Origin of the sequence: Streptomyces sp. NPDC005266 (assembly GCF_040607655.1) — a bacterium.
In the GTDB taxonomy this organism is placed as follows: domain Bacteria; phylum Actinomycetota; class Actinomycetes; order Streptomycetales; family Streptomycetaceae; genus Streptomyces.
Window position 1 is genome coordinate 1 of the sequence record NZ_JBEXHC010000019.1, and the last position, 115343, is coordinate 115343.

At 71.6% G+C, this 115343-nt stretch carries 96 protein-coding genes, 3 pseudogenes and 1 riboswitch (1 of these 100 running past the window's edge); of the genes and pseudogenes, 25 read left to right on the forward strand and 74 right to left on the reverse strand.

Features of this window, described 5'->3' with window-relative positions; all coding sequences use genetic code 11:
- Positions 1-180: 180 nt before the first annotated feature.
- The gene (locus ABZU99_RS26725) at positions 181-1560 is read right to left on the reverse strand and encodes a PQQ-binding-like beta-propeller repeat protein (protein ID WP_355954997.1); all 1380 of its coding nucleotides are present in this window, start codon (positions 1558-1560) and stop codon (positions 181-183) included.
- 849 nt (positions 1561-2409) lie between these two features.
- Between ABZU99_RS26725 and ABZU99_RS26730 the strand changes: the two genes are divergently transcribed.
- A complete protein-coding gene (locus tag ABZU99_RS26730; protein WP_356047135.1) occupies positions 2410-6027 on the forward strand; it encodes an SCO5717 family growth-regulating ATPase in 3618 nt (1205 codons plus the stop codon).
- An 87-nt stretch (positions 6028-6114) separates the two neighbouring features.
- Here ABZU99_RS26730 and ABZU99_RS26735 read toward each other — a convergent pair whose 3' ends face one another.
- From ABZU99_RS26735 to rimP, 8 genes are all read right to left on the reverse strand, one after another.
- A complete protein-coding gene (locus ABZU99_RS26735; protein WP_356047133.1) occupies positions 6115-7068 on the reverse strand; it encodes a bifunctional riboflavin kinase/FAD synthetase in 954 nt (317 codons plus the stop codon).
- Between the two features lie 395 nt (positions 7069-7463).
- On the reverse strand, positions 7464-8390 hold the full coding sequence (gene truB / locus ABZU99_RS26740; protein ID WP_355954988.1) for a tRNA pseudouridine(55) synthase TruB: 927 nt from the start codon (positions 8388-8390) through the stop codon (positions 7464-7466).
- Positions 8387-8869: a 30S ribosome-binding factor RbfA gene (gene rbfA, locus ABZU99_RS26745; protein WP_355954985.1), complete on the reverse strand. Its 483-nt coding sequence runs from the start codon at positions 8867-8869 to the stop codon at positions 8387-8389. The genes truB and rbfA overlap by 4 nt, the downstream gene beginning before the upstream one ends.
- 73 nt (positions 8870-8942) lie before the next feature.
- Positions 8943-9239 carry a DUF503 domain-containing protein gene (locus ABZU99_RS26750; protein ID WP_355954982.1) on the reverse strand — a complete coding sequence of 99 codons (297 nt, stop codon included), beginning with the start codon at positions 9237-9239 and terminating at the stop codon, positions 8943-8945.
- Between the two features lie 121 nt (positions 9240-9360).
- The gene (gene infB / locus ABZU99_RS26755; RefSeq protein ID WP_356047130.1) at positions 9361-12468 is read right to left on the reverse strand and encodes a translation initiation factor IF-2; all 3108 of its coding nucleotides are present in this window, start codon (positions 12466-12468) and stop codon (positions 9361-9363) included.
- A gap of 152 nt (positions 12469-12620) precedes the next feature.
- On the reverse strand, positions 12621-12908 hold the full coding sequence (locus ABZU99_RS26760) for a YlxR family protein (protein WP_355954976.1): 288 nt from the start codon (positions 12906-12908) through the stop codon (positions 12621-12623).
- 97 nt (positions 12909-13005) lie between these two features.
- Positions 13006-13998 carry a transcription termination factor NusA gene (gene nusA, locus ABZU99_RS26765; RefSeq protein WP_355954973.1) on the reverse strand — a complete coding sequence of 331 codons (993 nt, stop codon included), beginning with the start codon at positions 13996-13998 and terminating at the stop codon, positions 13006-13008.
- A gap of 2 nt (positions 13999-14000) precedes the next feature.
- Entirely contained in the window at positions 14001-14519 is a 519-nt protein-coding gene (rimP, locus tag ABZU99_RS26770; RefSeq protein WP_355954970.1) for a ribosome maturation factor RimP, read from the reverse strand.
- Positions 14520-14656: 137 nt separating this feature from the next.
- On the opposite strand from rimP, the gene ABZU99_RS26775 reads away from it, so the two are divergent.
- The 3 genes from ABZU99_RS26775 to ABZU99_RS26785 all read left to right on the forward strand — a co-directional run bounded on the left by ABZU99_RS26775 (position 14657) and on the right by ABZU99_RS26785 (position 16832).
- A complete protein-coding gene (locus tag ABZU99_RS26775; protein ID WP_356047127.1) occupies positions 14657-15319 on the forward strand; it encodes a hypothetical protein in 663 nt (220 codons plus the stop codon).
- A gap of 21 nt (positions 15320-15340) precedes the next feature.
- The gene (locus ABZU99_RS26780; protein WP_355954964.1) at positions 15341-15817 is read left to right on the forward strand and encodes a ferritin-like domain-containing protein; all 477 of its coding nucleotides are present in this window, start codon (positions 15341-15343) and stop codon (positions 15815-15817) included.
- A gap of 70 nt (positions 15818-15887) precedes the next feature.
- Positions 15888-16832: an aminoglycoside phosphotransferase family protein gene (locus tag ABZU99_RS26785; protein ID WP_355954962.1), complete on the forward strand. Its 945-nt coding sequence runs from the start codon at positions 15888-15890 to the stop codon at positions 16830-16832.
- 1016 nt (positions 16833-17848) lie between these two features.
- Here ABZU99_RS26785 and ABZU99_RS26790 read toward each other — a convergent pair.
- The 7 genes from ABZU99_RS26790 to ABZU99_RS26820 form a co-directional block, all read right to left on the reverse strand.
- Positions 17849-19558 (reverse strand): proline--tRNA ligase, encoded by a 1710-nt coding sequence (locus ABZU99_RS26790; RefSeq protein WP_356047125.1) that lies wholly within the window; start codon positions 19556-19558, stop codon positions 17849-17851.
- Between the two features lie 108 nt (positions 19559-19666).
- Entirely contained in the window at positions 19667-20239 is a 573-nt protein-coding gene (locus tag ABZU99_RS26795) for a GNAT family N-acetyltransferase (RefSeq protein WP_355948218.1), read from the reverse strand.
- A 30-nt stretch (positions 20240-20269) separates the two neighbouring features.
- Positions 20270-21115, reverse strand: coding sequence for a GNAT family N-acetyltransferase (locus ABZU99_RS26800; protein WP_355948216.1), 846 nt, complete (start codon positions 21113-21115; stop codon positions 20270-20272).
- Between the two features lie 107 nt (positions 21116-21222).
- A complete protein-coding gene (gene ispG / locus ABZU99_RS26805) occupies positions 21223-22380 on the reverse strand; it encodes a flavodoxin-dependent (E)-4-hydroxy-3-methylbut-2-enyl-diphosphate synthase (protein ID WP_355948214.1) in 1158 nt (385 codons plus the stop codon).
- A gap of 141 nt (positions 22381-22521) precedes the next feature.
- Positions 22522-23823, reverse strand: coding sequence for a site-2 protease family protein (locus ABZU99_RS26810; protein WP_356047122.1), 1302 nt, complete (start codon positions 23821-23823; stop codon positions 22522-22524).
- Complete coding sequence (dxr, locus tag ABZU99_RS26815; protein ID WP_355948209.1) at positions 23820-25085, reverse strand: 1-deoxy-D-xylulose-5-phosphate reductoisomerase; 1266 nt, start codon at positions 25083-25085, stop codon at positions 23820-23822. Before dxr ends, ABZU99_RS26810 begins: the two co-directional genes overlap by 4 nt.
- A gap of 64 nt (positions 25086-25149) precedes the next feature.
- Positions 25150-27084 carry an acyl-CoA dehydrogenase family protein gene (locus ABZU99_RS26820; RefSeq protein ID WP_355948206.1) on the reverse strand — a complete coding sequence of 645 codons (1935 nt, stop codon included), beginning with the start codon at positions 27082-27084 and terminating at the stop codon, positions 25150-25152.
- A 224-nt stretch (positions 27085-27308) separates the two neighbouring features.
- Between ABZU99_RS26820 and ABZU99_RS26825 the strand changes: the two genes are divergently transcribed.
- Positions 27309-31127, forward strand: coding sequence for a CHAT domain-containing protein (locus ABZU99_RS26825; protein ID WP_356047119.1), 3819 nt, complete (start codon positions 27309-27311; stop codon positions 31125-31127).
- Positions 31128-31137: 10 nt separating this feature from the next.
- Here the strand turns inward: ABZU99_RS26825 and ABZU99_RS26830 are convergent, their stop codons facing one another.
- The 3 genes from ABZU99_RS26830 to ABZU99_RS26840 form a co-directional block, all read right to left on the reverse strand.
- Positions 31138-32598 (reverse strand): aldehyde dehydrogenase family protein, encoded by a 1461-nt coding sequence (locus tag ABZU99_RS26830; protein ID WP_355948202.1) that lies wholly within the window; start codon positions 32596-32598, stop codon positions 31138-31140.
- A gap of 160 nt (positions 32599-32758) precedes the next feature.
- Positions 32759-34483 (reverse strand): PucR family transcriptional regulator, encoded by a 1725-nt coding sequence (locus ABZU99_RS26835; RefSeq protein ID WP_356047117.1) that lies wholly within the window; start codon positions 34481-34483, stop codon positions 32759-32761.
- 134 nt (positions 34484-34617) lie between these two features.
- Complete coding sequence (locus ABZU99_RS26840; protein WP_356047115.1) at positions 34618-36843, reverse strand: ATP-binding protein; 2226 nt, start codon at positions 36841-36843, stop codon at positions 34618-34620.
- 307 nt (positions 36844-37150) lie between these two features.
- On the opposite strand from ABZU99_RS26840, the gene gabT reads away from it, so the two are divergent.
- Positions 37151-38500 (forward strand): 4-aminobutyrate--2-oxoglutarate transaminase, encoded by a 1350-nt coding sequence (gene gabT, locus ABZU99_RS26845; protein WP_355948197.1) that lies wholly within the window; start codon positions 37151-37153, stop codon positions 38498-38500.
- Between the two features lie 333 nt (positions 38501-38833).
- Entirely contained in the window at positions 38834-39442 is a 609-nt protein-coding gene (locus ABZU99_RS26850; RefSeq protein ID WP_356047113.1) for a phosphatase PAP2 family protein, read from the forward strand.
- A gap of 21 nt (positions 39443-39463) precedes the next feature.
- On the opposite strand, the gene ABZU99_RS26855 is transcribed toward ABZU99_RS26850, so the two are convergent.
- The 7 genes from ABZU99_RS26855 to ABZU99_RS26885 all read right to left on the reverse strand — a co-directional run bounded on the left by ABZU99_RS26855 (position 39464) and on the right by ABZU99_RS26885 (position 47288).
- On the reverse strand, positions 39464-40906 hold the full coding sequence (locus ABZU99_RS26855; RefSeq protein WP_356047141.1) for an FAD-dependent oxidoreductase: 1443 nt from the start codon (positions 40904-40906) through the stop codon (positions 39464-39466).
- A gap of 20 nt (positions 40907-40926) precedes the next feature.
- A complete protein-coding gene (locus ABZU99_RS26860) occupies positions 40927-41721 on the reverse strand; it encodes an ABC transporter permease (protein WP_355948192.1) in 795 nt (264 codons plus the stop codon).
- On the reverse strand, positions 41721-42659 hold the full coding sequence (locus tag ABZU99_RS26865) for an ABC transporter permease (protein ID WP_355948190.1): 939 nt from the start codon (positions 42657-42659) through the stop codon (positions 41721-41723). The genes ABZU99_RS26860 and ABZU99_RS26865 overlap by 1 nt, the downstream gene beginning before the upstream one ends.
- Positions 42656-43825 carry an ABC transporter ATP-binding protein gene (locus tag ABZU99_RS26870; RefSeq protein WP_355948187.1) on the reverse strand — a complete coding sequence of 390 codons (1170 nt, stop codon included), beginning with the start codon at positions 43823-43825 and terminating at the stop codon, positions 42656-42658. Before ABZU99_RS26870 ends, ABZU99_RS26865 begins: the two co-directional genes overlap by 4 nt.
- Before the next feature lie 22 nt (positions 43826-43847).
- Positions 43848-45095 (reverse strand): spermidine/putrescine ABC transporter substrate-binding protein, encoded by a 1248-nt coding sequence (locus ABZU99_RS26875; protein WP_356047110.1) that lies wholly within the window; start codon positions 45093-45095, stop codon positions 43848-43850.
- Between the two features lie 66 nt (positions 45096-45161).
- Positions 45162-46682, reverse strand: coding sequence for a gamma-aminobutyraldehyde dehydrogenase (locus ABZU99_RS26880; RefSeq protein WP_356047108.1), 1521 nt, complete (start codon positions 46680-46682; stop codon positions 45162-45164).
- A gap of 171 nt (positions 46683-46853) precedes the next feature.
- The gene (locus ABZU99_RS26885) at positions 46854-47288 is read right to left on the reverse strand and encodes a DUF4190 domain-containing protein (protein WP_355846450.1); all 435 of its coding nucleotides are present in this window, start codon (positions 47286-47288) and stop codon (positions 46854-46856) included.
- 115 nt (positions 47289-47403) lie between these two features.
- Between ABZU99_RS26885 and ABZU99_RS26890 the strand changes: the two genes are divergently transcribed.
- Complete coding sequence (locus ABZU99_RS26890) at positions 47404-48030, forward strand: NADAR family protein (protein WP_356047106.1); 627 nt, start codon at positions 47404-47406, stop codon at positions 48028-48030.
- Here ABZU99_RS26890 and ABZU99_RS26895 read toward each other — a convergent pair.
- Positions 47976-48923, reverse strand: a complete 948-nt coding sequence (locus tag ABZU99_RS26895) for a DUF4190 domain-containing protein (RefSeq protein ID WP_356047104.1) — start codon at positions 48921-48923, stop codon at positions 47976-47978. The two genes, ABZU99_RS26890 and ABZU99_RS26895, sit on opposite strands and share 55 nt — an antisense overlap.
- Before the next feature lie 114 nt (positions 48924-49037).
- On the opposite strand from ABZU99_RS26895, the gene ABZU99_RS26900 reads away from it, so the two are divergent.
- Together ABZU99_RS26900 and ABZU99_RS26905 are read left to right on the forward strand one after the other, a co-directional pair.
- Entirely contained in the window at positions 49038-50060 is a 1023-nt protein-coding gene (locus tag ABZU99_RS26900; protein WP_355948173.1) for an adenosine deaminase, read from the forward strand.
- Positions 50057-50746 (forward strand): glycerophosphodiester phosphodiesterase, encoded by a 690-nt coding sequence (locus ABZU99_RS26905; RefSeq protein ID WP_356047102.1) that lies wholly within the window; start codon positions 50057-50059, stop codon positions 50744-50746. Before ABZU99_RS26900 ends, ABZU99_RS26905 begins: the two co-directional genes overlap by 4 nt.
- Here ABZU99_RS26905 and ABZU99_RS26910 read toward each other — a convergent pair.
- Positions 50733-50918 (reverse strand): hypothetical protein, encoded by a 186-nt coding sequence (locus tag ABZU99_RS26910; protein ID WP_356047100.1) that lies wholly within the window; start codon positions 50916-50918, stop codon positions 50733-50735. The two genes, ABZU99_RS26905 and ABZU99_RS26910, sit on opposite strands and share 14 nt — an antisense overlap.
- A gap of 118 nt (positions 50919-51036) precedes the next feature.
- Positions 51037-52488, reverse strand: coding sequence for a gamma-aminobutyraldehyde dehydrogenase (locus tag ABZU99_RS26915; protein ID WP_355948167.1), 1452 nt, complete (start codon positions 52486-52488; stop codon positions 51037-51039).
- Between the two features lie 177 nt (positions 52489-52665).
- On the opposite strand from ABZU99_RS26915, the gene ABZU99_RS26920 reads away from it, so the two are divergent.
- A complete protein-coding gene (locus ABZU99_RS26920; RefSeq protein ID WP_355948165.1) occupies positions 52666-53139 on the forward strand; it encodes an Lrp/AsnC family transcriptional regulator in 474 nt (157 codons plus the stop codon).
- Between the two features lie 2 nt (positions 53140-53141).
- Positions 53142-54503 (forward strand): aspartate aminotransferase family protein, encoded by a 1362-nt coding sequence (locus ABZU99_RS26925; protein WP_355948164.1) that lies wholly within the window; start codon positions 53142-53144, stop codon positions 54501-54503.
- 16 nt (positions 54504-54519) lie between these two features.
- Here ABZU99_RS26925 and ABZU99_RS26930 read toward each other — a convergent pair whose 3' ends face one another.
- Positions 54520-56055, reverse strand: coding sequence for a PucR family transcriptional regulator (locus tag ABZU99_RS26930; RefSeq protein ID WP_356047097.1), 1536 nt, complete (start codon positions 56053-56055; stop codon positions 54520-54522).
- 195 nt (positions 56056-56250) lie between these two features.
- On the opposite strand from ABZU99_RS26930, the gene ABZU99_RS26935 reads away from it, so the two are divergent.
- The 5 genes from ABZU99_RS26935 to ABZU99_RS26955 all read left to right on the forward strand — a co-directional run bounded on the left by ABZU99_RS26935 (position 56251) and on the right by ABZU99_RS26955 (position 62647).
- A complete protein-coding gene (locus tag ABZU99_RS26935; protein WP_356047095.1) occupies positions 56251-57711 on the forward strand; it encodes a sodium:solute symporter in 1461 nt (486 codons plus the stop codon).
- 52 nt (positions 57712-57763) lie between these two features.
- Complete coding sequence (locus ABZU99_RS26940; RefSeq protein ID WP_356047093.1) at positions 57764-59401, forward strand: thiamine pyrophosphate-binding protein; 1638 nt, start codon at positions 57764-57766, stop codon at positions 59399-59401.
- 143 nt (positions 59402-59544) lie between these two features.
- Positions 59545-60273 (forward strand): ATP-binding cassette domain-containing protein, encoded by a 729-nt coding sequence (locus ABZU99_RS26945; RefSeq protein ID WP_356047092.1) that lies wholly within the window; start codon positions 59545-59547, stop codon positions 60271-60273.
- A complete protein-coding gene (locus tag ABZU99_RS26950; protein WP_356047090.1) occupies positions 60255-61460 on the forward strand; it encodes a hypothetical protein in 1206 nt (401 codons plus the stop codon). Before ABZU99_RS26945 ends, ABZU99_RS26950 begins: the two co-directional genes overlap by 19 nt.
- Positions 61461-61528: 68 nt before the next feature.
- On the forward strand, positions 61529-62647 hold the full coding sequence (locus ABZU99_RS26955; protein ID WP_356047088.1) for an LOG family protein: 1119 nt from the start codon (positions 61529-61531) through the stop codon (positions 62645-62647).
- 113 nt (positions 62648-62760) lie between these two features.
- On the opposite strand, the gene ABZU99_RS26960 is transcribed toward ABZU99_RS26955, so the two are convergent.
- The 9 genes from ABZU99_RS26960 to rpsB all read right to left on the reverse strand — a co-directional run bounded on the left by ABZU99_RS26960 (position 62761) and on the right by rpsB (position 72620).
- Complete coding sequence (locus ABZU99_RS26960; RefSeq protein ID WP_355948144.1) at positions 62761-63798, reverse strand: ABC transporter ATP-binding protein; 1038 nt, start codon at positions 63796-63798, stop codon at positions 62761-62763.
- Positions 63799-65412 (reverse strand): iron ABC transporter permease, encoded by a 1614-nt coding sequence (locus ABZU99_RS26965; protein WP_355948236.1) that lies wholly within the window; start codon positions 65410-65412, stop codon positions 63799-63801.
- Positions 65413-65498: 86 nt separating this feature from the next.
- Positions 65499-66572: a thiamine ABC transporter substrate-binding protein gene (locus tag ABZU99_RS26970; protein ID WP_355948143.1), complete on the reverse strand. Its 1074-nt coding sequence runs from the start codon at positions 66570-66572 to the stop codon at positions 65499-65501.
- Positions 66568-66672, reverse strand: a riboswitch (TPP riboswitch). It overlaps the preceding gene by 5 nt.
- Before the next feature lie 57 nt (positions 66673-66729).
- The gene (gene rlmN, locus ABZU99_RS26975; RefSeq protein ID WP_355948141.1) at positions 66730-67875 is read right to left on the reverse strand and encodes a 23S rRNA (adenine(2503)-C(2))-methyltransferase RlmN; all 1146 of its coding nucleotides are present in this window, start codon (positions 67873-67875) and stop codon (positions 66730-66732) included.
- 71 nt (positions 67876-67946) lie between these two features.
- On the reverse strand, positions 67947-69128 hold the full coding sequence (locus ABZU99_RS26980) for a phosphatidate cytidylyltransferase (RefSeq protein ID WP_356047085.1): 1182 nt from the start codon (positions 69126-69128) through the stop codon (positions 67947-67949).
- Entirely contained in the window at positions 69128-69685 is a 558-nt protein-coding gene (frr, locus tag ABZU99_RS26985) for a ribosome recycling factor (protein ID WP_355948136.1), read from the reverse strand. Before frr ends, ABZU99_RS26980 begins: the two co-directional genes overlap by 1 nt.
- Before the next feature lie 105 nt (positions 69686-69790).
- The gene (gene pyrH, locus ABZU99_RS26990; RefSeq protein WP_355948133.1) at positions 69791-70573 is read right to left on the reverse strand and encodes a UMP kinase; all 783 of its coding nucleotides are present in this window, start codon (positions 70571-70573) and stop codon (positions 69791-69793) included.
- A gap of 155 nt (positions 70574-70728) precedes the next feature.
- Positions 70729-71565 carry a translation elongation factor Ts gene (gene tsf / locus ABZU99_RS26995; protein ID WP_355948131.1) on the reverse strand — a complete coding sequence of 279 codons (837 nt, stop codon included), beginning with the start codon at positions 71563-71565 and terminating at the stop codon, positions 70729-70731.
- Between the two features lie 98 nt (positions 71566-71663).
- Entirely contained in the window at positions 71664-72620 is a 957-nt protein-coding gene (rpsB, locus tag ABZU99_RS27000) for a 30S ribosomal protein S2 (RefSeq protein WP_356047082.1), read from the reverse strand.
- 314 nt (positions 72621-72934) lie between these two features.
- Between rpsB and ABZU99_RS27005 the strand changes: the two genes are divergently transcribed.
- Positions 72935-73798, forward strand: a complete 864-nt coding sequence (locus ABZU99_RS27005) for a M23 family metallopeptidase (protein ID WP_356047080.1) — start codon at positions 72935-72937, stop codon at positions 73796-73798.
- A 28-nt stretch (positions 73799-73826) separates the two neighbouring features.
- On the opposite strand, the gene ABZU99_RS27010 is transcribed toward ABZU99_RS27005, so the two are convergent.
- The 3 genes from ABZU99_RS27010 to ABZU99_RS27020 form a co-directional block, all read right to left on the reverse strand.
- Positions 73827-74366: a helix-turn-helix domain-containing protein gene (locus ABZU99_RS27010; RefSeq protein WP_356047138.1), complete on the reverse strand. Its 540-nt coding sequence runs from the start codon at positions 74364-74366 to the stop codon at positions 73827-73829.
- A 93-nt stretch (positions 74367-74459) separates the two neighbouring features.
- The gene (gene whiG / locus ABZU99_RS27015) at positions 74460-75293 is read right to left on the reverse strand and encodes an RNA polymerase sigma factor WhiG (RefSeq protein WP_355948122.1); all 834 of its coding nucleotides are present in this window, start codon (positions 75291-75293) and stop codon (positions 74460-74462) included.
- Positions 75294-75422: 129 nt separating this feature from the next.
- A complete protein-coding gene (locus ABZU99_RS27020; protein ID WP_356047078.1) occupies positions 75423-76070 on the reverse strand; it encodes a DNA-processing protein DprA in 648 nt (215 codons plus the stop codon).
- On the opposite strand from ABZU99_RS27020, the gene ABZU99_RS27025 reads away from it, so the two are divergent.
- Genes ABZU99_RS27025 through ABZU99_RS27035 form a run of 3 tightly spaced genes read left to right on the forward strand, consistent with a single transcriptional unit; the run spans position 76061 to position 80252 of the window.
- Complete coding sequence (locus tag ABZU99_RS27025) at positions 76061-77230, forward strand: tyrosine-type recombinase/integrase (protein WP_356047076.1); 1170 nt, start codon at positions 76061-76063, stop codon at positions 77228-77230. The two genes, ABZU99_RS27020 and ABZU99_RS27025, sit on opposite strands and share 10 nt — an antisense overlap.
- Positions 77227-79719: a site-specific integrase gene (locus tag ABZU99_RS27030; RefSeq protein ID WP_356047074.1), complete on the forward strand. Its 2493-nt coding sequence runs from the start codon at positions 77227-77229 to the stop codon at positions 79717-79719. The genes ABZU99_RS27025 and ABZU99_RS27030 overlap by 4 nt, the downstream gene beginning before the upstream one ends.
- Positions 79716-80252, forward strand: a complete 537-nt coding sequence (locus ABZU99_RS27035) for a DUF6262 family protein (RefSeq protein WP_356047072.1) — start codon at positions 79716-79718, stop codon at positions 80250-80252. Before ABZU99_RS27030 ends, ABZU99_RS27035 begins: the two co-directional genes overlap by 4 nt.
- Before the next feature lie 123 nt (positions 80253-80375).
- Here ABZU99_RS27035 and ABZU99_RS27040 read toward each other — a convergent pair.
- Positions 80376-80582, reverse strand: a pseudogene (locus tag ABZU99_RS27040) (DNA-processing protein DprA); the annotation flags it as partial.
- A gap of 263 nt (positions 80583-80845) precedes the next feature.
- Here ABZU99_RS27040 and ABZU99_RS27045 point away from each other — a divergent pair.
- Positions 80846-81115 (forward strand): hypothetical protein, encoded by a 270-nt coding sequence (locus ABZU99_RS27045; RefSeq protein WP_356047070.1) that lies wholly within the window; start codon positions 80846-80848, stop codon positions 81113-81115.
- Here the strand turns inward: ABZU99_RS27045 and ABZU99_RS27050 are convergent.
- From ABZU99_RS27050 to proS, 20 genes and pseudogenes are all read right to left on the reverse strand, one after another.
- Positions 81107-81538, reverse strand: coding sequence for a hypothetical protein (locus ABZU99_RS27050; protein ID WP_356047068.1), 432 nt, complete (start codon positions 81536-81538; stop codon positions 81107-81109). The two genes, ABZU99_RS27045 and ABZU99_RS27050, sit on opposite strands and share 9 nt — an antisense overlap.
- On the reverse strand, positions 81535-83598 hold the full coding sequence (locus ABZU99_RS27055) for a hypothetical protein (protein ID WP_356047066.1): 2064 nt from the start codon (positions 83596-83598) through the stop codon (positions 81535-81537). Before ABZU99_RS27055 ends, ABZU99_RS27050 begins: the two co-directional genes overlap by 4 nt.
- 95 nt (positions 83599-83693) lie before the next feature.
- Positions 83694-85541 (reverse strand): hypothetical protein, encoded by a 1848-nt coding sequence (locus ABZU99_RS27060; RefSeq protein ID WP_356047064.1) that lies wholly within the window; start codon positions 85539-85541, stop codon positions 83694-83696.
- 53 nt (positions 85542-85594) lie between these two features.
- Entirely contained in the window at positions 85595-86869 is a 1275-nt protein-coding gene (locus ABZU99_RS27065) for a hypothetical protein (protein ID WP_356047062.1), read from the reverse strand.
- A 232-nt stretch (positions 86870-87101) separates the two neighbouring features.
- Positions 87102-87671: pseudogene (locus ABZU99_RS27070) on the reverse strand (DNA-processing protein DprA); the annotation flags it as partial.
- Positions 87671-89292, reverse strand: a pseudogene (locus tag ABZU99_RS27075) (YifB family Mg chelatase-like AAA ATPase). The pseudogenes ABZU99_RS27075 and ABZU99_RS27070, both read right to left, overlap by 1 nt.
- Positions 89292-89651, reverse strand: coding sequence for a YraN family protein (locus ABZU99_RS27080; RefSeq protein WP_355948114.1), 360 nt, complete (start codon positions 89649-89651; stop codon positions 89292-89294). Before ABZU99_RS27080 ends, ABZU99_RS27075 begins: the two are co-directional and overlap by 1 nt.
- Before the next feature lie 93 nt (positions 89652-89744).
- A complete protein-coding gene (locus ABZU99_RS27085; protein WP_009714730.1) occupies positions 89745-90053 on the reverse strand; it encodes a DUF2469 domain-containing protein in 309 nt (102 codons plus the stop codon).
- Positions 90054-90092: 39 nt separating this feature from the next.
- Positions 90093-90587: an NUDIX domain-containing protein gene (locus tag ABZU99_RS27090; RefSeq protein ID WP_355948230.1), complete on the reverse strand. Its 495-nt coding sequence runs from the start codon at positions 90585-90587 to the stop codon at positions 90093-90095.
- A gap of 40 nt (positions 90588-90627) precedes the next feature.
- Positions 90628-91395: a signal peptidase I gene (lepB, locus tag ABZU99_RS27095; protein WP_356047060.1), complete on the reverse strand. Its 768-nt coding sequence runs from the start codon at positions 91393-91395 to the stop codon at positions 90628-90630.
- A gap of 107 nt (positions 91396-91502) precedes the next feature.
- Positions 91503-92270 carry a signal peptidase I gene (lepB, locus tag ABZU99_RS27100; RefSeq protein WP_355948108.1) on the reverse strand — a complete coding sequence of 256 codons (768 nt, stop codon included), beginning with the start codon at positions 92268-92270 and terminating at the stop codon, positions 91503-91505.
- 121 nt (positions 92271-92391) lie between these two features.
- Positions 92392-93498: a signal peptidase I gene (gene lepB, locus ABZU99_RS27105; protein WP_355948105.1), complete on the reverse strand. Its 1107-nt coding sequence runs from the start codon at positions 93496-93498 to the stop codon at positions 92392-92394.
- Positions 93491-94327, reverse strand: a complete 837-nt coding sequence (gene lepB / locus ABZU99_RS27110) for a signal peptidase I (RefSeq protein WP_355948103.1) — start codon at positions 94325-94327, stop codon at positions 93491-93493. The genes lepB (ABZU99_RS27105) and lepB (ABZU99_RS27110) overlap by 8 nt, the downstream gene beginning before the upstream one ends.
- An 89-nt stretch (positions 94328-94416) precedes the next feature.
- Entirely contained in the window at positions 94417-94767 is a 351-nt protein-coding gene (rplS, locus tag ABZU99_RS27115) for a 50S ribosomal protein L19 (RefSeq protein WP_355948100.1), read from the reverse strand.
- Positions 94768-94899: 132 nt separating this feature from the next.
- Positions 94900-95730 carry a tRNA (guanosine(37)-N1)-methyltransferase TrmD gene (trmD, locus tag ABZU99_RS27120; RefSeq protein WP_355948097.1) on the reverse strand — a complete coding sequence of 277 codons (831 nt, stop codon included), beginning with the start codon at positions 95728-95730 and terminating at the stop codon, positions 94900-94902.
- Complete coding sequence (gene rimM / locus ABZU99_RS27125; protein WP_355948095.1) at positions 95727-96278, reverse strand: ribosome maturation factor RimM; 552 nt, start codon at positions 96276-96278, stop codon at positions 95727-95729. The genes trmD and rimM overlap by 4 nt, the downstream gene beginning before the upstream one ends.
- Positions 96279-96356: 78 nt before the next feature.
- On the reverse strand, positions 96357-96596 hold the full coding sequence (locus tag ABZU99_RS27130) for an RNA-binding protein (RefSeq protein ID WP_005311361.1): 240 nt from the start codon (positions 96594-96596) through the stop codon (positions 96357-96359).
- Between the two features lie 2 nt (positions 96597-96598).
- The gene (gene rpsP, locus ABZU99_RS27135; protein WP_355948092.1) at positions 96599-97042 is read right to left on the reverse strand and encodes a 30S ribosomal protein S16; all 444 of its coding nucleotides are present in this window, start codon (positions 97040-97042) and stop codon (positions 96599-96601) included.
- Positions 97043-97197: 155 nt separating this feature from the next.
- On the reverse strand, positions 97198-97788 hold the full coding sequence (locus ABZU99_RS27140) for a hypothetical protein (RefSeq protein WP_355846349.1): 591 nt from the start codon (positions 97786-97788) through the stop codon (positions 97198-97200).
- Positions 97789-97947: 159 nt separating this feature from the next.
- Positions 97948-99363 (reverse strand): proline--tRNA ligase, encoded by a 1416-nt coding sequence (gene proS / locus ABZU99_RS27145; protein ID WP_355948089.1) that lies wholly within the window; start codon positions 99361-99363, stop codon positions 97948-97950.
- A 295-nt stretch (positions 99364-99658) separates the two neighbouring features.
- Between proS and ABZU99_RS27150 the strand changes: the two genes are divergently transcribed.
- Positions 99659-100537 carry an SAM-dependent methyltransferase gene (locus tag ABZU99_RS27150; RefSeq protein ID WP_356047055.1) on the forward strand — a complete coding sequence of 293 codons (879 nt, stop codon included), beginning with the start codon at positions 99659-99661 and terminating at the stop codon, positions 100535-100537.
- A gap of 184 nt (positions 100538-100721) precedes the next feature.
- Here ABZU99_RS27150 and ffh read toward each other — a convergent pair whose 3' ends face one another.
- The 5 genes from ffh to ABZU99_RS27175 all read right to left on the reverse strand — a co-directional run bounded on the left by ffh (position 100722) and on the right by ABZU99_RS27175 (position 108328).
- Positions 100722-102275: a signal recognition particle protein gene (gene ffh, locus ABZU99_RS27155; RefSeq protein WP_356047053.1), complete on the reverse strand. Its 1554-nt coding sequence runs from the start codon at positions 102273-102275 to the stop codon at positions 100722-100724.
- A gap of 102 nt (positions 102276-102377) precedes the next feature.
- Entirely contained in the window at positions 102378-104978 is a 2601-nt protein-coding gene (locus tag ABZU99_RS27160; RefSeq protein WP_356047051.1) for a [protein-PII] uridylyltransferase, read from the reverse strand.
- 16 nt (positions 104979-104994) lie between these two features.
- On the reverse strand, positions 104995-105333 hold the full coding sequence (locus ABZU99_RS27165) for a P-II family nitrogen regulator (RefSeq protein ID WP_355948078.1): 339 nt from the start codon (positions 105331-105333) through the stop codon (positions 104995-104997).
- Positions 105330-106619 carry an ammonium transporter gene (locus ABZU99_RS27170; protein WP_355948075.1) on the reverse strand — a complete coding sequence of 430 codons (1290 nt, stop codon included), beginning with the start codon at positions 106617-106619 and terminating at the stop codon, positions 105330-105332. The genes ABZU99_RS27165 and ABZU99_RS27170 overlap by 4 nt, the downstream gene beginning before the upstream one ends.
- Positions 106620-106828: 209 nt before the next feature.
- Positions 106829-108328: a hypothetical protein gene (locus ABZU99_RS27175; RefSeq protein ID WP_356047049.1), complete on the reverse strand. Its 1500-nt coding sequence runs from the start codon at positions 108326-108328 to the stop codon at positions 106829-106831.
- Between the two features lie 465 nt (positions 108329-108793).
- Here ABZU99_RS27175 and ABZU99_RS27180 point away from each other — a divergent pair, with 465 nt between their 5' ends.
- The gene (locus ABZU99_RS27180; RefSeq protein ID WP_356047047.1) at positions 108794-109465 is read left to right on the forward strand and encodes a bifunctional DNA primase/polymerase; all 672 of its coding nucleotides are present in this window, start codon (positions 108794-108796) and stop codon (positions 109463-109465) included.
- 100 nt (positions 109466-109565) lie between these two features.
- On the opposite strand, the gene ftsY is transcribed toward ABZU99_RS27180, so the two are convergent.
- The 5 genes from ftsY to ABZU99_RS27205 all read right to left on the reverse strand — a co-directional run bounded on the left by ftsY (position 109566) and on the right by ABZU99_RS27205 (position 114468).
- Complete coding sequence (gene ftsY / locus ABZU99_RS27185; protein ID WP_355948067.1) at positions 109566-110792, reverse strand: signal recognition particle-docking protein FtsY; 1227 nt, start codon at positions 110790-110792, stop codon at positions 109566-109568.
- A gap of 34 nt (positions 110793-110826) precedes the next feature.
- On the reverse strand, positions 110827-111495 hold the full coding sequence (locus tag ABZU99_RS27190) for a response regulator transcription factor (RefSeq protein WP_355948064.1): 669 nt from the start codon (positions 111493-111495) through the stop codon (positions 110827-110829).
- Positions 111492-113630, reverse strand: a complete 2139-nt coding sequence (locus tag ABZU99_RS27195; protein ID WP_356047044.1) for a histidine kinase — start codon at positions 113628-113630, stop codon at positions 111492-111494. Before ABZU99_RS27195 ends, ABZU99_RS27190 begins: the two co-directional genes overlap by 4 nt.
- Before the next feature lies 1 nt (position 113631).
- Complete coding sequence (locus ABZU99_RS27200) at positions 113632-113928, reverse strand: hypothetical protein (RefSeq protein WP_355948058.1); 297 nt, start codon at positions 113926-113928, stop codon at positions 113632-113634.
- Positions 113929-114069: 141 nt separating this feature from the next.
- Positions 114070-114468, reverse strand: a complete 399-nt coding sequence (locus tag ABZU99_RS27205; protein WP_355948055.1) for a hypothetical protein — start codon at positions 114466-114468, stop codon at positions 114070-114072.
- Between the two features lie 121 nt (positions 114469-114589).
- On the opposite strand from ABZU99_RS27205, the gene ABZU99_RS27210 reads away from it, so the two are divergent.
- Positions 114590-114799, forward strand: coding sequence for a hypothetical protein (locus ABZU99_RS27210; protein ID WP_355948052.1), 210 nt, complete (start codon positions 114590-114592; stop codon positions 114797-114799).
- A gap of 40 nt (positions 114800-114839) precedes the next feature.
- On the opposite strand, the gene ABZU99_RS27215 is transcribed toward ABZU99_RS27210, so the two are convergent.
- Positions 114840-115343: the final stretch of a sugar porter family MFS transporter gene (locus ABZU99_RS27215; RefSeq protein WP_355948049.1), read on the reverse strand. Its footprint extends 915 nt past the window's final position; only the last 504 of its 1419 coding nucleotides appear in the window; its start codon lies off the right edge, out of view; its stop codon occupies positions 114840-114842.

Sequence of the window (115343 nt, forward strand, 5' to 3'; positions counted from 1 at the left end):
AGTTGTCATCTCCGTTCGCCGCCGCCGGGCGCGGGGGGGCGGCGGAGTCCCTCAGGGCAGCAGAGGGTGGGGGGGGGGGCCCCCCCCGCCCCGCCCCCCCCCCCCTCCGTGTTGTGCGCTACCGGTCGGTGATGTGCGCTACCGGTCGTTGTGGCCCAGCGGTCAGTTGTGGCCCAGCGGTCAGGAGCCGAAGGCCATCAGCAGCTTCTCGCCGCCACCGCTGAGTGCGTTGCCCGTGAGGCGGTTCGAGGCGATGTAGAAGATGCCGTTCTCGTAGGCGCGGGTGGCGGAGTAGAAGCCGTCCTCCTCGCCGCGGGTGGACTGGGGCAGCCGCAGGAGCGTCTTGGGCGTGCCGCCGCCCGGGCCGATGCTGACCACCAGGCCGGCCGTGTCGTAGGAGGGCTCCTCGTACGCGATGAGCTTCTTGCCGTCAGCGCGCAGCGGGAGCAGCATCCGGCCGTCCACCTTGACCGCCCACTTCTTCTTGCCGCTGTCGAGGTCGAAGGCGTGGATCTCGGTCATCAGGCCCGAGTCGCTGTTCTTGTTCATCTCGGTGGGCAGGTAGAAGGTGTCCGCGGAGGCCGCGACGCCCTGGCAGCCGCCCATATTGGTGCCGAAGATGTCCAGCCCGCACTGCGGCTGGTAGGACTGCTTGCCCAGATCGAGGACCGACCGCTCCTTGCCGCTCTCGGAGATCGCGAGGATGCCGCCGGACTTGCGGTCCTCGTTGCTGAGGGCGATGACGACGGGGCTCGTGGAAAAGATCTTGCTGACCTTGTAGCCCTTACGGACGGTGTAGGCCCACTTGACCTTGCCGTCGGGGGTGAACTTCTGCAGCTTGGCGCTGCCGTCGTTGCAGGAGTAGGCGCGCAGTAGCGCCTTGCCGCCCGCGAACCCGTCCACCGAGCAGGCGGGGCTCAGCTCGCCGGGGGACACTTCCTTGCCGTCCTTGACCCTGACGATGCCCGAGCCGCCGAACCAGGAGAGACCCACGAGGTCGCCGCTCTGGGCCATCCCCATGCTGTTGTAGTCGCTGCCGAAGGGGCCCGCGTCAGGGGCGTCGTGGTCCCAGAGCTTGGTGCCCTTGTTCAGGTCGATCAGGGCGAGTTGGCTGCACGAGTCCTTCCGGTTGCCCCCGTAGGCGACCACGACCTTGCCGTCCGTCTGGGAGTTGGGGGCGGCGCAGACGGCCTTGGGGAGCGAGAGCGTCCACTTCTTGCTGCCGTCGTCCTTGTACGCGATGACCTTGTCCTCGACGGCCTTGACGACGAAGCCCTTCATCACCCAGAAGCCGGGCACATCGAGACCGCGCTTGGACACCTCTGGCGCGGGGGCCTGATAGAGGACCTTCGCCTCCCCCGCCTGGCGCGCGTCATTGGGGTCGTTGTCGCCGCCGTCGCGACCGCCGCCGTTGTTGTCCTCGCCGGTTGGCGCGGAGGTCGGGGCCTGCGAGTTCTTCTTGCCCGGGGCCGTGGTCGACGAGGCCTTGGGCTTCTTGCCGTCGTCCCCGCTGCCCACCGCCGCGTACACCCCGCCGCCCGCGGCGAGCAGGACCGCCACGGCCGCGCCGATGACGAGGGCCTTCCGCTTCTTGTCCGGACCGCCGCCCCCGGGCGGCGGCGCCCCGTACGGCTGTCCCGGCGGAGTGCCGTACGGGCCACCGAAACCGGGCTGGGGGTGCGGCTGTGCGTACGGGTTCGAGGGGTCGGGCCGCGGAGGGCCAGGGACGCCGGGCGCCGTGGGCGGGCTCGGCGGGCGGACACCGGTGTCCCAGATCTGGGGCGGTGCCTGACCCGCCGGGGGCGTCGGCGGAACGGCCGGGGGTGTGGGGGGCGTTGTGGGTGCCGGTGGTGCCGCCGGAGCTGCCGGGGGTCTGGGAGGGGCAGCGGGCGGTGCGGGCGGAGCCGGGGGCGGCTCGGGCGCGCCGAAGCCACCTTGGGAGGGCTCCTGCGGTGCACCGAAACCGCCGGACGGCGGCTGGTTGGGTGGTTGGGGCGGCTGCGGCATCGGCGCTTACCTCTTACGCGGGTCCGTCGACCGTCGGCCTCCCCCCGCCATCCGGTCGGCTGGTCCCGCCGGAAAGGAGCGATTCGGTCACAGATCCCGCCGCGCAACGGCTTTCGAGCGGGGACTCTTTGTACCACCGGACGCACAAGTCCCCACCCGCGGTTGCACGGGCACGTACGGCCGCAAGGCACGGCGGATGTATCGGTCGGGCCCTGAGAGCCGGGACGGGCCTGCCCTTGCGGCGCTCATGGTGATTAGTCTTGGTGTGCGCGGAGGAGAACCTGTTCAGGGATCCCCGGCGTCACAAAAGGGGAAAGCCGAACGGTCGGACGACAGTAGCGATCGGCATCAGATCGGCCTCGCCAAGAATTTCAAGGGTGTTCGACCACACCAGGAGGCATTGTGAGCAGCGATCGGGACGAGATCCGCACGGGCGGAAACACCCCCGGCGATGATCGGTCCGACGCGGAGACCGAGCACACGGGCGAGTTCACCATCGACTACACCCCTCCCGCCTGGTACACGCAGAACGCCTCGTCGGCCTCGACGGCCTCCACGCCCTCCACGCCCTCTGCGTCGGATGCCGGTTCCGGTGCGACCGGCGCGGGCGGCGACGCGGGGGTGCCTCCCACGCCTCCGCCGCCCACCGCAAACCCGGTGTCCGCACCCGGACTTCCGGAGCCGGGCAACCTCCCGGGCGCGTGGGCGCCGCCGCCCGTGTCGCCTTCCGCCAAGCCCACAGTGGACGAACACACGGTGGACGAACCCACGGTGGACGAGACCCATGCGCAAGCCGAGGTCGAGGAGGAGGCACGGCCGAGGGAGCCTCGAGAGGAACACCCCGGCGGAATTGCCGCCGTGCCCCCTTTGCCCGACTTGGGTGCCAACCCCCCGCCGCCGCCGCCCGTGACTGACGCCTCGACGGACGACGCCGCGACCGACGACGCCGCGACGGATGACGTCACGTCGGAGAGCGTGAAGCCGGAAGAGGAGCGGGAAGCGGACGACGTCGACGAGCGTGAGGTCGCGGCACCCGCGGTTCCGGCCGACGACGACTACGCGTTGGCGCCCGCCGTACCCGTGCGGGACGACGCGGACGCTGACAGCGACGACGGAAGTGCCGGGGGCGACAGCGGCGACCTGATCAGCAACTCCACCATGCGGTTCTCCACTTCCGCACTGCGGCGCGAGATGGCCGAGCGCAGGGGCGAAGGCGGAGATGCCGGGAGCGGTCCCGAGCCCTCCGCTGCGGGCGCTTCCGATTCCGGTGCTGGTTCCGGTGCTGGTGGTTCCAGTGCTGGTGGTTCCAGTGCTGGTGGTTCCAGTGCTGGTGGTTCCGGTTCCGCGGACACGAGCGGCGATGTGCGCAGCGAAGGGACCCTGCGCTTCTCCACGGCCGCGCTGCGGCGGGAGATGGAGGAGCGGAAGAGCCAGAACCCCGAGCCATCCGGCGCCGAGCCCCAGGACGCGATTCCCACGGACGCGGCGCGGCCGAGCGCGCCCGCGCCGGAGCCGCCCGCGCCGCAGCCGCCGCTCTACGCCTCCCGTGAGAAGCCCGCCGCCGCGTGGGCTCCGCCGCCCGTTCCACAGTCCGGTCTGCCGCCGCTGCCGCCGGACTTCCAGCCTGCCGCGCCGCAGGGCGCGGACGGTGGCGCGGGCGCTCCGCCCGCACCGCAGGGCGGCGGCGCCTGGACGCCAGTTCCCGGGCAGCGCACGGACGGGCCCGGCGACGCGTCCGGTGCTCCCGGTGCGGGTGGGCCCGCGCCGTCGCAGGGCGGCTCGTGGGCGCCGCCGGCGCCCGGTACGCAGGGCCGGCCCGGTCTTGCCGCTCCGGAGCCGCAGGGCGGAGGCTACGGCTATCCGCGGCCTGGCGACGCAGCGCCCGGGGCGGTCCCCGGGCAGCCTGGTCCGGCGCCGCATCAGGGGGGCGCCGGGGCTCCCGGCGCCCGGCCTCCGGCCGCGAACGCGCCCACGCCACAGGGTGGTTACCCGCAGGGCCCGCCGAGCCCGCAGGCTCCGCAGTACGGCTACCCGCACCCCGGTGCGCCCGGGGCCAACCCGGCTCAGCCCGCGCCCGGTCCCGCCGGTCCCGGCCAGGGTCCGGTGCCCGCACAGAGTGGTTACGGGTTCCCGCAGCAGCCTGCCGGCGCTACTCCCGGCGCCCAGCCGCAGCAGCCTGCCCGGCCCGGCCCGGCCCCCGCACAGCCTGATCCAGCGCCCGCGCAGCCCGGCCCAGCAGCCGCCCAACCCGGGCCCGCAGGCCCGCAGGGCGGATACGGATTCCCGCAGCAGCCCGCCCAGCCGGGTCCTGCCGCCGCACAGCCCGGTCCTGCCGCCCAGCAGGGCGGCTACGGGTTCCCGCCCCCGCCCGCCGACGGCGCCCCGGGCTCGCAGCCCCCGCAGCAGCCCGCACACCCCGGCCCAGCCCCCGCCCAACCCGGCCCCACAGGCCCGCAGAGCGGATACGGATTCCCCCAGCAGCCCGCCCAGCCCGGCCCGGCACCGGCACAGCCCGCGCCCGCAGGCCCGCAGGGCGGATACGGATTCCCCCAGCAGCCTGACGGGACCGGGCCGCAGGGCGCGCCGTCCGCGCAGCCTGGCCAGGGGCCCGGAGCCCAGGACGGTTACGGATATCCGCAACCGGGTGCCGACGCGCCCGCGGCGCCCGCCGATCCCCGGACCGGTGGCTGGCCGACCGTGACGCCGGATCAGCGGCAGCGGGCGGCCGGTGGCGCGGGGGCTCCGCTGGGGTACACGGCCGCGATGGAGCTGTCCTCGGACCGGCTCATCCGGGGCAAGCAGAAGCCGAAGAAGAACAACGTCGGCAACTCGCGCTTCAAGCTCGGCGGCAAGAAGGAGGAGGCGGAGCGGCAGCGCAAGCTGGAGCTGATCCGTACGCCCGTGCTCTCCTGCTACCGCATCGCGGTGATCAGCCTGAAGGGCGGCGTCGGCAAGACCACGACGACCACCGCCCTCGGGGCGACCCTGGCCACCGAGCGCCAGGACAAGGTCATCGCCATCGACGCCAACCCCGACGCGGGCACGCTCGGCCGGCGGGTGCGGCGTGAGACGGGGGCGACCATCCGTGACCTGGTCACGGCGATCCCGTATCTCAACAGCTATATGGACATCCGGCGGTTCACCTCACAGGCGCCGTCCGGGCTGGAGATCCTCGCCAACGACGTGGACCCGGCGGTCTCGACGACCTTCAACGACGACGACTACCGCCGCGTCATCGACATCCTGGGCAAGCAGTACCCGATCATCCTCACCGACTCGGGCACCGGTCTGCTCTACAGCGCGATGCGCGGTGTGCTCGACCTCGCCGACCAGCTGATCATCATCTCCACCCCGTCCGTGGACGGCGCGAGCAGCGCGAGCACCACACTGGACTGGCTGTCCGCGCACGGCTACGCGGATCTGGTCTCGCGCAGTATCACGGTCATCTCCGGGGTCCGGGAGACCGGGAAGATGATCAAGGTCGATGACATCGTGTCGCACTTCGAGACCCGCTGCCGCGGGGTGATCGTCGTGCCGTTCGACGAGCATCTGTCGGCGGGCGCCGAAGTGGACCTGGACATGATGCGGCCCAAGACCCGTGAGGCGTACTTCAACCTCTCGGCCATGGTCGCGGAGGACTTCTCCCGCGCCCAGCAGGCACAGGGTCTGTGGACGGCGGGCGGTGGCGCCCAGCCGCCGCAGATGGCCCCGCCGATGCCCAGCCAGGGTCAGGGCCAGGGGCAGCAGCCCTACCCGGGACCGTACGCGCCCCAGCAGGGTCAGCCGCAGCCGCAGCCCGGATACCCGCAGCCGCAGCCCGGATATCCGCAGCAGGGCGGCCAGCCTGGGCAGCCCGGTCCCCAGCCGGGCTGGCATCAGCCACCGCAGCAGGGGCAGCAGCCGCAGCCCCAGCCGGGGCAACCGGGGCAACCGGGGCAACCGGGGCAACCGGGGCAACAGCAGGCCGCCCAGCCGGGGCAGCCCTGGCAGCAGCAGCCCCCCGCCGGGCCCCAGCAGTAGCGCGAACGCACTTCGCCCCGTCGGGCGGGATCATTCGATCACCGACCCGACGGGGCGAAGTGCTGTTCAGCTCTGTTCGGAGGTGCGTCAGCGGCCGGCGTGGTCCTCCACGAGCTCGCGCGCCCGCTTCACATCGACCGCCATGCGCTCCAGCAGCGCCTCGATCGACTCGAACTTCTCCTGGCCCCGCAGATATGTCAGGAAGTCCACCGCGACATGCAGGCCGTACAGGTCCAGTCCGACCCGGTCGATGGCGTATGCCTCCACGGTCCGCTCGGTCCCGTTGAACTGCGGGTTCGTACCGACCGAGATGGCCGCGGGCATCGCCTCGCCCTGCGCCGTCAGCCAGCCGGCGTAGACGCCGTCGGCCGGGATCGCGGTGTGTGGCGGCGTCTCCAGGTTGGCCGTCGGGAAGCCCAGCTCCCGGCCGCGCTGGGCGCCGCGCACCACCACGCCCTCGACGCGGTGCGGCCGTCCGAGGACCTCCATGGCGCCCGCGACATCGCCGTCCGCGACCAGCCTGCGCACCAGCGTGGACGAGAACGGCTCGCCGCCGCCCGCCTCACCGCGCTCGTACAGGTCGACGACCTCGACCTCGTAGTCATAGGTGGCGCCGAGCTCGCGCAGGACGGCGACGTCACCGGCGGCCTTGTGGCCGAAGCGGAAGTTGGGGCCCTCCACCACCACCCGCGCGTGGAGCCTGTCGGCCAGGACCTTCGCCACGAAGTCGCCGGGGGTCAGCCGGGAGAACTCGGCTGTGAACGGCAGGATCAGCACCGCGTCCACGCCCAGCTCCGCCATGAGCTCGGCGCGCCGGTGATGGGTGGCGAGCAGCGGCGGGTGGCTGCCGGGCCGTACGACCTCGCTCGGGTGCGGGTCGAAGGTGACCACGACCGCGGGTACGCCCAGCTCACGCGCGCGTGCCACCGTACGGCCGATGATCAGCTGGTGCCCTCGGTGCACCCCGTCGTAGGAGCCGATGGTGACGACGCTGCGTCCCCAGTCCTCGGGGATGCCCTCCAAGCCACGCCAGCGCTGCACTTTGCCCGCTCCTCGCCCGAACCTTTGTCTGTCGACTTTGCCGGTCCAAGACTGCCATGCCCTCGGGGCGCGCCGTGCATCGGTGGTCGCTCCGGGCGCCCGGCCCCGCTGTCACCTCGGCCGTCCACTGCGGTCGCCAGGGGCCCGGAAGGCGCCTCGCGCCCCCTTTCACCCCCGCGATGCTCTCAGAGCGCCCGCACGATGGGGTGAATTCGGGTCCGGCAGCGGAAAGACACCGGAAGGGGGTTGATTGGGGGGAGGGGGGTCGCAACGCACCGCAGGACGGCGCAGGCCGCCCCGCGGTGCGGAACGGCCCGCTGGGGCCGGGGATGGCGTGGCGGGGCCGCGAGGCGGCCTCACAGCCGCTGGGACGGCAGCCTCATACGAAGACGGCCTCATACGAAGACGGCCAGGCTCTTGGCCTTGCCCTTCGACTCCTCCACCAGGGCCAGAAAGCGCCCCTCCGGGCCGAAGACCGCGACCGGCCCCCGCGCGCCGGACGCCCCCTCCCCCGGCGGCATGGCGATGCGTACGCCGTTGCCCAGCAGCCGGGCCTGGTGGGCATCGACATCCCAGCGCGGGAAGGCGGCGGCCGCGGCCTCGGCGATGGGCATGATCCGGAGCGACTCCTCGAGCTGTGCCAGCGTCCGGGCGGCCTCCAGGCCGTACGGCCCGACGCGGGTCCGGCGCAGCGCCGTCAGATGGCCGCCGACGCCGAGCGCGGCGCCCAGGTCGCGCGCCAGTGCCCGGATGTACGTACCGGAGGAGCACACGACCGTGACATCCAGGTCGCGGACGGTGGTGCCGTCCTCCGCCTTTGTCTCGCGGTCCCCGTGGAGGACGAAGGACGAGACGGTCACCGGCCGCGCCGGAATCTCGAACTCCTCGCCCTCGCGGGCCCGGGTGTAGGACCGCTTGCCGTCGATCTTGATGGCGCTGACCTTGGACGGGACCTGCTGGATGTCTCCGGTCAGCTCGCCGATTCCGGCCTGGACGGCGCTGAGCTCGATCCCGGCGGCGCCGCCGGAGGAGGTGCACTCCCCCTCCGCGTCGTCGGTGACCGTGGTCTGGCCGAGCCGGATGGTGGCCTCGTACTCCTTCTCGGTCAGCGCCAGATGCCCGAGCAGCCGGGTCGCCTTCTCGACGCCGACCACGAGCACGCCGGTCGCCATCGGATCCAGCGTCCCCGCGTGGCCGACCCGCCGGGTGCCGGCGAAACGGCGCATCTTGGCGACGACGTCGTGCGAGGTGAAACCGGCGGGCTTGTCCACGATCACCAGGCCGTCCGGCGCACCGGAGCCGGCCCTGCCCTTGCGCGTCATACGTCCGAGGAGTCCTTGCCCTCGGCCCGCGGGCCCTCGGTCTCCTCGTCCTCCGCCTCCTCGCCCGGCTTGCGGTAGGGGTCGGCCTCACCGGCGTACGTGGCGCCCGAGGACGCCTCCCGCACCTGCTCGTCGGCTGCCTTGGCCTTGGCGAGCAGATCGTCGATGGTGCGGGCGTTGTCCGGCAGGGCGTCGGGGACGAACGTCAGGGTCGGGGTGAAGCGCACCCCGGTCTGCCGTCCGACCTCCGACCGCAGCACGCCCTTCGCGCTCTCCAGGGCCGCGGCCGAGGCCGCCCGCTCCTCGTCGTCGCCGAAGACCGTGTAGAAGACGGTCGCCTCCCGCAGATCACCGGTGATCCGGGTGTCGGTGATGGTCACATAGCCCAGCCGCGGGTCCTTGATCCGCCGCTGCAGGGTCTCCGCGACCACGACCCGGATGCGGTCCGCCAGCTTGCGTGCCCGCGCGGTGTCGCTCATGCGTCTTCTTCTCTCTTCTTCGCTTCAGTCATCGATGGTCGGGGACGGTCGTATACCCGTCGCTCCCCGGCCTTCATTCATCATCGCCGCCGTGGAACCGCCGTCGCACCGACAGCAGCTCCACCTCCGGCCGCGCCGCGACCAGCCGCTCGCAGCGATCGAGCACCTCCGTGAGATGGCCCGCGTCCCCGGAGACCATCGCCAGGCCGATCTCGGCCCTGCGATAGAGATCCTGGTCTCCGACCTCCGCCACGCTCACCGCGAATTTGCGGTGCAGTTCGGCGACGATCGGGCGGACGACGGAGCGCTTCTCCTTCAACGACCGTACGTCGCCAAGGAGCAGGTCAAAGGACAACGTCCCTACATACATGCGGTCCGGGTCTAGCCACCCGTGGGGCCTTGAGTGTGCGGGCTTCTCGCACCGTACACGCAACGGCCGGGGCCGATCGACGGAATTCTCCGCCGACCGGCCCCGGATGACAGCCCGCGCGTCAGCCGCGCGGCTTCTCGCGCATCTCGTACGTCGCGATGACGTCGTCGACCTTGATGTCGTTGAAGTTTCCGAGGTTGATACCGCCCTCGAAGCCTTCGCGAATCTCGGTGACGTCGTCCTTGAAGCGACGCAGGCCCTCGATGTTGAGGTTTTCCGCGATGACCTTGCCGTCGCGGACGAGGCGGGCCTTGGTGTTCCGCTTGACCTCGCCGGAGCGGATGAGCACACCCGCGATGTTGCCCAGCTTGGACGAGCGGAAGACCTCGCGGATCTCCGCCGTGCCCAGCTCGACCTCTTCGTACTCCGGCTTGAGCATGCCCTTGAGGGCCGCCTCGATCTCCTCGATCACCTGGTAGATGACCGAGTAGTAGCGGACGTCCACGCCCTCGCGCTCGGCCATCTGCGTGGCACGCCCGTCGGCGCGCACGTTGAAGCCGATGACGATGGCGTCGGAGCCGGTCGCCAGGTCGATGTCGGTCTCGGTGACCGCACCCACACCGCGGTGCAGGATGCGCAGGTCGACCTCTTCGCCGACGTCGAGCTGGAGCAGGGAGGACTCGAGGGCCTCCACCGAACCGGACGCGTCGCCCTTGATGATGAGGTTGAGCTGCTGCACCTGACCGGCCTTGAGCACCTTGTCCAGGTCCTCCAGGGAAACCCGGCGGGTGCGCTTGGCGAAGGCCGCGTTGCGCTCGCGCGCCGCGCGCTTCTCGGCGATCTGGCGGGCGGTGCGGTCCTCGTCGACGACGAGGAAGTTGTCGCCCGCGCCCGGCACGTTGGTCAGACCGAGCACCAGGACCGGGGTGGCCGGACCGGCCTCCTCCAGCGCATTGCCGTTGTCGTCGAGCATCGCCCGGACGCGGCCGTAGGCGTCGCCCGCGACCATCGTGTCGCCGACCCGCAGGGTGCCGCGCTGGACCAGCACGGTGGCCACGGCGCCGCGGCCGCGGTCCAGGTGCGCCTCGATCGCGATGCCCTGCGCGTCCTGCTCCGCGTTGGCGCGCAGGTCGAGCGAGGCGTCCGCGGTGAGGACCACGGCCTCCAGCAGGCTGTCGATGTGCAGACCCTGCTTGGCGGAGATGTCGACGAACATGGTGTCGCCGCCGTACTCCTCGGCCACCAGGCCGTACTCGGTCAGCTGACCGCGCACCTTGGTCGGGTCCGCGCCCTCGACGTCGATCTTGTTGACCGCGACCACGATCGGCACGTCGGCCGCCTTGGCGTGGTTCAGCGCCTCGATCGTCTGGGGCATCACACCGTCGTTGGCCGCCACCACGAGGATCGCGATGTCGGTCGACTTGGCACCACGGGCACGCATGGCGGTGAACGCCTCGTGACCCGGGGTGTCAATGAAGGTGATCTTGCGCTCTTCCTCGTTGACCTCGGTCGAGACCTGGTAGGCACCGATGTGCTGGGTGATGCCACCGGCCTCGCCCGCGACGACGTTGGTCTTGCGGATCGCGTCCAGCAGCCGGGTCTTACCGTGGTCGACGTGACCCATGACGGTCACGACCGGCGGACGGGAGACGAGCATCTCCTCGCCGCCCTCGTTCTCGCCGAACTCGATGTCGAAGGACTCGAGAAGCTCGCGGTCCTCCTCCTCCGGGCTGACGATCTCGACGACGTAGTTCATCTCGTCGGCGAGCAGCTGCAGCGTCTCGTCGGAGACCGACTGGGTCGCGGTGACCATCTCGCCGAGGTTGAGCATCACGGCGACCAGCGACGCCGGGTTGGCGTTGATCTTCTCCGCGAAGTCGGTGAGCGAGGCACCCCGCGACAGCCGGACCGTCTGGCCGTTGCCGCGCGGCAGCATCACGCCGCCGACGGACGGGGCCTGCATGGCCTCGTACTCCTGGCGCCTCTGCCGCTTCGACTTACGGCCACGACGCGCCGGACCACCGGGACGGCCGAACGCACCCTGCGTACCACCACGGCCACCGGGACCACCCGGACGACCGCCGAAGCCGGGACGGCCACCGCCGCCACCGAAGCCGCCACCGCCGCCGGGACCACCCGGACGACCGGCGAAACCGCCGCCACCGGGACGACCGCCGCCGCCACCGGGACGACCGGCGAAGCCACCGCCACCGGGACGACCGCCGCCGCCGCCGGGACGACCGGCACCGCCGGGACCGCGACCGCCGCCGCCACCGGGGCCCGGACGCGGGCCGGCAGCCGGACGCTGCGGCATCATGCCCGGGTTCGGACGCGGACCACCGGGGCCGCCGCCCGGACGCGGGCCGCCACCCTGGGCGCCCTGCGGACGGGGCATCTGGCCCGGAGTGGGACGGGGACCGCCGGGACCGCCCTGGCCACGGCCGCCACCGGGACCGCCCTGGCCCTGCGGACGCGGGCCGGGGCCACCCTGGCCGCCGGGACGCGGGGCGCCGCCGGGCCGGGGCGCCTGCGGGCGCGCCATGCCGGTGGAGCCACCGGAGGTGAAGGGGTTGTTCCCCGGACGGGGACCGGCCGGACGGGCGCCGCCCGGACGCGGACCGCGCTCCTGACCCGGACGCGAGGCGCCGGAACGGCCGCCCTGACCGCCCTGGTCACGGCCCTGGCCCTGACCCGGGCCACCCGGACGGGCGCCGGGGCGCGGACCGGGCGTGGCACCCGGCTTGGCCGGGGCGCCCGGCTTGGCCGCCGCGGGCTTGGGACCCGGAGTGGCCGGCGGGGCGGTGAACTCGGGCTGCGCCGGAGCCGCGGGCGCGGCCGGAGCCGGCTTGGGGCCGGGGGCCGGGGGCCGGGCGGCGGGCGTGGGACGCGGACCCGGGGTGGGCGCCGCGGACGGCATGCTGCGCGGGCCCTCGGCGACGGCCGGCTTGGGGCCGGGCGTCGGGGGCTTGGGGGCAGCGGGACGGGCCGCCGACGCCGGACCGGGCGTCGGAGGCTTGGCAGGCGCCTTACGCGGCGCCGAAGGCTTACCGGCGGCGCGGCCGGAGCCGTTGCCACCCTGGAAAGCGTCAGTCAACTTGCGCACAACCGGCGCCTCGATGGTCGAGGACGCCGACCGTACGAATTCACCGAGTTCTTGGAGCTTGGCCATGACGACCTTGCTCTCAACTCCGAACTCCTTGGCGAGTTCGTATACCCGGACCTTAGCCACTTCGCTCCTTTTAGGTCCGGGTTCCCGCCGGACCGTCGCTACTTCATGGGCGTACTCATCGCGTACTCATCGAGTGCTCATCGCAATCTCGACCTACTTCCGACTCGCGAGGTACCTGACCGCACGGTGTCCCGTGCCGTTCTTCCAACTACTTACGGTGTTGCCTGCTCACTCTGCTCGACAAACCGGCGCAGCGCCGTGGTGTCGATCGCCCCCGGCCCCCTGAAGGCCCGGGAGAATGCCCGGCGGCGGACCGCCAGGTCGAGGCAGACCGGTGTGAGGTGCAGATAAGCACCCCGACCGGGCAGCGTACCGCGCCGATCGGGGACACACACACCCTCGACCGCCACGATGCGCAGCAGATCGTTCTTGGCCGCCCGATCCCGGCATCCCACACAGGTTCTCTCAGGGCAGGCACGAGCTCGCGTGCGGCCAGACACTACGTAAGTCTACCTCCCTGCGCCGACCTCACCCCCTGGGGGGAGTGATCGAACAGTCACACGTTTTCGGCTGGATCCCGGGTGATCGCGGCGTGAATCAGCCTTGATCACCGGGCTGTTCGGTGTCCGGCCGGATATCGATCCGCCAGCCGGTCAGCCGCGCCGCGAGGCGGGCGTTCTGCCCCTCCTTGCCGATGGCGAGGGACAGCTGGTAGTCCGGCACGGTGACGCGCGCCGAGCGCGCCGCCAGATCCACCACCTCGACCTTGCTCACCCGGGCGGGGGACAGCGCGTTCGCCACCAGCTCAGCGGGGTCGTCCGACCAGTCGACGATGTCGATCTTCTCGCCGTGCAGCTCGGCCATCACGCTGCGCACCCGGCCGCCCATCGGGCCGATGCACGCGCCCTTCGGGTTCAGGCCCGAACGGGTGGACCGGACGGCGATCTTGGTGCGGTGGCCCGCCTCACGGGCGATCGCCGCGATCTCCACCGAGCCGTCCGCGATCTCCGGGACCTCGAGCGCGAAGAGCTTCTTCACGAGATTGGGATGCGTACGCGAAAGGGTCACCGAGGGCCCGCGCACGCCCTTGACCACTCGTACGACGTACGTACGCAGCCGGGTGCCATGGGCGTAGTCCTCGCCCGGGACCTGCTCCTGCACCGGCAGGATCGCCTCGAGCCGGCCGATGTCCACCAGCACGTTCTTCGGGTCCTTGCCCTGCTGGACGACGCCCGCGACCACATCGCCCTCACGCCCCGCGTACTCGCCGAAGGTGATCTCCTCCTCGGCGTCCCGCAGCCGCTGCAGGATGACCTGCTTGGCGGTCATCGCGGCGATCCGGCCGAAGCCGGAGGGGGTGTCGTCGAACTCCCTGGGCTCCTCGCCCTCCGCCAGGTCGTCGGCCTCCTCGCGCGCCCACACGGTCACATGACCGGTGTTGCGGTCCAGCTCCACGCGGGCCCGGCGGCGGCTTCCCTCGGTGCGGTGGTAAGCGATGAGGAGAGCCGACTCGATCGCCTCGACCAGCAGGTCGAACGAGATCTCCTTCTCCCGCACCAGACCCCGCAGGGCACTCATGTCGATGTCCATGGCTACGCCTCCTCCTGGCTCTCGTCGCCCTCGCCCTTGTCCGCGGGCTTGCGGTTGAACTCGATCTCCACCCGGGCCTTGGAGATCTCCGGGAAGGCCAGCCGCCTGGCGGTGGGCTTGCGCCCCTTCACGCCGGGCACCTCCACATCGAGCCCCTCGTCGTCCACGGCGACGATCCGGGCGACCAGCTCCTCGCCCTCCGCGAGCTTCGCGCGCATCAGACGGCCGGTGGCCCGGCGGTAGTGGCGCGGCTCGGTCAGGGGGCGCTCGGCGCCGGGAGAGGTGACCTCGAGGACGTACGGGGTCTGGCCCATCGCGTCCGTGTCGTCGAGCGTCTGGGAGATCGCCCGGCTCAGCTCGGCACACGCGTCCAGCTGCACACCGTCATCGGAATCCACGACGACCCGAAGCACACGCCGCCGGCCGGCGGGTGTCACCTCGACCTCTTCCAGATCCAGCTCTCGGGCGCTGGCGAGCGGTTCCAGCAGTCCGCGCAGCCTCTCGCTCTGGGTGGTGCTCATCCGGGTGACTCCTCGGCCGCGTGTGCTGTTGTGGGAAGGTCGCGTGTCAGCTCAAAGCCTATCTGTTCCGGCGCCGGGCTGACGATTCGGTGGCCGCTGCCGGGCAGAAGGGCTCGGCGCGGGTACGCTCCCCTGCTGTGATCACTACCGGCGGCCGGGAGCTGCCGCAGCCCGGAAAGAGGAACGTGTCGATCACGAATCCCCCACCTCTCCCCCTGTCCGCGTCCGCCACGCCCGCCGCCGCGGCACCACGCCGGCGGAGTCTGCTGCTGGGCGGCGGGGCACTGGGGGCCGTCGCGCTGCTGAGCGGCTGCTCCGACGGCTCCGAGCCCCGGCCCACCGGCGCGGACGGTGACGCGGCCGCCGCCGCGAAGCTGCGCGCGCGGGGCGTACGGGACTCCGTCGCGCTCCTCGCGCGCTACGACGCGACCGCGAAAGCCCACCCCTCCCTCGCGAAGCGACTTGCGCCTCTGCGGGAGGAAACAGCCCGGCACGCCGCCGTATTTCGCGGTGAGGGCCGGGCCGGAGCCTCCTCCGCGGCCCGATCGCCCTCACCCTCCCGGTCCGCTTCGGCTCCCGCCACCCCGGGCGGGGGCGGGACCGGGGTACGGCCGCCCGAGGTGCCCGAGGACGAGAAGAAGGCGCTCGCCGCCCTCGCCCAGGCCGAGCGCCACACCGCCGGCACCCGCACAGCCGCGCTCGCCACCGCGCCGCCCGAGCTCGCCCGGCTGCTGGCCTCCGTGGCGGCCGGCGGCGCCGCCCACGTATACCTCCTCACGCGGCGCGACACCGGCTCATGACCATCGGGAAGGGGAACTGACATGGCCAACCGGGCCGCGGCGCTCAGGGCCGCCCAGGCGGCGCTCGCCGCCGAACACGCCGCCGTCTACGGATACGGCGTCGTCGGCGGGCGGATCGGCGACGACCGGCTCGCGGAGGCCCGCGAGGGATACGCCGCGCACCGCGCCCGCCGGGACGACCTCGTACGCACCGTGCGCGGCCTCGGCGGTACGCCCCAGAGCGCGGCCCCGGCCTACGCGCTGCCCTTCGCGGTGCCGGACGCGCCCGCCGCGGTACGGCTCGCCGCGGAGCTGGAGAACCGCGTCGCCGCCGTCTACGCCGATCTCGTACGGGCCTCGGACGGGTCCCTGCGCCGGCAGGCGGCGGGCGCGCTGCGCGAGGCGGCGGTCCGGGCGGTGCGCTGGCGAGGCGGCGGCGTAGCCTTCCCTGGGCTCACCGAATTCGCCGCCCCCGCCGCGCCGACCGCGTCGGCGAGCGGCGGGTCGGACGCGCTGTGACATGCGGGCGAAGCGCTTGAGAGATGACGTCGACACAGCTGATGATCTTGATGAAGGGGGCGGCTCGGGAATGGCATCGGCACCGCGGTCAGGCGCCGGGGGCACGGCCCCCGTCCAACCGCCGAAGCGGCTGCTGGACGCGCTGAGCGACGACCCGGCCGGCCCCGTCCGCGACTGGCTGGACGCCCTCCCCGAGGCGGTCGCGCGGCAGCTGGACGACTGGGAACTCACCCTGGAGCGGGTGCCGACCCCGGGCGGTCTGAGCAGCCTCGTCGTCCTCGTACGGCAGGCGGACGGCACCCCGGCCGCACTGAAGTTCCCCGTCCCGGGGCCCGGCGCGGAGCATGAGCGTGCGGCCCTCGAGCACTGGCACGGCTGGGGCGCGGCCCGCCTGCTGCGCGCCGACCCGCACACCGGTGCGCTGCTGCTCGAACGGCTCCAGAGCGCGGTGTCGCTGCGCTCCCTGCCCGAGGCCAAGGCGCTGCTGGAGGCCGCGGGCACGGTACGGCGGCTCTGGGTGCCACCGCCCGAGGGGCACCCCTTCCCCACGGTCGCGGAGCGTACGGAGGAGGAGCGCGAGGTCCTGCGGATGCTCGCCACCGGGGCATGGGCCGCCCTCGCGCGCCCGCTGGTGGACGAGGCACTGGAGCTGCGGGAGGCCCTGCCCGCCGACGCGCCCGAACAGGTGCTGCTGCACGGCGACTTCCGGCAGGGCAAGGTGCTCGCGGGCGAGCGCGCGCCGTGGCTCGCGGTGGGCCCCGACCCGGTGGTGGGTGAGCGCGCCTACGACTTGGCGCGGCTGGTGCTCGACCGCTTCGAGGACCTGGCCGCCGGCTCCGGCCCGGCCGCGGCCACCCGGCGCCGGATCACCAAGCTGGCCGACTCCCTCGAGGTCGACCGCGACCGGCTACGGGGCTGGGCGCTGTGTCGCGCGGTCGAGGCGGGCCTGCGCCGCGCGGCCGCCGCGGACCGGCGCCGGGCCGAGCTGCTCCTGGAATTCGCGGGCTGGCTGTAGCCGGGGCGCCTGCGGGCCACCCCGTCCGGGGCTCCGGCCCGGCCCGGACGCCCGTCGGGGTCCGCCAGGGGAGCGCCCGTTGCCCCGCCGCCGGCTCTGCCCCGGAGCCCCACACGCCCCTCGGCCTCACTTCTGGACCCGGGGGCGGTTCCCGCTTCGGATACTCCGCCGGGAGCCCCGGACGCGGCGCGGGACCGTTCGGGACCCGACCCCCCGACCCCGTGGCGGGGCAGGGCCCTGGTACCGCTTGGGCGCGCGACCACCACCGGCTGCGAGGCCCGCCCCACTACGAGGCCTCGAGGCGGCGCGCCACGCCCGGGAGAGGGCCGTGCGGCACGGCCCAACACGGTCGCGCAGCGCCTTCGGGACCCGGGGGCAGTTCCCGCTTCGGACACTCCGCCCGGAGCCCCGGACACGGCGCGGGACCCTTCGGGACCCGACCCCCCGACCCCGTGGCGGGGCAGGGCCCTGGTACCGCTCGGGCGCGCGACCACCACCGGCCGCGGGGCCCGCCCCACTACGAGGCCTCGAGGCAGGCGCGCCACGCCCGGGAGAGGGCCGTGCGGCACGGCCCAACACGGTCGCGCGGCGCCTTCGGGACGGTAGTGCCGGTCAACGAGCCTGTCTCTCGGGCCCCGGGCCCCAGCGCGGCGCCGAAGCAACGCGCCGGCCCGGGTGGCCTCGCCGACTCGGCTGCCGGGCCGCGCGTCGTCGCTCGCCTGACCTCGCGCGACGCGGGGCTCGCCGGGCGGGGCCCGTCGGAGCACGGCACAGCACGCCCCCGTCCGCAGTGGCGGACGGGGGCGGCCCGCTCTCTCAGCCACGGCCCCTGCCTGCCAGCGCGCAGCGCGGGCACGGGGCAGCGCGGGCACGGGGCAGCGCGGGCAGCGCGAGGCAGGCGGGGGGCCGGGCAGGCGCGGGGCCGGGCAGGCGCGGGGCCGGGCAGGCGCGGGGCCGGGCAGGCGCGGGGCCGGGCAGGCGCCGCCTGATGGCGGCGCCTCCGGTGAACCCCGCCGTCAGGCGGTGAGGCGGGAGATCGCCTCGTCGATGGTGAGGTCCTCGCGGGCGCCCGTGCGGCGGTCCTTCAGTTCCACGAGGCCGTCCTTGGCGCCGCGGCCGGCGACCAGGATGGTCGGGACGCCGATGAGCTCGGCGTCGGTGAACTTCACGCCCGGGGAGACGCTGGTGCGGTCGTCGACCATGACGCGGACGCCCGCCGAGCCCAGCTTCTCGGCGATGTCGAGAGCCAGCTCGGTCTGGAGGGCCTTGCCGGCCGCGACGATGTGGACGTCGGCCGGGGCGACCTCGCGGGGCCAGCAGAGGCCGGACTCGTCGTGGGTCTGCTCGGCGAGGGCGGCGACGGCGCGGGAGACGCCGATGCCGTAGGAGCCCATGGTCACCCGCACCGGCTTGCCGTTCTGGCCGAGGACGTCGAGCTGGAAGGCGTCGGCGTACTTGCGGCCGAGCTGGAAGATGTGGCCGATCTCGATGGCCCGGTCGAGCTCGATGCCGGCGCCGCAGCGGGGGCAGGGGTCGCCCGGCTGGACCACCACGACGTCCAGGTACTCGTCGACCTCGAAGTCACGGCCGCAGACGACGTTGCGGGCGTGGGTGTCGGGCTTGTTGGCGCCGGTCACCCAGGCGGTGCCGGGGGCGACGCGCGGGTCGGCGATGTAGCGGAAGGACTTGCCCGCCAGGCCCTGCGGGCCGACGTAGCCGCGCACCAGATCGGGGCGGCCCTCGAAGTCCTCGGCGGTGACGAGCTCGACGACGGCGGGGGAAAGGTGCTCACCGAGCTTGCCGAGGTCGACCTCGCGGTCGCCGGGGACGCCCACCGCGGTGATCTCGCCGTCGACCTTGACCAGGAGGTTCTTCAGGGTGGCCGAGGCCGGGACGCCCAGGTGCTCGGCGAGGGTCTCGATGGTGGGGGTGTCGGGGGTGTCCAGCTCTTCGAGGGTGCCGTGGTCGGCGCCCTCGACGGGCGGGACGGTGACCGTGACCGCTTCGGTGTTCGCGGCGTAGGCGCAGCTCGGGCAGGAGACGAAGGTGTCCTCGCCGGCCGCCGCGGGGGCCAGGAACTCCTCGGAGGCCGAGCCGCCCATCGCGCCGGAGACCGCGGAGACGATGCGGTAGTCGAGGCCGAGGCGCTCGAAGATCCGCTGGTACGCCTCCCGGTGCAGCCGGTAGGACTCGGCCAGGCCCTCGTCTGTGGTGTCGAAGGAGTACGAGTCCTTCATCTGGAACTCACGGCCGCGCAGCACGCCCGAGCGCGGACGGGCCTCGTCCCGGTACTTGGTCTGGATCTGGTAGAGCATGACCGGCAGGTCCTTGTAGGACGTGCACTGGTCCTTGACCGTCTGGGTGAAGATCTCCTCGTGGGTCGGGCCGAGGAGGTAGTCGGCGCCCTTGCGGTCCTTGATCCGGAAGAGCAGGTCGCCGTACTCGTCCCAGCGGCCGGACACCTCGTAGGGCTCGCGGGGCAGCAGCGCGGGGAGCAGGACCTCCTGGGCGCCGATGGCGTCCATCTCCTCGCGGACGATCCGCGAGACGTTCTCCAGGACCTTCTTGCCGACCGGCAGCCAGGCCCAGATGCCCGCGGCGGCGCGGCGGACGTAGCCGGCCCGGACGAGCAGCTTGTGGCTGGCGGTCTCGGCGTCCGCCGGGTCTTCGCGCAGCGTCTTCAGCATCATCGTGGACATGCGCTGGACGTTGACGGCGTGGGCCATGGGGTCTCTCCTGCGTGCGATGGGATGCTCAGGAGGTTAGCCGCCAGGGCCGGTAACCCGGAAATGCGTTACCCCGCGCATCCGTCCGCACCCCGCCCGCCATGGGCCTCAGCGGTGCAGCGGCAGCGGGGCGCCCATGACGGCGTACGGGCTCGGGGCGCTCGGGAAGAGCACCGGGCGGGCGAGGTCGCGATAGCCCAGCGACCGGTAGAGACAGCGCGCCGGGCTGTCGGTGTCGATGGCGGAGAGGATCGAGCGCGGCTCGTCGGCGCCGTCGGTGATGGCGGTGATCAGGCGTCGGCCGATGCCTCGGTTCTGGTACCCGGGGTGGACGTGCAGCTCGGTGATGACGAAGGAGTCGTCCAGCCAGTCCTCGCACCCGGCCGCGCGCAGATACGGCTGGACGACGGTGGACCACCAGTGCGTACGGTCGTTGGGCATGCCGTAGACGAAGCCGACCAGCCGCCCGGACGGGGTGGTCGCGCCGAGTGCGCGGGCGCCGGGGCTGGTGAGATGGCGCAGCACGATATGGCGCCGTACGCCGATCTCCTCGTCCGTCAGCCCGAAGGCGACGGCTTGGACGGCGAGGGCGTCGTCCACGCGCGCGGCGAGGTCGAGCGGTCCGACGACGACGCCTTCGGGTTCGGGTTCCGGGGGCGTCCCCCCAGGGAGATGCGGCATGGGCGGCACCCTACTGGCACCCTCTCGCGATCAGAACAGCACGCTCATGAAGGCGCCGACCTCCTGGAAGCCGACGCGGCGGTAGGAGGCGCGGGCGGCGGTGTTGAAGTCGTTGACGTAGAGGCTGACCACGGGGGCGACCTCGTGCAGGGCGTAGTTCAGGACGGCCGCCATGCCGGTCTCGGACAGGCCCCGGCCACGGTATTCGGGGGCGACCCAGACACCCTGGATCTGGCAGGCGCGCGGGGTGGCCGCGCCGATCTCGGCCTTGAAGACCACGCGGCCGTTCTCGACGCGGGCGAAGGAGCGCCCGGCGGCGACGAGCTCCGCGACGCGCGCCTGGTAGAGCAGTCCGCCGTCGCCGGCGAGCGGGGAGACGCCGACCTCCTCGGTGAACATCGCCACACAGGCCGGCATGATCACGTCCAGCTCTTCCTTGCGGACGCGGCGCACCAGCGGGTCGGGCGGGACGTCGGTGGGCATCGTGGTGGTCACCATCAGCGGCTGATGGGCCCTGACCTCACGGGCCGGGCCCCAGCTCGGCTCCAGCAGCGACCACAGCTCGGCGGTGGTCTCGGCGGGGCCGACGATCGAGGAGCAGCGGCGGCCGCCGCGGCGGGCGCGCTCGGCGAAGCCGCGGACGGCCTCGGGTGTGGCGCAGATGGGGACCAGATTGGCTCCGGCGTAGCAGAGCGACTCAAGCCGTCCGCCGGCGTACCAGCCCCACATCTCGCCGCCGAGCCGCCACGGGTCCAGGCCGGCGACCTGGACGCGCGCGGTGACGAAGGCGTTGGACACGGGGTCGCGGTTGAGGACCGCGAGGGCCGAGTCGAGCTCGTCGGGCTCGAGGACCCTGGTGGTGGACGTCGTCAGCACGTGTCGGTTTGCCTCACCGGTTGCCGGCCTGGGGCCTGGAGTGGATTCTCCGCACTTTACCCCGCAGGCCCGCCCGAGCCACCTACCGCGTATACGGCCCGCGGTACTCAGCCGCTTACTGAGACCTGGGGCTCGCCGGAGGCGATGCCGTCCTTCTCCATCTGCTCGGCGATCTTCATGGCCTCGTCGATGAGGGTCTCCACGATCTTGGACTCGGGCACGGTCTTGATGACCTCACCCTTGACGAAGATCTGGCCCTTGCCGTTGCCGGAGGCGACCCCCAGGTCGGCCTCGCGGGCCTCACCGGGGCCGTTGACGACGCAGCCCATGACGGCGACCCGGAGCGGGACCTCCATGCCCTCCAGACCGGCGGTGACCTCGTCGGCCAGCTTGTAGACGTCCACCTGGGCACGGCCGCAGGAGGGGCAGGAGACGATCTCCAGCCGGCGCTGGCGCAGGTTCAGCGACTCCAGGATCTGGATGCCGACCTTGACCTCCTCCGCCGGAGGGGCCGAGAGCGAGACGCGGATCGTGTCGCCGATGCCCTCACTCAGCAGCGCCCCGAACGCCACCGCCGACTTGATGGTGCCCTGGAAGGCGGGGCCGGCCTCGGTGACGCCGAGGTGGAGCGGATAGTCGCATTGGGCGGCCAGCTGGCGGTAGGCGTTGACCATGACGACCGGGTCGTTGTGCTTGACCGAGATCTTGATGTCCCTGAAGCCGTGCTCCTCGAACAGCGAGCACTCCCACAGGGCCGACTCCACCAGCGCCTCGGGGGTGGCCTTGCCGTACTTCTCCAGCAGCCGCTTGTCCAGGGACCCCGCGTTCACTCCGATGCGGATCGGCACACCCGCGTCCGAGGCCGCCTTGGCGATCTCCTTGACCTTGTCGTCGAACTGGCGGATGTTCCCGGGGTTCACCCGCACCGCGGCGCACCCGGCGTCGATCGCCGCGAAGACGTACTTCGGCTGGAAGTGAATGTCCGCGATCACCGGGATCTGCGACTTCCTCGCGATCACCGGCAGGGCGTCGGCGTCGTCCTGGGAGGGGCACGCCACCCGGACGATCTGGCAGCCGGATGCCGTCAGCTCCGCGATCTGCTGCAGCGTCGCGCCGATGTCCGCCGTCACCGTCGTGGTCATCGACTGCACGGAGATCGGAGCGTCGCCGCCGACGGCCACCGAGCCGACCTGGATCTTCCGGCTGACCCTGCGCTCGGCGAGTTTGGTCGGGACGGACGGCATTCCTAGCGAAATCGCAGTCATCTGGTTCGTAACCCCAAGAAGGTGTATGAGTGGCCGGAGAGCAGCGGGCTCCGGCCTCCGAGATTACGGCACCGGCCCAGGGCCCAGCACACCCAGCCCCGAAGTCCATCCCAACGATGAACTTCGGGACATCTCGTGTCATCAGGAGATTCTCACGGGGTTCACGACGTCGGCCACCAGCACGAGCAGCGTGAAGCAGATGAAGATTCCGGCGATCACATAGGCGACCGGCATCATCTTGGCCACGTCGAACGGCCCGGGGTCGGGCCGCCGGACCAGCCGTGCCGCCTGCCGCCGCACGGACTCCCACAGCGCGCCCGCGATGTGTCCGCCGTCCAGCGGCAGCAGCGGCAGCATGTTGAACAGGAACAGCGAGAGGTTGAATCCGGCGACGAGGAAGAGCATCGTCGCGATCCGCTGCGAGGGCGGAATGTCGAGGTTGGCGACCTCGCCGCCGACCCGCGCCGCGCCGACGACGCCCATCGGGGAGTCCGCCTTGCGCGGGGCGTCGCCGAAGGCCGCGTTCCACAGGTCGGGGACCTTGGAGGGCAGGGCGACCAGGGAGTCGATGCCGTCCTCGACCATGTTGCCCATGCGGTCCACGGACTGGCCGAAGGACTGCTGGACCACGCCGTTGGCCGGGGTGAAACCGAGGAAGCCGGCGCTCACGTACTGGCCCTCGACATAGCCGCCGTTCCCGTCGGACTTGGCGACCTGGTTCTCTATGAGGTTGGCGTGCAGGTTCTTGCGCTCGCCGTGCCGCTCGATGGTGATCGTGGCGGGGCCGGTGGTCTTGCGGATGTCCTGCTGGAGGGTGCCCCAGTCGGGGGTGGGGTGGCCATTGAAGGCGACGATCTTGTCGCGGGGCTGGAGACCGGCCGCCTTGGCCGGGGAGTCCTTGGCGTCCTTGGGGCACTTGTCGGTGGAGGCGGAGGCCGCGACCACGCACTTGGAGACGGTGCCGACGCTGGTGGTCTGGGTGTTGACGCCGAAGCTCATCATGACCCCGACGAAGATGACCACGGCGAGGACCAGGTTCATGAACGGTCCCGCGAACATCACGATCACGCGCTTCCACGGCTTGCGCGTGTAGAAGAGACGGCTCTCGTCGCCGGGCTTGAGCTCCTCGAAGGCGGCCGACCGGGCGTCCTCGATCATGCCGCGCCAGGGTGAGGTGGAGCGCGCGGTGATCTTGCCGTCGTCGCCGGGCGGGAACATCCCGATCATGCGGATGTAGCCGCCGAGCGGCACCGCCTTGATGCCGTACTCGGTCTCGCCTGTCCTGCGCGAGAAGATCGTCGGGCCGAAGCCGACCATGTACTGCGGCACCCGGATGCCGAAGAGCTTGGCCGTGGAGAGATGGCCGAGCTCGTGCCAGGCGATCGAGAAGAGCAGGCCGACGGCGAATACGACTATGCCGAGGACCGTCATCAGTGTCGTCATGCGCGAGCCTCCGGGGTCGCCTCTGCCGCTCGGGCGGCCAGTTCACGTGCACGGGCGCGGGCCCACGTCTCGGCTTCGAGGACGTCCTCGACGGTGAGCCGGGTTCCCGCCGTGGGGGTGCCGTGCTCGGCCACCACCTCCGCGACCGTATCGACGATTCCGTTGAAAGGCAGCTTCCGGTCAAGGAAGGCGTCCACGCACTCCTCGTTCGCCGCGTTGAAGACGGCCGGTGCGGTGCCGCCCAGCTCCCCGACCTGACGGGCCAGGCCGATCGAGGGGAACGCCTCATGGTCGAGCGGGAAGAACTCCCAGGTGTGGGCCTTGGTCCAGTCGCAGCCGGGTGCGGCGTCCGGCACTCGCTCGGGCCAGCCGATCCCGAGCGCAATGGCCATCCGCATATCGGGGGGGCTCGCCTGGGCGAGCGTCGAGCCATCGGTGAATTCAACCATCGAGTGGATATACGACTGAGGGTGGACGACGACCTCAATCCGCTCGAAGGGAATGTCGTAGAGCAGATGGGCCTCGATGACCTCCAGGCCCTTGTTGACGAGGGTCGCGGAGTTGATCGTGATCACCGGTCCCATGGCCCAGGTGGGGTGGGCCAGCGCCTGCTCGGGGGTGACCGTGGCCAGCTCCCGCTTCGTACGCCCGCGGAACGGGCCGCCGGATGCGGTGACCACCAGCCGGCGCACCTCCTCCCGTGAGCCACCGAGAAGCGCCTGGAAGAGGGCCGAGTGCTCGGAGTCGACGGGCACGATCTGCCCGGGCTTGGCGAGGGCCTTCACCAGCGGGCCGCCGACGATCAGCGATTCCTTGTTGGCCAGCGCCAGCACCCGGCCCGCCTCCAGGGCGGCCAGGGTCGGGGCGAGGCCGATGGAGCCGGTGATGCCGTTGAGCACGGTGTGGCACTGGGAGCGGGCGAGCTCGGTGGCCGCGTCGGGCCCCGCCAGGATCGCTGGCAGCGGCTCACCGGCGCCGTAGTGCGCGGCCAGCGCCTCGCGGACCTCGGGCACCGCCTCCGGCCGGGCGACCGCGACCCTGGGCACCCGCAGCCGGTGGGCCTGCTCGGCCAGCAGACCGGCCCGCCCGCCGGCGGCGGACAGGCCGGTCACCCGGAAGCGGTCGGGGTTGCGCAGCACCACGTCGATGGCCTGGGTGCCGATCGATCCGGTGGAGCCCAGGATCACGATGTCGCGCACGCTCGCCGAGGCGGAGGTCGCCGCCGGAAAGCGCAGATGCGGGTCAGCCAGGGATTCCGTCATCCCCCCATTGTGGCCGGTGGGGGTGGCGGCTCGGGGACGAGCCCTGGGATCGGGCGAGCGGGGCTCAGTGGATCGGGCGGTGGACGTTGTCCTTGGTGGACGGGCCGGGGGTGCCGTCGGCGATCCAGGGGCCGTCGCCGCTGGGGTCGATAATGCCCTGCTCCAGCCACTCGTACGAGCCGGAGAGCACCCCGGAGACGACCTTGCGGTCGATCTCGTCGGTGTTGGTCCACAGCCGTCCGAAGAGTTCATCGGCGCGGATCCGGGCCTGCCGGCAGAAGGCGTCGGCCAGCTGGTACGCCTCGACGCCGTGGTCCCCGCGAGCGCGCAGCATCTCGGCCCGTACGCAGGCGGCGCTCATCGCGAACAGCTCCGCGCCGATGTCGACGATCCGGCTGAGGAAGCCCTGCTTGGTCTCCATCCGGCCCTGCCAGCGGGACATCGCGTAGAACGTGGAGCGGGCGAGCTTGCGCGCCGAGCGCTCCACATAGCGCAGATGGGGCGACAGGTCGCGGTGGCCCTCCGGATGGAACTCGGCGTAGGAGCGGGGCAGTTGCCCGGGCCCGGTGACCAGCCCCGGCAGCCAGCGGGCGTAGAAGCCACCGGCCTTGGCGGCCGCCTTGCCCTTGTCCGCCAGGGACTTGTCGGGGTCGATCAGATCGCCGGCCACCGACAGATGGGCGTCGACGGCCTCGCGGGCGATCAGCAGATGCATGATCTCGGTCGAGCCCTCGAAGATCCGGTTGATGCGCATGTCGCGCAGCATCTGCTCGGCGGGGACGGCCCGCTCCCCGCGGGCCGCGAGCGAGGCGGCGGTCTCATAGCCGCGACCGCCGCGGATCTGGACCAGTTCGTCCGCCATCAGCCAGGCCATCTCGCTGCCGTAGAGCTTGGCGAGCGCCGCCTCGATCCGGATGTCGTTGCGGGCCTCGTCCGCCATCTGGGAGGCGAGGTCGATGACCGCCTCCAGCGCGAAGGTGGTCGCCGCGATGAAGGAGATCTTGGCGCCGACGGCCTCGTGGCGGGCGATCGGCTTGCCCCACTGCTCACGGTGGGCGGACCATTCGCGGGCGATCTTCAAAGACCACTTGCCGGCGCCCGCGCACATCGCGGGCAGCGAGAGCCGGCCCGTGTTGAGCGTGGTCAGCGCGATCTTGAGCCCGGCGCCCTCGGGGCCGATCCGGTTGACGGCCGGGACCCGGACCCGGTGGAAGCGGGTCACCCCGTTCTCCAGACCGCGCAGCCCCATGAAGGCGTTCCGGTGCTCGACGGTGACGCCTTCGGAGGCCGTCTCGACCACGAAGGCGGTGATCCCGCCCTTGTGCCCCTCCGACCTCGGCACCCGGGCCATGACGACCAGGAGGTCGGCGACCACGCCGTTGGTCGTCCACAGCTTGACGCCATCGAGGATGTAGTCGTCGCCGTCGGGGACCGCGGTGGTGGCCAGGCGGGCCGGGTCGGAGCCCACGTCCGGCTCGGTGAGCAGGAAGGCCGAGATGTCGGTGCGGGCGCAGCGCGGCAGGAAGAGGTCCCTCTGCTCCTGGGTGCCGAAGAGCTTGAGCGGCTGCGGTACGCCGATGGACTGGTGCGCGGAGAGGAGCGCGCCGATGGCCGGGCTGACGGAACCCGCCAGGGCGAGGGCCTTGTTGTAGTAGACCTGGGTCAGGCCCAGGCCCCCGTACTTGGTGTCGATCTTCATGCCGAGCGCGCCGAGCTGCTTGAGGCCGTTGATGGTCTCGTCGGGTATCCGCGCCTCGCGCTCGATGCGGGCCGCGTCCACCCGCGTCTCGCAGAACTCACGGAGCTTGGCGAGGAACGCCTCGCCGCGGCGAACATCGTCCGGCGCGGGGGCGGGGTGCGGATGGATCAGATCGAGTCGGAAACGGCCCAGGAAAAGCTCCTTGGCGAAGCTCGGCTTGTGCCATACCTGTTCCCGGGCGGCCTCGGCGACCTGGCGCGCTTCACGCTCGGACACCGGCCTGACGGATGATGCGGTCATCGGTGCTCCCTTGCCCCAAATGACGATCTCGTGACGTTACCGGCACGTACAGTGCCAGTGTGCCCCCGGTTGGGTGCGACAGCAAAGGGAAAGACCGCGATCCGCGCCGCCGCCCGACCGGACTCCGCCCGGCGACGAGGGGGACATGGGCTCGATTCGTACCCCCGGAGCGATGTGCCTGCCAGACTTCATCTGGGGAGAACCACGCTCTGGGGGTGCCGGGTATGGCGAGACGTTGGCCTTCGGAACCTTCTCGCCGCCATCGGGACGGCCCCCCGGACGACGCCCGCAACGAGGCGGCGGAGCCGGACGACCCGCGGACCCTCGCCGCCATCGGGCTCCGATCGGCGTCGGCGGCGGCGACCAGTGATCCCGACGCGGCGAACAACCTCGCCGAGCCGGGGGCCGACGAGCCGCGCGCCCGCCCGCCCGCAGCCCCCGGGCCCCACGTGGACAACGCTTCCGCCGCGCAGACCTCGGACCCCCGGCCCGCCGTCACCATCGACCCCACCGACCCGCTCGCCTCCGCCGACGGACTGCGCCTGGCCTACGCCCGCTCCCGCGACCCCCAACTGCTGGATCTGGCGCTGGACATGGGCCGGCTCGCGGTCCAGACGTACCGCGCGCAGGCCGGCCCCGCCCGTCATGCTCTCGCTCTCTCCACCCTCGGCGTCCTGCTGCGGATGCGCCATGAGCGTGACCGCTCGCCCGAGCCGCTGGCCGAGGCGGTGAAGGTGGGGCGGGCGGCGGTCGCGGTCTCCTCGCGGGAGAATCCGGAGTATGCCCGTCATCTGTCGAGGCTCGCGGGCTCCCTCCGGGAGCTGTTCGAGCAGACGGGCGATCTCGCCGTGATCGACGAGGCCATCGCGCTGTACCGCACGTGCCTGTCCGTCGTCCCGGCCGCCCACCCCGAACACGCCGCGACGCAGACCGACCTCGGCAGCTGCCTGCTGCGCCGGGCCCTGCACGAGCCGGACGCCGCGGTTCTCGACGAGGCGGTGCTGGCCGGGCGGGCGGCGGTGCGCGGCACCCCGCCCGGCCACCCCCGTCACCCCACCGTGCTCACCCACCTCGGCGCCGCGCTGTCGCAGTACGCGATCGCGACCGTCGATCCGGCCGCGCTGGACGAGGCCGTGGAGACGTATGAGCGGGCGCTGGAGGCGTTCCCGTCCGGACATCCGGCACGCGCGCAGGTCCGGCAGGCGCTGGACACGTGCCTACGGGCCCGCCAGGCCGTGCACCGGGGCCGCGGCACCACCCTGCGCCCACCGGGCGCGCGGCGCGGGGCGCCTGCCGGGGCGACGGCCAAGCTGCGGGAGGCGGCGGCCCGCCACGCCGCGTACGAGCGCACCGGAAGCCTGCCCGATCTGGAACGGGCCGTCGCCGGCTTCGAGTCCGTGATGCGGTCCGCCACCGATGCCGGGCCGCGCAGCGCCGCCGCGAACGGGCTCGGCATGTCCATGTGGTCGCGCTATGAGCGCGGGAGCGACCGGCGCGATCTGGACCGGGCGATCGATCTGTTCGCCAATGCGCTGGCGATGGGGCCGCCGGAGGACGCGGAGGCTCCCGCGGTGCGGGCCAATCTCTCCGGCGTCCTGCGGCTGCGCTGGCTGCTCACCGGCGACGGTGAGGACCTCATGGCCGCCGTCGAGCTCTCGCGCGCCGTGCTGGCGGCGACCCCGCCGGACGATCCGCGCCGGTCGTGGCGGCTGTCCGGGCTGGGCGGCGGGCTGCTGGGGTTGTTTCTGCACCACCGGGACGCCTCGGCGCTCGCCGAGGCGGTCCAGATCTACCGTCAGGCGCTGGCCGCAGTGGCGCCCGGGGACGCCGAGGCCCAGGCCACGGCGCGTTCCCAGCTGAGTGAGGCGCTGCGGCAGCAGGCCGGGCTCCGGGGCGCGGGGGCGGACGCGGCCCTGGACGAGGCGGTCGAGCTGGCGCGCGCGGCGCTCGCCACCATGCCCGCCGACCGGCCGCCGCATCCCCGCCTCCAGTCGCAGCTGAGCATCGCCCTGCACCAGCGGTTCGCGGCCCGCGCCGACCCCGACGATCTGCGGGAGGCAGCCGCCGCCGCCCGCCGCGCGGTCGCCGCCACCCCCATCGGCCATCCCCACAGGGCGGAGCGGCTGTGCCTTCTGGCGCAGGTGCTGCGGCCGGCCTTCGAGCGGAGCCGCGACGCGTCCGCGCTGGACGCCCTGATCGCCGCCGCCGAGGCGGCGGCCGACGCGGCGCCGCCCGGCCACCGGCTGCGCGCCCAGGCGCTGACGCTGCACGCACATGCGCTGGGCGTACGGGCCGTGGTCGAACACGACCCGGCGGCACAGGAGGCGGCCCGGTCCGTCCACCGCCGACTGGCGCACGATCCGACGGCCGCCGTGAGCGCGCGGGTCCGGGCCGCCCAGCGCTGGGCGTTCATGGCACTCGCGGCGGGCGACTGGTCGCGCGCGCTGGAGCCGTTCGCGCTCGCCGTGGAGTTGCTGCCACGCACCGCGCCACGCCGTACCGGCCGGGCGGACCGTGAGCGCCGGCCCGCCGGCTTCGCCGGACTCGCCTCGGACGCCGCGGCCTGCGCGATCGGGCTCGGCGACCCGGAGGGCGCGCTGCGGCTGCTGGAGCAGGGCCGCGGGGTGCTGCTCGCCCAGGCGCTTGACACCCGTACGGAACTGGCCGGGCTGCGGGAGCACCACCCCGGCCTCGCGCACCGCTTCGAGGAGCTGCGCGCGGCCCTCGACCGCCCCGAGGAGTCGCTCTTCGGCTCCTTTGGGACCGTCGCGGGCCGCCCGGACGCGACGGCGGGCGGCCTGCGGGGCGAGGACCGGCACGCGCTCGCGGAGGAGTGGGAGCGGCTGACGCTGCGGATCCGGCAACGGCCCGGCTTCGAGCGGTTCCTCCAGCCGCCCGAGGTCGCGGAGCTGCTTGCGGCCACCGGCGGAGCCGGCCCCGTGGTGATCGTGAACGTGAGCCGGCTGCGCTGCGACGCGCTCGTCCTCACCGGCCGCGAGGTGCGGGCCGTTGCGCTGCCCGCGCTGCGCCACGAAGAGGTGGCGCGGCGCGCCGACGCCTTCCACGCGGCGGTGCGGAGGGCCAGGGACGGCAAGGCGGCGGTGGCGGATCGTTCCACCGCGCAGGAACAGGTCCGCGAGACGCTGGAGTGGCTGTGGACGGCGCTGGCGGACCCGGTCCTGGGCGCGCTCGGCCTCACCGGCAGACGGGCCAAGGGTGGTCCCAAGGCGGGCCCCAGGAAGGGCCCCAGAGGCGCGAAGGACTCCGCCCTGCCACGGCTGTGGTGGATCCCGACCGGCCCGCTGACCGCGCTGCCGCTGCACGCGGCCGGACGTCATGACGCCGCGGGCCGCCTCGCCGATTCCGTACTCGACCGGGTGGTCTCCTCGTACGCGCCCACCGTGCGCGGTCTGGCGCGCGGCGCCGGGAACCGGGCCCCCGGGCCCGTCGAACCGCTGGTGGTGGCCCTCCCGGTGACGCCCGGCGCCCCCGACCTGTCAGGGGCCCGGCGGGAGACCGCCGCGGTGACCGGCCGGCTGCCCGGCACCTGGGTGCTGACCGGCGAGCGCGCCCGCCGGGACGTCGTCCTGGACACGCTGCCCCGCCGCCGCTGGGCGCACTTCGCCTGCCACGCGGTCAGCGCGGCCGGCGATCCGTCGGCCGGCCATGTGCTGCTGTACGACCACCGGACACGGCCGCTGACCGTCGCGGACATCGCCCGTATCGACCTCGGCGCCGCGGAGCTCGCGTATCTGTCGGCGTGCGAGACGATGCCCGGGCGCCAGGAACCGGCCGCCGAGGCGGTGCATCTGAGCGGGGCGTTTCATCTCGCCGGATACGCCCATGTCATCGGCGCGCTGTGGACCGCCGACGACGAGGCGGCGGCACGGATCGCGGAGGACTTCTACGCGGCACTCACCGCCTCGGGGGCGGCCTGCGCACAGGACGCGGCCCGCGCACTGCACGAAGCGGTGCGCGGGCTGCGCGACATGTACCCGGCGGCGCCCACGCTATGGGCCGGCCATATCCACGTGGGCGCCTGAGCGGGGGGTCTTAGAGCTCCAGCCCGGTGAGGACCATGACCCGCTCGTAGGTGTAGTCCTCCATCGCGTAGCGCACGCCCTCGCGGCCGACGCCGGACTGCTTGGCACCGCCGTACGGCATCTGGTCCGCGCGGTAGGAGGGCACATCGCCGACGATCACGCCGCCGACCTCAAGGGCGCGGTGGGCGCGGAAGGCGGTCTGCACATCGTGGGTGAAGACGCCCGCCTGGAGGCCGTATTTGGAGTCGTTGACCGCCGCGAAGGCCTCGTCCTCGCCCGTCACCTTGTGGAGGGTGAGCACCGGGCCGAAGACCTCCTCGCAGGCGAGGGTGACATCCGCCGGTACGTCCGCGAGCACCGTCGGGGCGTAGCCGGCGCCCTCGCGCTTGCCACCAGTCAGCAGCTTCGCACCGGCCTGGACGGCCTCGTCCACCCATGCCTCGACACGCTTGGCCGCGTCCTCGGTGATCAGCGGGCCGACATCGGTCGTGTCATCGGTCGGATCGCCGGTGACCTGCGCCTCGACGGCCGCGACGATCTTCGGCACGAGCTCCTCGTAGACGGACGCGTCCGCGATCACCCGCTGCACGGAGATGCAGGACTGGCCGCCCTGGTAGTTGGAGAAGGTGCCGATGCGGGTGGCCGCCCAGTCGAGGTCGGCGTCGGAGGAGTAGTCCGGCAGGACGACCGCCGCACCGTTGCCGCCCAGCTCCAGCGTGCAGTGCTTGAGCGGCACCGACTGCTTGATCGCGTAGCCGACCTTCTCGGAGCCGGTGAAGGAGATGACCGGCAGCCGCTCGTCCTGGACCAGCGCGGGCATCCGGTCGTTCGGCACCGTCAGCACGCTCCACGAGCCCGCCGGGAGGTCCGTCTCGGCCAGCAGCTCGCCGAGGATCAGCGAGGAGATCGGGGTCGCCGGCGCCGGCTTGAGGATGATCGGGGTGCCGACCGCGAGGGCCGGGGCGACCTTGTGGGCGCTCAGGTTCAGCGGGAAGTTGAACGGCGCGATGCCGAGGACGGTGCCGCGCGGGAAGCGACGGGTCAGCGCGAGCCGCCCCTTGCCACCGGCGTCGGTGTCCAGCCGCTGGGCCTCCCCGCCGTTGAACCGGCGGGCCTCCTCGGCCGCGAACCGGAACACGGACACGGCCCGGCCCACCTCGCCGCGCGCCCACTTCATGGGCTTGCCGTTCTCGGCGGAGATCAGCCGGGCGATCTCCTCGGTGCGCTCGGCGAGCCGGCGCGACACATGGTCGAGGGCGGCGGCCCGCACATACGCGGGGGTCGCGGCGAGCTCCTCGCGCACGGCCTCGGCCGCGGCCACGGCCTCCTCGATCTGCGCGTCGGTGGGAACGCTCACCACGCCGACGCGACGGCCGTCCCAGGGGGACGTGACCTCAAGCGTGCTCTCGCCCGTCGCCTCGCGGCCGGCGAGCCAGAACGCGTGGGTGACAGCTTCGTTTGTGTCTGGCACAGCGGATCCCGACCCTTCTGAAATGGTGTCTCTCCCCCCACCGTAGGCGCGTACGGACCGCTCGGCGTTTGTCCGAGGCGTAGCAGTCGACGGCAGACGCGCTCCGCTATGGCGTGGGGGCGAGTTGTGGGAGTCCGGCTCTCCCGTGGGTGCCGGTCGCTCAGGCGGAGGGGCCCGGTGCCGTGGCCTTCAGGGCCAGCCACAGCTCCATGCGGACGTCCGGGTCGTCCAGGGAGCGGCCCAGGATCTCCTCGACGCGGCGCATCCGGTAACGGAGGGTGTGGCGGTGGACACCGAGGTCGGCGGCGGCCGCGTCCCACTGGCCATGGCGGGAGAGCCAGGCGCGCAGGGAGGCGACCAGGTCGCCGCGGCCCGTGGCGTCGTGCTCGCGCAGAGCGCGCAGCATGCCGTCGGCGAAGGCCCGTACGGCGTCGTCGGCGAGGAGCGGGAGAACCGAACCCGCCGCCACCTGCTCGTGCTCGACGAGCACCCGGCCGCGGCGCCGCGCCACCGACAGCGCCTGCTCCGCTTGGCGGTACGCGCCCGCGGCGGCGATGGGGCCCGCCGGGGCGGACAGTCCGATGACGAGGTCGTCGCCCTGATGCGAGGCGGCGGCGCGGTCGCGGGGGCGGGCCGCCGTACCGCGGCGGCTCTCGACCCCCTCGGCGTGCTCCGCGCACGCCGAGACCGCCGCCCCGCCGTCCGGGGCCAGCACGATGAGCCGCCCGCCGTCCGGGACGACGAGCACCGACTCACCGGTGCGGGCCGCGGCCGCCTCCATCGCGTCGGCGAGAGCGGCGAGGGGATCGGTGGCGTCCGGCTCGCCCGTCCCCGTACCGCCGTCCGCGGGATACCCGGCCGGGGTCTCGTCCGCGGCGGTGGGCGCCGGGTGCTGCTGTGGGGCCGCGCTGCCGGGCGCCGCCTCGGCAACCAGCATCCGGAACGGGGCGTCCAGCAGCCCGCCGTACAGCCGCCCGGCAACCGCCCGCGCGTGATCCGGCTCGCCCGCGAGCAACATCCGCAGGACGGCCGCGCCGAGCCGCTGCTCGGCCTCCTGAAGAGACCGGGATCGCTCGGTGGTCAGGGTCAGCAGCGCCACCGCCGAATGCACGGCATAGCGCTCGGCGGTGCCCAGCCGCGCGCCCGTACCGACCGCGAGGACGCCGCGCGTACGGCGCCCGGTACCCAGGGACTGCAGCTCGACCCGGTCCGTGGCGGCCGTCTCCTCGCCCGCCTCCCCGCCGCTTCCGCCGACCACGATGCTCGCGGGGGCGGGCCGCGCGCGCAGCCGTTCCACCTCGGCGGTGAGCCGGGCGGCGCGGCGGGCCGCCCAGTCGGGGGCGGCGGCCACCACGGAACCGGACGCGTCGTACAGCGCGGCCCAGCCGTCGAGGTGGGCGGCCAGCCGGGCGAGCAGCGCGGCGGGCCCCTCGGCGCCGATGGCGGCGCGGGTCAGCTCCCGCTGCGCCTCGAAACCGGCGGTCACGGCCCGGTACTGCTCGGCGGCCATCGCCGCGGAGACGGCCTTGCTGATCGCGATGAAGGGCGTGCGGCGCGGCACCCCGAGCAGCGGCAGCCCCTCCTCCTTGGCCGCCGCGGCGAGCGCGGCCGGCACCTCGTCGTACTTGACGCCGATCGCGAAGCCGAGCCCGACGACGCCCGCACCGACCAGCCGCCGCACATAGCGACCCATCTCCTCCGGATCCTCGGCATCGAGCTGCATCGCCGTGATGAGGAGCAGTTCGCCGCCCTCCATATAGGGCACGGGGTCGGCGAGCTCGCTGACATGGGCCCAGCGCACGGGTGTCTCCAGCCGGTCCTCCCCGGCGAGAACGGACAGCTTGAGCGCGGTGTGGTGGACGAGTGAGGCGAGCGTGGGAGGCATGGCACCTTCGATGCGAATGCGAGAAAACTTCACCGCCCCGTATGAACGGCTACTGCCGAGTCTGCCTCAATGGACGAATCCGCGGGGAATCGGCGACGGGGCCCGGGCCGTGCCCGGGCCCCCGTCGCCGCGGCTCAGCCGCGCAGATCCACCAGCACCGGCGGCCCGCCCTCACCCCGGACAGAGGTCACCGACAGCACCGCATGTCCGGCCGGCACCGCATGCGCCAGCTCCGACGCCGACCAGCGCTCCCGCTCCACCTTCCGCACGGTCACGGACTGGGTCGTCACCGCCTTACCGGTCACCACCTTGCGGATGAAGTGCAGCACCTTGGTGAACGGCTCGTCCGAGATGATCTGCCGGTCGGTGACATCCCGCGTCTCGACCCACTCCGTACCCCACACCTCGGCGAACCGGGCCCCGTCCCACGTCGTCACCCCGGCGCAGGCCATGCGGCAGCCCACCGCGCCGAGCAGCGCGCTGCGCAGCGCCTCGGGGACATCGTCCAGGGTGCGGAGGGTGAGCACGGCGCCCGCGTGCGCGGAGCGCAGCCGCTGGATGCCGCGCAGCGCCTCGGGGGTGACGGTGTGCGAGGCGTCGTCGAGGACCAGACAGGCGAAGAGCGAACGGTCCGCGCGGCCCACGGCACACTCGGTGAACTGCGCGAGCACGAGCCGCGCGAGCATCCGCGACGCCTCGGCATGACCGCGCTCGGGCAGATCGATACGGACCCGCAGCGGGTGTTCGAGTGCGCGGAGGGAGAACGGGCGGCGGTCGCCCGTCGTGTCGAAGAAATCGGCGAACGCGGGCCGGTCGAGCAGCGCGATCCGGTCCGCGAGCAGCGCCCCCGCGTCCCCGGGCGAGCCGGACTGCCGTACACGCGCATCCAGCTCGCGCGCCTGCGCCCGCTCCCCGGCCGCCTCCAGCGCCTCGCGCAGCGCGCCGATGGCCGTCTTCGAACCGTCGAGCAGCTCACGCAGCTCCGGCACGGACGGAAAACGCCCATGGGCGGCGCGGTAGGGCCCGAGCAACTGGGCGAGCGCGGTCGCCGCCCGGCGGCTGTCCCCGCCGGGGAGCGAGGCGGCCATATCGCCGATCAGGGCCTCGGCGAGGATACCGGCGGCCTCATCGGGGTCGGTGGTGCCGCCGTACAGATCGAAGTCATAGGCGGAGTCGGGGCGGCCGATCTTCACCACGACGTCGAACGCCTCATCCGCCCCGAGCCCCGCCCCCGCCGCCCCCACAGCCACGACGGCGACCTGCCCCGCCAGCGCCTGCAGGCACAGCGACTCCACGACCGGCCGCACCAGCCGCCCCGTCTTCCCCGAACCGGGCGGCCCGACGGCGAGCAGCGAGGTGCCGAGCACATCCGGATCGAGGGCCAGGCCGACGCCGCGGTGCTGGTAGGGGTTGCGGAGATCGTCGGCCGCGGTGCCGATGCGGACCTGATGCGCGAGGAGGTCGTGCTGCGACGTCCGGACGGGCAGATCACGGGCCCCGGAGGGGTGGCCGTACGAGGCGGCACCGTGGCGCAGCACGGTGTCGGTGAAGGCGGCGAGCGAGCCGCGCCCGGCCCGTACGGACTGCCAGGCGCGGTCGATCCGGGCATGGTCAACATCGTTCATCACCCCGGCCCGCGCCTCCGCCGCCAGCCGATCCGCCGCACTGTGCGCCCCCGCGTCCCGCAACTGCGGCCACTCGACGGGATCACCAGCGGGCCCCGCGACAGGCGCGGCCTCCGCGTCCGGCTCATCCCAGGCCCGCCGGAAGAGGGGCACGACGTAGCGCCGCCAGACTTCGGACCAGTGGCCGACGCGGCTGAAGACGGCAGCGATGGCCAGGAACCACAGGATTTCGTAACCGTTCGCGATCAAGGCGAGTGTGTCCTTGTCGCCACTCGGGTTGAACCAGTCTTCCGAGTTGACCAGCTTGAGCGGCCACAACCAGTAGGGGCCGAGATAGCCCTCCGTGATCAGCGACCACAACAGCCATGCGCACAGCAGCGCGATCAGCGCGCCGCTGAGCAGCCCACGCCCAGGGATCCGGTCCGGCTCCTCCGGCGGCTTGGGCTTGTGCCCGTACGTCCACACCCCCGGCGCCGCCTCGGCGGCCCGCGGGGCGCGCAGCCAGGCGACGAGGGACGGGCGCGCGGCAAGCGCGTCCGCCGCCGTGCCGGGAGCAGGCCCGGGAATGGCCGGGGGCGCGGCAGGCGGCATCGGCGGCGAGCCGGGCGGCCGCCCCACGTACGGCGCGGGCACGGGTGCCTGGGTGGTGGGGAAGCTCGGCGGGGCCTGTGGCGGTGGGGGTGGCAGCGAGTCGTGTCGTGTGCCGCCTGAGTCGAACGTGCCCTCGGTGTCCATGTGCTGCCCCTTGCCCCCTGACCGGCTGTGCCTGTGCTGTCGCGCCACCGCTCAATCTAGTGTTCCCGCTCGGGGAGTTCAGCGACCCCGGCGAGGGTGGGCTCCCCCGGTGGGCGTGGCGGCGCGGCTCCGGCCGGATCCGTGTCGCTATGGCCGTCGCGGACAACGCAACACGCGCACTGCTACCGAACGGAACATGCCTGATCCGCCACACCGCCCCTAGCCTGCGATTAAGCGGCCACATGGCGGCCACATGACTGAGTGACCACATCCCCCGTCGCCCCCCGTTCTCACCCTGGAGCACCTCATGACCGAACTGTCCGGAGGCCCGTCCCTCCCCCAGGAGCGCCGCGTCGTCACCGCGATTCCCGGCCCGAAGTCGCAGGAGCTGCTCGCCCGTAAGAACGCGACGGTTGCCGGTGGGGTCGGGAGTGTGCTGCCGGTGTTCACCGTGCGTGCGGGCGGCGGTGTGATCGAGGACGTGGACGGCAACTCGCTCATCGATTTCGGCTCCGGAATCGCCGTGACCTCGGTCGGCTCCTCCGCGGAGGCCGTGGTGCGCCGGGCGTCGGCGCAGCTGGCGGACTTCACGCACACCTGTTTCATGGTCACGCCGTACGAGGGCTATGTGGAGGTCTGCGAGGAGCTGGCGCGCCTCACGCCGGGCGACCACGCCAAGAAGTCGGCGCTGTTCAACTCGGGCGCCGAGGCGGTGGAGAACGCGGTGAAGATCGCCCGCGCCTACACCAAGCGCAAGGCGGTCGTCGTCTTCGACCACGGTTACCACGGCCGGACCAACCTCACCATGGCGCTCACGGCCAAGAACATGCCGTACAAGCAGGGCTTCGGCCCGTTCGCGCCCGAGGTCTACCGGGTTCCGCTCGCCTACCCCTACCGCTGGCTGACCGGCCCGGAGAACTGCGCCGAGGAGGCCTCGGCCCAGGTCATCGACACGATCAACAAGCAGATCGGCGCGGAGAACGTGGCCGCGATCGTGATTGAGCCGATCCTGGGCGAGGGCGGCTTCATCGAGCCCGCCAAGGGTTTCCTGCCGAAGATCGTCGAGTTCGCCAAGGACAACGGCATCGTCTTCGTCGCGGACGAGATCCAGTCCGGCTTCTGCCGCACCGGCCAGTGGTTCGCGTGCGAGGACGAGGGCATCGTCCCGGACCTGATCACCACCGCCAAGGGCATCGCGGGCGGTCTGCCGCTCGCCGCCGTCACCGGCCGCGCCGAGATCATGGACGCGGCGCACGCCGGCGGCCTCGGCGGCACCTACGGCGGCAACCCGGTCGCCTGCGCGGCGGCGCTGGGCGCGATCGAGACGATGCGCGAGCTGGACCTCAACGCCAAGGCCCGGCGCATCGAGGGGGTCATGAAGGGCCGCCTGTCCGCGATGCAGGAGAAGTACGACGTCATCGGCGACGTCCGCGGCCGTGGCGCGATGGTCGCGGTCGAACTGGTGAAGTCCGGCAGCAAGGACCCCAACCCCGAGGCGACGGCCGCCGTGACCAAGGCCTGCCACGCCGCCGGGCTGATCGTTCTAAGCTGCGGTACCTACGGCAACGTGCTGCGTTTCCTGCCGCCGCTGGTGATCGGCGAGGACCTGCTGAACGAGGGTCTGGACATCCTCGAGAGCGCCTTCGGCGAGCTGTGACTGTGAGTGATCGATGGGTGGCGTGAAGAAGATGTGCGGGGCCGATGACAGGTGGGTGATCGGTCTGTCGGCCACGGCTTCGCTGCCGTACGGTCATTGCAGATGAGAGAAACACCCCGCTCGCAGGGGACTGCGGGCGATGCCGAGCCGGTGCTTCCCCAGCCCCGACCCGGCTGTGCCCTCGCGCACACCACCGGAGCCTCTGGCTCCGGATCTCCTCACCGATCGGATGGCCGCCCGCCCCAAACCCCCCGGGGCGCGCGGCACACCGGTCACCACGGCGGCCCCGGAACCACCCCCCCTGTTCCGGGGCCGCCGACCGTCTTCCTGCCGGTGGCGCTGCTGGCCCTGTTCGCGCTGTGCGCCTGGCAGATCGCCGTCAGCGGCCCCCTGCGCGCGCTCGACGTACGGCTCGACCGCGCGCTCGCCGGATCGGCCCTTCCCTCCCCCGTCGCCGAGTCCTTCGCGGATCTGGGCAATACGGCGGTGGCACTGCCCGTCCTCGTCGCGGCCCTGGCATGCGGCGTCTGGCGCGCCCGGCGCGCGGGGACGGCGCGCTGGTGGCCGGCGCCACTGGCGGCCGCGGTGGCGATGGCGGCGGTCCCGGCGCTGATCGTCCCGCTCAAGGACTTGATCGACCGCCCGGGCCCGCCCGGCCCGCTGGCGGACCAGAGCGGATTCTTCCCCTCCGGCCACGCCGCGACCGCCGCCGTCGCCTATGGCGCGGCCGTCCTTCTCCTGGCCCCCGTGCTGGGGCAACGGTGGCAGCGCCTCCGGCGGCCGCTGCTCGTGGCCGTCGTCCTGCTGAACCTGTGCGTGGGCGCCGGGCTGGTGCGGCGCGGGTACCACTGGCCGCTGGACGTCATCGCCAGCTGGTGTCTGTCCGGCTGTCTCCTGTGGACGGTGGGGCGTGTGAGCCGGTTGAGGTCACTCGGCGATTGACTCCGGGCCAGGGGCCCGGCCTCAGCTGTCGAAGCCCAGCCCCACCCTGTCCATGGCCTTCAGCCACAGATTGCGGCGGCCCTCGTTCTCGTCGGCGCGTGTCATCGACCACTGGGTGATGCCGATGCCCGCCCACCGCACCGGCTCCGGCGGGAACGGCAGCGGCTTGCTGCGCACCATCTCCAGGCGCGTCCGCTCGGTCGGCTCACCGGCGAGCAGATCGAGCATGACCTCGGCGCCGAAGCGGGTGGCGCCGACGCCGAGGCCCGTGTAGCCAAGGGCGTAGGCCACCCGTCCGCCGTGCGCGCTGCCGAAGAAGGCGGAGAAGCGCGAGCAGGTGTCGATCGCGCCGCCCCAGGCGTGGCTGAAGCGCACGCCCTCCAGCTGCGGGAAGCAGCGGAAGAAGTGCTGGGCGAGGTTGCGGTAGGTGGCCGGGTGGTGGTCGTACTCGGCGCGCACCCGGCCGCCGTAGCGGTAGACGATGTCGTAGCCGCCCCACAGGATGCGCCGGTCGGCGGTGATGCGGAAGTAGTGGAAGTGGTTGGCGATGTCGCTCAGCCCCTGCCGCCGCTTCCAGCCGATCGCGTCGAGTTGTTCGTCCGTCAGCGGCTCGGTCATCAGCGCATGGTCGTAGACGGGCGCGATGAACGGGCGTACCCGCCGCACCAGGGCGGGGAAGGCGTTGGTGGCCAGCGCCACCTGCCGGGCCCGCACCCGGCCGTAGGGGGTACGGACCGCCATCCCGGCGGACCCGGACCCGGCGTTCGTCAGCCGTTCGGCCGGGGTGTGCTCGTAGATCCGTACGCCCAGCTCGGCGCAGGCTCGCTTGAGGCCCCAGGCGAGCTTGGCGGGGTGCAGCATCGCCACGCCCTCGCGGTCCCACAGCCCGGCGAGGAAGGTGGGCGAGTCGACCTCGCCGCGCACCGCGTCGCGGTCGAGGAACTCCGGCTCCGCGACGCCGAGCGCGGCGGCCAGTTCCGCGGTCTCGCGCAGCTCCTGGACCTGGTGCGGCGCGGTCGCCACGTCGATCTCGCCGGTGCGCTCGAAGTCGCAGTCGATGGCGTAGCGGGCGACGGCGGCCTCGATCTCGTCGAGGTTGTGGTGGCCGAGCCGCTCCAGTGCGGCCAGCTCGCCGGGCCAGCGGGCCGCGCCGTTGCCGAGGCCGTGGGTGAGGGAGGCGGCGCAGAAGCCGCCGTTGCGCCCGGAGGCGGCCCAGCCGACCTCCTGGCCCTCGATCAGGACCACATCGCGGGCGGGGTCGCGCTCCTTGGCGATGAGGGCGGTCCACAGTCCGCTGTAGCCGCCGCCGACGACGAGCAGATCGCAGTGTTCGTCGCCGACGAGGGCGGGGCGGGGGCGGGGCCTGCCGGGGTCGTCCAGCCAGTACGGCGTGTACGCGGCATCGGCCAGGGATTCCAGTACGGACGGTCGAGGGGCGTTGCCGCCCCCGGGAGAGCGCGTCATGGCGTCTGCGGCCATGGTTCTCAGCTCCTCTTGCGGCGGGTGCCGGCCAGCTGGCCGGCGAGGACGCACAGCACCGCGATGGCGAACATCGCCGTTCCGATCACATTGATCTGGACCGGGGTGCCGCGCTGCGCGGATCCCCACACGAACATGGGGAAGGTCACGGTCGATCCGGCGTTGAAGTTGGTGATGATGAAGTCGTCGAAGGAGAGCGCGAAGGACAGCAGCGCGCCCGCGGCGATACCGGGTGCGGCGATCGGCAGGGTGACGCGCAGGAAGGTCTGCGCCGGGGAGGCGTAGAGGTCCCGGGCTGCCTGCTCCAGCCGGGGGTCCATGGACATCACGCGCGCCTTGACGGCCGTCACGACGAAGCTCAGGCAGAACATGATGTGGGCGATGAGGATCGTCCAGAAGCCGAAGTCCACGCCCATGTTGAGGAAGAGAGTGGCCAGCGATGCGGCCATGACGACCTCGGGCATCGCCATCGGCAGGAAGATCAGGCTGTTGACGGCGGGGCGCGCCCGGAAGCGGTAGCGGGCCAGCGCGAAGGCGATCATCGTGCCGAGGACGGTCGCGCCGACCGTCGCCCACAGCGCGATCTGCAGGCTCAGCGAGAGCGAGCCGCACAGATCGGCGACGCCGCACGGGTCGGTCCAGGCGTCGGTGGAGAAGCGCTGCCACTCGTAGTTGAACCGGCCGTTGGGCTTGTTGAAGGAGAAGACCAGGACGACGACGTTGGGCAGGATCAGATACGCGAGGGTGCCGAGCCCCGCGATGACCACCAGGTTCCGCCGTATCCAGCGCGTCAGAGCCATCAGACCAGGTCCTCCGTCCCGGACTTGCGGATGTAGACGGTGACCATCGTGAGGATCGCCGCCATGAGGATGAAGGAGAGCGCCGCGGCCGTCGGATAGTCGAGTACCCGCAGGAACTGCGACTGGATGACGTTGCCGACCATCTTCTGGTCGGTGGAGCCGAGCAGCTCGGCGTTGATGTAGTCGCCCGCGGCGGGGATGAAGGTGAGCAGGGTGCCCGCGACGACGCCCGGCATGGACAGCGGGAAGGTCACCTTGCGGAAGGTCACCAGCGGCGTCGCGTAGAGGTCCCCGGCCGCCTCGTGCAGCCGGCCGTCGATGCGCTCCAGGCAGCTGTACAGCGGCAGGATCATGAACGGCAGGAAGTTGTACGTCAGCCCGCAGACCACCGCGAGCGGTGTGGCCAGCACGCGGTGCCCCTCGGTGATTCCCAGTCCGGCCGTCACATCCAGGATGTGCAGGGAGTTCAGCGCGCCCACCACCGGGCCGCTGTCCGCCAGGATCGTCTTCCAGGCGAGCGTGCGGATGAGAAAGCTGGTGAAGAACGGCGCGATGACCAGGATCATCACCAGATTGCGCCAACGGCCCGCGCGGAAGGCGATGAGATACGCGAGCGGATAGCCGAGCAGCAGACACAGCACGGTGGCCGTCGCGGCGTACAGCACCGAGCGCAGGAACTGCGGGTAGTACTCGCTCAGCGCGTCCCAGTAGGTCTGGAAGTGCCAGGTGACCTTGAAGCCCTCTTCGAGGGAGCCGGTCTGGACGGACGTCGAGGCCTGGTAGACGAGCGGCGCGGCAAAGAAGATCAGCAGCCAGAGGATGCCGGGGAGCAGCAGCCAGTAGGGCACCAGCCGCTTGCGGACAGCGGTCTTGCGGACGGCCGCCTTCTGTACGGCGCCCGGGGCCGGGGGCGCCTCAGGGGTGACCGTGGCCGTCACGCCGCCTCCTCGTCCAGGTCCGTGCCCGCGTCGCCCACTGTCCCGGCAAGCGGGGACTGCGCCGCGTCGAGGCCGAAGGTGTGGGCCGGGTTCCAGTGCAGGACGACCTCGGCGCCGGGCACGAGCCGGGCGTCGCGCTCGATGTTCTGCTCGTAGACGGCGAACTCGGGGCAGCCCGGGGCCTTGATGACGTACTGCGTGGAGACGCCGATGAAGCTGGAGTCCGCGATCCGGCCAGTGATCTTGTTGCGCCCCTCGGGGACGGTGGCGGCGTCCTCGGCATGGGCGAGGGAGATCTTCTCGGGGCGCACCCCGACCAGCAGCTTCCCGCCCGTTCGGACGGGCGCGCTACATCGGTCGGCGGGCAGGGCGAGTCGGCCACAGTCGGCGGTGAGGACGAGGTCGCCGCCGCTCTTGTCGGCGATCTCGGCCTCGATGAGGTTGGAGGTGCCGAGGAAGTTGGCGACGAAGGTGCTGCCGGGGCTCTCGTACAGCTCGGCCGGGGCGCCCTGCTGCTCGACCCGGCCGCCGTTCATCACCGCGACCGTGTCGGCCATGGTCATGGCCTCTTCCTGGTCGTGGGTGACATGGACGAAGGTGATGCCGACCTCGGTCTGGATGCGCTTGAGTTCGAGCTGCATCTGGCGGCGGAGCTTGAGGTCGAGCGCGCCCAGCGGCTCGTCGAGGAGCAGCACCTGGGGGTGGTTGATCAGGGCCCGGGCGACGGCGACGCGCTGCTGCTGGCCGCCGGAGAGCTGCTGGGGCTTGCGGCGGGCGAAGTCGCCGAGCTGGACGAGTTCCAGCATCTCGTCGACCTGCTTCTTCACCGACTTGACGCCGCGTCGGCGCAGCCCGAAGGCGACGTTCTCGTAGATGTCGAGATGCGGGAAGAGCGCATAGTTCTGGAAGACGGTGTTGACGGGCCGCTTGTACGGCGGGAGGTCGGTGACGTCGTTCCCGGCGAGCCGGACGGTGCCGGTGGTCGGCTCCTCCAGGCCCGCGATCATGCGCAGGGTGGTGGTCTTGCCGCAGCCGGAGGCGCCGAGCAGGGCGAAGAAGGAGCCGGCGGGTATGTGGAGGTCGAGCGGGTGGACGGCGGTGAAGGACCCGTAGGTCTTGCTGATCCCGGAGAGGCGGACGTCGCCGCCGGAGGTGGGCTGGGTCATGAGCGTGCGCTTCCTCGGTTTGTCAGGCGCCGGTGAGCTTGGCGAACTTGTCCTCGAATGCCGTCTCTTCCTTGCTCGACAGCGAGCGGAAGGCGTGGGACTTGGCGGCCATCTCCTCGTCCGGGAGGATCAGCGGATTGTCCGCCAGCTTCTTGTCGATCTTCGCGAGTTCATCGCGTACGCCGTCGACCGGGCACACATAGTTGATGTAGGCGGCGATCTTCGCGGCGACCTTGGGCTCGTAGAAGTAGTCGATGAGCCGTTCGGCGTTCTTCTTGTGGCGCGCCTTGTTGGGGATCAGGAGGTTGTCGGTGGCGGTCATATAGCCGGCGTCCGGGATCGCGAACTCGATCTCGGGGTTGTCCGCCTGGAGCTGGATCAGGTCCCCGGCCCAGGCCATACAGGCGGCGAGGTCGCCCTTGGTGAGGTCGCCGGTGTAGTCGTTGCCGGTGAAGCGGCGGATCTGGCCGCGGTCGGACGCCTTCTGGAGCCTGGCGATCGCGGCGTCGTACTCGTCGGCGGTGACGTCCTCGGGGCGCTTGCCCATGTCCAGGAGGGTCAGCCCGACGGTGTCGCGCATCTCGGTGAGCAGACCGACCCGGCCCTTGAGCTTGGGGTCCTCCAGGAGCTGGGAGACGGAGGTGACCTTACGGCCGCCGGTCGCCTTCTTGTTGTACGCGATGACGGCGGGGATGCCGGTCCAGGGGTAGGAGTGGGCGCGCCCCGGGTCCCAGTCGGGGTTGCGGAAGCCCTGCCCCAGACGGGTGTAGGCATGCGGCAGGTTGGCCGGGTCGAGCGGCTGCATCCAGCCGAGCCGGATCATCCGGGCGGCCAGCCAGTCGGTGACGCAGATGAGGTCGCGGCCGGTGTCCTGGCCCGCGGCGAGCTGCGGCTTGATCTTCCCGAAGAACTCGACGTTGTCGTTGATGTCCTCGGTGTACTTGACCTTGATGCCGGTGCGGCGCTGGAACGCGTCGAGCGTCGGATGGCGATTGCCCTTGCCGACGTCCATGTACTCGGTCCAGTTGGAGAAGTTGACCCTCTTCTCCTCCGCGGAGTGGTCATCGGAGGCGTTGTCCGCCTCGGTGCGCCCCGCGGGCGGGATCCCACAGCCGCCGAGCGCCCCGAGCCCGCCGACGGCCAGCGCTCCGGCGCCGCCCGCGCGCAGCAGCGAGCGGCGGGTGAGCGCCATCCGGCCGTTGGTCATGGAGCGTCGAACCGCGGCGAGCTGCGGTGAGGACAGGCTCTCGGGCTCGTGCTGTGCTTCCATAAGCTGTGCCTTTCGAGGGTGTCGGCCGGTCTCAGCCGGTCCCGGCCACGCGAAGTGGCCGCACATTCAGGTCTGTCGGTCCCCGAAGACCGTGCGGTGCCAGTCCTTGCGGACCACCGCGGTGTTGTCGAACATCACATGCTTGACCTGCGTGTACTCCTCGAAGGAGTACGCCGACATGTCCTTGCCGAAGCCGGAGGCCCGCATACCGCCGTGCGGCATCTCGCTGATGATCGGGATGTGGTCGTTGATCCAGACGCAGCCCGCCTTGATCTCGCGGGAGGCGCGGTTGGCCCGGTAGACATCGCGGCTCCAGGCGGAGGCGGCGAGCCCGTAGGGCGTGTCGTTGGCGAGCGCGATGCCCTCGTCGTCGCTGTCGAAGGGGAGGACGACGAGGACCGGGCCGAAGATCTCGGACTGGACGATCTCGCTGTCCTGGGCCGCGCCGGTGACGAGGGTGGGCCGGTAGTACGCGCCCCTGGCGAGGTCACCGCCCGGAGCCGTGCCGCCGGTGACGACGGTCGCGTAGCCGCGGGCCCGCTCCACGATGTCAGCGACGCGGTCGCGCTGGGCGTACGAGACCAGCGGGCCGAGGTCGGTGTGGGGGTCGAATGGGTCGCCGAGCCGTACGGACGCCATCAGATCGGCGACGGCGGCGACGAACGCGTCGTACAGCGGGCGCTGGACATAGGCGCGGGTGGCCGCGGTGCAGTCCTGCCCGGTGTTGATCAGCGCGCCCGCGACGGCGCCGTGCGCGGCGGCTTCGAGGTCCGCGTCGTCGAAGACGACGAAGGGCGCCTTGCCGCCGAGTTCGAGATGGAGCCGCTTGACGGTCGAGGTGGCGAGCTCGGCGACGCGCTTGCCGACCGCCGTCGATCCGGTGAAGGAGGTCATGGCCACGCCGGGGTGGGAGACCAGCCGCTCACCCGCCTCCCGGCCGGTGCCGCTCACCACGTTGACGACACCGTCCGGGATGCCCGCCTCGGTGGCCGCCTGAGCGAACATCAGCGAGGTCAGGGGCGTCAGCTCGGCGGGCTTCAGCACGATGGTGTTGCCCGCGGCGATGGCCGGGAGGACCTTCCACGCCGCCATCTGCAGGGGGTAGTTCCAGGGGGCGATGGAGCCGATGACGCCGATGGGTTCACGGCGGACGTAGGAGGTGTGGTCGCCGCTGTACTCGGCGGCCGCCTTGCCCTCCAGATGGCGGGCGGCGCCCGCGAAGAAGGCGGTGTTGTCGATCGAGCCGGGCACATCGAACTCGGTGGAGAGCTTGATGGGCTTGCCGCACTGCAGCGACTCGGCGTATGCGAGCTCGTCCGCCCGCTCGGTGAGGGCGGCGGCGAAGCGGTGCAGCGCGTCGGAGCGCTCAGCGGGGGTGGCGCCCGCCCAGCCGGGGACGGCCGCCTCGGCGGCGGCGACGGCGGTGTCGACGTCGTCCGGACCGGCGAGCCGGTAGTTGTACACCTGCTCGCCGGTGGCCGGGTCGACGACCGTATGCGTACCGCCCGAACCGCCCTGGCGCAGACGGCCCGCGATGTACTGCGCACCGTCGGCGAACCGCCCCGTCACATCGAACCGCTGATCCATCGCGTGCTCTCCTCCGCCGGTCCGCCCCGAGGGGGCGCGGCGTAGCTCCAACCGGAATCGAAGGCCGATCCTGACAGAGAGCCTTCACTTCAACAAGGGATTCCGTTGTTGCTTTTTGGTTTCGCGACGGATTCAGTGATCAGCGCGGGTGCCGACGTCACCGATTCCGGGCTAGAACACGGAGTCGATCGCGGACTCCAGCGCCGCGAGGTAGATCATCGGGATGACCATGCCGACGATGCCGCAGACCAGACCGGCGGTCGCCGAGCCCGCGTTGCCCGCCTCGCCCCGGTTCGCCTTTCCCCGGCCGAGGGCGCCGAAGATGATCGCGAGGATCCCGAGAATGATCGCGAAGACCCACAGAAAGTAGGTGATTCCGCAGACCAGGCCGATGATGCCGCAGACCAGCGCGGCCGTGCCCATGCCATTGCTCTGCTGCACGGGCATCCCCGGCGCCCCCGGGTAGACGGGCGGCGCGGCGGGGTAGCCGGCGCCGGGGTACTGCGGCTGGGCCGGGGGCTGGGCCGGCGGCGTGGGAGCGGCGTACGGGTTGGCGGGATAGGGCTCGTGCGGGCCCTGCTGTGGGCCGGGCATGTTGGTGGACATGGATGGTCTCCCCTCCTGATGAATGTCGGGCAATGTTATGGGCATGACTCGTCCCTGGTCAGCCCAGTTGCCCAGGTTGGTGGCGCTGTCGGTGGCCGGTGCGAGAATCCCGGGCATGGAGACGAACGGGGTGGCGGGATCGGTTTCGGCGGACGGGGGTCCCCGGTCGGTCGAGGAGCTCATCGAGCGGGCGGCGCGCGGCGAGCGGCCGAAGTACGTCTGGTTCTGGGGCCACCGGCCGCGGCGGGACGGGGGTGTCGGCCCGGGGTGCTTCAGCCAGTGGTGGCCCGCGCCGTTCGCCGTCGACGGTGTCACGTACCCGACGGCCGAGCACTGGATGATGGCGAGCAAGGCCCGGCTGTTCGGCGACGCGGACGCCGAGCGGCGGGCGATGGATGCCTCGCATCCCAAGGAGGCCAAGGACGCGGGCCGCTCGGTGCGCGGCTTCGACGAGGAGATCTGGCGCCGGCACCGGTTCGCGCTCGTGGTCGAGGGCAGCGTGCGGAAGTTCGGGCAGCATCCGCCGCTGCGCGACTATCTGCTGGGGACGGGGGCACGGGTGCTGGTCGAGGCCAGCCCGGTGGACCGGGTGTGGGGCATCGGTCTCGCGGCGGGCGACGAGCGGGCGGCCGATCCGGCCCGCTGGCGCGGGCTCAATCTGCTGGGCTTCGCGCTGATGGAGGCCCGTCAGCGGCTCATATCGGCGGGCGAGAGCACCAGCGCCGCCGAGACCTCGGCATAGCCGGTCTCCCCGCTGCCGTCCTCCCTGTCGTCGTTGGCGGCGGCGACATACACAAAGATCATGATCACGCTCGCCACGACGGCGATCGCACCGAGGATCACCCCGGCGAGGGCGGACCCTCCGTTGGTCGCCTCCCCGCTGGTCGCCTTGGCGCGGCCGAGCACGCCGAAGATGATCGCGAGCACGCCGAGGACAATGCCCAGGATGATGGAGGCGAAGGCGACCAGGCCGATGATGCCGAGCACCAGAGCGGCCGTGCCGCTGCCGTTGTTGGGCAGGTAGGAACCGCTCTGCCAGCTCGTGGAACCGCCCTGCCAGCTCGTTCCGTAGGCGGCGCCGGGGTGGGGGTTACCCGGGTGGCCATAGCCGTAGCCGGGCTGGGCGTAGCCAGGCTGGGCGTAGCCGTAGCCGGGGTAGCCGTAGCCGGGACCGCTGGGCGCGACGCCGTACGGGGCCTGCGGGTAGGCGGGCTGCTGCCCGTACCCGGTACCGCCATAGCCGGTGGTGCCGTAGCCGCCCGCGCCGTACGGGCCGCCCGGGTAGGCGCTGGGGGTGCCGGGGCCGGTCGGGGCGGGCGGCGGCGGGGGCACCGCGCCCGTCGGGGTGGCGGAGTGCGGCGGGCGCGGGGCGCTCGGCGCGGGCGCTGGGGGCGGCACCTGCGGCAGGCCGGGGTGGGAGGTGAGCGTGGGCTGCTCGGCCACCGAGGGCCGGAGCGCCGGCTTGGCCGCCTCGTCCGCCTCGTCCGCCTTGTCCGCCTTGTCCGCCTTGTCCAGTGATGCCCGCTGCGGCGGCGGCGCCCAGGGATCGCGGTCCCGCGGCTCCGGCCGTCGTGGCTGCTGGTCCGATGGCCGCGGCTGATCCTGCTGGTCGGACTGGTCGTGCTGGTCTGCCATGTATCTCCCCCACTGAGACGTCCGCCCATGCTACGGCCTGGGTCCACCGGTTCGGCGCCACACAATTACGATGACCGGAGCCCGCCGCCGGCGGCCGTCTCCCGGAGGTTTCCGTTGACCGATCTCACCACCTTCATCGCCGGACTGCCCAAAGCGGAACTCCATGTTCACCACGTGGGATCCGCGTCCCCGCGCATCGTGGCCGAGCTCGCCGCCCGTCACCCGGACTCCAAGGTGCCCACCGATCCCGAGGCCCTGGTCGACTACTTCGTCTTCCGGGACTTCGCACACTTCGTCGACATCTATCTCTCCGTGGTGGATCTGATCCGCGACGCCGAGGACGTACGGCTGCTGACCTACGAGGTCGCCCGCGACATGGCCCGGCAGAACATCCGCTACGCCGAGCTGACCGTCACCCCCTACAGCTCGACGCGGCGCGGCATCCCCGACACCGCCTTCGTCGAGGCGATCGAGGACGCCCGCAAGGCCGCCGAGTCGGAGTTCGGCACCGTGCTGCGCTGGATCTTCGACATCCCCGGCGAGGCCGGTCTGGACGCCGCGGAGGAGACCGCGCGCATCGCCTGCGATCTGCGCCCCGAAGGCCTGGTCGGGTTCGGCCTCGGCGGGCCGGAGATAGGCGTGCCGCGCCCGCAGTTCAAGCCGTACTTCGACCGTGCCATCGCCGCCGGGCTGCACAGCCTGCCGCACGCGGGCGAGACGACCGGACCGCAGACGATCTGGGATGCCCTCACCGAGCTGCGCGCGGAGCGCATCGGCCATGGCACCAGCGCCGTCCAGGACCCGAAGCTGCTCGCCCATCTCGCGGAGAACCGCATTCCGCTGGAGGTCTGCCCGACCTCCAACATCGCCACCCGCGCGGTCGCCGCCCTCGATGAGCACCCGCTGAAGCAGATGGTCGACGCCGGGGTGTTCGTCACGATCAACAGCGACGACCCGCCGATGTTCGGCACCGACCTCAACACGGAGTACGCGGTGGCGGCCCGGCTGCTGGACCTGGACGCGGCGGGCGTCGCGGCCCTCGCCAAGAACGCCGTCAAGGCGTCCTTCCTGGACGCGGAGGGCAAGGCGCGGCTGGCCGCCGAGATCGACGCCTACACGGCGGTCGCGGGCCGATGACGGCACTCGGCGCGATGTGCCTCCCGGTCGGCCACCGCGGCGATCCGTACGCGTACCGCGAGAACACCCTGGCGTCGGTCCGCTCGGCGCTCCGCGCCGGGGCGGGCGCGGTCGAGATCGACGTACGGCTGACCCGGGACGGCGTCCCGGTCCTGCTCCACGACGCCACCCTCAAGCGGCTGTGGGGGCACGACCGGCCGCTGGCCGCGCTGACCGCCGATGAGGTGCGGCAGCTGACCGGCGGGGGCGTCCCCACCCTGCGCTCCGCCCTCGCCTCGGCCGACTCGACCCGGCTGCTCATCGACCTCCCCGACGCGTCGGCCGTGCCCGCGGCCCTCGCCGAGGTACGGGAGTGCGGGGCGGCCGACCGGGTCCACTACTGCGGCCAACTGACCGCCCTGCACGCCGTACGCCGCGCCGACCCGGCCGCCGAGATCGCGCTGACCTGGACCACGCTGGCCCCGCCGCGTCCGACGCTGCTGGCCGCGCTGCGTCCCCGATGGATCAACTACCGCTTCGGGCTGGTGTCGCCGGAGCTGGTGGAGCGCGACCACGCCGACGGGCTGCTGGTCTCCGCCTGGACCCCCGACACCCGCTGGTCGATGTCCCGGCTGCTGCGCGCGGGCGTCGACTCGATCACCACCAACCGCGTCGGCGCCCTGTGCGCCCTGCTCAGCCGCCGCTGACCGCGCGGCGCCATGCCGTCCCTCCCACCCACAGGTCATTGCTGCCCGCGATGACGACCTTGCCGTCGGCGCGGGTGGTGAGGGCCGTGGGCAGCAACTTCCCGCAGCCGAGCCCGGCTCGCCGGGCGTCCTTGCCGAAGCCGCCCGACGCCGCCGCCCGCCCGCTGGTCACCGCAGCCCGCGACGGCCAGCGGCGCGGCGGCGGCCGCGGAACGCACTCTTCCGGCTCCCCCGCTTGGTCATGACAGGCTTGGTCATGACAGGGGAGCCCTGTCATGACCAAGCGGTGATCAACCCAGCGACGTCATCACATGCTTGATGCGCGTGTAGTCCTCGAATCCGTAGGCCGACAGATCCTTGCCGTAGCCGGACTTCTTGAACCCGCCGTGCGGCATCTCGGCGACCAGCGGAATGTGGGTGTTGATCCACACGCAGCCGAACTCCAGGGCCTTGGACATGCGCATCGCGCGGGCGTGGTCCTTGGTCCACACCGACGACGCCAGCGCGTACTCCACGCCGTTGGCGTAGGAGACCGCCTGCGCCTCGTCCGAGAAGGACTGGACGGTGATGACCGGGCCGAACACCTCGTGCTGGATGATCTCGTCGTCCTGCTTGAGCCCGGAGACCACGGTGGGCGCGTAGAAGAAGCCCTTGTCGCCGACCCGGTGGCCACCCGCCTCGACCTTGGCGTGCGCGGGCAGCCGCTCGATGAAGCCGCTGACCTGGGCCAGCTGGTTGGCGTTGTTGAGCGGGCCGAAGAGCACGTCCTCGTCGTCCGGGTGGCCGGTCCTGGTGTCGGCGGCCGCCTTGGCCAGCGCGGTCACGAACTCGTCGTGGATCGACTCGTGGACCAGCACCCGGGTGGCCGCCGTACAGTCCTGGCCCGCGTTGAAGAAGCCCGCGACCGAGATGTCCTCGACCGCCTTGGCGATGTCGCTGTCCTCGAAGACGACGACCGGCGCCTTGCCGCCGAGCTCCAGGTGCACCCGTTTGAGGTCCTTGGAGGCGCTCTCGGCGACCTGCATACCGGCGCGCACCGATCCGGTGATGGACGCCATGGCCGGCACCGGGTGCTCGACCATCAGCCGGCCGGTCTCCCGGTCGCCGCAGATGACGTTGAAGACGCCCTGCGGATGGCCCAGCTCCGCCAGCACCCCGCCGATGATCTCGGCGATCAGCACGGTGGAGGCGGGCGTGGTGTCCGAGGGCTTGATGACGACCGTATTACCGGCCGCCAGGGCCGGCGCGAACTTCCATACGGCCATCATCATCGGGTAGTTCCACGGCGCGACCTGCGCGCAGACCCCGACCGGCTCACGCCGGATGATGGAGGTCAGCCCCTCCATGTACTCACCGGCCGAGCGCCCCTCGAGCATCCGGGCGGCGCCCGCGAAGAAGCGGATCTGGTCGATCATCGGCGGGATCTCCTCGTCCCGCGTGAGGCCGATCGGCTTGCCGGTGTTCTCGGACTCGGCGGCGATCAGCTCCTCCGCCCGCGCCTCGAAGGCGTCGGCGATCTTCAGCAGCGCCTTCTGCCGCTCGCCGGGCACCAGATCGCGCCAGGCGGGGAAGGCCGCCTCGGCGGCGGTCATCGCCGCGTCCACGTCCGCCGGGCCCGAGAGCGGCGCCGTGGCGTAGGGCTCGCCCGTGGCCGGGTTGACCACCTCCGTGGTCCGCCCGTCCGTGGCGTCCCGGAACTCCCCGTCGATGTAGTTGCGCAGACGACGCAGTTCGGTGGTCACGTGCCACCCCTCCTGTCAGCTGTCCGATGGGTGAGACACCACACTAGTCGCCGGTTCGACGCTTTCAACATACCCGCCACACCAGAACGACGGAATCAGTGATTTCGCGATGTCATGACAACGAAATTCATCGATCGAGGGTTGCGAGACGGCGGAGGCTCGTGCACAGTGAGGGTCGTGGCCACACCTGACAAGAACGGCACGACGTCGCTCGACTCCGTATCCCTGGCGATCATCGAGCAGCTACAGGAGGACGGTCGTCGGCCGTACGCCGCCATCGGAAAGGCCGTAGGGCTCTCCGAGGCAGCCGTGCGGCAGCGCGTGCAGAAGCTGCTCGACCAGGGCGTGATGCAGATCGTCGCCGTCACCGATCCTCTCACCGTGGGGTTCCGGCGCCAGGCAATGGTCGGCATCAACGTCGATGGCGATCTCGACCCGGTCGCGGACGCGCTGACCGGCATGGACGAGGTCGAGTACGTGGTCGTCACCGCGGGCTCCTTCGATCTCCTCATCGAGATCGTCTGCGAGGACGACGACCACCTCCTCGAAACGATCAACAAGCGGATCCGCACACTGCCCGGTGTGCGCTCCACCGAGAGCTTCGTCTACCTCAAGCTCCGGAAGCAGACCTATACCTGGGGAACGAGATAGCAATGAGCGCCGACCTCTCCAAGACGGCGTACGACCACCTGTGGATGCACTTCACCCGCATGTCGTCGTACGAGAACTCCCCCGTGCCGACGATCGTGCGCGGTGAGGGCACCTACATCTACGACGACAAGGGCAAGCGCTATATCGACGGCCTCGCCGGGCTGTTCGTGGTCAACGCCGGCCACGGGCGCGTCGAGCTGGCCGAGACCGCGTACAAGCAGGCCCAGGAGCTCGCCTTCTTCCCGGTGTGGAGCTACGCCCACCCCAAGGCCGTCGAGCTCGCCGAGCGGCTCGCGGGCTACGCGCCCGGCGACCTCAACAAGGTCTTCTTCACCACGGGCGGCGGCGAGGCGGTCGAGACCGCCTGGAAGCTGGCCAAGCAGTACTTCAAGCTCGTCGGGAAGCCCGCCAAGCACAAGGTGATATCCCGGGCGGTGGCCTACCACGGCACCCCGCAGGGCGCCCTGTCGATCACCGGGCTGCCGGCGCTGAAGGCCCCGTTCGAGCCGCTGGTCCCCGGCGCCCACAAGGTGCCGAACACCAATATCTACCGGGCGCCGATCTTCGGTGACGACCCCGAGGCGTTCGGCCGCTGGTGCGCCGACCAGATCGAGCAGCAGATCCTCTTCGAGGGACCGGACACCGTGGCCGCGGTCTTCCTGGAACCCGTGCAGAACGCGGGTGGCTGCTTCCCGCCGCCGCCCGGGTACTTCCAGCGCGTCCGCGAGATCTGCGACCAGTACGACGTGCTGCTCGTCTCGGACGAGGTCATCTGCGCCTTCGGGCGGCTGGGCACGATCTTCGCCTGCGACAAGTTCGGCTACGTCCCGGACATGATCACCTGCGCCAAGGGCATGACCTCGGGCTATTCCCCGATCGGCGCGTGCATCGTCTCCGACCGGCTCGCCGAGCCGTTCTACCGGGGCGACAACACCTTCCTGCACGGCTACACCTTCGGTGGCCATCCGGTCTCGGCCGCGGTGGGCCTGGCCAACCTCGACATCTTCGAGCGCGAGGGCCTCAACCAGCATGTGCTGGACAACGAGGGCGCGTTCCGCTCGACGCTGGAGCGGCTGCACGATCTGCCGATCGTCGGCGATGTCCGGGGGAATGGTTTCTTCTACGGCATCGAGCTGGTGAAGGACAAGACCACCAAGGAGTCCTTCGACGAGGAGGAGACCGAGCGGATCCTGTACGGCTACCTCTCCAAGGCGCTGTACGAGAACGGGCTGTACTGCCGGGCCGACGACCGCGGCGACCCGGTGGTCCAGCTGGCGCCGCCGCTGATCGCCGACCAGACGGTGTTCGACGAGATCGAGCAGGTCCTGCGGGGCGTGCTGACGGAGGCGTGGACCAAGCTCTGAGATCCATCTCCGGGAGTCACCGCCACTTGAGGGCGAACCACAGCTCCATCCGGACGTCCGCGTCGCTCAGGTCCATCTCCAGCAGGGCCTCGGCGCGGGCGATCCGCTGACGGACCGTATTGCGGTGGATGTCCAGCGCCACCGCCGTACGGTCCCAGCTGCCGTGCAGCGACAGCCATACCCGCACCGTCTCCAGCAGCGCCGGCGCCCCGTCGAGCGGGGCGAGCAGGGCCCGGCCGAGCGCCCCCGCATCGGCCGGGTCGACGAGCGAGGCGACGCCGTCGGCGCGGTCGGGGACGTGCCGCACCACGGGCACCCGCTCGGCGACCGCCCGCCGCAGCGCGCGTGCCGCCTCGGCGCCCCCGCGCGCGAGTTCGGCCGCCGGTACGGGCGCCCCGGCGCCCAGCGTCCAGCCGGGCTGTGCCCGCACCTCCGCCTCGCCGGGGAGCAGGGCGGACACCTCGTCCCCGTCGAGGTCGACCAGCGGCGTTCCGAGCCCGGCCGCGAGCGCCGCCGTGGCCAGCAGCCCGTCGTCCCGGGCACGGCCGCGCCGCCGTCCGCGTACCACGGTCCACAGCCCGTCATCCCCGACGGAGGGCTCCGCCGCCCCGGGGCGCGGCAGCGAGCGGCGGAGCACCCCCGCCACCTCGGCCGGTTCGGCGCCGAGCAGCAGCCGCACCAGCGCCGCCGTGCGCTCGGTCCCGGCGGTGGCCGTCCGCCGGCCGGTGAGCAGCGCGAGCAGCACCACGGCCACCCCAACGATCGCCCCGTCCGCCCCGTCGCGCCGCGGGGCGCAGACGCCGAGGGCGAGCCGCCGGTCGCCCGGCCCGGCCTGGCCGCCGAGCCCGTACGCGGTCAGATGCAGCCGTTCGCCCGCGGGCCCGTCCGCCGTGCCTGCCGCCGAGGACGGCCCCGAGCGCAGCCGCGCGGCCAGCGCGCCGAGCGCCGTATGGACCTGCTCCGGCGGGCGCGGCCCCGCCGCCGACAGCTCGGCGCCGTCCGGTCCGTAGAGCACCGTCCACCCGCCGAGGTGCTGGCCCAGCTGGCGCAGGACGGCCGGTACGGGGTGGGGGCGCGCGGCGGCCGTCGCGAGCGACTGCTGCGCCTCGGTGATACGCCGCAGCTCATGGTGGCGGCGCTCGGCCATCGCATCCCATACGGCGCTCGCGACGGCCGTGAACGTCGTCTGCCGCGGCACCTCCACCAGCGGCAGTCCGTGCCGGTCGCACGCCTCGATCAGCGCCGGGGGCACCGCGTCGTGCACGGGCGCGATCCCGAAGCCGAGCGCCGCCGCGCCCGCCTCGACCGTACGGGCCACATAGCGGTCCCAGTACGTGCCGGCGCCCGTCGCGTCCGGACAGTGCACCCCGGCGCTGAGCAGCAGTTCACCGCCGAGGAGATACGGAACCGGGTCCTCCATCTCGCTGGTGTGGACGAGGTACACGTGCGTGTCCCGCTCGCGGCCCCCCGCGACCTGCCGCAGCCCGAGGGCGGGGTGGCCGAGGAGGCTGGAGAGGGGAACGGGGGCCGTCGGGGGGACGCGGTCATTCATCACGGCGGTGCCCTTGCTACTGGCTGGTTCATACACCCCGGAGCCCGGGAGTGGAGGAAACGTACACTTCCCGGACGCCTCGGCGACACCTAGGGTCCTGGTCACTCCCCATATCGCGATCCGCCGATCCCCGCGGACGCGTCCCTCTCATCCCCCTCCCCCGCTACGCCGATTCGTCGGACCGAGGAGCGCCTTATGACCGCTGTCGACTACACGGTGATCGTCGTCTATCTCGCGGGCATGCTCGCGCTCGGCTGGTTTGGCATGCGCCGTGCCAAGTCCACCAGCGACTTCCTCGTCGCGGGCCGCCGGCTGGGACCGACCATGTACTCCGGCACCATGGCCGCGATCGTCCTCGGCGGCGCGTCCACCATCGGCGGGGTGGGCCTCGGCTATCAGTACGGGCTCTCCGGCGCGTGGATGGTCCTCACCATCGGGCTCGGGCTGCTCGCGCTGTCCGTCTTCTTCTCGGCGCGCATCGCCCGGCTCAAGGTCTACACGGTCAGCCAGATGCTGGATCTGCGCTACGGCGGCACCTCCGGGCTCATCTCGGGCCTGGTGATGTGGGCCTACACCCTGATGCTCGCGGTCACCTCGACCATCGCCTACGCCACCATCTTCGACGTGATCTTCGGCCTCGACCGGCTGATCGCGATCGTGCTCGGCGGGGCGATCGTGGTCTGTTACTCGACGCTCGGCGGCATGTGGTCGATCACGCTCACCGACATGGTGCAGTTCGTGGTCAAGACGGTCGGTGTGCTGCTGCTGTTGCTGCCGATCGCGGTCGTCAAGGCGGGCGGGTTCGCCAAGATGAAGGCGGAGCTGCCCAGTGAGTACTTCTCCCCGATGGGCATCGGCGCGCAGACCGTCTTCACGTATGTGCTGATCTACTCCTTCGGCATGCTCATCGGCCAGGACATCTGGCAGCGCGTCTTCACCGCCCGCAATGACAAGGTCGCCCGCCTCGGCGGCACCGCGGCCGGTACGTACTGTCTGGCGTACGCGGTCGCCGGCGCGATCATCGGCACGGCGGCGAAGGTGCTGTACCCGAACCTCAGCGCCCCGGACGACGCGTTCGCGACCATCGTCAAGGACGCCCTGCCGGTCGGGGTGAAGGGGCTGGTGCTGGCCGCCGCGCTGTCCGCGGTGATGTCCACCTCCTCGGGCGCGCTCATCGCCTGCGCGACGGTCGCCAACAACGACATCTGGTCGCGGCTGCGGGGGCGTACGGTCCCCACGGACGGCGAGTCGCATGACGAGCTCGGCGGCAACCGCGTCTTCATCCTGATCATGGGTGTCGCCGTCGTCGCCATCTCCATCGCGCTGAACAACGTCGTCGAGGCGCTGACCGTCGCCTACAACGTGCTGGTCGGCGGGTTGCTCATGCCGATCCTGGGCGGGCTGCTGTGGAAGCGCGGCACGGGCGCGGGTGCGCTGGCGTCGGTCGGCGTGGGTGGTGTGACGGTCATCGCGCTGATGGGGTGGAAGGGCATCCTCGCCAACGAGCCCATCTACTTCGGGCTGCTGGCCTCCCTCGTCGCCTATGTGGCGGTGAGCTTCGCCACCAAGCCGACGGACGCGGCGGTCCTCGAAGCCTGGCGCCGCCGGCTCGCCGGCGAGCCGGCGCCCACCGCCCCGGAACCGGCGCACGTCTGACCCCGGCTCGTCCCACCCCCCACCTGAAGCACCATCGGAAAGGCAACACCACATGCGCACCGCACAGCCCGAACGGCACGGCGGCGATTTGGTTCTGGAATCCCTCACCGCGCTCGGAGCGGACACCGTCTTCGGGCTTCCGGGACAGCACGCGCTCGGCACGTTCGACGCGCTGCGGCGGTCCGGGCTCGCGTACGTGGGGTTGCGCGTGGAGAACAACGCCGGGTTCGCCGCCGACGCCTTCGCACGCGTCACCGGCTCGGTGGCACCGCTGCTGGTGTCCACCGGGCCCGGGGCGCTGATGACGCTCGCCGCGCTCCAGGAGTCGGCGGCGGCGTCGGCACCCGTGCTGGGCATCAGCAGCCAGGTGCCGACGGCCGGGCTCGGCGGGGGGCGCAAGGGCTATCTGCATGAGCTCGTGGACCAGAAGGCCTCGTTCCGCGACATCGTCAAGTCCGTCCACACGGTCCGTACGGCTTCCCAGATCCCCTCCGCGCTCGCCGCCGCCTGGGCGTCCGCGCTGGAGGCCCCGGCCGGTCCGGTGTGGGTGGAGATCCCGCAGGACGTGCTGCTGGCGCCGGTCTCCGTACCGCCGGTGACCAGCCTGCGCGCCGAGCCCCGCCCGCTGCCGCCCCGGCCCGAGCTGACCTCGGAGGCCGCCGCGCTGCTGCGGGGCGCCGAGCGCCCGGTGATCCTGGCCGGCGGCGGGGTGGTGCGCGCCGGGGCGCAGCGGGAACTGCGGGCGCTGGCCGAGAAGCTGGACGCGCCGGTGGCCACGACCTTCGGCGGCAAGGGCGCGTTCCCCTGGGAGCATCCGCTGTCCCTCCAGTCCTGGCTGGAGGACCGGCACACCACCGACTTCCTGGAGGACGCCGACGTCCTGCTCGTCGTGGGCTCCGGGCTCGGCGAACTCTCCTCGAACTACCACACCTTCCGCCCACGCGGCCGCGTCGTCCAGATCGAGGCCGACCTCGGCAAGCTGGAGTCCAACCACCCGGCGCTCGGTATCCACGCGGACGCACGCGAGGCGCTGGCCGCGCTCACCGAGGCCGTCGCACCCCGCCCCGAGGGGACGGCGGCCAAGGCCGCGGCCGGGCTGCTCACCCGGGTGCGGGAGCGGATCGAGGCGCAGGACCTGGAGCTGGAGCAGCGCGTGCTCGGCGCGGTACGGCACGCGCTCCCCGACGACTCACCCAGCTTCTGGGACATGACGATCCTCGCGTACTGGGCCTGGTCCGCCTTCGATCCGCGCGCGGGCGCCATGCACTCGGCGCAGGGCGCGGGCGGCCTCGGCTACGGGCTGCCCGCTGCCCTCGGGGCCGCCGCCGCGGACCGCGGCCGGCCGGTGCTGGCCGTGTCGGGCGACGGCGGCGCGATGTACTCGATCGCTGAGCTCGCCACCGCCCGCCAGTACGACCTGCCCGTCACCTGGCTGATCGTGGACGACGGCGGTTACGGCATTCTGCGCGAGTACATGACGGACACCTTCGGCGAGGCCACCGCCACCGAGCTGGCCCGCCCCGACTTCGTCGCGCTCGCCGAGTCCTTCGGCGTCCCGGCGGCCCGTACCTCACCGGACCGGCTGGCCGCGGACCTCGCGGACGCGCTGGCCTCCCCCGGCCCCTCGGTCGTGGTACTGCCCGCGCACCTGCGCATGTTCGCGCCCTCCCACCTCGGCAACCAGGGCTGATCGGAGGAAATGGGGGACGCCCGCGCCGAGCCTGGGGCGCGGGCCCCCATCCGAGTCCTTACCGTGCCAGTGACCCATTGGCTTCGCGCTCGTTCAGCCAAACCGGGGAACGAGACGATCGCAGGTAAGGCGAGGTGCTCACGATGGTGGCTCCGCCGGACAACGACGTGCTCTGGGCACGCACCCTGTCCTATGCCTACGGCGGCTCACCCGCCCTCCTCGGCGTCTCGATCGGCGCGCGCGACGGCGAGATCCTGGCCGTCACGGGGCCGCGCGGCTGCGGCAAGACCACCCTCCTGAAGTGCCTGTCCGGCCAGCTGGCCCCGGACCACGGGGAAGTGTGGTTCAAGAGCGCCCCCGTGCACACCCTCCCCCCGCTGGGCCTGGAACGGCTGCGGCGCGACCACTTCGGCTGGATCGGCACCGAGCCCCAGCTCGTCCCCGAGCTCACCGCCTGGGAGAACGCCGCGCTGCCGCTGCTGCTGCGCGGCACCGGGCGGCGCGCCGCCAAGAGCGCCGCCTGCGAATGGCTCGACCGGCTCGACGTCGGCGAGTGCGCCCGGGTACGCCCCGCCGCGCTCCTCCAGTCACAGCGTCAGCGGGTCGCGCTCGCCCGCGCGCTGGCCGCCGGGCCCGATGTGCTCTTCGCCGACGAACCCACCGCGCCGCTTCACCGCGCCGACCGCGCCCAGGTGCTGCGCACCCTCACCACCGCGGCCCGCACCCATGGCATCACCGTCCTCCTCGCGAGCCACGACCGGGAGGTGGCCACCCTCGCCGACCGCACCGTGGCGCTCCTCGACGGCCGCCGGGTGGGCTCCCTGCCCACCCCCGAGGCGGAGGGCAGGGCGGCGTGCTCAGTCTCCGCCTAGCCCTCGGTGCCCGTCCGTTCGTTCTGCTGCGCCGGGCGCTGGTCGCCCTCGCGGCGGCGGGCGCGGCCTTCCTGCTGCTGAGCGCCCTGGGGTTCGCGGCGGGCCATCCCGCCGATCCCAAGGGCGCGCTGACGCGGCTGCTGTGGTGTGCCGTGCCGCTGGCCGCCACCGTCCAGCTCGCCCTCGCCGTCGCCCGCACCGACCCCAGCACCCGGCCGGGCCCCGCCTTCACCGCCGCCGGTCTCGGCCCGGCCCGCTCGGCGTTGCTCGCGGCCGCCTCGATGGCGACCGCCTGCGCGCTCGGCAGCGCGCTGGCCCTGCTGACCTTCCTTCATCTGCGCGGTGACGTGGGTGGCTCATGGCTGCTCTGGGCCGGAAGCGGGGCGGCGGGCCGTCAGCTCGGCGCCGGACACCCACTGCCGCTGGCCGGAGCCGTCACGCTGGTCGCTGTCGTACCGGCGCTGGCGGGCGCGGCGTGCGCGGCGAGCCTGTGGCCCCGGCGGCCACTGGCCGCCGTCCTCACCGTGACGACGGGCCCGGTCGGCCCGCGGCCGGACCAGGCGACGTCCGTCCTGCCGTGGGGCATCGCGCTCACCGCCGCCGGGCTCGCCCTGGAGGCGTACGCGGGCAGCGGCGCGCCCCCTCGTCCCGACGCCCTCCTCTCCGCGTCCGGCCGACTCGGCGGCAGCCCGCCCGGTGTGGTGGGCGGCTGGGTGCTGACGGCGGTCGGACTGGTCCTGGCCGGCCCCGGACTCACCCATCTGTGCGGCCGCCTGCTGGCCATCGGACGACCGGGCGTACTGCGGCTGCTGGCCGGGCGCGTACTGCAGCAGGAGGCCGGGCTCATCGGACGCCCCGTCGGCGCGCTGTGCGCCATCGGCTCCGCCGCGTACGCCGCCATGGAGCTGTACGGCACGCGCTCCGGCCCGTCCGGGGGCCATCTCTTCGGCCCGCTCTCCGGCCTGGGCACGGCCCTTGTCCTGATGTGCGCCGCCGCCACCACCCTCACGGCGGTGCTGGAGGCGAGGAGCGCCCGGGAGCGAACGACCGCCGCGCTGCTGCGCCTTGGCGCACCGGCCCGGCTGCTGCGCGGCGCGGCCACCGTGCGGGTGACGGCCCTGCTGCTGCTGTTGGCTCCGCTGATGTGGGCGGTCGGGCATCTGACGGCGACGCCGTTCACGCATTGAACGCACCCGACCGAGGCGCAATACCCCAGCCGCCCCACCCCACCGCGCAGTGTGACTAGCATGTCGCCGTGCAGACCGATGACGCCTCCACCCCAGCCATCGACCGGGAAATCGAGTCCCTTGCGGAGTTCGACCAGGTCGTCGCCCGCGGCACCCTGGCCGGGTTCCGGGTCCAGTCCGTCGATCTGACGGGCCGTACGTCCACGCTGCTCTCCCTCGACATCGCCGAGGCGGTCTTCCTCGGCTGCCCCATGGAGTCGGAGGCCGCGGCCACCGTACGGGCCCGGGGCGCGCTGGTGTTCCCTCCCGTGCCGGATCTGCCGTTCGATCCGTACCGCGGCACCCTCTACTCCCCGGTGGAACTGTTCGGGGGTCTGGCGGAGCACGGGTACGCGCGGACGCCGGACGCCCTCTCCTACGCGTGGTTCCAGCGGACCAAGGCGGACGGCGACATCTTCGCCTCGATGCTGCGCTCCATCCACGACGACGCCGTCTCCGACGCGCTCGACGAACTCCTCGTCGGCACCCGGGTGGTGGGCGTCATGGGCGGGCACGCGCTGGAGCGCGGATCCGCCGGGTACGCGGGCGCCGCCCGGCTCGGGCGGGCGCTGGCGCGCTCCGGGCTGACGGTCGCGACGGGCGGCGGGCCGGGCGCGATGGAGGCCGCGAATCTGGGCGCGTACACGGCGCCGTTCGAGGACCCGATGCTGGACGAGGCGCTGGAGCTGCTCGGCAAGGCGCCCTCGTTCCGGCCGTCCATCGGGGCGTGGGCCGACGCCGCGTTCGGCGTGCGCGAGCGCTGGCCGGACGGCGGCACGTCGGTCGGCATACCCACCTGGTTCTACGGACACGAGCCGCCGAACGCCTTCGCCTCGCACATCGCCAAGTACTTCGCCAACGCGACACGCGAGGACGGCCTGCTGGCGCGCTCGACCGCGGGGGTGGTCTTCCTCCCGGGCGCCGCCGGGACCGTACAGGAGATCTTCGACAACGCGACGCCGAACTACTACGAGTCGCGCGGCGAGCCGACCCCGATGGTGCTCGTGGACCGCGACCACTGGACCCGGCGGCTGCCGACCTGGCCCCTGCTCGAAGCGCTCGCGGAGGGGCGGTCCATGAAGGCCCGTATCGCGCTGGTGGGCTCGGTGGACGAGGCGCCGGACGCGCTCGCGTCCCTGCTGGGCTAAGCGGATGCGGTGAAGGCCACCGCTGATCCCTCGCCGTTCGGCCTGGCCGAGGGCTTGGACGCCGAGAAGGATCAGCACGTGACTTCGCCGTAACCGCTCAGGGAGTCCGCAGGTCAGGCGCCCGGGTCCAGCACCACCACGTCCGCGGCGTCGAAGGCCACCCCGACCCGGTCGCCCGCCTCCGGGGCGTCCCGCAGCGCACAGGACGCCTCCAGGCGCGGGGCGTCCGGGTTCGACGGCCGCAGGATGAGCGCCACATGGTCGCCGCGGAAGGTGCGCGCCGCCACCGTGCAGGGCAGGCCCCCGGAGGGGGAGGTGAGCCGCACCCCGGCCGGGCGGACGAGGAGGCGGCCCGGCCCCGGGCGGGAGCCGGGCGGCACGGGCAGCTTGCCCCAGCAGGTGTCGGCGGTCTGACCGTGCACGACCGCCTCGATCACGTTGTCGAAGCCCAGGAAGCGGGCGACGAACTCGGTGGCCGGCCGCTGCCACACCTCCAGCGGGGTACCGGACTGGGCGATCCGGCCGTCCTCCATCACCACCACCCGGTCCGCGAGCGCGAACGCCTCGCCCTGGTCATGGGTGACGGCGAGGACCGTGGTGCCCAACCGGCCGAAGAGCTCGCGCAGTTCCACGACGAGCCGCTCCCGCAGGCCCCGGTCGAGCTGGCCCAGCGGCTCGTCCAGCATCAGCACCCTGGGCTGCGGGGCCAGCGCGCGGGCGAGCGCCACGCGCTGCTGCTCACCGCCGGAGAGGGACGCGACGGACCGCCGCTGGGCGCCCGGCAGCCCGACCAGTTCCAGCACTTCGGCGACCGTACGGTCCGCCTCCGCGCGCCCCACCTTGCGCATCCGCAGCCCGAAGGCGACGTTGCCGCCCACATCCCGCTGCGGGAAGAGCTGATGATCCTGGAACATGAGCCCCACCCCGCGCCGATGGGTGGGCACCCCGCTCTGGTCGCGGCCCGCGAGCCACACCCGCCCGGCGTCGGCACGCTGCAGTCCGGCCACCACGCGCAGCATCGTGGACTTGCCGCTGCCGCTCGGCCCCAGCACGCACACCGTCTCGTGCTCGTCGACCTCCAGGTCCACGGCGTCCAGCGCATCGCGCCGGCCGAACCTGACCGACACGTCGTCCAGTCGCAGCAGCGTCATTCAGAACTCCCCGGAACGGTCGGTGCGGATGCGCTCCAGCGCCAGCAGGGACCCGGCGCAGACCAGCATCAGGATCGTGCTCAGCGCCATCGCCTGCCCGTAGTTGAGCTGTCCGGCGCGGCCCAGGAAGCGGGCGACGGCCACCGGCAGGGTCGGATGGTCGGGCCGCGCGATGAACACCGTCGCCCCGAACTCGCCCAGCGAGACGGCGAACGCGAACCCCGCCGCGACCGCCAGCGCCCGCCCCACCAGCGGCAGATCCACCTCCCGCCAGACGCGCAGCGGGGACGCCCCGAGCACGGCCGCGGCCTCGCGCAGCCGGTGGTCCACGGCCCGCAGGACGGGCAGCATGGTCCGTACGACGAAGGGCACGCCGACCAGGGCCTGAGCCAGCGGCACCAGGACCCAGGAAGCGCGCAGATCCAGCGGGGGTTCGTCGAGCGCGATGAGAAAGCCGAAGCCGACGGTGACGGCGGAGGTGCCGAGCGGCAGCATCAGAAGCGCGTCGAAGCCCCGCACCAGCCTGCCGGCCCCGCGGGTCAGCGCGGCGGCGGCCAGACCGCCCACGACGAGCGCGAAGAGGGTGGCGACGGCGGCATACCGCAGGGAGTTCCCGATGGCATCCACGGGGGCCACGTAGAAGGTCCCGCCGCTGTCGGCCGCGGACCGGAGCGCCCGGTAGTACGTGAGACCGTAGCCGTCCGGGGCGGCGAGCGAGCGCTCCACCAGCACCGCGAGTGGAGTGACGATCAGCAGCACGACGACGGCCAGCACGCCCCACAGCAGCGCCCACTGCGCCGGGCCCTGCGGGCGGCGCGCCGTCCGCTCGGGGGCGACGAGCCGCAGGGCGCTCTCCCGGCGCCGTACGGTCCACGCGTGCAGGGCGAGGACGGCCGCGACCGCCGCGAACTGAATGACGGTGAGCACGGCGGCCGTCGGCAGGTCGAGCAGTTGCGCGGTCTGCCGGTAGATCGCCACCTCCAGCGTGGCGTAGCGCGGACCGCCCAGGATCTGGATCACGCCGAAGGAGGTGAAGGTGAACAGGAAGACCATCAGGGACGCGGCGGCCACGGCGGGGGCGAGGGCGGGCAGCGTCACCCGGCGCCAGGCCGCGAGACGGCCGGCGCCGAGCACCCGGGCCGCCTCCTCCTGGCGTGGGTCGAGCTGGGCCCACAGCCCGCCGACGGTCCGCACCACGACCGCGTAGTTGAAGAAGACATGGGCGAGGAGGATCGCCCAGACGGTTGTGTCGAGCCGTACGCCCCACAGCTCGTCCAGCACCCCGCCGCGCCCGAGCAGCGCCAGGAACGCGGAACCGGCGACCACGGTCGGCAGCACGAAGGGCACGGTCACCACCGCGCGCAGCAGCCGCTTGCCGGGGAAGGCGAAGCGGGCGAAGACATACGCGCCGGGCAGCGCCACCGCGAGGGTCAGGGCGGTCGAGGCGGCCGCCTGCCAGCCGGTGAACCAGAGGATGTCCCGCGTCGCCGGATCGCTCACCACCTCGGCGATCCGGCCGAGCCGCCACCGGTCGCCGACGCGCAGCCCCCGGGTGACGATGGCGGCCACGGGATAGGCGAAGAAGATCGCGAAGAAGGCGAGGGGCACGGCCATCAGGGCAAGCCGCGGCGCGGCGCCGCGAAGGCCGTTCCTCTCGTCCTTATGGCTGTCGTCGGCCGCCTTACGGTTCTCGCCGGGCTCTACAGAACGAGCGAGGACCATGCCTTGACCCACGGCTCACGGTTCTTGGCGATCTTCTGCGGTGCGAGGGTGGCCGAGTCGGCGATCTTCACCCCGTACCGGGTGAAGAGCTCGGGCAGCTTCGCGTCCTCGCGCGCCGGGTTGACGTACATGTTCAGCGGCACGTCCTCCTGGAACCGCTTGCTCAGCAGGAAGTCCAGCAGGGCCTTGCCGCCCTTGGTGTTCCCCGCGCCGTTCAGCAGCCCGGCGAACTCGACCTGCCGGAAGCAGGTCCCGCTCGCCACCCCGGTCGGGGCCTTCGCCGGCTTGGCCTTCGCGTCGGCCACCTCGGCGGGCGGGCTGGAGGCGTACGAGACGACGAGCGGCCGGTCGCCCTTGCCGCCACCGGCCGAGCCGGAGAAGCGGTCGTAGTACGCCTGCTCCCAGCCGTCGACGACCTCGACGCCGTTGGCCCGCAGCTTCTTCCAGTAGCTCTTCCAGCCGTCGTCGCCGTACTTGGCGGCGGTGGCGAGGAGGAAGCCGAGGCCGGGCGACGAGGTGGCCGCGTTCTCGGTGACCAGGAGATTCTTGTAGGCGGGCTTGGTCAGATCGTCGAGGGTCCTGGGCGGCGTCAGCTTCTTGTCGGCGAAGTACTTCCGGTCGTAGTTGACGCAGATGTCGCCGAAGTCGACCGGAGTCACGCGGTGCTTCGCCCGGTCGAGCTGGAGGGCGGCCGGGACCTTGTCCAGGCCCTTGGCCCGGTACGGGGTGAACAGGCCGTTGTCGAGCGCGCGGGAGAGCAGGGTGTTGTCGACACCGAAGAACACATCGCCCTGCGGGTGGTCCTTCGACAGGATCGCCTGGTTGACGGCCGCCCCGGCGTCACCACCGGCCTGCACCCGCACCTTGTAGCCGGTCTCCTTGGTGAACTCCTTGAGTACGGCCTTGGAGGCCGCGAAGGAGTCATGCGTGACCAGGGTGACGGTCTTGGAGCCCGAGGCGCCCTTGGAGTCCTCGCCACAGGCGACGAGGACGGAGAGGCCGAGTGAGCCGAGGAGGGCGGTCGCTATGGCACGCCGAAGGTGGCTGTTCATGGTGATGCTGACTCCCTACGCCGGTATGACCCGGATCAGGTCCGAGGGTCTGCGGCCGTGCCGCACTCTCAGCGCTTCGTGCGCTCCCCTGTCGGAATGTTCACTTGTACGACGATCGCAGGACGCAATGACGCCCAGGCACCGTATCAGCCGGTCCTCAGCGCTCCGAGGCCGCCAGCTGTCCGCACGCCCCGTCGATCTCCTGCCCCCGGGTGTCCCGGACGGTCACCGGCACCCCGTGCGCCTCCAGGGCCGCCACGAACGCCTTCTCGTCCTGCGGCCGGGACGCGGTCCATTTCGAGCCGGGCGTGGGGTTGAGCGGGATGAGGTTGACATGAACCCGATGACCCTTGAGCAGCCGGCCGAGGAGATCGGCGCGCCAGGCCTGATCGTTGATGTCCCTGATCAGGGCGTACTCGATGGAGATGCGGCGGCCGGACTTCTCCGCGTACTCCCACGCGGCATCCAGGACCTCGCGCACCTTCCAGCGGGTGTTGACCGGGACGAGGGTGTCGCGCAGCTCGTCGTCGGGCGCGTGCAGTGACACCGCGAGCCGGCACTTGAAGCCCTCGTCCGCGAACCGCAGCATCGCCGGGACCAGCCCCACGGTCGAGACGGTGATACCGCGCTGGGACAGGCCCAGCCCGTCGGGCTCGGGGTCGGTGAGCCGGCGGATGGCGCCGACGACGCGGCTGTAGTTGGCCAGCGGCTCGCCCATGCCCATGAAGACGATGTTGGACAGCCGCGCGGGACCACCGGGGCCGCGTTTCCCATCGGGGGACGACCCCCCAGACCCCCCGAATTCCCCGTCCCGCAGCGCCCGCATCCCGTCGACGATCTGGTGCACGATCTCGGCGGTCGACAGATTGCGGTCCAGACCCGCCTGGCCCGTGGCGCAGAACGGGCAGTTCATCCCGCAGCCGGCCTGAGAGCTGATGCACATGGTGACCCGGTCCGGGTAGCGCATCAGGACGGACTCCACCAGCGTGCCGTCGAAGAGCCGCCACAGGGTCTTGCGGGTCGTGTCGTCGTCACAGCTGAGGTGCCGCACCACACTCATCAGCTCCGGCAGCAGCTCGGCCGCCAGCCTCTCCCGCGCGGCCGCCGGGATGTCGGTCCACTGGGCGGGGTCGTCGGCATAGCGGGCGAAGTAGTGACGCGACACCTGACCGGCCCGGAAGGGCTTCTCCCCCAGTGCGGCGACGGCCTCGCGGCGCTGCTCGGGGGTGAGGTCGGCGAGATGCCGCGGGGGCTTCTTGGCCCCACGCGGCACGGCGAAAGTCAGTTCTCCGGGCTTAGGCATGGTCCACCCAGTGTCGCAGACGTGCGAAGGGCCCCGTGCCAGGAGCGGCACGGGGCCCCGGAGGGCGGTCGTCAGCCGCCTACGAAGATCACGAGCAGCAGCCACACCACGGGCGCGGTGGGCAGCAGCGAGTCGAGCCGGTCCATGATCCCGCCATGGCCGGGGAGCAGCTTGCCCATGTCCTTGATGCCGAGATCCCGCTTGATCATGGACTCGCCGAGGTCGCCGAGCGTCGCGCTGACCGCGACCGCGAGGCCGAGCAGCAGCCCCTGCCACCACAGGCCGTCCTTGATCAGGTACTGCATGCACAGCGCGCCCGCGACCATCGCGAAGGCCACCGCGCCCAACAACCCCTCGCGGGTCTTGCCGGGGCTGATGCGCGGCGCGAGCGGGTGCTTGCCGAAACGCCAGCCGACCGCATACGCCCCGGTGTCACTGACCACGGTCAGCAGCAGGAAGGTGAGCACCCGCTGCGGGCCGTCCGGGGTGTCGAGCATGAGCGCCACGAACGTGGCGAGGAACGGCACGTAGAAGGCGGCGAAGACGCCCGCCGTGACGTCCCGGAGGTAGTCGTCGGGCGGCTCGGTCATCCGCCACACCAGCACCGCGAGCGCGGTGAGCGAGACCGCCACCACCGCACCCTGCGCACCGCGCACATAGCCGGCGACGACCATGGCGACGCCGCCGACGGCGAGCGGCACCAGCGGGACCCGGATGTTCTTGCACTCGGCCAGCCGCGAGGTCAGCTCCCACAGCCCGACGACCACCGCGACCGCTATCACGCCGATGAACACCGGCTTGTAGATGAAGAGCGAGGCGACGATGACCACGCCGAGGCCGACGCCCACCCCTATCGCGGCGCGCAGATTGCGCCCGGCGCTCTTCTTCACCCCCTGTCCGCCGCCGTTGCCGCGCGCGCCGTCTCCGCTCATGGGGTCGGCCGACGGGGGGTCGGGGGGCGTCGGCGGGCGCCCGGCGGGCTGCCGGGGGCCGGGCTGCGGCGCCCGCTCGTCGCGGAACAGGGGGCCGCCCAGCGGGGCGGCCCCCCGGTCACGGTCGGCCGCATCGCCGGAGCCGCCGCCGGCGTGAGGCACGGTGGGCATGGGCCGAGTCTGCGCCGCCTCGTCCAACGTGTGTGCGGGACCCGCCGACGAAGGGGGCACCTCCCAGCCGTAGCCGGGCGAGGTGCCCTGATCGCCCGGTCCCCACACTCCGGCGCTCGGCGGTGGGGCCCCCCAGGAAGACTCGTTCATCAGACCTCGAGCAGCTCGGCTTCCTTGTGCTTGAGCAGCTCATCCACCTGCGCGACATACTTCGCGGTGGTGTCGTCGAGCTCCTTCTCGGCGCGGCGGCCCTCGTCCTCGCCGACCTCGCCGTCCTTGATGAGCTTGTCGATGGACTCCTTGGCCTTGCGCCGGACGCTGCGGATCGAGATCTTCGCGTCCTCGCCCTTGCTCTTGGCGACCTTGATGAATTCCTTGCGGCGCTGCTCGGTGAGCTCGGGGAACACCACTCGGATGATGTTTCCGTCGTTGCTCGGGTTGACACCCAGGTCCGAGTCGCGGATCGCCTGCTCGATATTGCGGAGCGCGCTCTTGTCGAACGGCGTGACCACGGCCATCCGCGGCTCCGGCACCGAGAACGACGCCAGCTGGTTGATCGGCGTCAGCGCACCGTAGTAGTCCGCCACGATCTTGTTGAACATCGCCGGGTGCGCACGCCCGGTGCGGATCGCGGCGAAGTCCTCCTTGGCGACCACAACGGCCTTCTCCATCTTCTCCTCGGCCTCGAGGAGGATCTCTTCGATCACCACTTGCTCCTGGTGTTATCCGTAAGCAGAGCCTCGCCCCTGCGTGCGTCCATCTCCTGCACGGTGTCCGACCGGCAGGCCGTTGTCCATCCCCCGTTCGAGCCGTCAGGCCCGGGAGCCCTGGTCGCTCACGAGAGTGCCGATCTTCTCACCCTTCACCGCACGCGCGATATTTCCTTCGGCGAGGAGCTCGAAGACAAGGATGGGGAGCTTGTTGTCCCGGCAGAGGGTGATCGCGGTGGCGTCGGCGACCTTGAGGTCGCGGGTGATCACCTCGCCGTACTCCAGGGCGTCGAACTTCACGGCGTCCGGATTCCGGGCGGGGTCGGAGTCGTAGACCCCGTCCACGCCGTTCTTGCCCATGAGCAGGGCCTCGGCGTCGATCTCCAGGGCGCGCTGGGCGGCGGTGGTGTCCGTGGAGAAGTACGGCATGCCCATGCCCGCGCCGAAGATGACCACGCGCCCCTTCTCCAGGTGGCGCACCGCGCGCAGCGGAATGTACGGCTCCGCGACCTGGCCCATGGTGATGGCGGTCTGGACCCGGGAGTCGATGCCCTCCTTCTCCAGGAAGTCCTGGAGCGCGAGGCAGTTCATGACCGTGCCGAGCATGCCCATGTAGTCCGAGCGCGCCCGGTCCATGCCGCGCTGCTGCAGCTCGGCCCCGCGGAAGAAGTTGCCGCCGCCGATGACGATGGCGATCTCGGCGCCGTCCCTGACCACGGCGGCGACCTCGCGGGCGATGGCGTGCACGACGTCGGGATCGACACCGAGTCCCCCGCCTCCGGCGAACGCCTCGCCGGACAGCTTCAGCAGGAAACGACCGTGTGGGGCTTTGCCCTGCGCGTTCTTGTCGTCGGCGGCCTGTTTGGCGTCCGCGCCCTGATTCATTGGAGATCTCCTCGTGCACATACGAAGAAGGCCATTGCCGGACGGGTCCTCGATCGACCTCTGCGGCAATGGCCTCCTCGTCACATCTGCGGCCGACCGGTTGACGGTTGGCTGCCTACGACCCTATCGGGGTCGCCGGTCATTCGCTGCTCGGCTCAGACGCCGACGCGGAAACGGGCGAAGCGCTTGAGCGAGACACCGGCCTCGTCCAGAACCTTCTGGACGGTCTTCTTGTTGTCCTTGGCGAATGCCTGGTCCACCAGGACATTCTCCTTGAAGAAGCCGGTCACACGACCCTCGACGATCTTCGGCAGGGCGGCCTCGGGCTTGCCCTCCTCGCGGGCGGTGGCCTCGGCGACCCGACGCTCGTTCTCGACCGTCTCGGCCGGAATGTCGTCGCGGCTCAGGAACTTCGGCGCGAAGGCGGCGATGTGCTGCGCGACGTCCTTGGCGACCTCGGCGTTCTCCTTGTCCAGCTCGACCAGGACGCCGACCTGCGGCGGCAGGTCCGGGCTGGTGCGGTGCATGTACGTGGCGACGTAGGCACCGGAGAAGTGCGCGAAGCGGTCCAGGACGATCTTCTCGCCGAGGGTCGCGTTGGCCTCGTCCACGAACGCCTGGACGGTCTTGCCGGCCTCGATCTCGGAGGAGAGCAGCGCCTCCAGGTCGGCCGGGGCCGCCTTGAGGGCGTGGGCGGCGATGGCGTCGGCGACGGCCACGAACTTGTCGCCCTTGGCCACGAAGTCGGTCTCGCACTTCAGCTCGACCAGCACACCGGAGGCCTTGTCGTCGGTGATGACGGAGACGACGGCGCCGTTCTCGGCGGTGCGGCTCTCGCGCTTGGCCACACCCTTCTGGCCCTTGACGCGCACGATCTCTACGGCCTTGTCGACGTTGCCCTCGGCCTCGTCCAGCGCCTTCTTGCAGTCCAACATGCCGGCGCCGGTGAGCTCACGGAGCTTCTTGACGTCAGCGGCGGTGAAGTTCGCCATGATCTGTGAATCTCTTCTCGAAAGTCGAAAGCTCTACGGGTGAACGGCGAGGGCGGCGCCACCGCACCGTCCCCCGCCGTTGTACACCGTCTGAGTGGTCAGCTCTGCTCGGCGGCCGGGGCCTCGGTGAGCTTCTCGGCCTCGGCGGCCGGGGCCTCGGCGGGCTTCTCGGCCTCAGCAGCCGGGGCCTCGGCGGGCTTCTCGGCCTCAGCAGCCGGGGCCTCGGCGGGCTTCTCCGCGGCGGCCTCGGCCGGCTTGGCCTCGGACTCGTCGGCCTTCTTCTCACCCTCGAGCAGGTCGCGCTCCCACTCGGCGAGCGGCTCGCCGGCGGCCTTGTCGGCCTTCTCGTCGCCGGTGGCGACGCCGGAGCGGGCGATGAGGCCCTCGGCGACGGCGTCGGCGATCACGCGGGTGAGCAGGGTGACGGAGCGGATCGCGTCATCGTTGCCGGGGATCTTGTAGTCGACCTCGTCCGGGTCGCAGTTGGTGTCGAGGATCGCGACAACCGGGATGCGGAGCTTGCGCGCCTCACCGACGGCGATGTGCTCCTTCTTGGTGTCCACGATCCATACGGCGCTCGGCACCTTCTGCATCTCGCGGATACCGCCGAGGGTCTTCTCCAGCTTGGCCTTCTCACGGGAGAGGACCAGGAGCTCCTTCTTGGTGAGGCCGGAGGCGGCCACATCCTCGAAGTCGATCTGCTCGAGCTCCTTCAGGCGCTGGAGGCGCTTGTAGACGGTCGAGAAGTTGGTGAGCATGCCGCCCAGCCAGCGCTGGTTGACGTACGGCATGCCGACGCGGGTCGCCTGCTCGGCGATGGCCTCCTGCGCCTGCTTCTTGGTACCGACGAACATGATGGAGCCGCCGTGGGCGACGGTCTCCTTGACGAACTCGTAGGCGCGGTCGATGTACGACAGCGACTGGAGCAGGTCGATGATGTAGATGCCGTTGCGCTCGGTGAAGATGAAGCGCTTCATCTTCGGGTTCCAGCGGCGGGTCTGGTGCCCGAAGTGGACGCCGCTCTCCAGCAGCTCCCGCATCGTGACGACGGCCATGGCCGTACTCCTTGAAGTACTCGGTTTCGCGGTGACCGGGCGGCCGCCGCGCCTGACGCCCCGGCGCGCCTGCCACGAACGGGTGCCCTTGAGGGGCTCGTCCGAGGACCGAGGGGCGCGGCCACCGTGCTGTCCGATGAGCCATCGGGCGTCGGTGGCGGGGCGTGCGAAGTCGATCCGGTGACCCGGATCGCCATAAGAAGTGTACGGGACCGGTGCGGTGCCGGGTGACGGCGATATCCACAACCCGTGAGTAGTACCCAGATCCCGTCCATGATCCACCTGAATCGGCGTACCGGGCCACGGTGGACCTCATGCGATGGCTTCTGGTGTGGTGGGCGCTTGCCCTGTGCGTGTCGACGGTACCGGCCCTGGTGGCCGGCCCGGCCCCGGCTGTGGCGGCCCCGGCCCCGGGTTCGGGTTCGGGTTCGGGTTCGGGTTCGGCCTCGGGCCCGGCTTCGGCCGGTGCCCGTGCCTGGCCGGTGGACGGTGCGCCGGGCGCGGCGCGGCCGGCCGTGCTGAGGAGGTGGCAGCCGCCACCCGTGCCCTGGGCGGCGGGGCATCGCGGGGTCGATCTGGCGGCGCGCCCGGGAGGGCGGGTGCGGGCGGCGGCCGCGGGGCGGGTGAGCTTCGCGGGAGCGGTCGCCGGCCGTGGGGTGCTGGTCATCGAGGTGTCCGGAAGCGGGGAGCCGGCACTGCGGACCACCTATGAGCCGGTGCGCGCGACGGTGGCCAAGGGGGATCGGGTGACCGCCGGGCAGGTGGTGGGCGTGGTGCAGCCGGGCCCCTTCCACTGTTCGGACGGCTGTCTGCACTGGGGGCTGCGCCGCGCGGACCGCTATCTCGACCCTCTGTCGCTGCTGCCGCCGTCGATGCTCCGGGGCGGCCCCTCCCGGCTGCTGCCGGTACTCGGCGTCCCCGACGCTCCCACCGCCGCGGCGGTGATCGCTCCCGCCGGATGGACAGAACTGGCTCCGGCCGCGGCACTGGCGACCGCCTCCGCCTGGGCCCGGGCCCGGTTGCGCCACGGGCACGGGCCGGGCCGGGGCCCGCAGGCAGGGCAGCGCGCGCAGGGCCGGGCTGGCCAGGGGCACAGCAGGACGGAGCGGGCCGGGCCGGGGCCCGGGGGCCTCAGCCGCGTACGCCGCGCAGGGCCATGGCGACGGCCGCCTCGGTGATCCGCGGCCGGGCCGGGGCCCCGGGGCCTCAGCCGCGTACGCCGCGCAGGGCCATGACGACGGCCGCCTCGGTGATCCGCTCGGGGGCCTCGGCCGCGCCGAGCTCGATGCGCCGGACGGCCGCGTCCACGACGCCCTGCAGCAGTACGGCCGCCAGCCGGGGCTGCTCATGTCCGAGGGCGCCGAGGGCCTCGACCACCATGGCGATCAGCCCTCCGTGCGCGGCCCGGATCTTCTCCCGCGCGCCGGCGTCCAGCTCACCGGCGGAAATCGCCACCACCGCCCGGTGGCGGCGGTCGCCGACGAGCGCCAGCTGCCGACGCACATACGCCTCGACCTTCGCCTCGGGCGAGTCGGCCCACGCCATGGCGGCCTCGACCTCGGCGGCCCAGACCGGGAAGTCGACCGCGCACAGCTCCTCGACCACGGCGGCGCGGGAGCGGAAGTACTCATAGACGGAGGACCTGGCGAGGCCCGTGCGCTCGGCGAGGGCGGGGAAGGTCAACGCCTCCGTACCACCCTCGGACAGCAGGGACCGGGCGGCCTCCAGCAGGGCGCCGCGCTGCATCGTCCGGTGCTCGGCCACTGAGGCCGCTCGAATCCTGGGCACCCGACCACTTTACGAAAGAGGCCATCGCCGAGGCGATGCTGGAGGGACGATTCAGCGTCCGACGTCGGCGAGTTTCGCCCGCAACTGAAGCACCGACTTGGTGTGGATCTGGCTGACCCGGCTCTCGGTGACACCGAGGACCTGGCCGATCTCGGCGAGGGTGAGCCCCTCGTAGTAGTAGAGGGTGACCACGGTCTTCTCGCGCTCCGGAAGGGTGTTGATGGCACGGGCGAGCAGCCGGCGCAGCTCCCGGTCCTCGGCAACCTCGACGGGATTGTCAGCGGCGGTGTCCTCAAGGGTGTCCATGAGGCTGAGCCGGTCGCCGCCCTCACCGCCGACGTGCAGCAGCTCCTCCAGGGCGACCACATTGGCGAGCGACAACTGGCTGAAAACCCCGTGCAGTTCATCGAGGCCGATGTCCATCTCGGCGGCCACCTCGGGCTCCGAGGGGGTACGGCGCAGCCGCGCCTCCAGCGTGGCGTACGCCCGCTCGACCGCGCGGGCCTTCTGACGGACCGATCGCGGGATCCAGTCCAGCGCCCGCAGCTCGTCGATCATCGCACCGCGGATCCGGGTGATGGCGTAGGTCTCGAACTTGATGGCGCGCTCGGGGTCGAACTTCTCGATGGCGTCGATGAGTCCGAAGACCCCGGAGGAGACGAAGTCCGCCTGCTCGACATTGGACGGCAGCCCGACGCTGACCCGCCCGGCCACATATTTCACCAGCGGTGAGTAATGCAGGATCAGCTGCTCTCGCAGCCGACCGTCGCCCGTGGATTTGTACGACCGCCACAGCTCGTCGAGGGATGAGGGTGCTGCGGGGCGCACCGCGCCGCGGGCAGCGGGCGGCGCCGCGCGGTCAGACCCGGAGATGTGCTGGGGCATTCGTCGCCTTGAGCCGTTCTGCCATGACATGGGTGAGGACGTGCGCTTCCGCCGGAAACCCTGTGAGCGTAGCGTGACTACGGCATCGCGGTATGCGAAGGGCGTCGGCTCGGCGGTGTGCGGATACGGTCATCGCCTCAACCCTTTCACCCGATTGCCCCGATTCGGGGGATCGCCTCGCCGTGCGCCGCTGTTCCGGCGCCCGGAGGGGACCAACTCCCAGCGATCGCCATGACGTTCGACGAAACCCAGGGCGAGCAGTTCATAGAGTCGGCCCAGGGTCGCCTCGCAGCTCGTCCCGGAGTCCCGGGCCACGTCTCGCACGTTGTTGCCGCCCCGTGCCGACAACGCTTCGAGCACCCCTGCCGTCACGGGATCGAGCAGGTCCCGCTCGACCAGCGGCCCCCGCCGCTCGGGAGCCAGCTCCCCGATGCCGCCGACCAGCTCGGCCACTTCGTCGGCGTCGGTGACCAGGACGGCCTCCCCGCGCAGCAGTTCATGCACCCCGGCGGAGAGCCCGCTGGTCACCGGACCGGGCACCCCCATGGTGAACCGGCCCAGCCGCAGTGCCCGGCGCGCGGTGACCAGCGATCCGCTGCGGTATTGGGCCTCGACCACGACCGTGCCACGGGTGAGCGCGGCGTTCTCTGGGGGTTCACTGGGCATGGTGTGACGTCGCACTGCCCCCCTCGTTGGGCAGGCCGCGGCGATTCTCAGGGGGTGCAGCTCTGCGGTGGATCGTTGCGATCTACTAGTGGAGGGGTACCATGCGCGCATTCCGCGTACAGCTGCCGTCCGGCATCCAGTACTGGACTGTGGTGGACGACGAGCTGAGGGTCTTCGAGCCCGCCGACCGCTTCCTTCGGGAGCTACGTCTGGCGCAAGGCCGAGCGGAGTCAACGACGAAGGCGTACGCCCACGCTCTCGTCCTGTTCCTTCTGTGGTGCACCAGCACAGGCCGCGACTGGCGAACTGCCGCTCAGAACATGGGACTTCTCATGCTCTGGCTGAGATGGACGCCAGGACGCGGTGGCCAGCACCGGGTCGTGGTGCCCGGCCCCGGCTCGAAGCCGGTACGCGAAGACCGCCGGATCAACAAGGTGCTGACTGCGATCCGGATGTTCCTGATCCACGCGGTCAACAACAAGGAGGCGCCGCCCTGGGTCCTCGGCCAGATCTACGAGCTGGGTGACACGCTGGATCTGCCGATGGCAGCCCAGGGCGAGAGCGGAGGGATGCAGGTCCGGCTGCGGGCCCGGCACCGGCTCCAGGAGCCGGAAACCGACGTCGACCGGGCCAGCGACGAGGAGGTCGTCGCGATGTTCCTCGCCTGCCGGTCGGCCAGGGACCGGCTGACCCTGCTGCTGCTCTCCCGCGTCGGCCTCCGGCCGGGGCAGACCGCAGGGCTGCGCCGGAGCGACCCGCACCTGATGACGGACTGCCGAGCTCTGGGCTGCGACGTCGAAGGACCTCACCTGCACGTCATCCGGCGGCAGAACGAGAACAACGCCTGGTCGAAGTCGAAGAAGTCGTGGGTCATGCCTGTCGACTTCCTGGTGGTGCAGGCCTGCGACCAGTACGCGCTCGAACGGCACGAGATTCTCGGTGACGGCGGCAGCGACTTCCTGCTCGTCAACCTCTTCCGCCCGCCCTACGGGGCGCCGATCACCACGGACGCGATCGGCGAACTCTGCGAGGCCCTCTCCCGCAGGGCCGGCCTCGACCGCGTGGTCACCCCGCGGATGTGCCGGCACGCGATGGCCAGCAACGTCGTCGACGCCGGCGGCAAGCTCGACGAGGTCCAGGCCTTGCTCGGTCAGAAGCATCCGTCCTCGCCCCAGCCCTATCTGCATCCGCAGGCGACACGACTGCGGGAAGCCGTCGATCGGGTCCCCTCGCCACGCCTCCTCAGCTCGACCGGACAGGAACCACGATGACCGCCCTGCTGCTCCCGGCCGAGACGAACCCGCCGGAAGAAGACCTGACCAAAGAGCTGACAGCCGCTGTTGAACCCGGCTTCCTCCAGCTCATGCAGTGGGACGACTCCGTCCGCGTGCTCACCTTCCCCGTCGATCATCCCCTACTCGGCGGACAGCGGTGCCTCGTCATTCGCTGCAATCAGCTCGTCACCAGCAAGACCGCCCAAGGGCTCTGCCGCAGCTGCGCCCGCCGGATGTCGCTGAAAGACCAGACACTCGAAGAGTTCCTTGGTGACGTGAAGACGTGGCGATCCATCGGAGCCACACCCTGCCAGGTCGAGGGATGCGGCCGGGATCGGAAGACCTACCGGACGGCTTTGTGCAACACCCACGCCTACCAGCAGCAGAAGATGTTCCGCCTCCCGCTGGAGGAGTTCCTGCGGCACCCTGACGTCCAGCCGCTGCCGTCCTTCGGCCCCTGCCTGGCGGCCTCATGCCCCAGGGATCGGGATGGCACCGCTCACGGCTACTGCAAGGCACACCAGCAGCGTCGCCTCGACGAGCTTCGGAAGGGAAGCACCGTCGACGAGGAGACGTGGCGGCTGACCACTGCGGCGATCTCTCAGTCGGGAATGGTGAGCCTGCGTGGGCTGCACGACCACGTCGTCGCCGAGGTCCTCTACGGCATGCAGCAGTGCTACAAGGCCAGCATCCGGCAGCGGGACTACCTCATGAGGCCGCTCTGCGACATCGCTCGCGCCCGGCAGGTCGGCTCTCTCACCGAACTGGACCAGGCCACCCTGCCCCACAGTTCTGCCCGGTGGGCGAGGAACTTCCTCAAGCACGCCGAACTCCTGTGGCTCTCACCCGAGACCGAGCGGCACAAGGACATCTGGAAGGCAGTGGCCTTTGGCCTGCCCGGGGGACACATCCGCTTCGACAAGGTCCATCAGCCCTGGCTTCGCCAGGCACTCCAAGACTGGGCTGCCGAGGACATCCCGCGACGCCGGGGCGGCTACAGCACCTGCAGTGCCGTTCAGGATCGGATCAACTCGATCGTCTACATGTCGGAGAGTCTGCGGATCAACCGGGCCGACCACGGCATGAACGTGCGTCTCGTGGGTCGCGACGACATCGTCACCCTGCTGACCCGGCTGCTGTTCCTGCAGGAACAGGGCGAGATCAGCCCCAAGCGCCGGGGCAAGATCATCCGAAACATGCGCCGCCTCCTGAACAACATGCGTTCCCTGGGCCTGACCCGGCCAGAGCGGCCCCTCCATGGGCTCGCCGACGACTTCGCCATCCGCGCGGAGGACCTCCCCGACGACCCAGAGGACGAAGAAGCAGGCAAAGACCTGCCAACCGAGGTGATGCGCCAGCTCTGCGAGCACCTCGGCGTGCTCGGCGCCGGAGACACACCGGAAGCCCGCACCATCACCGAGCTGGTCATGGACACCGGGCGCCGCCCCGACGAAGCCTGCCGTCTGGCCTACGACTGTCTTGAGCAGGACAACAACGGCAACCCCGTCCTGGTCTATGACAACCACAAGGCGTTCAGGCTCGGCAGGCGGCTGCCGATCAGCAAGGCCACGGCCTCGCTGATCACCGGCCAGCAGACCCGCACCCGGGCCAGGTTCCCCAACACCCCGGTGAAGGACCTCAGCCTGTTCCCGTCACGGATGACCAACCCCGACGGTTCAAAGCCGATCAGCGTCGGCTGGGTCACCACCGTCCACCGGAACTGGGTGGACTCCCTGCCCGACCTGATCGTCCCCATCGTGGTTGAGGAGAACGGCGAGCGCGTCACCAAGATGCTGCCGTTCGACAAGTCCAAGATCTTCCTCTATGCCTACCGCCACACCTACGCCCAGCGACACGCCGACGCGGACGTCCGGCCCGATGCCCTCCAAGCCCTTATGGACCATCGCCAACTCAGCACTACTCAGCGTTACTACCGGGTCAGCGAGCAACGCAAGCGTGAAGCCGTCGAGCGGGTCTCGGCGATGCAGTTCGACAGGCACGGCAACCGCATCTGGCGGAAGGCCAAGGAGCTACTGGACGACGAGTACGCCCGCCGAGCCGTCGGCGAGGTCCAAGCCCCCTACGGGGTCTGCGTCGAACCCTCGAATGTCGCGGCCGGCGGGCACGCCTGCCCGGCCCGCTTCCGCTGCGTCGGCTGTGATCACTTCCGCACCGATGCCTCCTACCTCCCCGATCTGGAGGCATATCTCGCCGATCTCCTGCGCAACCGAGAACGCCTGGTCGCGTTCACGACCGTCGACGACTGGGCAAGAACCGAGGCCACACCGTCCGACGAAGAGATCACCCGGATCCGCCGCCTCATCCGACGCGTTCAGGAAGACCTCGACGCCCTCACCGATGAAGACCGCGCACAAATCGAGGAAGCCACCGCTCTGCTCCGCCGCAGCCGACGGCAGATCGTCTCCCTCGGAATGCCTCGCATCGCACCGCCCATGCCCGACTACCGCCCTGGCAGGACAGCATGACCAGCATGATCGATGGGCGCCGGGCGGACTCGTCCCGCCGCCGTGAGCGCGTCCTCAACGCCCTCGACGCGATGCTGCGAAGCGACGTCGACATCACCGTCTCGGCTCTCGCACGCGCGGCACGAGTGGATCGAACCTTCCTCTATCGACACCGTGACCTGCTAGAGCGCGTCCACGCAGCCGCAGCCGTTCCTCCAGAAGGAGGACGGATCGCCGCAGTCAGCCGGGCGTCACTGCAAGCCGATCTCTCCAACGCCCTGGCGCGCAACACGCGCCTGACGGCGCGTGTCCGGCAGCTGGAAAAGCGACTGTCCGAGAACCTTGGGGAACGTGTCTGGGCTGAGTCCGGCCTCGGAGCACCAGTCGACGTCGATCAGCTGCAGCAACGCATCGCCATGCTCGAGCAGCACCTCGCCGACAAACAGCGCGAACTCGACGAACGGACCGAGGAACTCGAAGCCGCGCGCGCCGCCAACCGGGAACTGACACGAGCCCTCAACCACAGCCCCGTCGGTCCCGCGGGCAGAACCTGAACTCACCCGATCCAGCGATGGCACAACACCTGTTGCAGTGAATAGGCTCAGTGACACCACCGTTGAGCTGCATCAATGTGAGCTTCTCGCCATTGCAACAGGTCGAACCCCCAGAGAATTGTTGATGACCCGGTTGCGGAGCACGAAGCGGCTGCGCGAGGGGTGCGCGCCGGGCGGCAACTCGGCCAGCACCAGGCCCTGTTCCGCGATGCGCTCGATCAACTCGGTGTGCCCCCGCGGATAGGGGACGTCCGCCCCGGAGGCGAGCACGGCGACGGTGGCCCCGCCCGCGGCGAGCGCCCCGCGGTGGGCCGCGCCGTCCACCCCGTGAGTTCTTCCGCCAGTGCGGATCGGAGCGCTTGGAGCTTGCTCTCCGCACGATCACAGGTCAGAGGGCTAGACGTGCAACTAGATGGGCAACAGGACTGTTGCTCTCGCCATAACCGCAGGTGTGGGTGATAAGTACCTGTAGCAGGCCAACGCTATAGACACCCGCTGGTGATGCAGGCGGTGCCAAGGAAGGCTAGGCTTGGAACTGTCTCCGGGAACGCTCCGCCACCTGTCACTGCAGATAGCCGAGGGAGCCGATGACGATGAGCGAGATGAACGAAGCCGCAAAGAAGGTGGACGAGCGGCTAACCCCCATCGTCAGAGAGATCGGCGAATATGAGTCCGGTCGCAAGAAGTGCGATAAGCCGACACTCCTGCGCAACTTGCTCCGCCTGCGAAGGCAGGAACTCGAAACTATGCGCGACCTTCAGCGTGCTGACCCGTCCTTCAGGCCAGACCGCATGACAGAAGGCATCTCGAACATTGAACGTGAAATCAATGACCTCGAACATTCATGGGGTCTCTCAAGGTAGCGGTTGGCGCCGCCGTGGCAGTGTCCTGACCTTGGCAGCGTCGTCATCACGTCCCGAGAGGGCGGCGTATTCGAGCGCGAGTTGGTTGAGGGCCGCCGCGTAAATCTCCAGGCGGCTTTCCAGCTGGCGGCAGTACTGGCGGAGCTCAGCGTTCTGCTGTTTCAGGTCCTTGTAGGCGTCGGCGGACTGCACGGCCGCTGTCCGCTTGGCCTCCGCATATGCGGCCTCGGCCTGGAACCGGTCCTTGAGATCGGTGTGCTGGTGGGTGAGGTGCCAGCGTTTGACGTCGGCTTCGATCGCCAACTGGGTGACGTTCAAGCGCCCGTTGGACCGGTGCGGGGTGCCGACGAGAAGACGGTTGATGGCGGCGATGATGTCGCGACGGACCGGGTCTTGCTCGTCGTCGAGTGGGAGGACGGTCATTCTTGGGCTCCGCGCTGATGCTCTTCGATGATCGCGCGGAGCCGTTCCAGTTCGTGCTGCTCGCGCGCGTGACGAATCGGTGGGGCGAGGGGGTCGGCGACGATCTCAGTGAGCTCGTCCACGCGTTCTTGGATGACCGTGATGTCACGGTCGGTGCGGGCGAGACACTGGCAGCGGGGCCTGCAGTCGTCGATGTCGGGGGTGATCATCGGGTCATCCGCCGAGCCTCTGAGCTGGCAGGCCGCAGTGGCGGGATTGAGGACGCAGGTCATGCCCTCGCCGTGGTGGATCTGCAGCAGCGGGTTGCCGAGAACGTCGCGGGCATGACGTTCGCTGTTGATGACGCGGCCGGCGAACTCGCGGCTGGCTGCCTGGACGCGGTAGCGGTAGGCGTCGGCAGCGGGCCCGCTGACGTGCTCGCCTGCGAGGAGTCGTTGTTCGTCCTCGGCGATGCCTTCCATGCGGAAGAGCCAGTCCTCGAACGCGTAGTCGTCGAGGAATCCGGCCTCGTAGGAGCCCGCGTAGCCCTGGAGCATGCGGGTGTAGGTATGTCCGTACTGAATCGACGCGGCGATCAGGCCGCGGGGCTTGCGCCGGATGAACCAGGCCAGCGTGCGACGGAAACGGCTGGGGGCGATTCCTCCGGCAGGGTCCGCCGGGATGCTGTCCCTGCGGCCCATCTGCTGGCAGCGTTCGTTGACCCAGGTGGCGAACTTGGCCAGGTCCTCGGCAATGAGCCGGTCCGAGCGGGCCTCACCACGGCGTTTGGGTTCCTTGCCGGGGGTTTGCTTGATCGGTTTGAGCCGGTTCGGGAAGAGCAGGTGGCTCTCGTGCAGTCGCTCCAGGATCGCGACCGCCTGGGCGACGAGTTCGATGACCACCCAGGGGTCCTCGCGGACGGTTCCTTCCGGGATCTTGTTGCCGTCCTCGTCCTCGGCGCCCTTGAAGTAGAGCCCCTCCATCAACCACAGGCCCGTGGTCTCGTCGAGGCTGACGCAGCCCCGCCGTAGGTTGAGGACCTCTCCGACGCGGGCGCCAGAGAGGTAGGCGACGATGACGAAGCAGGCCGTACTCAGTAACCGGGCCAGCTGCGGGGCCTTGTCGAACGGAATCCGGGGGTGCCAAGGCTGTCCGTCCAGCTTCGCGCTGACTGGTGTGTCGAGGTAGATGTCCTCGCTGATGGGCAGACCGCACTCCATGATCATGCGGCCGGATGTTGTGAGATAGATCGAGTTCGCGCAGTTCAGCTGGGACGCGATGTGGCGCCAAGCAATCTCCGGGGTTCCATCGTCCCGGCGGGTGCCAGGCAGGCTGTCGCCGCGGCCGCGGAGCCGGTCGAGGTAGGCGGCGACGTCGGCCCTCAGCTCCCCGGACTTCCGTCGGCGCCGGTTGCCCCGCATGTGCTCGGGGCGCCGGGCCAGCAGTGTCCGGTGCTCGTCCCAGGCAGCCAGGATGTCCTCGCTGAAGTCCTCCAGGAAGCGAATGGCCCATCGAAGCAGGGCCTGCATGGTGTGCTCGCCGATCCGCTTCGTGCGGTTCTCCCGGTCACCGCGGGTCCGCTCCAGCAGGTCCTGGGTGTCTTCGCCGTCCCAGGGCGGGGCCTCGGGAAGCCGCAGGCAGAACGGCAGAAGATCGCGCTGGATCCAGAGCCGCCTCACCTCGGTGATGCGTCGGTAACGCTTGTGGATGGCGACGTTGTCAGCATCGAGAGCGTCCAGGTAAGCCCAGAGCAACTCGTGGGTGACCTGGCAGAACTCGATGATCCCTTGGGCCGCGAACCACTTCAGAACATGCTGCAGGGAGCCGTAGAAGAAGATCTCGATCGTGTGGAGGGCCATCCGACCCGTCGTCGAGCGCCGGATCGTGCGGGCCTTCGGATGGTTGATCAACTGCCAGATGTAGTACTTCGCAGCCAGTCGCAGCGGCTCGGGAATGATCTCAAAGTTGAGGCTCTGGGATCGTGCGTGGTCCTCGAAGATCCCGGCGTTGAGGTCCCAGCGGTTGTCGGCGAAGCGTGACAGCCGGGCCGGGTCGGCGTCATTCCTGATCCTGCGGTTCATCAGCACGAGCGTGTCCGGGCCCGGCCAGACGGTGCCCTCCGGGAGCCCTTCAGGGAGCCCTTCAGGCTCGCCGAGCATGATCGGGGCGGGGGATGTCATCGGATGTCGAGCTCTCTGTTCAGCAGGCGGCTGGCGAGCTTGTGCTCGGCCGGCCCGGCAGCTTTGCGGGCGTCCTCAACGGCAGCCTCGTCCGCCTGGTCCAGCAGGTCGGCCAGCTGCGCGTGCGGGCCGGCGAACCGGCCGGCCCACTGCAGCGGGTCCATCTGCTCGCGCCGCTCGGCGAGCCGGTCGTGGACAACGACCTGCAAGGGAAGATGGCGGGGCAGGGCCCTGGCGCACTCGCAGTCCAGGCAGAGCAGGAATGAGGCCCGGCAGGGCTCCCCCGGGTTGTAGTCGCCGCCTGTGTTGTCGGTGCAGGCCCCCAGCACGGTGTCCAGTTCCCCCGCCAGCATCCGCTTGAGCACCGTCGGCTCCAGGCCCAGCTCGGCGGCGGCCTCTTCGAGGTTTTCCCAGGCCTGGGCCACCTGCTTGGCGGTCATCGTGGTGATCTTGGAGCGGGCCCGTGCCTTGGCAACCTCGGCGGTCAGCGTCTCGGCGACGACCGTGCGGTATTCGTTGATATTGCCACGGTTGCGGACCAGGTAGCGGGTCGCGGCGGTCCGCTCGGTGTGGGCGACGGGTTTCTGGTGGAGCTCGATGTAGGTGATCCGCAGCGTCTCAAGCCGCAGCGGCTGCATCGGCAGTGGCCTGCCCTCGTCGTCCGTTTCGTCCGAGGGCAGGTTCCAGGTTCTGCCGAGCTTGCTGATCGGGGCTCCGTTCGTCGCGATCGGGCGCCAGCCCCGGCCGTTGCCGCTGCGGCCGCCGCCGCCGCTGGACATGTAGGCGACCAGGAGCCGGTTGCCGCCGGCGAAGTGCCGGGCCCGTGCCGTCAGGTCGTGGACCAGGACGTAGAGGCCGAAGGGGGTGTGCAGGATGTCCCGGGTGGCCAGTTGGTCAGGCTGTGCCGGGATGCTGATCCAGTCCGGGACCTCCGACAACGCCAGGTCCATGTAGGCCCGGCTCTGACGACGCGGCTTGCGCAGGCCGACGATCGCGGTGCCGGGCCCGACACCGCCGTCGGCTCGATGGTGGGCGGCCGTCATCTTCAAGATCGGCTCCGGGTTCTGGCCGGTCATCACGCCGAATAACACCGCCGCGGCCGCGATCTCCTCCGGCTTGAGATAGAGCCATCCGAAGACGTCCGGGATCTTGCCCTTGGACATCACCCAAGTCTCGGGGGCGTACTGAACCATGCCAGCGGACTTGCGCATCCGGCGGGGGACGTCGCCGACCCGGTCAAGATGGTCAAGGATCTGCAGGCGGCGCCGCAGATGGACATCGCTGCTGACGTCGAGGTCCCCCGCGCGGAACTGCGCCAGCAGCTCGCGGTTGCTGCGGATGCGAGTCTCCGCCGACCGCAACGCTGCTCGTGCAGCCTGCGCGATCCTCTTCAGCTCGGCCCGGCTGTAGCTGTGGGACGGCTCGCTGTCGGGCCTCGACGGCATCACGCCGGCAAGCCGGCCCGCCAGAGCGTCGCTGATGCCCGCCGTCCGAAGCAGCAGCAACCGCACCTCCACCAGCTCGTGTCGGGCGGTCTTGATGCCCTCCGCCTTGCGGTGGCCGTAGAACCCGTCGAAGAGACCGGGGCCGACCTCGGCCGCACTCTGCGGCGCCGTCTCCAGCCCGGTGAGGTAGCGGTCGAACTCCACCAAGGACCGGTAGGACTTGTTGAATGAGTGGTGGGAGGTCAGCCCCGCGTCCGGAGCAGTGCGGGCGACCAGAGCCGCGATCATCGCCTCGCGCAGAGGCTCCGGCATGGCCAACTTCGACACATCGAAGTCGACGCGGTCCTCCCCGTCCTGGCTGTAGCACCGGACAATCCGGCGGCCGTCCTCCGTCGTCATCAGCCCGTGCCGGGTCCTGGTCCCCTTCGGCAGGGCAGCCTTCCGCCCCCGGCTCACTGGGCCACCGCCAGCGGATCGGTGCGGACCCACGGGTGCTCGGCGAACACATCGGCCATGAACGACGCGACCGGGAAGCCGTCGGCATGGGCCAGCAGAGCCTCCACCTCCAGCGTCCGGAAGGGCTCGAGGTAGACGTTCTTGGTCGTCTCCACGCTGCAGTGTCCGAGCATCGTCTGGACCAGGTGCCAGACATCGCCGATCTCCTCACGGAAGTCGCGCTGTTCGTCCTCCGTCAGATGCCCCAGCCGCGAGTACTTGATCAGTTTGCCGACCGCGTACCACCTCAGCGCCATCGAATGCCGCAGCATGTGGGCGGTGCAGCTGAAGTTCTCCAGGCCGAGCGAGGCGATCCGCTCGTTCGCGACGTCGAAGGTGTGCTCCCAGCCCCCGCCGTCGCGCGGCAGACCGTCCTCGTTCAACCACACAGCCACCGGTTCCAAGCCCTGAGCAGTGCGGCGGAACAGCAGCTTGCGGGTCTGCGGCCCGACGTCGTTCCACTCCTCCCGCTGGGAACCACCGTCGGCCGAGGACATGGTCACCGAGTGCATGCCGTGAGTGGCCAGCACGATGCGCCGGTCGACGATCCGCTCATAGCGGCCTGCGGCCTGTGCCCGGCGGACCGCTGCCGCTCTGGCGCCCTCGACGTAGCCCAGCACCCCGCGCAGGGCCGACCTGGGCATCCAGTACTTGTGCCCGTAGCCGCCCTTAGCGCAGGCATCGGCGAGCTCGCAGGTGAAGAAGCCCCTCCGGCGGTCGTAGGCGGGCAGTTCGGGCAGCACCACGCTGGCCCACTCCGAAACGCGCAGGCCGTTGCCGTAAAGGCCGTCGCAGAACGCTCGGTCCCGCTGATCGTTGCGGCCCTTCCACCACGGGTCCGGCCGACCGTGGAGATCGAAGCCCCGGATGCCCAGATCAACCCATCGGGCGTATCCCCCCGGGTCGAGCCATTTGACGTCCGCGTGCCGGACGATGCGCGGCGCCTCCATGTCCGCGAACGGATCGAGGACCCCGAACCGCGCGGCCAACTTGTAGAACTTCTTCAGCCCGGCCAGGTCCCGGACGAAGGTCCCGGTCTCCACGGTGTCCTCGTTCGCGGGATCCGTGAGCCGCCAGAACAGAAACTCGGACGCCACCTCGTCGTCGGCGTCCCACCAGTTCACACCCACCGTGATCAGGTAGTTCAGCCACACCAACAGCGAGTACGAGTAGTCCCGCTGCGTGCGCCAGGCCAACCGCCGCCACTTCGCCGAGCCCAGGCACCAATTCACACGCAGATCAGGCCGGCCATCGGGGCCGACCACGAACCGCTGCCCATCTCGTACATCCGGGTTCCCTGTACGACCAGCGCGGCCGGGCACCTCACCGAGCAACTCGGCCACGGCATCCGCCGTACGACTCGGGACGTGCCTATGAAGCTGCCAACACCGGGCACTCGATTCCAACTCCGCCACATGGGTGACAACGAGCTTCGACAACAACGGTCACTAGATACAGAACACCGGCGGCACCGGAGACCACGACCCAGCCCCGCTCGGCGAGCCCGGCGCCGAGCGTCGCGGCGACATGGGAGCCGTAGTCGCTGCAGGCCCGCGCGCCCACCACGGCGACCGAGCGCAGCGCCCACATCCGCAGGCGGGCCGGGCCACGCACCCATAACCCGACCGGGCGAGCGTCTTTGAGGTCGTCGAGCTGACCCGGCCACTCCAGATCCCCGGGACAGACGAACCGTCCGCCGCACCCGGCGATCATGGCAAGGTCCGCGGCGGGGTCGAGCCGGTCGGCCCGCAGCGCACATCCGGCCATGCGCTGTCCGCTCGCCCCGGGCGGCGGCTTCCCCTCCCCGCACAGCGCCCGCAGCAGCGCCACGGGGCCCAGCTCGCGCAGCCACCGCCCCACCGTCTCGTCGCCGGGCTCCACGAGCCGGGTGAGCGCCGCGCGGGCCAGACGCTCCTCCTCGCCTACGCCCTGCCCGGCATCCGGCCCCGGGGCCCGGTCCGGGCCCGGCCCCTCGTCCCGCCAGGGGCCCGGGGCGGGCGGCGCGTCGCGGCCGTCGGCCGAAGGACCGGGCATCACCGCTTCCCCGCCCCGACCGGCACCCCGCGGCTGATCCCGGTGCGCAGCTGGAGCGCCTGGGCGATGTCCGCCGCCAGCGGCCGGTCGTGGCCGGCCAGGTCGGCGATGGTCCAGGCAACCCGCAGGATCCGGTCGAGCCCCCGGGCGGTGAGCAGCCCGCGCTCCATGTCGCGCTCGGCTTCGCGCAGCGCGCCGGGGCATGGCTGCCAGCGGGTGCGCAGCTCATGACCGGGCACCTCGCTGTTCAGCCGCCAGGGGGTGCCCTCGAGGCGCGCGGCGGACCGCTCCCGGGCCTCGCGCACCCGGGCCGCGACGGACGCGGTGCTCTCCGCCGTGGAGCACCCTGCGGTGAGCGCGGCCCGGCTGACCGCCTCGACATGGACGCGCAGGTCGACCCGGTCCAGCAGCGGCCCGGAGAGCCGCGCCTGATAGCGGCGGACCATCATGGCCGTGCACTCGCAGCCGTCGCCCAGCATGCCGTGGCGACCGCAGGGACAGGGGTTGGCCGCCATCATCAGCAGGAATCGGGCGGGCATCCGCATCATGCCCGCGGACCGGGCGACCACCACATGCCCCGACTCCAGGGGCTGTCGCAGCGCGTCCAGCGCCTGGCCGCTGAATTCGGGCGCCTCTTCAAAAACAGCACCCCGCGGTGGGCGAGCGAGACCGCGCCGGGTCTCGGCAGGCCGTGGCCCCCGCCGATGAGGGCGGCCATGGTCGCCGAGTGGTGCGGGGCGCAGTAGGGCGGGGTGTCCACCAGGGGCTGCCCCGGCGGCAGGACTCCGGCCACCGAATGCACGGCGGTGACTTCCAGGGCCTCCTGCCGGGTGAGCGGCGGCAGCAGACCGGGCAGCCGCTCGGCGAGCATGGTCTTGCCCGCGCCCGGCGGACCGTTGAGGAACAGATGGTGCCCGCCCGCGGCCGCGACCTCCAGGGCGGTGCGTGCGGCCCGCTGCCCGGCGACCTCGGCCATATCGGGCCCCGCCACCCCGCTGCCGGGCCGGGCGGCCACCCCGGTGCCCATGCCGGCTCCGGGCACGGTGAGACCCGCCAGCATCGGATCGGGCCGTCCCAGCTCCGGCGGCGCCTCCTCCTCGGGCACCGGCTCGTCCGTCAGCACCGCGATCAGCTGCCGCAGACTCCGCACGCCGAGCACCGAAACGCCCGGGACCAAGGATGCCTCTGCGGCCGTCTGCTCCGGGACGACGACCTGCCGGTATCCCGCCTCGGAGGCCGCGAGCACGGCGGGCAGCACCCCGCGCACCGGCCGGACCCGGCCGTCCAGGCCCAGCTCCCCGATCATCATCAGATCGGCGATCTCCCGTGGGTCGACGCGCTCGGCGGCGCCGAGCACCGCACAGGCCACCGCGAGATCGAAGCCGCTGCCGCCCTTGGGGACGGACGCCGGGCTGAGCCCGACCGTGAGCTTCTTCTGCGGCCAGTCCGCTCCGGAGTTGACCACCGCGGCGCGAACCCGGTCCCGGCTCTCCACCAGGCTCTTGTCGGGCAGCCCGACCAGGGTGAAGGCGGCCACCCCGGGCTCCAGATCGGCCTGGACCTCCACCACGACGCCCTCGACTCCGACCAGCGCGACCGAACAGGTGCGGGCGAACCCCATCAGGCCACCCCCCGCACATGCTCGACCACGGGCGCGCCGCGCCGCGGCAGCACCACACCCACCAGGTCGATCCGCACCCCGGCCGACGGTGGGCCGCCGTGCCGCTCCAGCCACCGCTCGGCCAGCCGCCGCAGCCGCTCGGTCTTGACCTGCCGGACGGCCGCCATAGGATGCTCGTACGCACCGTCGCGGCGCGTCTTGACCTCGCACACCACCAGCGCCCCGGCGTCGAGGGCGACGATGTCGATCTCACCCTCGCGGCATCGCCAATTGCGCTCCAGGACGGTCATCCCGGCCTCGGCCAGCCGGCGCACCGCCAGATCCTCGCCGTAGCGGCCCAGCGCTCCTCGGGCGTTCATTCGGCACCACCTCCGGCACCGACTGTGACGCCCCCGCGCCTCGCTGTGGGATCTTGGATGTTTTCTGTGGACGGGCGGTCATCTGTGAATAACTCAGCCACCCGGAAGGTCGAGGTCGCTCTTGTTCAGCTCCTCGATGTTCACGTCCTTGAACGTCAGGACGCGGACCTGCTTCACGAAGCGGGCCGGTCGATACATGTCCCAGACCCAGGCGTCGGCCATCGACACCTCGAAGAAGACCTCACCCTGGACTGAGTGCACCTGCATCTCGTAGTCATTGGTGAGATAGAAGCGGCGCTCGGTCTCGATCACATATTTGAACAGACCGACGACATCGCGGTACTCCCGGTAGAGCTTCAGCTCCATCTCGGTCTCGTACTTCTCGAGGTCCTCGGCGCTCATGGCATGTTCCCCTTCAGCCGTGCGTCCCCCCATTGTGCGTCAGACGCGCTCAGTCTCCAGGATCACCGGTGCACTCGGGGGTCCCTCGACCAGCAGCGTACGCAACAGCTGTGGCAGCCGTGTCGGATACACCGGCTCTGTCACGGTGGCCAGCTCCCGCGCCGTCCACCATCGCAGCCCGGTCACACTGCGCCGCTCCAGTTCCGTCAGCCCGCCGCCGGTGCGCGTCGTGGTCTGTTCCGTGCGGGCCAGGAAGTACCACTCGTCCTGGTCCCAGCGCCGCCCGGCGAACGGGAAGGAGCAGATGCGCCGCCACAGCACCGGGCCGAGCCGCGCGTCGGTGATCCCGGTCTCCTCCGCGAGCTCCCGGAGCGCCGCCTGCTCGCGGCTCTCGTCACCCTCGAGACCGCCCCCGGGGGTGAACCACCACGTCGTCGACGGATCGTCCGGCTCGAAGCCGTGGAGCAGCAGAATCCGGTCCTGTGGATCCAGCAGCACCACCCGGGCGACCTTCCGCAGCGCGGTCTCGGGGATCGCGCCCGCTTTGGCCTCCCGCCCGGCTCCGCCGGTCCCGTCAGCCACGCGCCGCCACCTTCTCCTTCGCCTCGTCCCGCCGCCCGCGGCCGACCCTCCTGCGGCGGGTGAGCGGACCGTAGGCCGCGCCCGCCAGGATGAGCACGGCGCCGGTGACGACCGCTGTCAGGACGAGCCGCAGCGGCCCCGGCCGGGAGACGCCGCCGGGCAGCGCCTCGAACGCCGCGGGGCGCTCCATGATCCCGCCGCCGAGCGGCCACGCGGTGGCGTCCACCCGGGCGGTGACCGCGCCCCGCGGGACGGCGCCATGGCTGCTGTCGGTGAGGTGCACCCGCGAGTCGAGGGAGTCGCTGCGGTGGTCGCCCATGAGGAACAGCCGGCCCTTGGGCACCGTGGTCGAGAACTGGGTCATGGAGGCCGGCTCATGGGCCTGCAGATACGGTTCTTCGAGAACCTTGCCGTCCACGCTCAGCCGGCCCTGCTTGTCGCAGCACACGACCTTGTCGCCGCCGACCCCGACGACCCGCTTGACCATGGGCAGGGCGCCCCAGATCTCGTCCTGGAAGACCACCACATCGCCCCGGCGCACCTCGCCGCCGTCGATCCGCTGGGCGAGCACCCGGTCACCCTTGCCGATCGTCGGGGCCATGGAGTCGGTCGGGACGGTGTACGGCTTGTAGAGCACAGCGCCCCAGGCGAAGCCGCCCAGGAACAGCACACAGCCGATGGCCACCGCCAGCCCGGACAGCACACTGCCCGGCTTGCCACCCGGCGGCTTGCCGTCCCCCACCCCTCGGGCTCCGCTCATTCCAGTGCTCCTGCCGTACGCACAGACGTAGAAGATCAGGTTCCGCGTGCCCGGGGGCACGGGATCGCACCTTACCCGGCGGTATCGAGCCCGTCAGCAGTCCGCCGTCAGTCAGCCGTCCGCCGCACCATGGCGATCGTCCTGCGGCGCCGCCAGAGCACGATCGGCACCGCGCCCGCGAGCCCCACCGCCTGCGGGGCCATCGAGGCCGCGGCGCCCAGCCCCGGCTGGTCGAAGGTGCCCGGCACCGACAAGGTGGCCCACCGGTCGATCGGCCAGGCGACGACGATCGCGCGCCCGACGACATCGTCCACCGAGACCGTGCCGTTGTGCAGGTTCTGGTGGTAGCGGGAGTCCAGCGAGTCCTGACGGTGGTCGCCCATCACCCAGATCCGGCCCTTGGGCACCGTGATCGGGCCGAACGGCTTCTCGTCACAGGGCGTGTTCCCGGGGTAGATGTACGGCTCGTCCAGCGGCTTGCCGTTGACCATGACCTTGCCGCCGCGCTTGCACGAGACCGTGTCCCCACCGACCGCGATGACCCGCTTGATCAGGTCTTTCTCCTCCGCCGACGGCATCAGGCCGACAAAGCTGAGCACCTTCTGGATGCCCTCGGCGATCGGGCCGGAGTCCTTCTGCTGCGTCTCGCCGAGCCAGCCGCCCGGGTCATGGAAGACGACCACCTCGCCGCGCTCCGGCTCGGAGCCGAACCACGGCGTGAGCTTGTCCACCAGCACCCGGTCGCCCCGCTGCAAGGTGTCCTGCATCGAGTCGGACGGGATCGAGAACGCCTGCACCAGGAAGGTCTTGATCAGCAGCGCGAGCAGCAGCGCGATGCCGACAAGGATGGGCAGCTCCTTCCAGAAGGAGCGCACCTTCCGCTGCTTCCGGGCGCCCCGCTGCGCCCCCGGGCCGTCCTCCGGCCCGGAGGGCCGCGCCGGGCCGGGGGAATCCGCCTCGGCGGGATCGCCCGGGGCGCCGGGCGCCCCCGGCTTGTCAGCCGTCTCGTCCGTGGGGGCACCGGCTCCGGGCGCCGCGACAGCCCCGTCCCCGGGGTCTTCCTTCCCCGTCCCGGACTGCCTCTCGGGCTCTTCGTGACCGGATCGTGCGCCGACCGCCAAATCCCCCACATCCACTCCTCACGCCTGACTGCCGCCTGCCCCATGCACGGCGCAGGACCACCACTCCCATAACGAGCGGGAGTTCCGCAGGGGTCGGGAGCTGGACCATTCCTTGCTGATCCATGGGGGACAGCCTATGCGGCGAGCCCGCCGCCTGCGTGGCCCCGCCCGGCGCGTCCTGAACAGACGCATAGGTTCCGGGCTCCTCGAGCTGCCGCATGTGTCCGAACGGCCAGGCGATCACCACGGCACGGCCGACCACACTGCTGTCCGAGACGGTGCCGTGGTAGGGCTCGTCCAGATGCACCCGGGAATCCGCCGAGTTGGACCGGTGATCCCCCATCACAAAGATCCGCCCCTTCGGGACGGTCACCTTGAACTGACGCTGCGACGGCGCGTTTCCAGGGTGCAGATACGGTTCGTTCAGCGGGGTCCCGTTGACCGTGACCTTGCCGTTCGTATCGCAGCACGCGACCGTGTCGCCGCCGACCGCGACCACCCGTTTGATCAGATCCTGTTCATCCGAGGACGGCAGCAGACCGATAAAGGTCAGAAACTCCTTGCCCTGCTTGATGACCGGCGGATCGTCCTTGGCCGGCTTGCGCTCGTCCTCCAGCCAGCCCCCGGGGTCCTTGAAGACCACCACATCGCCGCGCTCCGGCTTCGAGCCGAACCACGGGGTGAACTTGTCCACCAGCACCCGGTCGCCGATCCGGATCGTCTGCTCCATCGAGCCGGACGGAATCACGAACGCCTGCACCAGGAAGGTCTTCAGGACCAGCGCGATCACCAGCGCCACGCCCACCAGGATCGGGATCTCCTTGACGGCCGAGCGACGCCGCCTGCGCGTGATACGGCGCTGGATCCTGCGCCGCTCCGCGCGCCCGCCCACCCGGCGCTCCCCCGGCAGCCGGGGCTGCGCCTCGCCGATGGTCACACCCGCGCGCCGCGTACCGGTCCGCGGTCGACCGCGGCTACCCATGAGCGCCGCCCGGGTCGGCGTCCTGTAGGGCGCGCGGCTGTGCGGGCACGCCCCCGAAGGCGTCCGGCCGGCCCAGCCGGGACCAGTGGCCCAGCGGCCAGCCGATCCAGTCGGCGCGCCCGATGACCTTGTCGACGGGGACCGTGCCCCCGCCGGGCGCACCGAGATGGTCGCGTGAGTCCCGGGAGTCGCTGCGGTGATCACCCATCACCCACAGCCGTCCCTCCGGCACCACGATGTCGAAGGGCACCCCCGAGGGGGCGTCCCCCGGGTACAGGTAGTCCTCGTCCACCGGCCGACCGTTCACCTCGATCCTCCCCCGCTTGTCGCAGCAGATGACCCGGTCACCGCCGACGCCCACCACGCGCTTGATGTAGTCGGACTCGGCCGGCTCGGCCAGTCCGACCGCCGCGGCCGCCCTGCGCAGCACACCGGTCACCGGGTTCCCGGCCGGCTCCTCCTCGCGGAAGGAGCCGATGCCGTCGAACACGACAACGTCACCGCGGCGCGGATCGTCCCCGAAACGGTAGGCGAGCTTGTTCACCAGCACCCGGTCCCCGGGGCGGAGGGTGTTCTCCATCGAACCGCTGGGGATCAGGAACGGCTGCATCACCAGGCCGCTCACCAGCAGTACAAGCAGGGCGCAGACCGTCGCCAGCAGCGCCCCACGCCGCCACGGCCCGCCCCCGGTCAGCCATGCGCGCGTCCGCGCCCACGAAGCCGGTGCGGACGACGAAGCCGGCGCACGCGAAGAGCGCGACCGCTCCTCCTGCTCCTTCTCGGAGCAGGAGGAGCGGTCGCGCTCCGCGAGCTGTCCTTGGGTGTCCATCGGGCCAGAGCCTATCCGGCCCGGCCGGAACATCCTGCCGTAGCTCAGTTGTCGCGCAAAACTCGGCGCGAAACTCGGCTTGCCGCGACTCAGCTGTCGCGCTTCTCCTTGATCTTCGCGGCCTTGCCGCGGAGGTCACGGAGGTAGTACAGCTTCGCACGGCGCACATCACCGCGGGTGACCAGCTCGATCTTCTCGACGATCGGGGTGTGCACCGGGAAGGTGCGCTCGACGCCGACGCTGAAGCTCACCTTGCGGACGGTGAAGGTCTCCCGCACGCCGGCGCCCTGGCGGCGGATCACGACGCCCTTGAACTGCTGGACACGGGAGCGGTTGCCCTCGATGACGCGGACGTGCACGTTGACCGTGTCGCCGGGGCGGAAGGTCGGGATGTCGCTGCGCAGCGACGCGGAGTCGACGGTGTCGAGCAGGTGAGACATGATCGTCTGCTTTCCTCGCCGATGCCACAGGTCATCGGCGGAATATCGGGATGATGATTTGGAGTGCCGCCCTCATCGGACGGCGTCGGTCCCCCTGTGGCAGGGGCGCGCGCCCGGACGTACGGCAGCGGCCTATTCTTCCACGCCAGGGTCCGACCGCCCAAATCGGGCCCCGTGGTCGGACTCGATCGCCTCCCAGCCCAGCTCGGCCAGGAGGGCGCGGTCGTGTTTGTCCAGCGCCGCCGGGTCGCAGCGCTCTATCAGGTCCGGCCGGTTCTCGCTGGTGCGGCGGAAGGCCTCGTCCCGGCGCCACCGCGCGATCTTGCCGTGATGGCCGCTGACCAGCACCTCCGGGATGACGCGCCCGCGCCACTCGGGGGGCTTGGTGTAGACCGGCCCCTCCAGCAGGTCGGCCATCGCGCCGGGGGCGAAGGAGTCGTCGCGGTGCGACTCGGCATTGCCCAGCACACCCGGCAGCAGCCGGGCCACGGCCTCGGTGATCACCAGGACGGCGGCCTCCCCACCGGCCAGGACGTAGTCGCCGATCGAGACCTCATGGACCTCGAGCCGCTCCCCGTACTCCTCGATCACCCGCCGGTCGATGCCCTCGTAGCGGGCGGGAGCGAAGATCAGCCAGGGACGCTCGGAGAGTGCGACCGCGAGGGTCTGGGTGAACGGGCGGCCGCTCGGGGTGGGCACGACCAGCGTCGGTTTCGCCAGCCCCTCGCCCTCCCCCGACGCGATGACCTCATCCAGCGCCTCGCCCCAGGGCTCGGGCTTCATGACCATGCCCGGGCCGCCACCGTAGGGGGTGTCGTCGACGGTGTTGTGCCGGTCGTGCGTCCACGCGCGCAGGTCATGGACGCGGACGTCCAGCTGACCGCGGGCGCGTGCCTTGCCGACCAGCGAGACGTTCAGCGGCTCCAGGTACTCCGGGAAGATCGTGACGACGTCGAGCCTCATGACGACGCGTCCTCACGGCCGCTCGCGATCTCGGCGTCGGCCTCGTTCAGCAGCCCCGGCGGCGGGTCGATGACCGCGCGCTGCGCCTCCAGATCGATCTCCGGCACCACCTCGGAGACGAACGGGATCATCGCCTCGCTGCCGTCCGGGCGCCGGACGATCAGGAGATCCTGGTACGGCAGATGGGAGATCTCGGAGATCCGGCCCACCTCCGTGCCGTCCACGGTGACCACATCGAGGTCGATCAGCTGGTGGTCGTAGAACTCCTCGGGGTCCTCGGGGACCTCCGTGGGGTCGACCTCCGCGATGAGGAGGATGTTGCGCAGCGCCTCCGCGCCCGTACGGTCCGTCACGCCCTCGAACCGCAGCAGCAGCCGGCCGCTGTGCACTCGGCCGGTCTCGATGGTCAGCGGCCCGGCCGAGGCGGGCTCGGTGGCCAGCACGGCGCCAGGGGCGAGCCTCAGCTCCGGCTCGTCCGTCCGCACCTCGACGGTGACCTCACCCTTGATGCCATGGGCACGGCCGATCCGCGCGACAACCAACTGCACTATGCGATGTCCCTTCACACACACGGGCCGGGGACGGCCCATGGCCCTCCCCGGCCCGTGCCGGTGCTCTTCTTCGCCTCAGCGGACCTGGTCCACGTCGACGAGGTCGACGCGGATCCCACGGCCGCCGATGGCGCCCACGACGGTACGCAGGGCGCGCGCGGTGCGGCCGTTGCGGCCGATCACCTTGCCGAGGTCATCGGGGTGCACCCGGACCTCCAGCACACGCCCACGACGCAGATTGCGCGAGGCGACCTGCACGTCGTCGGGGTTGTCGACGATGCCCTTCACCAGGTGCTCGAGGGCTTCCTCGAGCATCCTCAGGCCTCGGTCGACGCGGTGGAGTCAGCGGCCTCGGCCGCCTCGTCCGACTTCTTCTCCGACTTCTTCGCCTTCTGGGTGATCGCCTCACCCTTCGGCTCGTCACCGGCGTCCTTGGCAGCGGCCTCGAACAGGGCGCGCTTGTCGGCCTTCGGCTCGGCGACCTTCATCGGGGCCGGGGCGGGCAGGCCCTTGAACTTCTGCCAGTCGCCGGTGACCTTCAGGATGGCCAGCACCGGCTCGGTCGGCTGCGCGCCGACCTTCAGCCAGTACTGCGCACGCTCCGAGTCCACCTCGATGCGCGACGGGTTCTGCACCGGGTGGTACAGGCCGATCTCCTCGATGGCCCGGCCGTCACGGCGGGTACGGGAGTCGGCGACGACGATGCGGTAGTGAGGCGAACGGATCTTGCCCAGACGCTTCAGCTTGATCTTGACTGCCACGGGAGTGGTGTCTCCTGGTCTTGACGTGGTTGAGCACAACGAAGTGCCGCGTGGGGTTGCGGTACCCGAGTGCCCGATGGACGCGTCAGCCGGAGGAGAGAGGGATCCAGGTCGACTGTCGAGTACAGCGGACCATTCTGCCACACCGCGGCCGGTCAGCCGACCGCGGCCACCTCCGGGATACGGAAGGGCTTCCCGCATCCGCCGCACATGATCGGCGCCTGGGCCAGCACCGAGGGGACGACGCGGACATTGCGCCCGCACTCGCACACCGCCTTGACCCGGACACCGCCACCGGACGAACCGTGCCGCGCGGCGGGCCCGCGGAAGGTGCGCGAGGTGTCGGCGGCGGTCGCGACGGTGTGCGCCTTGAGCGCCCGCTGGAGGCGGTCGATCGTGGTCCGGTACCGCTTTCTCGCCTCGGGACTGAGGGTGACCAGGGAGAAGCCACTGCTTGGGTGCGGCTCCTCGGAATGGTCGAGCCCCAGCTCCTCGGCGATCGCCAGGAACCGGCGGTTGTGGTAGCGGCCGGCGCGCGAGGTGTCACGGACACCGCGGGCGGCGGCGATGCCATGGACTGCCTCATGCAGCAGCCGTTCGAAGGAGAGCTCGGCGCCACATGCGGACGACGACTCTCCGATCAGCGATTCGGGCGCGGCGAGATCGGGCAGCTCGGGGTGGTGCCGTTGAATGTCGGCCCACGCCTGTGCCAGCTCTGCGGCGAGAACAGGTGGTGTCGTGCTCACGTCGTGCTAACGAGCAGGAGCCGCCCGGTGTTCCGATTCCGGGGCATCCCAAATAATTTGCACGTACCAGTCAGTTAACGCTGATGTGCCGCGACGAGGGCGGGTGCGTACATGTATGGATTGAGCCACCCACCGCGCCCCAAGGCGGTACGTACCGGTTCAGTAGGCCCGGGCGACCAAGGCGACGTTACCGGGCGCGTCATCGGAGTCCGGCACCGCCCCGTCCTCGGTGACCAGACACCGCACTGACACGGACTGCTCGGCGAGCGCCTCCTCGCCCTCCGGGCCCAGATCCGCCCACCGGATACGCGCCCAGCCGCCCGCCGCGGCGGCCTCGGCCGCCTCCTGCACGGTCCGCACCTCCGTGGTACGGGCCTCACGGCGCTCCCGCGCCTGGCGCAGCAGCAGCGCCTGGTCCTCCTCGAGGGCCTTGGGCACCAGCCCGGCCAGCAGCTCGGTGCGGACCGGCTCCTTGCCACCAGGGATCCGCCGGGCCACCATCGCGGTGCCGCCCTCCAGATCCCGCGGGCCGACCTCGACCCGGACCGGGACCCCCTTGAGCTCCCAGTCGACCGCGCGCCGGCCGAAGGGGGTGTCCGTACGGTCGTCGACCCGGACCCGTACCCCCGCCGCCGTCAGCGCCTCGCCGATCTCACGGACCTTGGCGAGCACCGCCTCATCGCCCTTGATCGCCATCACCACGACCTGGACCGGGGCCAGCCGCGGCGGGACCCGCAGCCCGTTGTCGTCACCGTGCATCATCACCAGCGCGCCGACCATCCGGGTCGTGCTGCCCCAGGAGGTCTGCCAGACCAGCTCCTGCGTACCGTCCTTGGACAGATAGCTGGTGTTGAAGGCGCGGGAGAAGTTCTGGCCGAGCTCATGGCTGGTGCCGAGCTGAAGCGCCTTGCCATCGCCCATCATCCCCTCCAGCGTGAGGGTGTTGAGGGCGCCCGCGAAGCGCTCCTTGGCCGTCTTGCGGCCCAGGACGACGTCCATCGCCAGGACGTTCTCCATGAAGTCGGCATAGACGTCGCGGTGGATACGGGCGGCGTAGTCCCGGGCGTCCTCGTACGTGGCATGGGCGGTGTGGCCCTCCTGCCAGAGGAATTCGGTCGTCCGCAGGAACAGCCTCGGCCGCAGCTCCCAACGCACCACATTGGCCCACTGGTTGATCAGAAGCGGCAGATCGCGGTAGCTCTGCACCCACTTGGAGAAGTACTCGTTGACGATCGTCTCGGAGGTGGGCCGGACGACGACCGGCTCCTCGAGCTCCTTGCCGCCGCCGTGCGTGACGATGGCGAGCTCCGGCGCGAAGCCCTCGACATGGTCGGCTTCCCGGGTCAGATAGGACTGCGGGATGAAGAGCGGGAAGTACGCGTTCTGGGCGCCCACCGCCTTGATCCGGGCATCCATGTCCTGCTGCATCCGCTCCCACAGCCCGTACCCGTACGGTCGGATGACCATGGTGCCGCGCACCGGACCGTTATCGGCCAGCTCGGCCTTGTTGATCACGTCCTGGTACCAGCGGGGGAAGTCCTCCGCCCGGGGGGTGAGCACGGGAGCCTTTGCCATGGCGCCGATCGTACGGCGGCAGCGCACGGAACCGTGAATCGGGCAAAAGAGGCCAGGCCGAGCGGGGGCGGTCCGGGGCGGTCCGGGGTGGCCCGAAGGCGGCCCGGGGAGTGGGGCGGACACAAGGGCGTGCGGGGGCGCACAAAAGGGGCACGCAAGCACGGCCGTGAAACCTCTGGACGCGGGAACGGATGCGGAGTTCTCTGGCATACGGGGGTGGGACGCCACAGCGCACGACGGCGGATGCAAACCGGATCTGACGACGGCACGCTCTTTCGCTGATTGGGGCCCTTTGATGACAACAACGCTCGTACGGCGGCACCTCCCGAACCCGCCCACCTCGCACGCGGCCGAACCCGACGCCCGCGCCCGCGACTGGGCGGAGATCCAGGAGCGGATGCTGGTGCCGCTGTACGAGGCCGTCTACGCACGGCTGGACATCGGCGCCGGAACCCGGCTGCTGGGCCTGGGCTGCGGCTCGGGCCTGGCCCTCCTCATGGCGGCCGCGCGCGGCGCGGCGGTCTGGGGAGTCGACACGGACGAACGGCGCCTGGACCTCGCCTATGAGCGGCTGGCGTCCCCGGGCACACCGCGGGGCGACACCGCGCCGCCCGTGCCGCGGCTGGGGCTCGGCGGCCCCAAGAGCGCCTGGGTCCGCGAGGCGGGAGCGGAGGCCGGGGCGGCCTTCACCGTGGTGACCGCCTTCGCGCCGCTGCCCGCCCCGGGTGCGGGCCCCGCCGTGGCCTCGGCGGCCTCCAACCTCGCGGCCGCCGCCGCGCTCGCCGAACGCGGCGGCGCCGTGGTGCTCGTCGGCTGGGGCCCACCGGAGCGGTGCGCCACCTCCGCCGTCCTGCGGGTGGGCGCGCGGCTGGCGGACCCGATGTGCGCCCCGGCCCGCTGGCGGCCGTGCGGCCGGGACGACCTGGAGGAACTGGCCGGGCGGGCCGGGCTGCGGCCGGACGGCTCGGGCCGGGTGGCCTGTCCGTTCGGCTACGCCGATATGGACAGCGCGGTCCGCGGGCTGCTGTCGACCGGCCTGTTCGACGCGGCGGAGCGGGCCACCGATCCGACCCAGGTGGCCAAGGAGATCGCCGAGGCGGTCCATCCGCATCAGCGTGCGGACGGGACGGTGTGGATGCCGAATGTTTTCCGCTATCTGGTGGCTCGGGTGTGACTTCGGCCCACCCGTGACGCCCCGCACACACGCTCGTTGGAACATGCGCCCGGCAGTGACACGGCTTTCTCCGCCGCTGCGGAGGTGGCCCGGGCAAACAGCGATGCGGTAACCCGATGAAACTTCGCTCCCCGCGGCCGCGGGGAGCTCCGGCGGGGCGCACGGCGTGCGCCCCGCCGGAACATCACTTCGGGGGAAGGAAGTCCTTGAACTCCTCCGGGAGTTCGAAGTCCTTCGCGCCCTGACCACCGCCGGGCAGGCCGAGCGCGTCGCCCTGCTCACGGCGCGCGGCGGCTTCCTGCTCCTGCTGGGCGCGCTTCAGCGGATTTCCGCTGCGCTGGCGGCCCTTGGCCTTCTTCTGCTGCTTGCCCTTGCGCTTGGCACTGCCGCCCATACCCGGCATGCCCGGCATCCCAGGCATTCCCGGCATGCCACCCTGCGCCATCCTCGACATCATCTTGCGCGCGTCGAAGAACCGCTCCACCAGGTTCTTGACCGCGCTCACGTCGACGCCGGAGCCGCGCGCGATACGGGCGCGGCGCGAGCCGTTGATGATGTGCGGGTCCTGGCGCTCGGCGGGCGTCATCGACTTGATGATGGCCGCGGTACGGTCCACGTCCCGCTCGTCCAGATTGTTGATCTGGTCCTTCATCTGGGCCATGCCCGGGAGCATCCCGAGCAGCTTGGAGATGGAGCCCATCTTGCGGACCTGCTCCATCTGCGCCAGGAAGTCGTCGAGGGTGAACTCCTTCGGCCCCTTCGCCAGCTTGGCCGCCATCTTCTCGGCCTCTTGCTGGCTGAAGGTCTGCTCGGCCTTCTCGATCAGGCTGAGCATGTCGCCCATGCCGAGGATGCGGGACGCCATGCGGTCCGGGTGGAACGCGTCGAAGTCGTCCAGCTTCTCGCCGTTGGAGGCGAACATGATCTGGCGGCCGGTGACATGCGCGATGGACAGCGCGGCACCACCGCGCGCGTCGCCGTCGAGCTTGGAGAGCACCACGCCGTCGAAGCCGACGCCGTCGCGGAACGCCTCGGCGGTGTTCACCGCGTCCTGGCCGATCATCGCGTCGACGACGAACAGGACCTCGTCCGGGCGGACGGCGTCACGGATGTCCGCCGCCTGCCGCATCAGCTCCTCGTCGATGCCGAGACGGCCGGCGGTGTCGACGATCACGACGTCGTGCTGCTTGGTCTTGGCGAACTCGATCGAGTCCTCGGCGACCTTCACCGGGTCGCCGACACCGTTGCCCGGCTCCGGGGCGAAGACCGCGACGCCCGCGCGCTCGGCGACCACCGAGAGCTGGTTGACGGCGTTGGGGCGCTGGAGGTCACAGGCGACCAGCAGCGGGGCGTGGCCCTGGGACTTCAGCCAGAGGCCGAGCTTTCCGGCGAGCGTGGTCTTACCGGCACCCTGCAGACCCGCGAGCATGATCACGGTCGGCGGCTGCTTGGCGAAGCGGAGCCGGCGGGCCTCGCCACCGAGGATACCGATGAGCTCCTCGTCGACGATCTTGATGACCTGCTGGGCCGGGTTGAGGGCCTGGGAGACCTCGGCGCCGAGCGAGCGCTCCTTGATCTGCTTGATGAAGGCCCGTACGACGGGCAGCGCGACATCCGCTTCGAGCAGGGCGATGCGGATTTCGCGCGCCGTGGTGTCGATGTCGGCCTCGGAGAGGCGGCCCTTGCCCCGGAGGTTCTTGAAAGTCGCTGCGAGGCGATCGGAGAGGGTATCGAACACGGTGGTCGCGAATCCTTCGGTCGGATGTCGGGTCTGCGGTCGGCCTCCAAGGGTATCCGCCCGCCGAGCGTACGGTCTTCCCCCCGTGCCGCGGCCGTTCCTTCAGTCCTGTCGCAGCGCCCGCTCGACCTCCTGGGCCACTTCTGCCGCGCGCATCGGCTCCAGGGGCGCCCCGCTCGTATCGGTGACGTAGAACGCGTCCACCGCGTTCGCGCCGAGCGTGGACACATGGGCGCTGCGCACCGCGACCCCCGCGTCCTCCAGGGCCCGGCCGATGCGGTGCAGCAGGCCGGGCACGTCCTGGGCGCGGACCTCGATCACCGTGGCGAGCTGGGAGCTCCCGGGCGCGACGGTGACCCGCGGTGGCGGGGCGTGCGCGCCGCGGCGGCGCGGATACTTCCGGTACGCCGCCTCGCGCTCCGCGAGCCGGGCGGCGATGTCCAGCGAACCGTCCAGGGCCCGCAGCAGGTCGTTCCGCAGCCGCGCGGCCTGCGGCAGCGAGCCGTACTCGGCCGCCACCCGCCAGCTCAGCAGCAGGACGCACGGGGCCTTGCCCGCGTTGTCCGCCCCTGCCAGCTCCTCCGGCAGCTCGACCGCGCGCAGATCCGCCGCCCGCACCGTCAGCCGGTGCAGGGCCAGCACCCCGGCCGCCGTCGGCAGGACGCCGGGCTGGTCGGGGACGGCGATCAGCAACTCGACGCCGATCGGCTCCGGGCCTGCCGGCTCCTCGGCCTCCGGCGGCCCCTCCACGCCCCCCGGGAAGATGCCGGTCTCCCCCGGCGGCAGCGCCTCGGAGCGCGCGTGCAGCGCCAGCACGGGGCCGCCGGTGCGCCAGGCCTCGATCGCGAGCCGCTCCTGCTCGGCCGTCGTCTGCTGCGGGGTGGCCGGGGCCGCCGCCGGTGCGCCCGCGAGGACGGCCGCGACCCGCTTGACCAGATCGGCGACGAGCGAGCCACGCCAGGCGCTCCATGCGGCGGGGCCGGTGGCCAGCGCGTCCGCCTCGGTGAGCGCGTGCAGCAGCTCGAGGGTGACCGGGCTGCCCACGGCCTCGGCGACGGACCGCACCGTGGCCGGATCGTCCAGGTCGCGGCGGGTGGCGGCCTCGATGAGCAGCAGATGGTGGCGTACCAGGGTGGCGAGGACGGCGATGTCCGCGCGGTCGAAGCCGATCCGGGCGGCCACGTCGCGGGCGATGGTCTCCCCGGCCACCGAGTGGTCGCCGGGCCAGCCCTTGCCGATGTCGTGCAGCAGGGCTGCGACCAGCAGCAGATCGGGGCGGCCGACGCGGCGGGCGAGGGCACCGGCCCGCACGGCGGTCTCGACGAGATGCCGGTCGACGGTCCAGCGGTGCACGGGGTTGCGCTGGGGGCGGCAGCGCACCCGCTCCCAGTCCGGCAGCAGCCGGGTGATCAGGCCCTCGGCCTCCAGGGCCTCCCAGACCTCCACGGTGGACTCCCCGGCGCCCAGCAGCGTGATCAGCTGCTCCCGGGCCTCGGGCGGCCACGGCAGGGGCAGCGGCCGCGCGGTGGCGGCCAGCCGCCGTACGGCGTGCAGCGAGAGCGGCAGGCCGGCCTGGGCGGCGGCCGCGGCGGCCCGCAGAGGGAGCACGGGGTCGCGCTCGGGGCGCGCGGCGCGGGCGAGCACCACCTCGCCGTCCTGTTCGACGACGCCCTCGGCGAGCGGACTGCGCTCCCCCGCGTCCGCGCCGCTCCCGGCGCCCGCCCGGCCGCGTCCGCCGAGCAGTCCACGCAGCCGCGACCGGGGCGCCGAGCGGGCCCGCAGCACCCGCTCGACCTCGCGCCAGGTCACATCGCTCGCGTAACCGACGGTCCGCGCGGACTCGTAGACCTGGCGCAGCAGGGCGTCGGCGTCCAGCAGCCCGAGCGCGGCCGCGACCTGGTCCTGCTCCTGGAGCGCGAGCCGGTCGGTGGCGCGGCCGGTGGTCAGATGGAGCGCGTCGCGGACGTCCAGCAGGCGCCGGCGTGCCTCGTCCAGGCCCTCGCGGGGCGCGTCGGCGAGCCAGGAGGCGGCGATGGCGCGCAGCGCGGTGGCGTCGCGCAACCCGCCGCGGGCCTCCTTGAGGTCGGGTTCCAGGAGGAACGGGAGCTCGCCGTGGCGCTGGGCGCGCTCCTGGCACAGCTCGTGCAGTTGGGGCAGGCGCCGGGGGGCCTGGGCCCGCCAGTCGGCGAGGACGGCGGTGCGCAGCCCCGCGGTGAGGGCGGCGTCGCCCGCGATATGGCGGGCGTCGAGCAGCCCGAGCTGGACCTTGAGGTCCTCGCCCGCGGTCCTACGGGCTTCCTCGGGGGTGCGTACGGAGTGGTCGAGGGCCAGCCCCATGTCCCAGACGGGGTACCAGACGTGGTCGGCGAGCGCGGCCAGGGCGGAGGAGTCCGCGGTGCCGTCGTGCAGCAGCAGCACATCGAGATCACTGCGCGGGGACAGTTCGCCGCGTCCGTAGCCGCCGACGGCGACCAGTGCGACGCCCTGGCCGGCGCCCGCGGTCCGGGCGCCGCCGGTGAGCAGTGCGGCGAGCCACTGGTCGGTGAGCTCGGCGAGGGCGGAACGGCGCGGCGGCCCGGACCGCGACCCCTCCTGGAGGAGTCGCAGCCGGGCCGCCGCGTAGCCGCCGGGCCCCGAGCCGGTGGTCTCGGTCGTGGTCTCGACGCTGTCCGTCAACGAGGCTCCCTGTCGTGCCGTGGCCATCCGGTGGAGTGGGCCCTCAGAGGGCGTCCGGGCCGCGCTCGCCGGTGCGGACCCGGACCGCGGTCTCGACGGGGACGCTCCACACCTTGCCGTCCCCGATCTTGCCCGTGCGGGCGGCCTTGACCACGACGTCCATGAGGTCCTCGGCGTCGCCGTCCTCGGCCAGCACCTCGATGCGGACCTTGGGCACCAGGTCCACGGTGTACTCCGCGCCCCGGTAGACCTCGGTGTGGCCGCGCTGCCGCCCGTAGCCGCTGGCCTCGGTGACGGTCAGGCCCTGCACGCCGAACGCCTGCAGCGCCTCCTTGATCTCCTCGAGCCGGTGTGGCTTGACTACTGCCGTGATGAGCTTCACGCGTCCACCTTCTTGTTGTGCGGCGCGGTCGCGCCGACAGCGGCCTGGTTGGCGGCGGGCACCGTACTACGGGGCGATCCGCCGACCGCGCTGAAGTCGTAGGCCGTCTCGGCGTGGAAGACCTGGTCGATGCCGCTGATCTCGTCGTCCTCGTCGGCCCGGAAGCCGATGGTGACCTGGATGAGCTTGGCGAGGACCCAGGAGACAACGAAGGAGTAGGCCAGCACGGTGAAGGCGCCGAGGGCCTGCTTGCCCAGCTGGCTCATGCCACCGACGCCGTCGGTGGCGAGGACGCCGACGAGGAGGGTGCCGATGAGACCGCCGATCAGGTGCACGCCGACCACGTCGAGCGAGTCGTCGTAACCCAGCTTGTACTTGAGGCTGACGGCCCAGGAGCAGACGACACCCGCGACGAGGCCGATCAGCATGGCACCCCAGGGATCGACCGCCGCACCGGAGGGGGTGATGGCGACGAGGCCGGCGACCGCGCCGGAGGCGGCGCCCAGCGTGGTGAACGCGCCGTGCCGGATGCGCTCGTAGGCGAGCCAGCCGAGCATGGCCACGCCGGTGGCGATCTGGGTGTTGAACGCCATGCTGGCAGCCGTCTCATTGGCGGCGAGGGCGGAGCCGGCGTTGAAGCCGAACCAGCCGAACCACAGCAGACCGGAACCCAGCATCACCAGCGGCAGATTGTGGGGGCGCATCGGGTCCTTCTTGAAGCCGATGCGCTTGCCGAGGACCAGGGCCACGGCGAGTCCGGCGGCGCCCGCGTTGATGTGGACCGCCGTGCCGCCCGCGAAGTCGATCACTCCCTTTTTGAACAGCCAGCCGTCGGCCTGCCACACCCAGTGGGCGACGGGGAAGTAGACGACCGAGACCCACAGGGTGATGAACAGCGCCCAGGCGCCGAACTTGACGCGGTCGGCGACGGCTCCGCTGATCAGCGCGGGGGTGATCACCGCGAACATCAGCTGGAAGAGGGCGAAGGCCAGGACCGGCACCGCGTCGGGCTTCTCACCCCACAGCGAGGTCGGCTCGATGCCCTTGAAGCCGATGTGGTCGAGATTGCCCAGCAGTCCGCCGCCGACGTCGTCACCGAAGGCGAGCGAGTAACCGAACAGCACCCACAGCAGGGAGACGATGCCCAGCGAGATGAAGGACATCATCAGCATGTTGAGGGCGCTTTTCACCCGCACCATGCCGCCGTAGAAGAAGGCCAGGCCGGGCGTCATCAGCATCACGAGTGCGGCGCTGATCAATACGAACGCGGTATGTGCGCCATTCAATGTGGACGTCTCCTCGAAACGACGGCCCGTGCGGGCAGAACATTGATGTGGGCCGGTATTCGCCACGAGATTGGCGCAGCACCGTTTCAGTCGATGCCACCCGATGTTTCGCCGCAGTGACGAAGGGCGCCTGAGTGTTACGTGCCGGTGAACCGCCGTCACAGGGGCCGGTCGTTCCGTTAGCGTCCCGCCATCGCCGCCAGGACGCTTCAGACGGCCTGGCCGGCCCCCGCCGCATCGGGGGTGTCGGGCATCAGGGTGATCAGCCGCTCGCCGAGCTCGGCGATCTCCGGCACCTCGCCGAACTGGCGCACCGCCGTGTCCACGGTCTTGCGCAGCCGGTTGTTCACCCGCTCCGAGCGCACTCGCTGGGCGAGCGGCAGCGCCTTCTCGGCCATCGCCGCGCACTGCTCGGGCTCCGTCTGGAGGAGATGGACGGTGGCCATGCCGATCAGGTTGAGCGCATACGAACGCTGGTGGCCGCCCTCGCCCTCGGTCTCCTGGCCGAAGAGCTCCACGGCCCTGCGCATCACCGGGTCGGCGAGCTGGGCGTAGGTGGGGCTGCGCCCGGCCACATAGGCGAGATCGCGGTAGGCGTGGGCGTTCTCCGCGTTGAGCTCGGCCTCGGAGAAGAAGCCGATCCAGTCCGGGTCGCCATCGCCCGCGGCGCAGTCGGCGAAGGTGTCCTCGGCCATCTTCACGGCGCGGTGGCATTTGCTGGGCTGGCCCATATTGGCGTAGGCGCGGGCCTCCATCGCATACAGCATGGCCTGGGTGCGCGGGGTGGCGCTCTCCCGGCTGCCGTACTGCGCGAGGTGGATGAGCTCCAGCGCGTCGTCGGGCCGCCCGACATGGATCATCTGGCGGCTCATGCCGGAGAGGATGTACGAGCCGAGGGGCCGGTCGCCGGATTCCTTGGCGGCGTGCAGCGCGAGCACGAAGTACTTCTGCGCGGTGGGCTGGAGCCCGATGTCGTAGCTCATCCATCCGGCCAGCTGGGCGAGCTCGCCCGCGACCTTGAACAGCCGCTTGGAGACGGCCTCCGGGTGGGGCTCCTGCAGCAGATCGGTGACCTCGTGCAGCTGGCCGACGACCGCCTTTCGGCGCAGCCCGCCGCCGCACTGGGCGTCCCAGGCGCGGAACATCTTGATGGTGGACTCCAGCAGCTCCAGCTCGGGCTCGGAGAGCCGGGAGATCCGCCGGGTGCGGCCGCCGTCGGAGGACCGGGCGCCCGCGGCCTGTCCGGCCGGCGAGGGGACGAGCCAGCGCTGCATGGGCTCGATGAGGGACGGGCCCGCGGAGAGCGCGAGCGAGGTGCCGAGGAAGCCGCGCCGGGCGAGCATCAGATCGCTGCGGGAGAACTCTCCGATCAGCGAGACCGTCTCCGGACCGGCCCAGGGAAGGTCCACCCCGGACACGGACGGTGACCGGTGGGCCGAGCGCAGCCCGAGGTCCTCGATGCCGACGACGCAGCCGAAGCGCTCGGAGAACAGCTCGGAGAGGATCTGCGGAATCGGCTCGCGCGGCTGCTCGCCGTCCAGCCAGCGGCGCACCCGCGAGGTGTCCGTACTGATGTGATGAGCACCTAACTGCCGTGCTCTGCGGTTGACTTGGCGGGCCAGCTCGCCCTTCGACCAGCCGCTGCGCACGAACCACGACCCCAATTGCGTGTTGGGGCGCTTCTCAGCACCGCCGCCGCCGTCGCCCACTGGAACGCCCCCATCCCACGAATCTTTCCGAACCGCCACCAGAATGCCCTCTGTCACGGTCTGTTGTCCCCGCGATACGGCACATCAACCGCCCGGGCGGGGAACCGCTTCATGCCAGTGGCATGTACCGATCCGTACTCCGCCCACGATCAGGCCGCACTCCACCGAGCATGGCGTTCGAGGACTGTGCACTGAAAGTAATCCTACGATCACGCCTCCGGCGAGGGAGTTCGCGAAAACGCCACCATTCGCCACCCCTTCGAATGAACCCCATCACGGATCCACACGATTCACTTGACACCAGGGAGACCGGGAGCGGTGAAGCGGTGCGCGCGGGGGCGCACGAGTCGTGTCACACCACCTCCGTCACATCGGAGCGCACCCTCGCCGCACCAGATCGGCGACGCAGCGTCATCACCGCACTCCGGCTCGTAACCATCGAGAGCGCGACCCGTTGGAGGGGGCATGGGCTTCACGATCGGCGGCATCCGGGACATGCGGTCCGGCTCACGGCGCCGCGGCCGTGCGTCCGAATCCACGACGGTGGCGGAGTACACCGGGCTGTGGGGCTGGGACGTGGTGCCGGGCGCGCGGGCGGCACGGGGCACAAGCGGCAGCAGAAACGAATGTTCATGTGGCGCGGCCGACTGCGCCTCCCCCGGCGCCCATCCGCTCTCCTTCGCCCCCGGCGTCCCGGCGGGCGCCACCCTCGACGCGGCCGCGGCCGCGTGGCAAGAGGTCCCGGGGGCCGCCGTCCTTCTGCCCGTCGGCCGTTCGTTCGACGTCCTGGAGGTCGCGGAGTACGCGGGCCGGCACGCCCTGGTCCGGCTGGAGCGGATGGGGCTTCCGCTGGGGCCGGTGGCCGTCACCCCGCACGGGCGCGCCCAGTTCTTCGTCGCCCCGGGCGCCGCCGCCCAGCTCCCCGAGCTGCTCTACCGCATGGGCTGGGACGACGCCGACCTCGATCTGCGCTGTCTGGGACCCGGCGACCACATCACCGCCCCGCCCTGCGACCTCGGCGGCCTCGGGCCGGTCCGCTGGCTGCGGCCGCCGGCCTTCGACACGGCGGGCCGCCCGCCGCACGCCCGGCTGGTGCTGGGCACGCTCGCCTATGTGAGCCACCGGGCCGGGGCCTGAGAAAGCCGGGGCCTGAGGAACGGGCCTGAAAAGGCCGGACGGGCTGGATCGTCTCCAGCCCGTCCGGCTTGCTGACACGGGGGGGGTGCGCCCACCCGGCTCAGTCGCCGATCAGCGCGTCGACGAACGCCTCCGGCTCGAAGGGCGCGAGGTCGTCCGCGCCCTCGCCCAGCCCCACCAGCTTGACCGGGACGTTCAGCTCCCGCTGGACCGCGACGACGATGCCGCCCTTGGCGGTGCCGTCCAGCTTGGTCAGCACGATGCCGGTGATGTCCACGACCTCGCGGAAGACCCGGGCCTGGATCAGGCCGTTCTGCCCGGTGGTGGCGTCGAGCACGAGCAGCACCTCGTCCACCTCGCCGTGCTTCTCCACGACCCGCTTGACCTTGCCCAGCTCGTCCATCAGGCCGGTCTTGGTGTGCAGCCGCCCGGCGGTGTCGATGATGACGGCATCCGCGGACTCGGCGATGCCCTCCTTCACCGCGTCGAAGGCGACCGAGGCCGGGTCGCCGCCCTCGGGGCCCCGGATCGTACGGGCGCCGACCCGCTCGCCCCAGGTCTGCAGCTGGTCGGCGGCGGCGGCGCGGAAGGTGTCGGCCGCGCCGAGCACGACCGACTTGCCGTCGGCGACGAGCACCCGCGCGAGCTTGCCGGTGGTGGTGGTCTTGCCGGTGCCGTTGACCCCGACGATCATGACGACGCCCGGCTTCTCCTCGCCGTTCACACCCACACCGCTCTCGGTGTGCACGGTGCGGTCGGCGTCGGTGCCGACCAGGCGCAGCAGCTCCTCGCGGAGCAGACCGCGCAGCTCCTCGGGGGAACGGGTGCCGAGCACCTTGACGCGCTCGCGCAGCCGCTCGACCAGCTCCTGCGTCGGCGCGACGCCGACGTCGGCGGTCAGCAGGGTGTCCTCGATCTCCTCCCAGGTCTCCTCGTCGAGGTGCTCCCGGGACAGCAGGGTCAGCAGCCCCTTGCCCAGAGTGGTCTGGGAGCGGGAGAGCCGGGCGCGCAGCCGGACCAGCCGGCCGGCGGTGGGCTCGGGGACCTCGATCGGCGGGACCTCGGGGACGGCGGGGGCGGGGGCCTCCGCGGTCGTGGCCGGGGCCTCGGCCCCCGGCAGGTCCACCTCCTCGATGGTCCTGCGCGGTTCCTCGCGCGGGGTTTCGGCCTCCTCGCCGACGTGCGGCTCGGCGGGCGGCGCGGTGACGGACGGGCTGCTCGGCGGTGCCGAGGGCAGTCGCTTCTTCTTGCGGCTGCTGATCACAAGCCCGCTGGTCGCGGCGAGCACGACCACAGCGATGACTACAGCAAGGATGACGAATTCCATAACCCACCCAGTATCAGCCACGAGCCGGAGGGAGTCATTCGCCTCCCAGTCCGGCTTCCCGGGCACGCACGATCGCCTGGGCGCGGTCGCGCACCTGGAGCTTGGCGAAGATGGAGCCCACGTGGTTGCGTACGGTCTTGTCGGTGACCACCAGCCGCTGAGCGATCTGGCGGTAGCCGAGCCCGGCCGCGAGCAGGTCCAGCACCTCGCGCTCGCGTGCGGTCAGGGTGGGGAACGCCTCCTTGGCCGAGGCGGAGCCGGAGGCGCCGAGCAGCGCCCCGAGCCGCTCGGCCATCCGCGGGCTGAACACCGCGCCGCCGCGCGCCACGGTGTGCAGCGCCCGCAGGATCTCGTCCCGGCCCGCCCCCTTGAGGAGGTAGCCGCGGGCGCCGGCGCGCACAGCGGCCAGCAGGCTGTCGTCGTCCTCGGACATGGTCATGACCATGACCCGCGCCTCGGGGCGGTCGCACAGGATCCGCCTGGTCGCCTCCAGACCGGACCGGCCGGGCAGCCCGAGGTCCATGACCACGAGGTCGGGGCCGGTGCGTCCGGCCTCGGCGACCGCCTCGTCCGCACAGGCCGCCTGGCCGACGACGGCGAAGGCGGCGTCGAGATTGACGGCCGCGGCCAGGCCCTCGCGGAAGAGCGGATGGTCGTCCACGAGGAGTACGCGCCACTGCGGTGGTGCCACGGCTGTTGTCACCGGATCGGGTTCCTTTCCATGGCGGTGGTTGACGCGATGAGCGCGGTGCACCCCTCATGCCCGGTGGTCTTCCGGTGTTCCTCGGGGTTGCCGTGCTCCCCTGGCCCGGCCAGCGGCAGGACGGCGTGCACCACCGTGCCCGTCGCGGAACCGGTGACCGAGCAGGAGCCCCCGATCTCCTCGGCCCGCTCGGCCACCGAGGCCAGCCCGATGCCGGGCACCGCGGTCTCGCGCAGCCCGCTGCCGTCGTCGATGACCTTGACCTCGAGAGTGTCCGGGCCCGCGGTCAGTTCGACGCCGACCTGGCGCGCCCGCGCGTGTCGTACGGCGTTGGTGAGCGACTCCGCCGCGATCCGGTAGGCGGCCGTCTCCACACCCGGCGACAGCGGGGGCAGCACGGCCGGGCGACTGGCCACGCTCACCCGCAGCCCGTCGACGCCCAGCCGGTGCGCCAGATCCCGGACGGCCCCGGTCAGCCCGCGCTCGGCCAGCGCGGCCGGGGCGAGGCCCGCGGTGATCCGCCGCACCTCGACCAGGGCCTCGGCGAGCGTCTCGGCGGCCTCGCACAGCTGGGGGCGGGCCGGGTGGCCGGGCGGGCAGGAGGTCTGGGCGATGTCCAGGCGCAGCCGGACGGCGGCCAGCTGAGGACCGAGGCCGTCGTGGATCTCCCGGCGCAGCCGGCGGCGCTCCTCTTCGCAGGCGAGGACCAGCCGCTCGCGGGCGGCCTGGGCCTCCTCGGCCAGGCGCAGCGCGGCGAGCGCGGGGGCGGCCTGGTCGGCGAGCAGGGACAGCAGCCCGCTGTCGCGCTCGGCGGGGGTGCCGGAGCCGTCGCGGGAGACTTCGAGGCGGCCAACGGTGCGGCCGTGCTGGCGCAGTACAAAGGTCTGGACCGGGCCGGTGAGCGGCGCTCCGGCGGCGGCCAGCCGCCGGGGCCCGGCGCGGGTGTCGACGCTGACGGCGGCGCCCGAGACGCCGAGGTCCTCCACGGCGCTGCGGCAGATCTGCTGGGGTACCTCGCCCGGGTGCGGGGCCTGCTGAAGCCGTACGGCCAGGGCGCTGACGGCTTCGTGCGGGCGGGCCCGGGGCCCGTAGAAGGCGCGCTCGACGCGGAGCGTGAGCCAGCGGGCGCTCGGCCGCAGGGCCCAGCCCAGGACGAGTGCGCACCCCGCGGCGGCGGTGGTGGCCCCGCTCCGTACGGAGGGAACACCGGCCTGGACCGCGACGACCGCGCAGACGACGACGGCGCCCAGCGAGGTGAGGACGAAGGCGCGGGCGAGGCGGTGGCTGGTGGAGCGGTCCAGCCGCCATATGCCGGTGCGGGCGACGCCCAGGCAGATGGCGGCCGCCCAGACCGCGCTGCCCACGGTGCGGGCCACGATGGTGGGCATGCCCTCACCCCACTCGGACAGCAGCAGGGAGACACAGGCCGGATAGGCCCCGGCGAGCAGCGCCCAGTCGCGCCGCTCGGCGCCCCGGGAGACGGCCGCGCGGCAGCACAGGGCCGCGGTGACCACGGCGGCGACGGTGCGCAGCACCCATGGCTCGGCCTCGGCGTAGGTGTCCAGGTGGTCGAAGGCCCACTGGCCGCACGCGGTGCCGAACGCCGGGTTGGGCACGGTGCCCACCAGCGGCTCGCTGATCAGCCACAGCATCGCGTAGCCCAGCCAGTACGCGGACGCGCTCACGCTGATCGCCCACCACTGCCACCGGCGCTGGGCGCCGCGCGGAAAGAGCCACAGCGGCAGCAGTAATACGGTCAGCGGGCGGCAGACCATCTTGGCGGCGGCCAGGAGCAGCGACAGCAGGGCGCCGGTCGTGCCGAAGTCGGCGAGTCCCAGCAGCGCGGCCGCGGCCGAGGGCAGCAGCCACAGGCCCCCGGCCACCAGCAGGACGCTTCCGTACCGCCGCGCCGACCGCTCGGCCAGCAGGAGGACGCCGACGCCCAGCACCGGGACGCCGACGGCCACCCGGGTGAGCACGGTGGCGCCGCGGGGGCGCGGGTAGGTCAGTGCGAGCCATTGGTCGTCCACCCGCAGCAGTCCGGCGAGCCAGCCGGCCAGCACCACCACGAAGAGCGCCGATATCCCGCCCGCGGCCCGCACGGCACGGTCCTTCGGCAGTGCGGTATGCCTCATGTCAGGCGGCGACCGGCCCGTCGGCGGGGGCCCGGTGTCCCCTCGAGCGGGAGCCACCCCTGACCCACAGCGTCACATAGCTGTCGTTGCGGCCGGGGCGGCACTTGTACTCGTCCCACTTGTGCCGCTGGATGCCGTTCTTGCCGGCCCGCTGACAGGCCCCGGTGGTGTCGAAGTGCCCGGCCTCCCGCCAGGACGCGTCCTCGGACGCGGCGGCCGGGGAGACGGTGGAGGTCCACAGGAGGGCTGCGGCGATCAGGCCCAGTGCGGTCGTCGCGTGAATTCGGGAAGGGCGCATGGTCAATCTCCTTGTTCTCGCCCCCTGCCCTACCCGCCGCCGCGGCCGCGAAGTGCGGGGACACCCCGGCCCACCCGAACCGGTGACCCCCTAGCACCCCCGTTCCGTATCGAGCGGCCCGGGCGCGGTGGGCGTGCGTGCTCACCAGACGACCAGGAGCACGGCGACGGCGATGGTCTCCGCCTCCGCGTAGGGCAGTCCGAACCGCATCAGGGCGAGCATGATCGGCTGCGCCGCCCAGGTCTCCAGCGTCTCCAGGAAGTTGGCGAGCCGGTGGGCGTACCGGCGCACCATCGCGGTCTCCCGGGGGCTGAGCCGGCTGAGCAGCTTGGCGAGCAGGCTGCCGCCGTGGTGCAGCGCGGTCACCAGCAGGCGCTGCCGGATGAGCTGGGCGGCGGCGGGGTCGAGCCCCTCGGCGGCGAAGAGCGCGGCCTTGGCGGCTTCCAGTTCCCCGGTGTCGCCGGCGCTCAGCCGGACCCTGATGACCAGGTCGTCGATGTCGGCCCTGGTGATGAGCGGTTCCCCCGTGCTGATCGTCACGCGCCCTCCTCGTACGGCGGTCCGTAATCCGGCCCGCCCGCGGCGGACCGGGTTTTACGATCAGCCGCCCCATGTCCCAGGCGCATGAGTCATCCGCCCCGGCCGCGCCCGTGTGTCCGCCTTGGCGTCGCACGCCGGGGACGTGAAGGCGCTGCGCCGTGAGGGCGTCCACCGCATCCTGACGCCCGAGGAGTGTCTGGCGGTTGCGGCGGACGCAGGCCAGGGGGCGAGCCCGGTGCCGCATCCGCTGTGCGGCGGCATGCCGGTCGAAGAGGGCCGGCGCTCGCTGGAGCTGTTCGCGGAACGAGTTCTGCCCCGCCTCAAGGACTGAGGCGGGGCAGTTCTCCTGTACGAGGAGTGGGCGGCGGGGGTTAGCCCATCTCCTCCAACGCCTTGCCCTTGGTCTCCGGCACCCACTTGAGGATGAACGGGATCGAGAGCAGGGCGAAGGCCGTGTACATGATGTAGGTCGCCGACAGGTTCCACTCCGACAGGCTCGGGAAGCTGGCGGTGATGGCCCAGTTGGCGATCCACTGGGCGGAGGCGGCGACGCCGAGGGCGGCGGCGCGGATCTTGTTCGGGAACATCTCGCCGAGCAGCACCCAGACCACCACACCCCACGAGAGGGCGAAGAAGAGCACGAAGGAGTGGGCCGCGATCAGGGCCAGGACGCCCTCGGTGTGCGGCAGCTTGCCATCGACCAGGTTCGCAGAGAAGGCCCAGGCCACCAGGCCCAGGGAGACCGCCATACCGGCCGAACCGATCAGGGCGAGCGGCTTGCGGCCGACCTTGTCGACGAAGATCATCGCGATCACGGTGCCGATGATGTTGATGATCGAGGTGGTGAAGGAGTAGAGGAACGAGCTGCTCGGGTC

Coding starts and splice junctions, on each gene's coding strand:
- ABZU99_RS27200 (WP_355948058.1), bottom strand. CDS start 113,928: ATGCGCCCTTCCCGAATTCACGCGACGACCGCACTGGGCCTGATCGCC.
- ABZU99_RS27030 (WP_356047074.1), top strand. CDS start 77,227: ATGACCGCCCTGCTGCTCCCGGCCGAGACGAACCCGCCGGAAGAAGAC.
- lepB (WP_356047060.1), bottom strand. CDS start 91,395: ATGAGCGGAGCCCGAGGGGTGGGGGACGGCAAGCCGCCGGGTGGCAAG.
- ABZU99_RS27180 (WP_356047047.1), top strand. CDS start 108,794: ATGGGCTTCACGATCGGCGGCATCCGGGACATGCGGTCCGGCTCACGG.
- ftsY (WP_355948067.1), bottom strand. CDS start 110,792: ATGGAATTCGTCATCCTTGCTGTAGTCATCGCTGTGGTCGTGCTCGCC.
- ABZU99_RS27085 (WP_009714730.1), bottom strand. CDS start 90,053: ATGAGCGCCGAGGACCTCGAGAAGTACGAGACCGAGATGGAGCTGAAG.
- trmD (WP_355948097.1), bottom strand. CDS start 95,730: ATGAGGCTCGACGTCGTCACGATCTTCCCGGAGTACCTGGAGCCGCTG.
- ABZU99_RS26855 (WP_356047141.1), bottom strand. CDS start 40,906: ATGACGCGCTCTCCCGGGGGCGGCAACGCCCCTCGACCGTCCGTACTG.
- ABZU99_RS26935 (WP_356047095.1), top strand. CDS start 56,251: ATGACCGCTGTCGACTACACGGTGATCGTCGTCTATCTCGCGGGCATG.
- ABZU99_RS26925 (WP_355948164.1), top strand. CDS start 53,142: ATGAGCGCCGACCTCTCCAAGACGGCGTACGACCACCTGTGGATGCAC.
- ABZU99_RS27055 (WP_356047066.1), bottom strand. CDS start 83,598: ATGAACCGCAGGATCAGGAATGACGCCGACCCGGCCCGGCTGTCACGC.
- ABZU99_RS27130 (WP_005311361.1), bottom strand. CDS start 96,596: ATGCTCGAGGAAGCCCTCGAGCACCTGGTGAAGGGCATCGTCGACAAC.
- rlmN (WP_355948141.1), bottom strand. CDS start 67,875: ATGCCTAAGCCCGGAGAACTGACTTTCGCCGTGCCGCGTGGGGCCAAG.
- ABZU99_RS26750 (WP_355954982.1), bottom strand. CDS start 9,239: ATGTATGTAGGGACGTTGTCCTTTGACCTGCTCCTTGGCGACGTACGG.
- ABZU99_RS26810 (WP_356047122.1), bottom strand. CDS start 23,823: ATGACGACACTGATGACGGTCCTCGGCATAGTCGTATTCGCCGTCGGC.
- ABZU99_RS26965 (WP_355948236.1), bottom strand. CDS start 65,412: ATGGCCGTGCCCCTCGCCTTCTTCGCGATCTTCTTCGCCTATCCCGTG.
- ABZU99_RS26785 (WP_355954962.1), top strand. CDS start 15,888: ATGGCATCGGCACCGCGGTCAGGCGCCGGGGGCACGGCCCCCGTCCAA.
- ABZU99_RS26960 (WP_355948144.1), bottom strand. CDS start 63,798: ATGACGCTGCTGCGACTGGACGACGTGTCGGTCAGGTTCGGCCGGCGC.
- ABZU99_RS26835 (WP_356047117.1), bottom strand. CDS start 34,483: ATGCCTCCCACGCTCGCCTCACTCGTCCACCACACCGCGCTCAAGCTG.
- ABZU99_RS26895 (WP_356047104.1), bottom strand. CDS start 48,923: ATGGCAGACCAGCACGACCAGTCCGACCAGCAGGATCAGCCGCGGCCA.
- ABZU99_RS27050 (WP_356047068.1), bottom strand. CDS start 81,538: ATGACCGTCCTCCCACTCGACGACGAGCAAGACCCGGTCCGTCGCGAC.
- nusA (WP_355954973.1), bottom strand. CDS start 13,998: ATGGACATCGACATGAGTGCCCTGCGGGGTCTGGTGCGGGAGAAGGAG.
- ABZU99_RS26875 (WP_356047110.1), bottom strand. CDS start 45,095: ATGGAAGCACAGCACGAGCCCGAGAGCCTGTCCTCACCGCAGCTCGCC.
- ABZU99_RS26930 (WP_356047097.1), bottom strand. CDS start 56,055: ATGAATGACCGCGTCCCCCCGACGGCCCCCGTTCCCCTCTCCAGCCTC.
- gabT (WP_355948197.1), top strand. CDS start 37,151: ATGACCGAACTGTCCGGAGGCCCGTCCCTCCCCCAGGAGCGCCGCGTC.
- pyrH (WP_355948133.1), bottom strand. CDS start 70,573: ATGAATCAGGGCGCGGACGCCAAACAGGCCGCCGACGACAAGAACGCG.
- ABZU99_RS26840 (WP_356047115.1), bottom strand. CDS start 36,843: ATGGACACCGAGGGCACGTTCGACTCAGGCGGCACACGACACGACTCG.
- rbfA (WP_355954985.1), bottom strand. CDS start 8,869: ATGAGCGACACCGCGCGGGCACGCAAGCTGGCGGACCGCATCCGGGTC.
- ABZU99_RS27080 (WP_355948114.1), bottom strand. CDS start 89,651: ATGAACGCCCGAGGAGCGCTGGGCCGCTACGGCGAGGATCTGGCGGTG.
- ABZU99_RS26905 (WP_356047102.1), top strand. CDS start 50,057: ATGACGGCACTCGGCGCGATGTGCCTCCCGGTCGGCCACCGCGGCGAT.
- ABZU99_RS27025 (WP_356047076.1), top strand. CDS start 76,061: ATGCGCGCATTCCGCGTACAGCTGCCGTCCGGCATCCAGTACTGGACT.
- ABZU99_RS26825 (WP_356047119.1), top strand. CDS start 27,309: ATGGCGAGACGTTGGCCTTCGGAACCTTCTCGCCGCCATCGGGACGGC.
- ABZU99_RS27045 (WP_356047070.1), top strand. CDS start 80,846: ATGAGCGAGATGAACGAAGCCGCAAAGAAGGTGGACGAGCGGCTAACC.
- ABZU99_RS27035 (WP_356047072.1), top strand. CDS start 79,716: ATGACCAGCATGATCGATGGGCGCCGGGCGGACTCGTCCCGCCGCCGT.
- dxr (WP_355948209.1), bottom strand. CDS start 25,085: ATGACGGAATCCCTGGCTGACCCGCATCTGCGCTTTCCGGCGGCGACC.
- ABZU99_RS26890 (WP_356047106.1), top strand. CDS start 47,404: ATGGAGACGAACGGGGTGGCGGGATCGGTTTCGGCGGACGGGGGTCCC.
- whiG (WP_355948122.1), bottom strand. CDS start 75,293: ATGCCCCAGCACATCTCCGGGTCTGACCGCGCGGCGCCGCCCGCTGCC.
- ABZU99_RS26945 (WP_356047092.1), top strand. CDS start 59,545: ATGGTGGCTCCGCCGGACAACGACGTGCTCTGGGCACGCACCCTGTCC.
- ABZU99_RS27060 (WP_356047064.1), bottom strand. CDS start 85,541: ATGACGACGGAGGACGGCCGCCGGATTGTCCGGTGCTACAGCCAGGAC.
- ABZU99_RS26970 (WP_355948143.1), bottom strand. CDS start 66,572: ATGAACAGCCACCTTCGGCGTGCCATAGCGACCGCCCTCCTCGGCTCA.
- rplS (WP_355948100.1), bottom strand. CDS start 94,767: ATGTCTCACCTGCTCGACACCGTCGACTCCGCGTCGCTGCGCAGCGAC.
- ABZU99_RS27020 (WP_356047078.1), bottom strand. CDS start 76,070: ATGCGCGCATGGTACCCCTCCACTAGTAGATCGCAACGATCCACCGCA.
- ABZU99_RS26780 (WP_355954964.1), top strand. CDS start 15,341: ATGGCCAACCGGGCCGCGGCGCTCAGGGCCGCCCAGGCGGCGCTCGCC.
- lepB (WP_355948103.1), bottom strand. CDS start 94,327: ATGGACACCCAAGGACAGCTCGCGGAGCGCGACCGCTCCTCCTGCTCC.
- ABZU99_RS27195 (WP_356047044.1), bottom strand. CDS start 113,630: ATGAGGCATACCGCACTGCCGAAGGACCGTGCCGTGCGGGCCGCGGGC.
- ABZU99_RS27005 (WP_356047080.1), top strand. CDS start 72,935: ATGCGATGGCTTCTGGTGTGGTGGGCGCTTGCCCTGTGCGTGTCGACG.
- ABZU99_RS27010 (WP_356047138.1), bottom strand. CDS start 74,366: ATGCAGCGCGGCGCCCTGCTGGAGGCCGCCCGGTCCCTGCTGTCCGAG.
- ABZU99_RS26885 (WP_355846450.1), bottom strand. CDS start 47,288: ATGTCCACCAACATGCCCGGCCCACAGCAGGGCCCGCACGAGCCCTAT.
- ABZU99_RS27150 (WP_356047055.1), top strand. CDS start 99,659: ATGACAACAACGCTCGTACGGCGGCACCTCCCGAACCCGCCCACCTCG.
- ABZU99_RS26790 (WP_356047125.1), bottom strand. CDS start 19,558: ATGGCCCACGCCGTCAACGTCCAGCGCATGTCCACGATGATGCTGAAG.
- ABZU99_RS26940 (WP_356047093.1), top strand. CDS start 57,764: ATGCGCACCGCACAGCCCGAACGGCACGGCGGCGATTTGGTTCTGGAA.
- truB (WP_355954988.1), bottom strand. CDS start 8,390: ATGACGCGCAAGGGCAGGGCCGGCTCCGGTGCGCCGGACGGCCTGGTG.
- ABZU99_RS26820 (WP_355948206.1), bottom strand. CDS start 27,084: ATGACCGCATCATCCGTCAGGCCGGTGTCCGAGCGTGAAGCGCGCCAG.
- lepB (WP_355948105.1), bottom strand. CDS start 93,498: ATGGGTAGCCGCGGTCGACCGCGGACCGGTACGCGGCGCGCGGGTGTG.
- ABZU99_RS26860 (WP_355948192.1), bottom strand. CDS start 41,721: ATGGCTCTGACGCGCTGGATACGGCGGAACCTGGTGGTCATCGCGGGG.
- ABZU99_RS26880 (WP_356047108.1), bottom strand. CDS start 46,682: ATGGATCAGCGGTTCGATGTGACGGGGCGGTTCGCCGACGGTGCGCAG.
- ABZU99_RS26870 (WP_355948187.1), bottom strand. CDS start 43,825: ATGACCCAGCCCACCTCCGGCGGCGACGTCCGCCTCTCCGGGATCAGC.
- rimP (WP_355954970.1), bottom strand. CDS start 14,519: ATGAGCACCACCCAGAGCGAGAGGCTGCGCGGACTGCTGGAACCGCTC.
- tsf (WP_355948131.1), bottom strand. CDS start 71,565: ATGGCGAACTTCACCGCCGCTGACGTCAAGAAGCTCCGTGAGCTCACC.
- ABZU99_RS27160 (WP_356047051.1), bottom strand. CDS start 104,978: ATGGCCACGGCACGACAGGGAGCCTCGTTGACGGACAGCGTCGAGACC.
- rpsB (WP_356047082.1), bottom strand. CDS start 72,620: ATGGCCGTCGTCACGATGCGGGAGCTGCTGGAGAGCGGCGTCCACTTC.
- ispG (WP_355948214.1), bottom strand. CDS start 22,380: ATGACTGCGATTTCGCTAGGAATGCCGTCCGTCCCGACCAAACTCGCC.
- ABZU99_RS26795 (WP_355948218.1), bottom strand. CDS start 20,239: ATGCCGCATCTCCCTGGGGGGACGCCCCCGGAACCCGAACCCGAAGGC.
- ABZU99_RS26980 (WP_356047085.1), bottom strand. CDS start 69,128: ATGAACGAGTCTTCCTGGGGGGCCCCACCGCCGAGCGCCGGAGTGTGG.
- proS (WP_355948089.1), bottom strand. CDS start 99,363: ATGGCAAAGGCTCCCGTGCTCACCCCCCGGGCGGAGGACTTCCCCCGC.